We start from the raw sequence: 106,122 nt of genomic DNA on the forward strand, positions 1-106,122 counted from the left end.
CCATGCGTTCCGACGCGCCGTCGAGTTCCGGCTGATCGAAGATCTCGACCAGACGTTCGAACGTCACTTCACAGAGCAGTTCCGTCGCGGTCTCTCGAGGCTCCCTGTTCAGGGCCTCGACAATGTCGGCGACGTGATCGTTGGCTAGGATACGGGCAATCGCGACGGCCTCGTCGCTTGCCACCGTGGTAAATTCGTTCATGGCTCACTCCTTGCCGTCCGGCAGGACATGAACCATGTGAGGTCACGTCAGGGCGGACGGCTGTTGCGTTCGACTGTGACTGTCGCCAGGCATGGCGCGGTGACCTTTCCGCTTGCGGGTTCGCGTTTGATTGTCTGCAAGCGGGCGCAACATAGGAGCGCGCCTTGCCGTGTCAATCGCGGTGAGGAGGGAAAATGCCGACGAGCGGGCAAGATCGCGAGACTGTGATCACCGGCCGCCGTTCGACTAGGCAGACCGGGGTGGAATAACCGTTATTTCTGCTTCAGCCGGCGCGAGAAGCGCAGCCACTTGTCTTCGACCGGCCTTGGGACCGGCCTTGGCTGCACGAGAATGGTGGTGAGTTCGGCGGGCAGGGTCGGAACCAGCGGCTTCTTGGTGGCGACGCCGTCGGCGATCGCGACGATGCTGTGATAGAATTCGCTGCCCGTCATCGATCTCGGCGCCACCGCCTCGTGCATGACGGAGATCACCGTGACATCTGGGCAGTTGTCCTTGATGGCCTGGTGGAAGGCGACCTTGCCATCGGGGTCGAGCGCGCCGGTCGCCTCGTCGAGGAACAGCAATCCCGGCTGCTGCAGCACGATGCGGGCCACCACCAGCTTCTGTTTCTGGCCGCCCGACAGAACCTGGTCCCAGCTTTTGCCTTCGCGGCTTTCGTCGGCCATGTGCTCGATGAAGTCGCCGAGCCCCGCCTTGTGCAGCGCCGACGCCACCTGCGCGTCGCCATGGTCGTGCTCGGAGCCGGGCAGGCAGACCAGTTGCTTCAGCGACACAGGCTGCAGCTTGACCTCCTGAGCGGCATAGAAACTCTTGACGCCTTCGGGAAAGACGATGGTGCCGCGGCCATATGGCCACAGACCATTGATCGCCTTGATCAGCGAGGTTTTGCCGCAGCCGGACTCGCCCTTCAGGAAAGTCCATTCGCCGCGCCGGAAGCGCAGATTGGCGGCGCTGAGAAAGGGCGTCGCGTCCTCGCCCTGATGCGCCAGTTCGAGCTTCTGGATGGTCAGGCCGAAAACCGGGTTCTGGCTGGTGTAGTGGAAATCGGAGCGGCCGGTCTGGCTGTAGAATTCCTGCGGGTGCTGGACATTCTCGATCGCATTGGCCAGCTCGGTGACACGCTGGCTGTTGGCGCGCAACGTGGCGATGGCGGGCATGACGTGGATGAACCACGAACACTGGCCGATCAGCGAATTGACCAGTTCGGAGCCGGTTATGTAGCCCTTGAGGTCGAGACCGTTGTGGATGAACGGCACCAGGCCCGGTCCGTAGGCGACAATGCGGGCACCGATGAAATTGTAGATCAGCTCGAACGACATGTAGACGGTGTTAACGATGTTCAGCCGCGTCCAGGTGCCGTCGATATCGACATAAAGCCGGCCATGCATGGTCCTTTGCACGCCTTCGCCCTGAGACGCCGCGACGTGGAAGGACCGCCGCAGGAATGTCGTCAGCTCGCCGCGATAGCTACCCTCGGCCTGCTGCATCCTGACGTTGAGGCGCTCGAGCAGGCCGCCGAGCTTGACCGCGATCCAAGTGTTCAGCGGCACGTAGGTGGCGACGGCCAGGAAGGCGAGGATGGCGCTGCCATAGCTGCCGAGAAATTCCAGCCCCTTCACCTCGACGGAGTTTTCGAGCAGCTTCTGGCCGACGAAATAGAGCGATGTGGCAACGCCAAGCACGCCCATGGCGAGCCCGATGGCGCCACCGGTCATGTCCTTGATGGATTCCTGGACGCGCTGGTCGATGTTGTCGGGGGCCGGTGCGCCGCTGCCGGTCGACGCGTGCTGGGCATGGAAATGCGTATGATTGCCGTCCAGCAGCGCTTCATTGAAGCGGCTGTCCAGCCAACCGCGCCATTTGCGGTGCAACGTCGCCGAGACAAGGTTGCGGATGCCGGTGAAGCCAGCGTCCTTGAGTACGACCAGCAGCACGAGGACGCCGGCATTGACCAAAAGCGAGCGAAGCGGCGTGGTGTTGGCGGCGTCATGGAAGAAGGCGATGGAATTGACCAGTTCGCCCGAGGCTTCGGCGAACCAGACACCGGCCTTGCTGGACAACGCCGTGAGCAGCGCGATCACCAGCGTCAGCGTCCAGGCTTCCTTCCAGCGGTCGGAAACCCAGTAGGCCCGCATCAGGCCCCAGAAGCTGCGCATCGACGACACCGGCGTCAGAAGCGATCGCCCTGCGGCATCGCGAGGTGTTTTTTCCGGTACTGACTCTTGCGATGGTCTACCGACCCGAATCACTATCCCGCCCAAACCTTTTTTCTTTTGTTACGGATGGTAACACCAATTGATCATTTTCCATTAATTTAAAACCGGGCCGACCGGATTGCCCCGACAGCCGTTGCCGTGAGGCAACAGATTACATGCTGAAATATAGCGACAACGGTCGACAAAAATCCGGATATTGCTTTTAATTTCAATCGCTTGATCTATCGAGTCGTGACGCTGGTGCGGCTTCCCTTAGGGAAGGCTTTCACACGGTTTCGTGAACTCGAAATCGTGTCGAGCGATCGGTTTTCTCACTGCGGACGGCCCAGAGAGCTCGAAAATCTGCGGCTCGTGACTCGCCAGGAATGCCGTGGTCGTCCTAGCCGGGGGCAGGAAATGACGGGAGAATCGATCGAGCGGCGCGTTCCGTCTTGTCGGATCGGCTGAGGGAATTCATCCGCCTGGGATTGAACCTTGCCCGGCATCGGCGACACTCATGCATGTCCGGTTCTTCAACAAGGAAGCTCCCAATGCTTGCACGCGCGGCCGCAATCCTGTCCCTCTTTGCCTTTGTACCTTTGGCGCATGCCGGCGAGCAAAGCATTCCGGCCAGCGCCGAGGGCCAGATCGAGTTCAACACGCCGTCCGGCAACATCGGCTGCATCTACACGCCCAAAGGCGGCACCGGCACCTATGAGCCGAGGGATGGCGGCCCGGAGCTGAGCTGCTCGCGCGTCGAGCCGAGCTACCTTACGATTATCCTGGGTCCGAAGGGGCCAGCAACGCTGATCAAGAACCCAGGCGAGCAGGGCTGCTGCAGCGATGTCGACAAGCTTGGCTACGGCAACAGCTGGAGCGCCGGGCCGTTCTCGTGCCAGTCGTCAACCAAGGGACTGACCTGCACGGCCACGAACGGCCATGGATTTTTCATCAGCAAGGCCAAGGCGACGGCGAAGTAACGTCTGCCGCTGTCGCGGAGAGGAGAGGCCGGCCTCAGCCGGCCTTGTCCAGTTCGCCGCGCGCCTTGGCGGTCGCAACCTGGCGAATGGCATCGGCCAGCGTATCGGCATCCTGCGCGCCCATGACGGCGTATTTGTCCTCGAGCAGGAAGCACGGCACGCCAGAAATGCCCATGCGCGACGCGGTGGCGATCTCGGTGCGCACCGCCTCGACATCGGCCTCGGTCGGCAAAAGCGAGGCGACCACGGACGCATCCATGCCAGCCTCGCGCGCGGCTTCGACCAGCACGGCATGGTCGCCGATGTCAGCGCCTTCCTCGAAATTCAGCTGGAACAGCCGCCGTACAAGCCTGTTCTGAATGGCTTCGCCGGCGGCCCCTGCCCAGCGGATCAGCCGGTGCGCATCCAGCGTATTCGGCGCCACCTTGATGGCGTCGAAGGCAAAGGAAATGTCTTCCGCTTCGCCCAGCGGCTCGATGCGGTCGTGAATTTCGCGGATGCGCTCGTCGCTGCCGAATTTTGCCAGCATGTATTCGCGGCGGTCCTTGCCTTCGGGCGGAATGGTCGGATCGAGCTGGAACGGCCGCCAGCGGACATGCACGTCGACATCGCCGACGGCGGCGATTGCCCTGTCGAGCCGCTTCTGGCCGATGAAGCACCAGGGGCAGACGACATCGGAAACCACATCGACGGTGATGGCGTTCAATTCGCTCATCTCGATCTCCTGATCCCTCAGTTGGGTTTGCGCCACCATGTTGGCAGCTGATACCCGAATATGGGCGTCTTTTGCGGATGTTCCAGGTAGTTCCAGTAGGCGATCCATTGCTGCGTGTTGTACTGCATCGGCACCATGTAGTTGCCGGAGATCAGCAGCCGGTCGAGAACGCGAACGGCGGCAACATAATCCTCCTTGGAGCGGGCGCGCAGCATCGCCTCGATTGCCGCGTCCACAGCCGGATCGGCGACGCCGGCGAGATTGAACGAGCCTTCCGTCCGGGCGGCAGTCGAACTCCAGCGCCCGCTCTGCTCGATGCCGGGTGACAACGAATTGTTGAAGCCGCTCGATCCGACCAAGACCTCGAAATCGAAGCGCTGCTTGCGCGACTGGATCTGATCGCCGTCGAGGCTGCGAATGGTGAGATTGATGCCGATCTTCTCCAGCGTGCGCTGATAGATGCCGGCAAGGCGCTCCTCGTCCTGCGAAGCGGTCAGGATCTCAAAGCCGAAGGGTTTGCCTTCGGGATCAAGCATCGTTCCATTCTGCACGTGGTAGCCGACACTTTTCAAAAGATCGAAAGCTGCCTTCAAGACGCGCCGATCCTGGCCCGATCCGTCGGTCACCGGCGGCCGCCATGTGCCGTCCATGACATCGGCCGGCACGCGGCCGGGGTAGGGCGCCAGAAGCGCTTTCTCCCTGTCGTCGGCCGGATGGCCGAGCGCGGAAAGCTCGGAATTCTGCCAGTAACTCATCGTGCGCGTGTATTTGCCGCCGAACAGGTTCTTGTTGGCCCATTCGAAGTCGTAGAGCATGCCGAGCGCGCGCCGCACGACCGGGTTGGCGAATTTCGGCAACCGCGTGTTGAACAGGAAACCGGTCACCACCGGCGGAATGCCGGTGTCGAAGGTTTCGGCGATCACATCGCCCTTGTGGAAGGCCGGAAAATCGAGATCGCGCTCGCGCTTCACCGGATCGCTGTCGTCATCGATGGCGCAGAGGCCCTTCTTGAACGCTTCGAGCTTGGCGTTGGCGTTGAGGAAATACTCGATGGTGATCTGGTCGTAATTGTCGAAACCGCGCTTGGCGGGGACATCCTTGCCCCAATAGTCCGGGTTGCGCTTGAAGACGATGCGCTGGCCTGGCTGCACCTGCACGATCGTATACGGACCGCTGCCGATCACCGGCTTGAGCGTCGTCCTGTCGAAGGTCTCCTTGTCAAAGGCGTGCTTCGGGATGATCGGGGTCAGTGCGATAATCAGCGGGAATTCGCGATCGGCCTTGTCGTTGAAGGTGAAACGCACGCTGTGGTCGCCGGTCTTTTCGAGCTTGGCGACCCTGGCCATGCGGTCGCTGTAAGGCGGGCGGCCTTTGTCGGTGTAGACATCATAACTGAACAGCACGTCCTCCGGCGTCACCGGCTGACCGTCCGACCATTTGGCCTTCGGATTGAGATGGAACTCGATGCTCTTGCGCTCCGGACCCATGTCGGCGCTGTCGGCCAACAAACCGTAGAGCGTGAAAGCCTCGTCGGCATTGCGCTGCATCAACGGCTCGAAGACCAGATTGCCGAAGATCGTATCCATCATGCCGCGCGCCGTGGTGCGCAGGCTCTTGAGGATGAAAGGGTTGAGATTGTCGAAGCTGCCGACGACGCAATAGGTGATCGAGCCACCCTTCGGCGCGTCGGGATTGACGTAGTTGAAATGCGTATAGTCGGGCGGCAGCGCCGGCTCGCCCTGCATGGCGATGGCGTGCTTCGGCTCCGAGGCGGCCGGCTGATGCGAAAGGGCGAGAAACGATATCGCGGTGATCAGCCAAACAAGAACGCGGCCCATGACCGTCTCCTTACTGGGCGGCTTGATGATTCGGACTGCACCCTAGCATGGCGCCACCGCGCTCCGGCCAGATACATCAGCCCAAATCGCACGGCCCAAATCGCACGGCCAAGAATCGCAGGCGCCGGGCTGGATTCGGCCTCGCTTGCAGTGTAACACGCCCTCCGAAGTCATTCTGTTGCCTCATTTCGGCAACAGGTAGCTGGACCACACGGCACGAAGAAGCCGGTCCCGGGATCATTTGAGAGGAAGTGCACGACATGACGAGCCTGAACAGCAACGCGTACCGCCTGTCGGTCATGGCCGCTGGCGTGGTCGGCTTTCTCGGCGCAGGGCTTCCCGCCGCTTCCGCACAGCAGCAGCAGCAGATTCCGCAAGGCTGGTTCAAGGCCTGCACCAAGCAGGAAGACGTCGACATCTGCAACGTCCAGAACATCACCACTGCCGGCAATGGCCAGCTGGTCACCGGCGTCAGCCTGATCGAGCTCAAGGGCAAGGTGAACCGCAAGGTGTTCCAGGTGACGGTTCCGACCGGCCGTCTGGTGCCTCCCGGCATCGGCCTGCAGATCGACACCGGCAAGGCGCAGAAGCTCGACTATGTGATTTGCTTCCCGGATCGTTGCGTGGCTGAAGTGCCGCTGACCGATCAGCTCGTCGCGGCATTCAAGAAAGGCCAGGCGATCACGCTAACTTCCGTCAATTTCCAGAACCAGCCCAATCCGATCAAGATCGCCCTGCAGGGCTTCAGCGGCGCCTATGACGGCCCGGCGCTGCAGCAGTCGGACATCGAGGACAGGCAGAAGAAGCTTCAGGACTTCGTCGCCAAGAACAACCAGGATTTCGCCAAGAAGCTCAAGGAAGAGCAGGACAAGGCGAAGACCGCCAACTGATCGGCCGATATCGCCGAGCCAACAAAAAAGCGGGGTTCATGCCCCGCTTTTTTTGTGATTGTCTTCCAGTAGGCTATTGTCTTCCAGTAGGCTAATGCGTGGACTGCCGTTTCGGCTGGTAGCCGCCGTCCGGCCTCTTGTCGAACATCTCTTTGATCTGCGGATGCCGGACCGGCTCACCCGACTGATCCTCAAGCAGATTCTGCTCGGAGACGTAGGCGATGTATTCGGTCTCCGAATTCTCGGCGAGCAGATGATAGAAAGGCTGATCCTTGCGCGGCCGCACGTCGGCGGGGATGGCTTCGTACCATTCGTCGGTGTTGGCGAATTGCGGATCGACATCGAAAATGATGCCCCTGAATGGAAACAGCCGGTGGCGAACCACCTGTCCGATTGCGAATTTGGCTGTTTTCATCGTACTCACCACTGAATTCCTTGAGCTTATTTGGCGCAGACCGCGCATCAATTCAATCCCGAGGCGCTTGACGCCCTATTAAGCAACGGGTTAGCCCGGCGCCAGGGTTTCGGACCAGCATAAAAATGTCTGACGTCATCGGTCTTGTTCTTCCGTTCTTCGGCTTGATTTTTGTCGGGTTTCTGGTGGCGCGCATCACCAGGCAGCCGCTGGAGGCGCTCGGCTGGATGAACACGTTCATCGTCTATGTCGCGCTGCCGGCACTTTTCTTCCAACTGCTTGCCAAGACGCCGTTCGAAGACCTGACGGAATGGCGCTTCATCTTCGGCTCGGTCGTCTCGACCTTCATGATATTTTCCTTGATGTTCATGGGGTCGGTCCTGACCTCGCGCGGCGAGATAGCGCAATCGACCATCAAGGCGCTCGCGGCCGCCTACGGCAATATCGGCTATATGGGGCCGGGGCTGGCGCTGCTGGCCTTCGGCGAGGAGGCGGCTGTGCCGGTCGCCTTGATCTTCTGTTTCGAGAACATCATGCATTTCGCCATCGCGCCCATGATGATGGCGCTGTCTGGCGACGAGAAGACCACTCCTCTCCGGCTTGCCCTGGGCGTCCTGCGCAAGATCGTGCTGCATCCGTTCATCATCGCAACCGCCCTGGGTGTCGGCGCCGCCTATATCGGCTTTCGACCGCCCGTGCCGGTGGAGCGATTTCTAGAATATCTTTCCCGTGCGGCCGCACCTTGCGCGCTGTTTGCCATGGGCGTCACGCTGGCGCTCAGGCCACTCAATCGCGTCCCGCATGAGATGGTTCCGATCGCGGCGCTGAAGCTGATCCTGCACCCGTTGCTCTGTTATGTCGTGCTGAGCTGGATCGGCAATTTCTCTGAGACATGGGTCTTCTCGGCGGTGCTTCTGGCCGCATTGCCGACCGCCACGAACGTCTTCGTCATCGCCCAGCAGTATGGCGTCTGGGTACAGCGAGCGTCGGCCAGTGTGCTGATCACTACCTGCCTGTCGGTCGTGACCGTTACCGGGCTGCTCTACCTGATCCGGCACAATATCCTAGCGCCGGACCTGTTTCCCTAACCCGCCGGCAAGCGCGGCAAAACCGCTGCCGGGACGAAGCCCCTCGCGCATGAAAAAAGCCCGAAGCGGCGCGAAGCCCCCGAGCACGCCGAGCCCGGCAACGCGGGCCATCTGCGCCGGCAGCATGTCGGAAAGCAGCGACATGTTGAGCAGGTTGACCGCGCTGCTGCGCGCCAGAATGTCGGGGCGGCGCTTGAAATCGTAGGCTGCAAGCGCCTTGGCTGCGCCCGGATCGGATCGATTTTCACAAGCGATTCCAATTAGATCGTCGATGTCTCTGATGCCGAGGTTGAGGCCTTGCGCACCAATCGGCGGAAACACATGGGCGGCTTCGCCGACCAGCGCCACCCGATCCCTTGCGAAACGCAGCGGCGTCACCGCCGATAGCGGGTAGATCTGCCGGCCCGGCTCGACAGCCACCCGGCCCAGCATCGACTGCATCTGCTGTTCGACCCGCTGAGAAAGTGTCGCATCGTCCAGCGCGGCGAGTTCGGTCGCGGTCTCGGGCTTGACCACCCAGACCAGGCTGGAGCGATTGCCGGGCAGGGGAACCTGCGTGAACGGACCGGTCTCGGTGTGGAATTCCGTCGAGGTGAAGGCGTGGTCGCCGCTATGGCCGAAATTGAGGACGAGAGCTGCCTGCGGGTAGGACCGGGCCGAGGTCGAGATGCCGGCCGCCTGGCGCGCCGGTGACAAGCGTCCGTCAGCGGCGACCGCCAGCGATGCGTCAACCGAGCTGCCGTCGGTCAGGACGGCACGGACGTGCTCGGCATCGAGATGCCAGTTCGCCACCATCGACCTCAGCCAGTCGATGCCGGCATGCGCGGCAACGGCGCCGGCGAGTGCCGGGGTGAGGACGCTGTTGGGAAGGTTCAGCCCGAATTCATCCTCGTCGATCTCGCTGGCACGGAAGGTGACGACCGGGCTGCGGATCAGCCGGCTGGTGGCGTCGACGATGCGCATCACTTTCAGAGGCGCCGCCTTGGATATGACGGCTTCGAGCACGCCGAGCCGGTCGAGCACTTTCAAGGCAGGGTTCATCAGGGCCGTCGTGCGACCATCGGGGGCGGTAACCTCCGGCCCGACCAGTGTCACCGGGAAACCTTCGGCGGCAAAACCCAGTGCCGCGATCAGCCCTGCCGGCCCCGTGCCGGCAACCAGTATCCGCGCAGTTTGCTGATGCTCCAAGATCGGCTTCCGGCTTGCAATGCGAGGCGGTCCACCCGACCTGCCGTTCGATCAGCATATAGGTCAGATCATGCCGCTTGATCAACGCGGCGATTCGGCCCATTCGGATGTCATGACCGGTCAGCAGGACGACTTCAGCCATCTCGACCGCGCCGGCCGCGCCGTGGCCGGCATCGCGCGCAATCCCCGGGTGACGGTAAACGTCGTTGTCGGCGCTTGCATCCTGCTTGCATGGCTGTCTCTTGCGGCGATGGCAATCCGCGGGGCTGAGACAGGGATTGCGGGCGTCGGCGCCCCTGGCGACACGATCCTTCGCAGCCTGCCGCAACTGCCGCTGCCCTATTTCCTGGAACGGTTCTTTGTGCTGTGCCTCTCACCGGTGCCTTTGGACGCAGGTCTCGGCTTGCGGGCCGGCGCGCTCGTTTCGATGTGGTTCCTGATGGCGATCGCGACGATGCTGCCTGCGGCGGCGCCGATGATACGCACCTATTGCGAGATCGCTGACACGGCACGCATCAAGGGCGAACCGGTCGTTCACCCGCTGCTGCTGGTCGCCGGCTATCTCAGCGTCTGGCTCGCCGCTTCAATTGCGTTCGCGGCGCTGACCTTGGCCGTCCATGCATTCGCTTCGTCAGCCGGGATGCTCGATCCGGTCATCGGCATTGCCGGTGCGCTCGCTCTGCTGATTGCCGGCCTCTACCAGTTCAGCGGCCTGAAGGAAGCTTGCCTGAAGAAATGCAAGAACCCGTTCTCGATCCTTTTCGCGAGCTGGAGCGCAAGGCCCCTTAACATCTTTCGGCTCGGTGTCGCGCAAGGTCTGTGGTGTCTGGGCTGCTGCTGGGCCTTGATGCTGGTGATGTTCGCCGTTGGCATCATGAACGTTTTCTGGATGGCGTTGATCGGCCTGTTCACCTTGATCGAAAAACAAACGGCCAGCAGGGTTCCAACCCGGCTGGCCGGTGCGATACTGCTTGTCTGGGCAGCCGCGCTGCTAGTAGTCTCACTGTGAGTGGGGGGAAATCGATGGCAGACCAGAGCTGGGCGATGAAGGGAGAGCTCGTACTCTCCTGCAATTGCACGGTTTTTTGCCCTTGCGTGCTCTCGCTTGGCAATCATCCGCCGACCGAAGGCTATTGCCAGACATGGGCCGGGTTTCGCATCGATGCCGGCCATTTCGGTGAGGTCGATCTGTCCGGGCTCAATCTTGGGCTGATCATGGAAATCCCAGGCTATATGAGCCGCGGCAACTGGACCGCGGGCCTGTTCATCGACAGCCGCGCCTCTGTCTATGCGGTCAAGGCGCTGACAAAGATCTTCACGGGCAAGGCAGGTGGAACCACATCGCTGCTCTCCATCCTCGTCGGCAAATTCCTCGGTGTCGAGCAGGTGCCGATCACCTATGAGACGCGTGACAAAACGCGTATCTTCCAGATACCCAGGATTATCGACGGAGCGGTCACACCCATCCAAGGCAAGGACCGTGACAAGGATACGGTGATCAGCAATTCGGAATACTGGATCGCGCCCGAGATCATCGTGGCCAGGTCCGACAAGAGCAAGATGCGGGCTTTTGGCCGCAACTGGAATTTCGCCGGCCGTTCGGCCGAAATCTGCAAGCTGGATTGGCGGGGCCCGTGAGCAAGAACACAACGGCCAGGAATTTGGCAGCACGAAAAGCCGCCAAAAAGATCACGGACCGGATTCCGCGCCCGAAGAAGAAGGTCACCTGGCCGCAGGCGAGGGCGTTCTCCGTCCACCTTTTGACCGCCTCGGGGTCGTTCCTGGCCTTCCTGTCGCTCGTGGCGGCAAGTGAAGAGCGCTGGACCGCAATGTTCTGGTGGCTCGGGCTGGCCCTGTTCGTCGACGGCATCGATGGGCCGATCGCCAGAAAACTCGAGGTCAAGGAGATCCTGCCGACATGGTCGGGCGAACTGCTCGACAACATCATCGACTACGTGACCTACGTGCTGATCCCGGCCTTCGCGCTCTATCAGCGCGGTTTCATGGGCGAGGGCCTGTCATTCCTGTCGGCGGCGATCATCGTCGTTTCCAGCGCCATCTACTATGCCGACACCGGCATGAAGACGAAGGAGAATTTCTTCAAGGGATTCCCGGTGGTCTGGAACATGGTGGTGTTCACCCTGTTCGTCATCGAGCCCGGACAATGGGTTTCGTTCGCGGTGGTGGTGGTGGCCGGCGTCCTGACTTTCGTGCCGATCAACTTCATCCACCCGGTGCGGGTGGTGCGGCTGCGGCGCATCAACCTTGGGATGACCCTGTTGTGGTGCGCTTTCGGCGCGCTTGCCCTGGCCCAAGCGGCACTCGCCGCCTTCTACGATCAGATCGGCGTGCTGGGCGAGCAGGTCAGCACCTTCACCAAGATCGGCATCACCATCACCGGGCTTTATCTTGCCTGCATCGGTGGCATCATGCAGTTCTTTCCCAATCTCGGTGCCAAAAAGGCCTGATCGGCCACTCCCACAGGGAGCCTGGCCCCACAAGCCTAGCCCACAGGAAGCCTAGCAATGTCCAAAGCGATCCGCATTCATGCCAATGGCGGCCCGGAAGTTCTGACCTATGAGGACGCTGATCCCGGCCAGCCTGGATCCGGGCAGATCCTGGTCCGGCACACCGCGATCGGCCTCAATTTCATCGATGTCTACCATCGCTCCGGTCTCTATCCGCCACCCGGCGGCTTCCCGCTCGTGCCAGGCAGCGAAGCCGCCGGCGTGGTGCTGGAGGTCGGCCATGGCGTCGACTGGCTGAATCCGGGCGATCGCATCGCCTATGCCGTGACGACGGGGGCTTACGCGCAAGAACGCGTCATCGATGCCAGCCGCGTGGTCAAGGTTCCGGATGGCATCAGCGACGAACAGGCCGCAGCGATGATGCTGAAGGGCATGACCGCGGAATATCTGCTGCGGCGGACGTTCAAGGTGAAAGCCGGCGACACGATCCTGTTCCATGCCGCGGCAGGCGGCGTCGGCCTGATCCTCGGCCAATGGGCAAAACATCTCGGCGCCACCGTCATCGGCACCGCCAGCTCGTCCGACAAGATCGAGCTCGCCAGGGCGCATGGTTTCGATCACGTCATCAACTACAAGGAACAGGATTTCGTCGCCGGCGTCGCCGCCATCACCGGCGGCAAGAAATGCGATGTCGTCTACGATTCGATCGGCAACGACACGTTTCCGGCTTCGCTCGACTGCCTGCGGCCGCTTGGCATGTTCGTCAGCTTTGGCCAGTCCTCGGGACCTATACCGCCGTTCAGCATGTCGTTGCTGGCACAGAAGGGCTCGTTGTTCGCAACAAGGCCGACACTGTTCGTCTACAACGCAAAACGCGAGGACCTCGACGCTTCTGCTGCCGCCCTGTTCGAGGTCGTGCTCAGTGGCGCGGTCGAGATCAAGATCAACCAGCGCTACGCGCTGAAGGACGCCGGCAAGGCGCATTCCGACCTCGAGGGCCGCAGGACCACAGGGACGACCATTCTCATCCCTTAGTTCGTTCTGCCTTGCTATCCCTTGAATTTCCGCTGAAATTCTTGAAGCTCTTTCAAGACGTGTGCCGCTTTCCGATGAGAGCCGGCCGCGCCTACCATGCCTGCGGGAACACAGAACATGTCTGGCTAACCAGATGGGAGGCACTGTGAGTGCAAATCAGGACGGCACGAACCTGCTTGAGGTGCGTGGCCTCACCAAGATATTCGGCACGCTGACGGCGTGCGATCATATCGATCTCGACATCGCCAGGGGTGAGATCCACGCCTTGCTCGGCGAAAACGGCGCCGGCAAGTCGACGCTGGTCAAGATGCTGTTCGGCTCGCTGGAGCCCAATGCCGGCGAGATCTTCTGGAACGGTCAGGCCGTCAGGATTTCCAGCCCGGGCGTCGCGAAAAAGCTCGGCATCGGCATGGTGTTCCAGCATTTTTCGCTGTTCGAGGCGCTGACCGCGGCCGAAAACATCGCGCTGTCGCTGGACGACGGCTCGCCGATCAGCAGCATCGCTGCGAAGGCGAGGGCGCTTTCCTTCAGCTATGGCCTGCCGCTCGATCCTGAATCGCTGGTCGGCGACCTGTCGGTGGGCGAGCGCCAGCGCATCGAAATCATCCGCTGCCTGCTGCAGACGCCGCAGCTCATCATCCTGGACGAACCGACCTCGGTGTTGACGCCGCAGGAAGCCGACAAGCTGTTCGAGACACTGGAGCGCCTGCGCTCGGAAGGCAAATCCATCCTCTACATCTCGCACCGGCTCGAAGAGGTCAAACGCATCTGCGACCGCGCCACCGTGCTGCGCCACGGCAAGGTGGTCGGCCATTGCAATCCGCGTGAGGAAACAGCCTCTTCGCTGGCTCGCATGATGGTCGGCAACGAGGTGCAGGCCGTGGTGCGCGCGCCGGTCGAGGGCATCGACAAGGCGCAGCCGCTGCTCGAAATCCGCAACCTCAGCCGCAAACCGGCAACGCCGTTCTCAATCCCGCTCAAGGGCATCAACCTGCACGTCCGCGCCGGGGAGGTGATCGGCATCGCCGGCGTCGCCGGCAATGGTCAGGGCGAGTTCTTCGAATCCGTTTCGGGCGAAGTGCTGCAGCAGGATGCCGCCTCGGTGCGCATTCGCGGCAAGGATTCGGGAAGCCTCACCATCACCGGACGGCGCCTGCTGGGCGCTGCCTTCGTGCCGGAGGAACGCCTCGGCCACGGTGCCGCACCGCGCATGAAGCTTTCCGAAAACCTGCTGCTGTCGCGCCATGCCACCGACGGCAAGGCGTTCGTCGGTTCCGGCGGAATGGTCAAGAGCGCCGCCATCCAGGCCGCGTCCCAACGCATCATCGAGGCGATGGATGTGCGCAAGAGTGCGCCGGATCCGGAGGCCGCGGCTCTTTCGGGCGGCAATCTGCAGAAATTCATCGTCGGCCGCGAACTCGACCGCCGGCCAAGCGTCATGGTGGTGAACCAGCCGACCTGGGGCGTCGATGCGGGCGCTGCCGCCCACATCCGCCAGGCCTTGATCGAGTTGTCGCGCAGCGGATCGGCGGTGCTGGTGATCAGCCAGGATCTCGACGAGCTGTTCGAGATCTCGGATGCGATCGCCGTCATGCACAATGGCGAGTTGTCGAAGCCGATGCCGATCGCCGAAGCGACCTTCGAGAAGGTCGGCTTGCTGATGGGTGGCGCCGAACCCGGTCACGCCGAACACACGTTGGAGACGGCATGATGCGCCTCGAACTCGTCAAACGTCCGCAGCGTTCCATGCTGTTTTCGGCCCTGTCGCCGTTCATCGCCTTCGCGCTGACCATCATTGCCGGGGCCGTCATGTTCGCGCTGCTCGGCGTCAATCCGCTGACTGCGTTCAACATCTATTTCATCGAGCCAATCAGCCAAGTCTGGCAGTTGCATGAGCTGGCGATCAAGGCCGCGCCGCTCATCCTGATCGCCGTCGGCCTGTCGGTTTGCTACAAGGCCAACATCTGGAACATCGGCGCCGAAGGCCAGTTCATCCTCGGCGGCATCGTTGGCTCGATGCTTCCAGTACTGTTTCCGCAGTTCGAAGGCCCGCTGGTGCTGCCGTTGATGCTGTTGCTCGGCATGGTCGGAGGTGCGGCCTATGCGGCGATCCCGGCTCTGCTCAAGACGCGCTTCGGCACCAACGAGATCCTGACCAGCCTGATGCTGGTCTATGTCGCGCAACTTTTCCTTGACTGGCTGGTGCGCGGCCCCTGGCGCGATCCGCAGGGCCATGGCTTCCCGCAGACCATCCAGTTCAACGATTCGGCCGTGTTGCCGGAACTGATGCCGGATGCCGGACGGGCAAACTGGGGTTTTGTCTTCGCGCTGGTCGCTGCGGTCCTGGTCTGGATCCTGATGAGCCGCATGCTGAAAGGTTTCGAGGTGCGCGTGCTGGGCTCGAGCCCGCGGGCAGGACGCTTCGCCGGCTTCGGCCTCAACCGGATGGTGTTCTTTGCCTTCCTGCTGTCGGGCGCGCTGGCGGGACTTGCCGGGATCTCGGAGGTCTCGGGCGCCATCGGCCAGCTGCAGCCCGTCATTTCGCCCGGCTACGGCTTCACCGCCATCATCGTGGCGTTCCTCGGCCGTCTCAACCCGCTTGGCATCGTTGCCGCCGGACTGGTGCTGGCACTGACCTATCTCGGCGGCGAAGCAGTGCAGAGCGCGCTCGGCATCTCCGACAAGGTGGCGCGGGTGTTCCAGGGCATGCTTTTGTTCTTCGTGCTCGGCTGCGACACGCTCATCCACTACCGCATTCGCCTGGTCGGCCTGGCGCTGACCAAACCGGAAGGCGTGGCCAAACTCGAAGCCGCACCGAAGCTGAAGGAAGCCCGTTGATGGACATCACCGTAAACATCCTTCTGACCATCGCCACCGCGGCAACGCCGCTGCTGATCGCGGCAATCGGTGAGCTGGTGGTCGAGCGCTCCGGCGTACTCAATCTCGGCGTCGAAGGCATGATGATCATGGGCGCCGTCGGCGGCTTCGGCGCAACCTATCTCACCGGATCGCCCTGGATCGGCCTTTTGGCGGCCATTGCCATGGGCGCGGTGTTCTCGCTGCTGTTTGCCGTCATGACGCTGTCGCTGGCCACCAATCAGGTGGCGACCGGCCTGTCGCTGACGCTGCTCGGCCTTGGCCTGTCGGGCATGATGGGCACCAGCTTCGTCGGCCAGCCCGGCGAAAGGCTGCCCAACCTCGACATTCCCGGCTTGACGGAAATCCCTGTGGTCGGCAGGCTGCTGTTTGGCCAGGATCCGATCTTCTACATTTCGATCGCGCTGACCGCCGCCGTCATGTGGTTCCTGTTCAAGACCCGCACCGGGCTGACGCTGCGTTCGATCGGCGACAGCCACACCTCGGCGCATGCGCTTGGCATCAAGGTCATCCGCTACCGATACCTCGCGGTCATCTTCGGCGGCGCCTGTGCCGGTCTCGCCGGCGGCCATCTCTCGCTGGTCTACACGCCGCAATGGGTGGAGAACATGAGCGCCGGCCGCGGCTGGATCGCGCTGGCGCTGGTGGTGTTCGCCTCCTGGCGGCCATGGCGGGTGCTGGCCGGCGCCTACATCTTCGGCGCGGTGTGGATCGGCCAGCTTCATGCACAGGCTTTTGGCATTCCAGTGCCCTCACAGTTCCTTTCTTCGCTGCCCTATCTGGCAACCGTCGTGGTTCTCGTTCTAATCTCGCGCAACAAGCGTCTGACGATGATGAACACGCCGGCTTCCTTGGGGCAGCCATTCGTTCCGGATCGTTGACAACAAAAAACAAACGGGAAGCTCCAAGGCTAACTCAGAGAGGTAACACGATGAAAAAACTGCTTATTGCCCTGATGACCACGACCGCCGCCATGTCGCTGGCAGCGACGGCCGAGGCCGCGGACAAGCTGAAGGCCTGCTGGGTCTACACCGGCCCGATCGGCGATTTCGGCTATTCCTACCAGCACGACCAGGGCCGTCTCGAAGTGGAGAAGGCGCTCGGCGACAAGGTCGAAACCGCCTATCTTGAAAACGTCTCGGAAGGCCCCGACGCAGACCGCGCTTTCGAGCGCCTGGCACGCGAAGGCTGCAAGATCATTTTCGGCACCTCCTTCGGCTTCATGGACCCGGAAGTGAAGGTCGCCAAGAAATTCCCGAAGGTGATGTTCGAGCACGCCACCGGCTATAAGACATCTGACAATCTCGGCATCTACAATGCGCGTTTCTATGAAGGCCGTTATGTGCTCGGCCAGATCGCCGCCAAGGAATCGAAGGCAGGCGTTGCCGGCTACATCGTTTCCTTCCCGATCCCGGAAGTGGTGATGGGCATCAACTCCTTCATGCTCGGCGCGCAGTCGATCAACCCGAACTTCAAGGCCAAGATCGTCTGGGTGAATTCCTGGTTCGATCCGGGCAAGGAAGCCGACGCCGCCAAGGCGCTGTTCGACCAGGGTGCCGACATTATCGTCCAGCACACCGATTCGACCGCTGCCCTGCAGGTGGCCGAGGAGCGCAAGCTGCACGGCTTCGGCCAGTCCTCCGACATGATCAAGTTCGCGCCGAACGCGCAGCTGACCTCGCTCACCGACGAATGGGGTCCCTATTACATCAGCCGGGTCCAGGCAGCCCTCGACGGCACCTGGAAGCCGGACAATGTCTGGCTTGGCATCAAGGACGGCGCGGTCAAGCTCGCCCCCTACACCAACATGCCCGACGACGTGAAGGCGATGGCGGAGGCCACCGAGAAGAAGATCGCCGGCGGCTGGAACCCCTTCACCGGGCCGATCGCCAAGCAAGACGGCACGCCGTGGCTGAAGGATGGCGAAGTCGCCGATGACGGCACGCTGCTCGGCATGAATTTTTATGTGAAGGGTGTCGACGACAAGCTGCCGCAGTAAGCAGCGCAAGAGATCGAAATGAGGAGGGCGCCGCGAGGCGCCCTTTTTCATTCGGCGGGCTGCGCTCCGGCTGAGACGCGACGAAATCGCGCCAAGCCAGCATCGACCGCGCGGCCGAGCCAAATCCTCAGCAACCGCTGTGCGGGTCGTTCGCAGGCGCGCCAGATTGCCCACGAAACGAAAAGCATAAGTGCGCCGCAGCCAAAGGCGGCAAACCATTTGCCGATAAGGGGCGTTGCCGCATTGATGACGAGATAGCCGATGTCCTGGTGCAGCAAATAGAGCGGATAGGTCAGCCCGCCCAGCGCCAGGGTGAGCGCCGATGGCCGCAGACGATTGCGCAGCAGCACCGCACCGATCAAGGCCGTGTGCATGACGACGTTGGCGATGACGAGATTGGCCGACGAAACGGCGATGCCGTAGTGGCCAAGCATCCAGTGCTGCGTCACCGACAGCGTGCCGCAGGAGATCAGGAAGGCGGCGGCAAGCAGCAGCATTGCAGGCAGTGAACGGCCATGCGCATGCAGGTGGTGGACCACCACGCCGGCGGCGAAGAACGGTCCAAACTCGGTGATGAACAGCAGCCTGGCGGCGCCGCTGCCGATGAAGAACTCGTTCAAGGCCGAGATCGCCAGCCAGATCAAGATCAGCTCCAGCTTGCGTCTCTGAAACAGCCCGGTGAGCAGCGCCAGCGTCACCCAGCCGTAGAACACCAGCTCAAGAACGATCGACCAGTAGACGCCGTCCATGAAGGGCTGGCCGAACGCCGGCGCGAACATCGACAGATTGGCGGCATACTGAACGAAAGAGGCCGAAAGCAGCGGCGACCCGGCAAGGAAGACAATCGCGAAGGTGATCGTCATGCAGAGCAGGAAGCCCGGATAGAGGCGAACGAACCGCGCGACCGCAAACTGGTCCCAACTGCGGTTTTCCGCCGACCAGGCAATGACGAAACCGCTGATCAGGAAGAACAGATTGACGCCGAGATAGCCGTAGAGGGCGAACGGTGCCGCAAGCGGATAACCCTCAGCCAGAATGCCCTCGGCAGCCGCGCCGCGAAAGAAATAGTGGAAGAACACGACAGCCATCGCCGCGACCAGCCTGAGCAGGTCCAGCGTCGCAATGTAATTTTGTTCCGCAGGTCTGGTGTTCATCCGCATTTCCCGCATCTACGGTCCGCAAACCATAGAGCGGATCGCGGCTGAGCGGGTTAAGAGGCCTAGATTATCGCCAGATGTAGTAAATTTACGCGGAACGAGGCGTCAGACCGCCGAACCATAGAGGTCATAGGCGTCGGCACGGTCGATCTTGACGGTGACGATATCGCCTTGGCGCAGCGGACGACGCGACTGGATGTGCACCGAGCCATCGATCTCGGGCGCGTCGTATTTGGTGCGGCCCTTTGCCGATGTGCCATGCGCCTCGTCGATCAGCACCGGGAGGCGCTTGCCGACTTTTCTGGCCAGCTGTGTCGCCGAAATCTTCTGCTGACGCTGCATGAAGCGGTGCCAGCGCGCCTCCTTGATTTCCTGCGGGACCTGTTCGAGACCGAGATCGTTGGAGCGGGCGCCGCGGACCGGCTCGTATTTGAAGCAGCCGGCGCGGTCGATCTTGGCTTCATCGAGCCAGTCGAGCAGCATCTCGAAATCGTCATCCGTCTCGCCGGGGAAGCCGACGATGAAGGTCGAGCGGATGGCCAGATCCGGACAGACCTCGCGCCAGCCGCGAATGCGCTCGAGCGTCTTTTCGCCATGCGCGGGCCGGCGCATGTTCTTCAACACCTGCGGCGAGGCATGCTGGAACGGGATATCCAGGTAAGGGAGGATCTTGCCCTCCGCCATCAGCGGGATGACGTCGGCGACATGCGGGTAGGGGTAGACATAGTGCATGCGCACCCAGATGCCGAGCTTGCCCAGTTCCTCCGAAAGATCGAGGAATTTTGCGCGCACTTCACGGTCGCCGAACGTCGACGTCTGGTACTTGATGTCGATGCCGTAGGCGCTGGTGTCCTGCGAGATGACCAGAAGTTCCTTGACGCCAGCCTTGGCCAGTTTCTCAGCCTCACGCAGCACATCTGCCGCCGGCCGCGAGACGAGGTCGCCACGCAGTGCGGGAATGATGCAGAAGGTGCAGCGGTTGTTGCAGCCTTCGGAAATCTTGAGATAGGCGTAGTGACGCGGCGTCAGCTTGACACCCTGCGGCGGCAGGAGATCGATATAGGGATCGTGCGAAGGCGGTGCGGCCTCATGCACCGCGGCCATCACGCTCTCATAGGCCTGCGGCCCGGTGATCGCCAGCACATTGGGGTGCTTTTCGCGAATGACGTCCGGCTCGGCGCCCAGGCAACCGGTGACGATCACTCGGCCGTTTTCCGAAAGCGCGGAGCCGATGGCGTTGAGCGACTCGTCTCGGGCGGAATCGAGAAAACCGCAGGTGTTGACGACGACGAGGTCGGCGCCGTCATGCTTGCGTGCGATTTCGTAACCTTCGGCGCGCAGGCGCGTGATGATGCGCTCCGAATCCACGAGGGCCTTCGGGCATCCAAGACTGACAAAACTCACGCGGGGAGCGGACATAGAGGGTTTCCGGGCTTTTCAGGATTGCCGGCGCAGTACCACACTTATTGCGGCATTGGTATGGGCAGGCCCGCGATGCGGCAAAACGCACGGCGGTCTTGCTTCGACGGAGTGAAGACGCGGATGTCCGCCAGCTTCAGCCGACCACGTTGTTCACATGTGGCCAGACCTCCACCGCGCCACGATAGACCATGTCCAGCGCGACATAGAGTATGATCAGCAGGCCGACATAGGCGATCCAGCGGTGGCGATGCAGCAGCTTGGCAATGAAGGTCGCAGCCAGCCCCATGAGCGCGATCGACAGCACAAGGCCGATGACCAGCACCGGAAAATGATCACGCGCCGCTCCAGCCACCGCCAGCACGTTGTCGAGCGACATCGACACATCGGCGACGACAATCTGCAAGGCAGCCTGGCCAAGGGTCTTGCGCTTCGACTTGCCGGCGACTGCCTGGTCACTGTTGAGGTCCGAATTCGACAGCGCCTCGGTCGCTTCCAGCTCATCGGCATGTGACGTGCGCAGCTCGCGGTACATTTTCCAGCAGACCCACAGCAGCAGGATGCCGCCGGCCAGCAGCAGGCCGACGATCGCCAGCAGCTTGACGGTAATTGCGGCAAAACCGATGCGCAGCACCGTTGCCGCAATCACGCCGATGAGGATCGCCTTCTTGCGTTGGTCAGCCGGCAGGCCGGCAGCGGCAAGGCCGATGACGATCGCATTGTCGCCGGCCAGCACGAGGTCGATGGCGATGACCTGGAGCAGGGCGGTCAGGCTGGCAGCGCTGAAAAAAATGTCCATCGACCGGAAGCCCTTGCTGATTTTGCCGAGTGTTCGTCGATTACCCAGAGGCCCTAACTTGGTGGTCCCTTGGCGTCAAGGGATCACGCGTGGCGCCATCACCGAAGCATCGTTACGTCAAGCCAGATCCAATGCTCGCGGCACTCGACAGCCAGGCAAAACCATGGCCGATCGCAAATCAATCGTAGAGATTATACTTTGCCCAGTCGGCTTCCGGAATCTCGTCGCCGATCCGGTAGCGGAGTTGCAAGACTTCCATATGGTCCGGCCCGGTCTGGCACTTGAATTTCAGCCTGTACCACTGCCCCTTGCTGCGAAACGCAGCACCCGGGCTCTTGATTGCATCGGCGCCCATCTCGGGCGTGGCAAAGGCGTAGGCGACGACGCGATCGGCTTTGAACTTGCGATCGTCATGGGTGATGCGGTCGAGCACTTCGGCGTCGCAACGCTGTTCAAGGCGAGTTTGGGGATCGAGTTTCATCAGTCCGGCGCGCAATGCATTGTCCATTGCGCTGGCTGGAAAACTCAGTGTCACTGACGCCAAGGCGGTCATGCAGAGCTTCTTCATGGGCGGGACAAGCAACATATTTTGTCGGAGAAATCAACCGAGCGGACCGCCTCGGACGCTGCGGGAATCTTCAATCATATGGCTGCTGCGTTCAAAATTGCGTGTCGGGATTCGTCGTGCGATGCCTGCGGCCAACGGACCAAAGAGGCACGGCCGGCATCGGTAAGATCGTACAGGCCGCGGTCGACGCGCGCGAACCAGCCATAGACATTGTGCTGCAGGATCTTGGGCGCGATCGGCGTCACCGCCTTCAGATCTCGCGGCCGCCTGGGGCCATCCACCATGGCGGCAGCGCAGGCGAGGGCGCTTTGGCGATAGGCGGTCATGATCGGATTGCGCGATCCTCCTCCGGCAACGGGATCGCCGCGACGGCGCTGGTGCTCGTCGACCAGGCGGGAGCGCCGGCGGGCATTTTTGCGCGGCGCCAGCGCGATCGGGCTGAGAAGCACCTCGACCCCGTCCGTCGCGGTCACGCCAAGCAAGCCGAAGCCAAGCCGGCGGCAGAGATTGCGGAACCTGGCATCGCTTTCGCGTCCCTTGCCGCGAGCCGACATGCGCGCGGCCAGCCACACCTCGTCGCAGGCCGCCGCACGATCGACACCTTGCAGCACCAGTTCGAGATTGAACTGCAGCTTCAACTCGCAGATGACGACAACCGGCGGCTCCCCCTCGCGCAACGCAACAACATCGCAGCCGTCGATCTCGCCTTTGACGACAAAGTCGAGGCTTTCGAGGAACCGCTTCACCGGCGCATAGAGTGAGGTCTCGTTCATGGCGCAAGGTTTAGCCGATTCGAGACGAAAAGCCTTCCGGTGGTTCGGCGTCCTGCGGCTCCAAAGGGGACCGGTGTGGATACCGCAACGCCGGGCCAGCCGTCAGGCTTCGGCGTTCGGCACCGCCCGGTTCGGCAGCTTCCTGCGGCGCAGGAGCGGATAGCCGATCTGGCCGAAATAGGTGGAAGGGATCGGATCGTCGACGCCGTACTTCTCCGGCACCTTGTCACCGGTGGGATTGTAGGTGCCGAACAGCACGTCGAGGAAAGGCAACTGCCCGGCGAAGTTCTTGTCATAGGCTTCGCGCTGGTTGGCATGGTGCCAGCGATGGAACTGCGGGCTGGCGATCAGCCACTTCAAGGGGCCGAACGGAATCCGCACGTTTGAATGCACAAGCAGCGTATGTCCAAGGTAGAGAGTCGAAAAGACGGCGATCGACGCTTCCGAGAAGCCGAGGAAAAAGATCGGCGTCAGCGATATTGCCTTTGTGACGATGGCGTCGACGGGATGATTGTGGAAGGCCCCGAGCCAGTCGAGTTCTTCAATCCCGTGGTGAACGGCATGGAACTTCCAAAGCGCCGGGATTTTGTGAAAGGCCCGATGTGTCCAGTAGACGCCGACATCGGTGATCACGATGATTTCGGCAACCTGCAGCCAGACGGGCTGGCCGCTGACGGCCTGCGTTATCGCTTGCGGGACCAGGAGTGCAGCGGCACCGAGCGCGCCTGCCGCCATCATGACGATGGCCAGCTTTATGATGAAGCCGTTGAACAGCAGATAAATCAGATCGACAGCGAAGCCTTTGCGAAAGATCTTCTGCGGCCGCTCGGCAAACATATGTTCGAACGGAATGAAGATCAGCGCGCAGATCAAAAGTGCCTTGATGCCGAAGATATCCATCGATTCGCCTCTGCGCGCAGTCTGCGCCTCTGAGAGGAACCACATCTCCCTTTCCAAAGGCTAAAGGCTCTGCCTTTTGCGCAAGGGCTCGGACGCGCGGAACGTGCGAGCAATGTCGCCGAACGCGGCGGCTCGGAGCAATGGAACCGTCGAACGCGGTTCCTTGACAAGGCTTCGAACCGTTCGTGTCCTAGCCGTCAGGACCCCAAACATCCGGGTTGCGTTTGAAATACTCAATCGGCATCTCGGTGAGCACGCGCACTTTCCGCGTAGGATGCTGCCCCGGCGGACGAAGAACCGAGGCCAGGTCGACCACGTTCTCTTTGGGTTTCGGCGCGGGTTTCGGGGGTTTTTTGCCCTTGCGCTTGGCGTCGATCATGGCAATCAACGCGGAGGCGAGCGACGATTGAACAGTCAGGCTTCCGTCTGCGCAATCTAGCGGATGGGTATTTTGATAGTTACGTCCGCTTGTCGTCCGGATGGCCAAGCTCGCAGAACCACCCGCCCAGATACTTCACCGATGGCGCCTTGGGATCCGGAATCTGCGTCTTCGCCTCGACCGCTGCGCGGAATGGCTCGGCGCTGTCTTGCGGGATGAACCCCAGATGGTTGGCGCCGCTGTTGTCGACCATTTTCAGCTTGTTGTCGGATATGCCGAACGAGATTGTGTGCCCGACGCGCGGCGCCGTCAGTGCTGCTTCGACCAGACGAACGCAGTCGGCGAAGGAAAGATACGACCACAGCATGCGTCGGTCGGCCGGTTCGGGAAAGGACGAGAAGATACGCAGGCAAGCCGTCTCAATGCCGAACTTGTCCCAGTAGAGCCGGCTCAGGCTTTCGACGAAATTCTTCGACACGCCGTAGAGGCTGTCGGGGCGCACCGGCGCATCGACGCCGATATGGGCTTCGACTTCATGATAGCCGATGGCATGCACCGAGGAAGCATAGATAACCCGCTTCACGCCGTGTTTCCGGGCGCCTTCGTAGATGTGGTAGGATCCGCGAATGCTGGAATCCAGGATCGTTTGCCATTCGCATTCAAGCGGCGCGCCGCCGAAATGCACGATCGCGTCGCAGTCCTTGGTGGCCGCAAGTGTAGCCTCCATGTCGGCGAGATCGAAGACCGCTTCTTCCTCGTGAGGAGCAAGATCGCCGAACGGTTCGCGACCCGCCAGGCGGATCGTTTTTGCCAGCGGCACCAGCCCCTTTCGCAGTTCCGAGCCAAGCCGGCCGGCGGCGCCGGTGATCAGGATGCGTTCGTAATGCGGCATGGTCTACTCCACTTGCGCGACGGCGGCGTTGATCCGCGCGATCGCCTCGGCAAGCACCTCCTCGCTGGTGGCGGTGGAGATACGAAAATAGGGTGAAAGTCCGTAGGCAGTGCCCGGCACCGAGGCCACGCGGCCTTCGTTCAGAAGATAGGTCGCCACCGCCGTATCGTCCTCCAGCATGACACCTTTTGGGGTCCTGCGGCCGATCAGGCTGGCGCAACCGATATAGGCATAGAAAGCTCCTTCCGGCGGCGGCAGCGTCAGGCCGTTGATGCGCCTTATGCCATCGACGACCAGGTTCCTGCGCGCCTCGAATGCATCGCGGAAACGAGCCACCTCGTCCTGCGGGCCGTTCAGTGCGGCGACCGTCGCCGCCTGGGCAATCGAGCAGACCGAAGTGACCGACTGGCTCTGGATGATCGACATCGCCTTGACGAGTGGTGCCGGGCCGGCTGCATAACCGACACGCCAGCCGGTCATCGCATAGGCCTTGGCCACGCCGTTGACGATGAGGCTTCGGTCCTTGAGGTCAGGGCAGGCCTTGCCGAAGGATACGAATTCGCGGTTATCGAAGATGATGTGCTCATAGATCTCGTCCGACAGGATGAGCACCTGCGGATGCCTGGCAAGGACAGCGCCAAGCGCCTTGAGATCGTCGGCCGAGTAGACCGCTCCGGATGGATTGCCGGGCATGTTCAGGAACAGCCACTTGGTTCTCGGCCCGATCGCCTTTTCCAAGAGTTCGGGCGTCAGCCTGAAGCCGCCGCTTTCCCTGCATTCGACCGTGACGGGCGTGCCGCCTAGCAGCTTCACCATCTCAGGATAGGAGACGAAATAGGGCGCAGGCAGGATGGCCTCGTCGCCGGGTTCCAGCGTCGCCATCAGCGCGTTGAAGATGATCTGCTTGGCGCCGTTGGCCACGACGATGTCGTCGGCCGTGTAGTCCAGCCCGTTCTCGCGCCTGAACTTCCCGGCCACGGCCTCGCGCACTTCCGGCGAGCCGGCTGCGGCGGTGTAGAGGGTCTGGCCCGCTTTGGCGGCTGCATAGGCCGCTTCGATGATGTGGGCAGGCGTCGGAAAATCAGGTTCGCCAAGGCCAAGGTCGATGACGTCGACGCCTTTGGCCCGTAGCGCCTTGGCCGCCTGCGAGGCGGCCATCGAAGCCGACGGCCTGACCACGGACAGGCGCGAGGAAATGTAGCTCATCGGCTTTTCTCCGAAATATAGCCCCTGGACACGTCCTGTGCCCGCGCCTCCGTACTGCGCCTGAAGGGATCGCCATAGCCACCACCGCCAGGAAGTTCCAGCACCAGACGACGCCCTGCCGGAACGTGCTGCCAGCCCTTCGGGCGCATCAGCGTGCCATCGTCGAGCCTGACGATGCCGGCGGTTCCGTCCTTGCCGCCATCGCGCCCCTTGGCTGGATGCCTGACCCGGTCGAACATGGCGGAAAAATCGAACTCGTGGCCTTCAGTGGCCGCGATTTCGAGGATCTGGCCGAGGCCGCCGCGAAATTCCCCGTCGCCGCCGGAATCGGGACGCAGTTCCTTGCGCCAGATGACGATCGGCCCGGTGTGCTCGGTCGCCTCGATCGGCATGGTATGGACACCGGACGGAAAGGCGGTGGCGGACAGCCCGTCCAACGTCGGGCGGGCCCCCATGCCGCCGGAATTGAACATCAGCACCTCGGCGCGGCGTCCATCGCTCCCGGCGACCGGCCTGACCGAGATGTGGATGTTCCACAGTGCCGCCGCCCCTTCGGCAAGGATCTGGCCCGGCAGCGCCTTGGCCAGCGCGCCCAGCACCAGATCGGGCACCATATGGCCGATGACGTGCCGCAGGGAGACCGGCGCCGGCCGCGGGGCGTTCAGGATGTTGGTCGGCGACGATATAGTGAACAGAGCAAGCGAGGCCGCATTGTTCGGGATCTCCGGCGCCACGACGCATTTCAGGGCGTAGCAGGCATAGGCCTTGCTGTAGATGATCGGAACGTTGATGCCCCATCGGCTTGTCGGATCGGTGCCGGAGAAATCGACATTCAAATGGTCGTCCTCAATCGAGACAGCTGCCACCAGCTTGACCGGCGTATCGTAGCCGTCGGTCACCAACTCGTTCGACCAGGTGCCTTTCGGCAGCGCCTTGATGCGCTCCAGCGTCGCGTCATGCGTGCGCGTGAAGATGAACTCTCCCAGCCTGTCCAGCGATGCCAGGCCGATCTCCTTCATCATGTCGACCAGGCGGCGATGGCCGACCTCGTTGCAGGCGGCCAGCGAATAGAAGTCGCCGACGACCTGGTTCGGCTCGCGCACATTGGCGCGCAGGATCTTCACCAGATCGAGGTTCACCTTGCCGCGCTCGGCGAACTTCATGATCGGGATCTGGATCCCTTCCTCGTAGACTGACTTGCCGTCGGCGCCGAAGCCACGTCCGCCAACATCGACCACGTGCGCGGTGCAGGCGAAGAATGCCACCAGTTCGCCGTTCAGGAACGAGGGCGAGACCATGGTGATGTCATGGAGATGGCCGGTGCCTTTCCAGGGATCGTTGGTGACATAGGTGTCGCCCTCGTACATCTCCTCGCGCGGGATCTCGTTCATGAACTGCAGCACGGCCTCGGCCATGGTGTTCACATGCCCGGGCGTACCGGTCACGGCCTGCGCCAGCATCTCGCCGCGCGGATTGAACACGCCGGCCGACAGGTCGCCCGATTCACGCACCGACGTGGAGAAGGCCGTACGCAACAGGGTCAGCGCTTGTTCCTCGACCACCGAAATCAGGCGATTCCACATCACCTGCATGCGGATTTCCAAGATGTCGCTCATGCCTGGACCCCTTTGCGGATCAGGAGGATCGAACCGTCGCTCTGTAGCGCGGCATCGAAGAGAGTGGTGACGACCGTCGACGTCTCACGCTCGACGATCACCGCCGGACCGCTGATGCGATCCCCTGGCGAAAGGTCGGCGCGTTCGATGATGGCTGAAACCTGCACGGTTCCGGTCGCCGGATCGAAAACCTCGCGCGTTTGCGAAGCGGCGACGGTCCTGGTCCCCATGGTGATCTCGTGCCTTGCGGGCGCCGGCCGCACGTCCTGCGCCTTGACCGACCAGGTGACGATCTCGATTTCCAATCCGTCGAGGCCATCAATGGCACGGCCGAAGAAGCGCGCATAATTGTCCCGGAAGGCGTCCTTGAGGCTCACCTCATCGCCGGGCTTGAACGCCCTGTCGGGCAGCGGCACCGGGATTTCCCAACCCTGGCCGGCATAGCGCATGAAGGCGGTGATCTCGCGGGTGATGGCATTGTTAGTGCCGGCTCGCACGAAGCTCTCGGCAGTCGTCTTCAGCCCGTCGAGCAGCGCATTCACCTCGCATGCATCGAAGCGCGACAGCCGCATCAGCTTGGAAGCCAGCGCCTCGTAGCTGAACGGCGCCTTGAGGAAACCGATGGCCGAGCCGACGCCGGCGCCTTGCGGGACAAGGCACTGTTCGACGCCAAGCTTCTCGCACAGCCGCGCCGCATGCAGGGGCGCTGCACCGCCAAAGGCGATCATGACATTGTCGGAGATGTTCTTGCCGTTTTCCACCGCGTGGACGCGGGCGGCATTGGCCATATTCTCGTCGACGACCTCGCAGATGCCGAAAGCGGCGGAAACGGAATTGAGCGAAAGCCGGGTGCCGACATCGCGGGTGATCGCCTGCTCGGAAGCCTGCGTGTCGAGCCTGATGGCGCCGCCGGCGAAATTGTCGGGATCGAGCTTGCCCAGCACCAGGTCGGCATCGGTGATGGCCGGGCGGCTGCCGCCACGCCCGTAGCAGGCGGGACCGGGTTCGGACCCGGCACTTTCCGGGCCGGTCTGGATGCGGCCCATGGCGTCGACCCAGGCGATCGAGCCGCCGCCGGCGCCGATCTCGATCATCTCGATGACCGGGATCGAGATCGGCATGCCGGAGCCTTTGCAGAAGCGATAGGTGCGGGCGACCTCGAAGGTCCGCGCCGTGCGCGGCGAATAGTCCTCGATCAGGCAGATCTTCGCGGTCGTTCCGCCCATGTCGTAGGAGACGACGGAGTCCAGGTCGAAGCGCCGCGCCACGTCGGCCGCAAAAATGGCACCGCCGGCCGGACCGGACTCGACCAGGCGCACCGGAAATTCGGACGCGGTTTCCACCGAGATCAGTCCGCCGCCCGAGTGGATCATGAACACCGGACAGTTCGCCCCCATCTCCTTCAGCCGCACCTGGAGGCGCACCAGATAGTCGGCCATCTGCGGCCGGACATAGGCATTGGCGCAAACCGTGTTGAAGCGTTCGAACTCGCGCATCTGCGGCGAGACCTCAGCGCTGATGGAAATCGGTATGTCCAGCTTTCTGGCGAGGATCGCGCGTGCCCGCTGCTCATGCACCGGGTTCATGTAGGAATGGATGAAGCCGATGGCGACGGCGCCGAAGCCGCCCGCGGCGATGCTGTCGGCGATCTCGTCGAGCGCTGCTTCGTCCAGCGGCTGCAATTCCTTTCCGTCCGCGCCGATGCGCCCCTTGACCGTATAGCGATGCTCGCGCGGGATCAGCGGCGGCGGCAGCTTCAGGTTCAGATCATACTGTTCGAACCGGTTTTCCGTGCGCATCTCGATGACATCGCGAAACCCTTCGGTGGTGACCAATGCCGTCTTGGCGCCACGCCGTTCGATGAGCGCGTTGGTCGCCAGCGTGGTGCCGTGAATGACGATGTCGAGGTCCGCCAGCGTGATGCCGGCGTCGCGCACGACGATCTCGATCCCGTCGAGGATAGCCTGTTCGGGGGCGGCATAGTTGGTCAGGATCTTGGTCGAAAAGATCGTGCCGCGCACATCGACCACAATATCGGTGAACGTGCCGCCGATATCCGCGCCGAGACGGATGTCATTTGCCGTACTGGTCATGCGTTGGCCTTATGCGAAGCGAGCGCTGCGTCGCGCATTTGGGAAAGGGTTTGACGCGGCGTGATCGCCTCCGGGGAAATATCCAGCTCCAGGACCGCGCCGGTCGGGGATGCCAGCGCCCTGCCGAAAGCGCCGGCGAAATCGCTGGTCGCGCCGACCCGCTCGGCGTGGAAGCCATAGGCCCGGGCGATGCCGACGAAATCCGGGTTCTCGATGTTCGTTCCCGACACGCGCGCCGGATAGTGCCGCTCCTGATGCGCGCGGATGGTCCCGTAGATGCCGTTGTTCAGGATGAGGACGATCGGCTGCGCCCCGGCCTGCATCGCCGTCCCCAACTCCTGGCAGTTCATCTGGAAATCGCCGTCACCGGCAAAGCAGACCACCGTGCGTGAGGGAAAGGCCACTTTGGCCGCGATGGCCGCCGGCAGGCCGTAGCCCATGGCGCCGGATTGCGGTGCAAGCAGCCGCGCCTTTGGCCCGAATTTGAAGAACTTGTTTGGCCACACGGTGAAATTGCCGGCGCCGTTGGTCAGGATGACGTCGTCGGGCAGCGTTTCGCGCAGCCAGCGGCTGACTTCGACCATGTCGACCGGGCCCGGCTGGGCAGGCGCGGTGAACGTGCCCTCATAGCTTTGGCGTGCCTGCGACCGCCACGCGGCCCAGTCGCCCTTGACCGGCGAGAGCGCCTTGGCGAAGGCGTTCGGCCCGGCATGGATGCCAAGCGCCGGCACATAGATCTTGCCGATCTCGCGATCCGAAGCGTGGACATGGATCAGCTTCTGCTTCGGCTCGGGCACGGACAGCAGCGTGTAGCCATCCGTGGTCATCTCGCCGAAGCGCACATTGATCGCCAGGATCACATCGGCGTCCCGGATCAGCTTCTTGACATGCGGGACCATGCCGACACCGGCCTCGCCGACGAAGACCGGTGAGCCATTGTCGAACTGATCCTGGAAGCGGAACGCCGCGACCACCGGAATGTCGGAGGTTTCGGCGAAAGCCTGGAGCACGGCACGCCCGTCAGCTGACCAGTTGGCACCGCCGATCAGGATGACCGGTCTGCTGGAGGCGGCCAGCATGGACCGGGCCTCGGCCAGCGCATCGGCATCGGCCGCGGCCTCGAACACCCTGGCAGGCCCGCTGAGCGCCGCGACATCGGTCAGCGTCGTCAGCATGTTCTCGGGCAGGGCGATCACCACCGGGCCTGGCCGCCCGGTGAGCGCCGTGGTCCAGGCCCGGGCAATGATTTCCGGCAGGCGCTCGACAGCGTCGATCTCCACCGCCCATTTCGCCATCGTGCCGAACACCGCGCGGTAGTCGATTTCCTGAAACGCTTCGCGGCCGCGCATGTCGGTGCCGACCTGGCCGACGAACAGGATCATCGGCGAACTGTCCTGCATCGCCGTGTGCACGCCGATGGACGCATTGGCGACACCCGGTCCGCGCGTCACGAAGCAGATGCCCGGCGAGCCCGTCAGCTTGCCATAGGCCGAGGCCATGAATGCCGCGCCGCCCTCGTTGCGGCACAGCACGTAGTCCAGCTTTCCACGAGTGTCGTGCAGCGCGTCCAGCACGGCCAGATAGCTTTCGCCCGGCACACCGAAACTCTTGGTCGCGCCGAGCGCGATCAGGCATTCGACAAGAAGGCGACCGCCATTGCGGATCATGCTGCGACATCCTTCATTCAGGCGGCAAGCGGATCGAGCCTGCCTTTCGGATTCATACGTGCACGCTGGCGCATCGAGACGAAACCAAGAAATGCCGTCTATTCGAAAGTTTTTCTTTCCCGAGAGGCGCGAACCAGGACGTCCGGGTTCATCGTGCCCAGCGGATCGAACGCGCCTTTGAGCCGCGCCATGAGCTCTCGCTCCACCAGGCCGCGATTGCGGTCGGCCATGACCACCTTTGCCCGGCCAAGCCCATGCTCGGCGGCAAAGCTGCCGCCCATCTGAGTGGCAAGAGATGACAGCGCCTCTGCGAACAGCTCGGCCTTGCCGTCGAAATCGGCACGACCTTCCGGCGGAGACAAATTGTAATGGATGTTTCCGTCGCCGAGGTGCCCGAACGGGTTTATCCGCACACCGGGAAGAATGCCGCCGCAGATCTTCGCGCCAGCCTCGACGAAACGGGCGATTGCACCTGGAGGGACGGAGATGTCGTGCTTGAGTTGCTCGCCTTCCAGCCTTTGTCCCTCCGGTTGCTCCTCGCGCAGCCGCCAGAATTGTGCCCGATGCGCACCTGTCGCCGCCAGCGCGCCGTCGCTGACCAGGCCCTGTTCCATGCCCCATTCCAGAGCCGAAGCCAGGATCTCGTCCAGGGGAACGCGTGACGACCCCGATGCCAGTTCGACCAGCAGATAGACGTCGCCCCGTGTCTCCAGTTGGTAGGCAAGGTCGGGCACGTGCTTGAGCGCCAATCGCAGGCCCACATCGGAGAAGAACTCGAGGCCAGTCAGGAATTCCCCGGCCTCGCCGCGCAGGAAGGCGCCGAACGAAATGGCGGCGGCAAAGTCGGGCAGGACCAGAAGGGCGCTCGCTTGCTGCCGAGGCTTGGGGTAGAGCCGCAGGATCGCGCGCGTGACGATGCCGAGCGTGCCCTCAGCGCCACAGAACAGCTTGCGCAGTTGATAGCCGGCATTGTCCTTCTGCACCGCGCGCAGTCCCTCCCAAATCCCGCCATCAGGCGTCACGATTTCGAGACCCAGGACGAGATCCTGCATCATGCCGTATCGGAAAGCCTGGCTGCCGCCCGCATTGGTGCCGATCAGGCCGCCGATCCTGGCGCTGCCTTCTGCGCCCAGATGCATTGGAAACATCAGCCCATGCGGCTCCAGCGCCTCGTGCAGCGTGGCCAGCACGACACCCGCCTCGACGACGATCGATCCGCTGTCCAGATCCGGCTTCCCGATCGCCGTCATGCGTGACAGCGAGACGATCACCGCATTCGGCTGCTCGGCGACGGCGGCGCCGCAAAGCCCGGTGTTTCCGCCTTGCGGCACGACTGCCAGTCCGGCCTCGCGACATAGTTTGACGACACTGGCAACCTCCGACGTATTCGCGGGCCTGGCAACGCCAAGAGGTGCGACGCCGTAGCGATTGAGCCAATCGCGCTGGTAGGGCTCGGCATCCCGGCCCGAAAGCCAGCCTTTCGGCCCGAGAATCTCGTGCAGCGCGGTGGCGGGATCGGTCATTGATTTACCCGAGTTAGCTGAGGGCGTGCCGTCCGACACGTCCCGGATCGTTGCTTCCAATCAATGACCCAGCACCTGCGACAGGAATTGTCGAGTGCGCTCGTTGCGGGAAGAGGTGAAGAACTCGTCCGGAGGCGCTTCTTCGAGGATCTCGCCGCCGTCCATGAAAAGCACCCGGTCCGCCACGCGACGCGCAAAGCCCATCTCATGCGTCACGCAGATCATCGTCATGCCTTCCGAGGCAAGCGTGACCATGACGTCAAGCACTTCGGAAACCATTTCCGGATCGAGCGCCGAGGTCGGTTCGTCGAACAGCATGATCTGCGGCTGCATGCAAAGAGCGCGTGCAATGGCGACGCGCTGCTGCTGACCGCCGGACAATTGGCTGGGATATTTCATGGCCTGCTCGGGAATGCGCACCTTCTCCAGGTAGTGGCGGGCGGTTGCCTCGGCTTGCGCCCGCGGCTGCTTGCGCACGATCATCGGGGAGATCATGCAGTTCTCCAGCACCGTCATGTGCGGGAACAGGTTGAAGTGCTGGAACACCATGCCGACTTCACGCCTGATCTCGTCGATATTGCCGACATCGTCGTTGAGCTCGGTCCCGAGCACCGCGATGCGGCCGCCATTGTGCTGTTCGAGGCGGTTGATGCAGCGGATCATCGTCGATTTGCCGGAGCCGGAGGGTCCGCAGACGACGATTTTTTCGCCCCGTTGTACGGAAAGGTTTATCCCGCGCAGTGCTTGGAACGTGCCGTAGTATTTGTCGAGGTTTTCGATGCGGAGCGCCGGCTCACCGGTCGAATTGGTTGAGATCACCTGCACGCCTCCTTACCGTTCGCTGACCGACATGCGGCGCTCGAGAAAGGCGCCATAGCGGGATAGGCTGAAGACGAAGATGAAGTAGATGAAGGCGATGAAGGCATAGACTTCGACATAGGCGAAGCGCCATTCGCCGGTGCCATAGGCGGCATTGCCGGAAGCCAGGATCTCGAAGAAACCGACGATGACCACCAGCGAGGTCTCCTTGAACGAGATGACGAACTGGTTGATCGTGGCCGGCATTGCGTTGCGCATGGCCTGAGGCAGGAGGATGCGGCTGATGCGTTGCCAGTAGCGCATGCCGAGTGCCATGGCAGCCTCCTCCTGTCCTGTCGCAACGCCCTGCATGCCGCCTCTCACGATCTCAGCCTGATAGGCGGAGAAGAACAGAGCGGAGCCGAGGATCACGCGGTAAAGCTTGTCGCCCTGCAGCCATTGCGGCAGCGCGAACGGCAGAACCACTGCAAAGGTGAAGAGGATCGATATCAGCGGAAGCGACCGGACCCCGTCGATGATGAGGCCGGTGGTCCGCGAAATCCAGGGCAGCTCCGACCGGCGCAGCAAGGCCAGGCAGATCGCCAAGGGGAAACCGATCAGGCAGGTGGTCACGAAGATGAACAGGGTCAGCGCCAGCCCGCCCCAGGCTTCCTCGCCGACATGGGCAAGGCCAAGCATGCCGCCTTTCATCAATACGTAGAAAAGGCCTGTTCCGGCTCCCCATACCAGCGCGATCCGGCGGCCCGTCCAGAACGCCGGGATACAGCTCAGCACCGTCATCACCACAACGGCGACGCAGGCCAGCGCCGAGCGCCATTGTTCCTCGTAGGGATAGAGGCCGAAGAAGATGATCCGCCATCTCGCTGCGATGACCGACCAGCAGGCTCCCGCTGCCGCCTGGCAGGCTTCCGGCCCGCCGCTGGTGGTGAAGACAGCCGAGAAAACCGCCCAATTCAGCAGCTTCCAGACCAGGAAGACCATGATCGTCAGACAGGCCAGCGACACCACCGCCTGAAGCGGCGTCGCGAAGAAGCGTCGCCTCAGATCCTCAAGCCTGCCGGGAGCGGGTGGAGCGACAATGACCATCTCCATCTCTCAGCCCCTCAGTTGATTGCCCTTGAGGGCAATTGCCTTGTTGATGCGGTTGAAGACGGCGGCAAGGCTGAGGTTGATGGCGAGGAAGCCTGCCATCAGGATGCCGATCGCTTCGACGGTTTGCCCGGAATGGTTGATCGTCAGCGCCACAATCATGAAGAAATCGGTGAAGCCCACGGCGATGCCCATCGTCGTCGCCTTCATCAGCCAGACATACTGATTGGCAAGGATCGGCAGCATGGCACGCAGCGCCAGCGGCAGCCGCACCAGCGTGAAGACCCGCCAGGGACTAAGGCCCAAGGAAAGGGCTGCCTCGACCTGGCCGGTGCCGACAGATTTGAAGCCTCCGCGCACGATCTCCGCGATGTAGGAGCCGCCATAGATGGCGATGGCGATAGCGAGGGTGGCGAACTCCGGAGGGATACGCAGGCCGCCTCTCAGATTGAGGCCTTGCAGGGCAGGGAAGTCCAGCAGCGGCGTATCCGGCAGACGTCCGAGAGCCAGAATGATGGCCGCGCAGGCCAGTGCCGCTGCGGCGGCGGCAAACTGGATCGTGCGCCGCTGGCCGATCGGCTGGGCAAGGAGCGACGTCCTGCCCAGCCAGGCCGGCAGCACGATGGCCGCGATCACAGCCACTGTGGCTGCGGCAAACGCGGCACTGCCGACGTTCGGGAATGGGATGTAGAGTCCTCGGCTGGTGAGCTGGAAGCCCCAGGCTTCGTGCGCGCTGCGCGGCGTCGGCAGGTGCGTGATGATCGCATACCAGAAGAAAACCTGGAGGATCAGCGGAATGTTGCGGAAGATGTCCACATAGGTACGGCCGAGCAGCCGCGCCAAATCGTTCGAAGACGTCCGCGCCAGACCGACGATCGTTCCCACGATCGTCGCCAGTATCAGGCCGACGCTCCCCAGGAACAGCGTGTTGATGATGCCGATGAGGAAGTACCACCAATAGGGATCATTGGCCATGGCGGGCAGCAGCGAGAAATTCACATCCCAACCCGTCGACTTGAACAGAAAGTCGAATCCGGAGGTGATCCCCTGATCAGCCAGGTTGCGGCGGGCGATCACGATGCCGGCAAGCACCATCGCGGCGATCGAGCCGACATAGAGGACCTGCAACAGCGCGTTGCGGACCTTTTGATTTCTCAGCAGGCTGACCATCCAAAGATCCTTGCCGAATTGTCGCCGACCCCGCCCGGCTGTGCCGGGCGGGGCCTGGAGCGGGTGAGTTAAGGACGGATCAGTCGATCACCAGCGGGAACAGGACACCGCCATTGTTCCAAAGGTTGGTCAACTCGCGGTCCATCTTGTAGGGCGAGTCCTTGCCGAGGTCGCGCTCGAAGATTTCGCCGTAATTGCCGACGTTCTTGATCACCTTGTAGGCCCAGTCATCATCGAGACCGAGACCCTTGCCCATGCCTGGCGTGACGCCGAGGAACTTGGCGACTTGCGGCGAGGTCGGCTTGGCCTTGACCTCGTCGACGTTCTTGGAGGTGATGCCTTCCTGCTCGGCGAAGATCAGCGTGCTCAGCGTCCAGTTGGCGATGTCAACCCAATTGTCGTCGCCTTGGCGCATGATCATGACTTCAGGCTCGACGGCGAGCACGTCGGGCAGGATGACATGGTCGTCGACCTTGCTCTTGGCGATGCGCGCAATGGCGAGCGTCGGGCCCCACTGCGCATAGAGATCGCAGCGTCCGGAGAAATAGGCCTGCTCGAGCTCCTCGGTCTTTTCGATGAGCACGGGTTCGAGCTTGATGCCAAGCTTGGCCGTATAGGCCGCGACCTGCTGTTCCTGCGACGTGCCGGCGGGAATGCAGATCGTGCCGCCGGCCGCATCCTTGAGCGACTTGAGGTTTAGCTCCTTGTGCGCCATCACCTTGGTCGTTCCGAGGTAATAGGACATGGAAAATTGCAGCCCGAGCTCGGTGTCGCGGCTGAGCGTGCCGCCCGACGCCTTGATGATGATGTCGACATCGCCCGATTGCAGGGACGGCCAGCGCTGCGCCCAGCTGATCGGAACGACCTTCAGTTTTGCCGGGTCGCCGAGCACGGCCGTGGCCACCGCCCGGCAGAGATCGATGTCCATGCCCTTCCAGTTGCCCTTGTCGTCAACTTCGGCGAAGCCGAGGTAAGACCCGTCATGGCCGGTGCAGTTGAGCACGCCGCGCGCCTTGACGGCTTCCAGCGTCTTGCCGCCGGCGGCTTCTGCCGGCGCTGCAAAATGCACAAGTCCAAGGGCCATGGCTGCGGCCCCCCATTTCATCGTCTTCATGTTCCGTCTCCACTGTTGAGGTTGTTTGGTTTCTTGTTGTTGGAGGCCCAAAAGTTCTCTTTCGGAGCTCGGTCTCAAAGCCGCTCCTAGTCGGAAAGCGGGGTCGGTTTCGGCACGGAGGAAATCTTCAGATCGCTGCCCCAGTCCTGCTGGGCGAGCCATCGATGAAGGGCGGCGACCGCCTTCACGCGCAGGTGCCCGCGCGGGACGATCAGGTAGAATCCAGGGACTTCTTCCGGCCGCATATCGGCAAGGGCGTCGCGCCCGACCGGCGCGACCAGCGCGCCCGACCTCAAATCTTCCTCGGCGTCGATGACGGAGACGAGACCGACGCCGATGCCTTGCAGGGTTGCACGGCGCATGGTCGCGGCATCGTCGAAGCTGATGCTTCGGTTGCCGTCCGTCTGCTCGATGGCAAGGTGGCGTAAAATGTCTGGCCAAAGGCGCTTCGACTTGACGGTGTCCAGCAACGTGAACAACGTCAGGTCCTGCGCCGACTTGATGCTCTCGCCGATGGCCGGAGTGCAGCAGATGACCTTCGGATCAGGCACCAGCAGTATGGTCTCGTAGTCCGGCCAATTGCCGTAGCCCCACTGGACGGTCATATCGATGTCGTCGCGTCCGAAATCGGGCAGATCGACCATCGTCGTCAGGCGCAGATCCGCACCGGGCAATATCTCCCGGAACAGAGATAGCCGAGGCAGCAAATAGTGGGTCGCGAAATAGGGGCTCGCATTCAGGTTGATGCGGTCCCGGTAATTCGACTTGGTGACGCGGCGAACACCTTCGGAAAATTCATCGAACCCAGCTTTGACATAGTGCGAGAGAAGGATGGCAGACTCGGTCAATTCGACCGACCGCCCCTTGCGTTCGAACAGTGTCACCTGAAGCGTGTCCTCCAGTAGCTTGATCTGCTGTCCGACGGCCTGCGGCGTGACCAGCAATTCATCCGCCGCCTGCCGGAAGCTCTTGTGCTGCGCGACGGCGTGGAAGACGCGAAGCGCATTCAGCGAGGGAAGGCGAAGCTTGCCGGTCATCGTCTATTCCACCTCCTTTCGCTTGCGTTCCTGTTGGACAATTCAGCGCCGCCGGCGCTGCAAAAATAGCTCAGGCGTATATATAACCACCTGAAACAATTACATTTTCTCCCGTCATATAGGTATTCTTGGGGCCGCCGGTCATGAGAACCCACTCGGCAATCTCCGCAGGCTCGGCGCCACGACCCAGCGGGCTCGCCTTGGCCAGTTCCTCGAGGAAGCCGAGGGCCTTGGCCCGCTCCGTGGCCATGCCTGCGGGGGCCACCGAATTGACCAGGATCCCGTGTTTTGCGACGTCATGGGCAAAGGAGCGCGTCAGGCTGACCACGGCGGCCTTGGTTGCCGCATAGTGGGCGTTCTGCGGATGCGCCTTGAAGGCATCGACAGAGGTCAGGTTGACGATCCGGCCACGCACATGGCTCTTCGGCTCCTGCGATTGCATGTGGCGAACGGCTGCCACCATCATGTGATAAGTGCCCTTGATGTTGATGCCATTGGAGGCATCCCAATCGGCGTCGCTGATCTCGAGGAGCGGGCGGCGAGGGTAGATCGCGGCGCAATTGATCAGCGTGTCGATACGCCCGAGCTTCGAAACGATGGCGTCGAAGGCAGCGTGGCACTGAGGGCCGACCTGGATGTCGCACAGGGCGGCCGCGGTCGGCAGGCCATTGGCTATTGCCGGTGCGAGAGCGGCTTCGGCGGCGTCCTTGTTGATGTCGATGATACCGATCTTTGCGGCCCCGGCCTCTACAGCCATCCTGGCCAAAAGCGCGCCGAGGCCAGCGCCGCCGCCTACGATCAGAACGGAAAGATCCTTCATTCCAGTTTTTCCTTACTTGGTGCCGCTTGGCGAGGTTGGCCATGTCGGCATGATGTCGAAACGGGTAACGTCGGCCCATGCGGGCAGGCCGAGTACCGCGACCACCATTCCGGCCACGTCATCTGGCTGCACCACTTTGCTGGCGTACATGGCCGCGCGCGCCTTTGCGTCGAGGATGTCCTGGTAGAGCTGCGTCTCGACACGGCCGGCGACGATCTCGGTGACACGGACGCCTGATGGGGAGAGGTCGGCGCGCAACGCGGCGGCAAAGCCTGATATCGCCGCCTTGGTGGCCGAATAGACGGCAATGTTGGAATATGCCGCGTGGCCCGCGGTGGAGCCGGTGAACAGGATGTGGCCAGCCTGCCGCTCGCGCATCTGCGGAACGACGAGGCGGGTAAGCAGGATTGCCGCGCTGAGGTTGACCTCCAGCGTGGTGTCGATGTCGGAGATTTTCATGTCGGCGAAATTGCCCAACGGTGGCATGATCCCGGCATTATTGATCAGCACGTCGATGGTCAGATCCGCCAGAACAGCTTCCAGCGCCTCGCGATCGGTCACGTCGACGGCGATGGGCACGATGCCGGATCGCTCGGCCTGCAACGCCTTGAGCGCGGCCTGGCTGCGCCCGACCGCATAGACATCGTAGCCGGCGTCGCTCAGTGCGATCGCCATGGCCCGCCCTATGCCGCTTGTTGCACCTGTGATGAAGGCTGTCGTCACGTTGGCTTCCCTGATTGCCTGATTCAGTCTGCGGCCTGGGCCGATGCCGCGAAACCAAGAAAACCAGCAAAAAGGAAAGATAAACTTTCGAATTCTCTTCTCCCGCCCGAAACCTGGACAGGTGGTGACCTCGGCGCCGAGGCTGAAAACCGAAGGAAACGACGGGAAAACGATGTTCTCAGCCTGTGGGAAACGGTTCAGGTCAGCTGGCGGAGCCAAAACATGGCTTTCGCAATACGTGGCTAATTTGAGTGAGTGCGAATGCCCGGGTGATCGAAGCCGGGCCTATCCGCCGGTCGAAACAGGTCTTTTCATATCGGTAAAGAGCGAGGCCGCAGCCGCCTGATGCTCTGCCTCTGTCGCCGCGACGCCCGAAGCCCGTGCCAAAGCGCGCACGCGCCCGAGGCTGTTGTGCAGATGTTTGCGCATGGCCTGGCGAGCGGCACGACCGTCCTGCCTATCGATGGCATCCACGATGGTTTTGTGCTCGTTGTGAATGCGTGCGTAATAGCTGTCCTTGAGCGCCGGCGTGACCACGTAGCCCAGTTGAAAGCGTGGAACGATCATCGGCCTGAGATAGCTCAGGAAGCCGTGGATGAATTCGTTGCGCGCGGCTTTGGCGATCGCCAGATGGAAATCATAGTCGTAGTGGATCTGGACGACAGCGGGATCCGCTTGCTGGGCGTCGACCTGTTCCATCAGGGCTCGGATTCCGTTCGCCTCCGCATCGGTGCGCCGTTCCGCGCATAGCCCGGCGGACTCCACCTCGACACTCAATCTCAGTTCGAGCAGGGCAATGGTTTCCGGCAAGGTCCTCAGCGCCTCGTCCGGTATCGAGAAATTGCGCGGCGCCGGCGTTTCGCTGACGAACATGCCGCGGCCCTGCTGCGGCACCACCATCCCTTCGGAGCGCAATCGCGCCACCGCTTCCCGCACCACCGTCCGGCTGACGTCGTACTCGGCACAAAGCTCCGCCTCGGTCGGCAATTGCGCGCCGGGAAGCAGAGATCCGGAACGGATCTTTTCGGACAGACTCTCCGCCACGACAGTGGAAAGCGGTTTGCGCTTCGTCATCAGTCTCCCCTTAGCCAGATTCGCGATGATGCCCGAACCGGCAAGGCCATTCAAACCGCCGCGGTGACGATCAGCTCGACCAGCATTCCAGGCTTGGCCATCCGTCCTTCGCCGGAAGAGCGCGCGGGTGCATGCTCCTTCGGCATCCATCCGTCCCAGACCGTGTTGACCTCGTCGAAATCCCTGACGTCGTCCAGCCACATCTGCACGTGAAGGATACGTGTCTTGTCCGTACCGGCCTTGGCAAGCAGGACGTCGACCTTGCCAAGCGCCTCGCGCATCTGGTCGGCTGCGGACTGACCCGGCTTTGCGACCTGGCCGGTGAGGTAGAGGGTGCCATTGTGGATGACCCCGTGGTGGATGCGGGTGTCGAAGTCGAAGCGCTTGATGTCACTCATTGGATTGTCCTTGGGTCAAATTTCCGGCCTCCGCCGGATGGGTCAGATTTCCGGCCTCCGCCGGATGGGGTCAGATTGCCGGCGTCTGGCGGATGGGGTTTCCCTGCAGATATTGTGCGTAGGGCGCCTGAACGAGCCAGCCGGCGTCGACGGGCAGCGTGACGCCGGTTATCGATGCGGCCCGGTCGGAGCAGAGGAACAGTGCGGCCTCGGCAACGTCGCGCGGCTCGACGAAGCGGCGCAGCGCGGTGGTCGCCTGGATGGCTTCGGGATTGCGCTCACCCTTGGCGATCCTGGCTTTCAGCCCGTCCGAAAGCGTGTAGCCGGGGGCCACCGCATTGACGCGTACGCCGTGCGGACCGAGCTCGGCGGCCAGGATCTGGGTCAAGGCCAGGACGGCATGCTTTCCGGGCGTGTAGGCGGGCAGGGACAGCGGCGCGAAGGAGGCAAGCGAGCCGACGTTCAGGATCGCGCCTCGCCCGGCAGCCGACATCAGCCGACCGAACACCTGGCAACCCAGCAAGGTGCCGCGATAGTTCACTCGCCACATCCTCTCGTCTTCGTCCAGATCCTGGTCGAGGACGTGCTTGCCACTCTGCAGGATGCCGGCGCAATTGACGACGACGTGCGGGGCACCGAACGCGTCGCAGACGGCCTGCGCCAGCGCTTCCACCGAGCCGGATTCGGAGACATCGGTCTGGACAAACAGCGCGCGCGGTGCGCCGACCGCCGCGCAGGCGCCAACCGCCTCATCGCCCCGTGCCGCATCCCTGCCGGCGACCACCAGATGGTAGCCGTCCTCGGCGAAGCGCAGCGCTATCGCGCGTCCGATGCCGGAAGTGCCGCCGATGACGACGGCCGTCAATGTCTCAGCCATTGCCGCGACCTTTGCCTTCGATGTCGAAGAATTCGGACATGGCCCGGACCTGGAAATCCATCATCGGGCGCCCCGGCTGAATGCGGCAGCCAATCTCTTTCGCTGCCTTTAGCAGGGGGGTCTCGGCGGGCTCCATGATGATGTCGACGACCGTCATGTCCGGGGTCAGCCGGCTCACATCCAGCGGCAGCGGGTCGCCGGCGTGCATGCCGACCGGCGTGGCGTTGATCGCCATATGCATGCCGGAAGGCTCGGCCTCTCCAACCTGGATGCGGCATTTCGGGAAGACCTGCGCGACCAGCGCCGCCAGTTTTTCGGCGCGACCGGTATCGATGTCGGCCAAGCGGATTTCCTCGGCACCGGCTTCGGCGAGACAATAGGCCAGGGACGCGCCGGCGCCGCCGGCGCCGACCTGAAGGATGCGGCGGCCGGCAATCTCATGTCCGCCTGCCTTGAGGCCATCGATAAAGCCGACGCCGTCGAAATTGTCGGCGTACCAGCTGCCATCGGGCAGCCGGCGCACGGAATTGGCGCTCTGCACCCTCGCGGCGCGGTCGTGAGCGGCGGTGCATTTGTGATAGACCGCAACCTTGTACGGCACCGAGATGATCACGCCCCTGATATTCTCGGCTGCCGTAATGCCGGCCCAGAAGGCCTCGAAATCCTCCGGGCGGCAGCTCAAGGGCACTATGAGGCTGTCGAGGCCCTTCTGCTCGAAGATCTCGTTGAATATGCCGGGGCTCTTGGCATGGGCCACGGGATGGGCCAGCATCACGAAGATCTCGGCCTTGCCGGTTCCGCGCATCGGTTTTACTCCTTTTCTTTTGACAGTTCGTGACCGCTGAGGATCTCCAGCGCCTGGACGAGGGACGAGTGGTCGGCCTCCGCGCCGCCTGGTCGGGCTGAGCAGGCGCTCATCAGTTGTTGCGCCATCGCGGTGTTCGGCAGCGAGACGCCAAGCGCGCGGGCGCTTTCGAGCGCGAGGTTGAGATCCTTCTGGTGAAGCCGCATGCGAAAGCCCGGGGCGAAGGTCCGGGCGATCATGCGCTCGCCATGCACCTCCAGCACGCGGGACGAGGCAAAGCCGCCCATCAGCGCGGCGCGCACCTTTGCCGGGTCGCAACCGGCCTTGCTGGCAAAGACGAGCGCTTCCGCCACGGCCTCTATGTTGAGCGCGACGATGATCTGATTTGCGATCTTGCAGGTCTGGCCGGCGCCATTGTGCTCGCCGATCAAGGTGATGTTCTTGCCCAGCGTCCGAAAGATCGGCAGCGCGCGCTCGAACTCTGCGGTCGGCCCGCCGACCATGATGGTGAGGCTCGCCGCCTTGGCGCCGACCTCACCGCCCGAGACCGGGGCGTCGAGGTAGCCGGCTCCCGCTTGCCGCAGTTTCGCTGCGAATTCCGCAGTGGCGATAGGGCTGATCGAGCTCATGTCGATGACCAGCTTATCGGCCGACAGCCCCTCCAGGACGCCGTTTCCTCCAAGCAGGACACGCTCCACATCTGGCGTGTCGGGCAGCATGGTCACGATGATCTCGGACATCCGCGCCACATCGCCAGGAGAGGCGACGACCGATGCCCTAAGGTCCTTCGGCAGAGGGGAGCGGTTCAGGACCGTGAAGATCTCATATCCCGCGTCGACGAGATGGTGCGCCATCGGTGCTCCCATCACACCGAGCCCGATGAACCCGATCTTCATTCTTGAACCCCTGTACGAAGGTTGGTGCGTATTACATCTTGCAGCAAATTATTGCCGTATGATATAGGACATCATACAAATTTCAACGTCCTTTCGCTCATCGGAGACCGACCGCAAAATGCAAGAGCGCCTCAACACGCTGAAGGCTGCCGTGTCGGCCGGCCGGGCCCATATCGGCATCTGGTGCTCGCTGGCTTCGGCCCTGACGACGGAAATTGTCGCGGGCTCCGGCGCCGGCTGGCTGCTGATCGATGGCGAGCATAGCCCCAACCATCTGCGCAGCATCATGGCCCAGTTGCAGGTCATGGGCGGCTTCGACAGCGAGGCCGTCGTCAGGCTGCCTTCCGACGATCCCAATCTGATCAAGCAGGCCCTGGATATCGGTGCGCGCAGCCTGATGATCCCCAATGTGCGGACGGCCGATCAGGCCCGCGCCATTGTCGCGGCCATGACATATGCGCCCGGTGGATTTCGCGGCTTCTCGGTCGGTCACCGTGCCAACGGCTTCGGTCGCATCGCCGGTTACCACGCCAAGGCGCGTGAGCAGCAGCTTCTCGCCGTACAGATCGAGGATGAATTAGGCGTCGCCAATGCCGCCGAGATCGCGGCAGTGGACGGCGTCGACGTTCTGTTCGTCGGGCCCGGCGACCTTTCCACCAACATGGGTGCGATGGGCAATCCCGGGGCCGCACACGTTCAAGAAGCGATCGCCTCGGTGCGCAAGGCGGCAACGGCGGCAGGCAAGGCCAGCGGGATCCTGGCTCCCGCAAAGACCGATGCCGACCGCTACCTTGCCGACGGCTTCACCATGGTTGCCGTTGGTTCCGACCTCGGCCTGCTGGCGCGGGGCTCGGATGCCTTGGTCGCTTCGTTCAATCAGTAGACCGGAGATACAGCCATGCCGATCCCCCGGTACAAAGGGCCGTCACGGACTGCCTACGACATCGTCATCGTCGGCGGCGCCGTCATCGGTTCGTCCACGGCCTACTGGCTGAGCCAGGCGCTGGGCAGCGGCGCCTCGATCCTCGTGGTCGAACGCGACTCGAGCTACGAATTCTCGTCGACGGCGCTCTCCACCAGTGCGATCCGGCAGCAATATTCCAATCCGATCAATGTGAAGATCAGCCAGTTCGGCATCGAGATCATCCGCGGATTTCAGGAGCGTATGGCACCTTTCTACAAGGACGAACCGGCGCCCGACCTCGGCTTCAAGGAGCATGGGTATCTTTACTGCTGTTCACCCGACGGCGTCAAAGCGGCCCGCGAGCGCGTCGATCTGCAGCGCAGTTTTGGGGCCCACACGGTGTTTCTTGAGCCGGGCCCGCTGAAGGATCGCTTCCCCTGGCTCAATGTGGAGGATCTCGGTGGCGGTTCCTGGGGGGCCAGGGAAGAGGGCTGGTTCGATTCCGTGGGGCTGATGAACGGTTTCCGCCGCGCAGCCCGCGCCAGCGGCGTCGAGTATATCGACAATGCCGTGACAGGGCTGGATATCGCCGATGGGCGGGTCATCTCGGTGCGCCTCGCGACCGGACAGACGGTTGCCTGCGGAACATTGGTCAACGCCGCGGGCCCGCGCGCTCAGCAGGTGGCCGCCATGGCCGGCCTGTCGATCCCGGTCGCGCCCTACAAGCGCTACAGCTTCGTCTTCGCCAGCGCCAACCCGATCCCCGGCCGGATGCCCAATGTCATCGACCTTTCCGGAACATTCGTGCGTCCCGAAGGCGAGCTTTTTCTCACCGGCAACACGCCGCAAGGCGACGGACCGGCCGGCTACGACGACTTTGAAATGCACCATGAAGAGTTCGACGACTACATCTGGCCGGCACTCTGGCACCGCATTCCGTCTTTCGACGCACTCAAGGTCCAGACCAGTTGGACCGGCCACTACGAGTACAACATGCTCGACCACAACGGCATCGTCGGCTTCCACCCGCAGGTGACCAATTTCATGTTTGCCAACGGCTTCTCGGGGCACGGGCTGCAACAGTCGCCAGCCGTGGGCCGGGCCGTTTCAGAACTTATCGTTCACGGGGCTTTCCAGACGCTCGATCTTTCGCCGTTCTGTTACGAGCGCATAGATCGCAACGAGCCGTTTCTCGAGGAAGCAGTGATTTAAAGCGAGACGATCGGTCCCCCATTTTATCTCGGGCATTCAGCGTCCAATGAAATTGCATTTTAGTGAGAGATTCTCCATCCACTTCAGGAGGGCGCAGTCCTTCGGCGCGATAGCGGCTAACATTCAGCAAATATTTCCGCCGTGCTCCCGGGCTGATCGAGTTTCCAGACACGGGCTATGCAGCGGCGCATCTCGTCAGCCGTGGCCCCGCCTCGAAATTCGGCAAGACGTATGGCCTTGGCTTCCAGTTCCTGTTTCGCAAGCGTGTTGCCGGGATCGCCCTTGGGCTCGTCGACGCGGGCATTGAGCTTGCGGCCGTCAACGGTCGTGACGCTTACCTTGCCGACCCACTGCTTGGGATAAAGGGTGTCGACCTCGGCGTCGAGTTCCATCCGCACCTTCGCGCGGAAACGGGCTACGCGGGTGTCGGCAAGTGCATGGTGTTCGAAAGCGTCGAGGTCGGCGACGCCGTGAACGGCGATCAGCCCCAAAACCGTGCCCATGGAGAACTTCGCCTGGTGGACGGTGTGCGGAACGACCACCGCGCCCAGGACATCGATGGCTCCCTGATGGACATGGGTCACCACGTCGGTGATGTCGTCCGGACCGAGCCCTTCGCGGCGCATGAGAAGCTGCAGCGCGTCAGCGGCTGGATGAGTGTGCCGGCAGGCTGCGTGCCATTTGAAGGAGGTCTCCTCGGTTGCCCAACGGCTGCCGAGCCCGTCCGTCAGGCGGGCCGGATCGGCGTCGCTGGACATGCCCGAAGCCATGCCCTTTTTCCCTTCGAGAATCTGCGCGGCCCCTTTGAAGCCATCGCGCGCCAGATAGGCAGAAAACAGGCCGTTGGCCGCCGCTCGCGCCGTATGAAGCTGCTTGGAATCGGCGGCATCGCGCAGGAATTCCCAGAGCCCTGCCGCCTGGGTGCCGGCGGAGCCGAGAGCATGGTTGAGGCCGGCTGCGTCCAGCCCGATCAACTTGCCGACCGCCGCGGCCGCGGCGACCGCGCCAGCCGTGCCGGTGGTGTGGAATATCTCGTAGTGCGAGCGTCCGAGGAATTCTCCTACGCGGATGCCCACTTCATAGCCGGCGATGCAGGCAGTCAGGACTTCGCGGCCGGTCTTCCCCTCGGCCTCCGCAACCGCCAGAACGGCCGGAAAGATCACCGCCGCGGGGTGAAAGACCGAGCCGTTGTGAACGTCGTCCTGTTCCACGACATGGGAGGCCGCCGCATTGACCATCGCTGCGAAATAGGGGCTTGTGCGCCGCCGCGTCGGGATGATGGTGCTTGGGCCGTCCGCCGGCCCCATGGCACGCGCAAAGCCGTCGATCATCTCGACCTGGTGCGCGCCCTTGCCTGCCAGCGCCGAGCCGAGCCAGTCGATCATCAGTCCTTGCGCGAAATGAACGACGCGCGGCGGGATCTGTTCGAAATCGAGTTCGGCAATGAAGGCGCAGAGCCTGGCGGTTGGCCAATCGGCGGTGTCCGTGCTCATCTGTTGCTCCTCCTCTGCATGCCCTTTAGACCAAAGCGATCCGGTGCAGGATTCGCCTTGCTCGCTCGATGACGGGTCGATCCACCATCTCGCCGTTCACCAGGCTGGCTTCGCCTGATGAGGCCGCGCCAATGATGTCGCGTGCCCATGCGATGTCATTTTCGCTCGGGCGAAAGCCATTGCGAATAGGCTCGATCTGTCTCGGATGGATGGCCATCTTGCCGCCAAAACCCATCCTCATGGCGTGGCGGGCGTCATACTCGGCGATTTCGGGATTGCTCAGGTCGGTCGTCACGCCGTCGATCGGCGCGGCCCGGCCAGCAGCGCGCGAACGCCAGACGATTTCGTTGCGGGCCGCTAGCAGGATCAGCCGATCATGCGCGCAACCAAGATCGAGCGAGAAGTCGACCGAACCGAAGGCGACGGCAACGACGCCTGAGGTGGCCAGTATGTCCGGCAGGTTGACGAGGCCGACGGCGCTCTCAATGAGCGCTATGACGGAAACGCTGCGTGCCATGTGCCTGGTCATATCGGTAATGTCTTGCGGACGTTCGGCCTTGGGCAGCATGACGGAGACGCCGTCGAGGCGCCGCACGGCATCGACGTCCGCTTCGTGCCAAGGTGTGCCGGCGGCGTTGATGCGGACCACGACTGCGGATTTCAGTGTGGCCGCACGAGCGACGATTGCTTCGCGAGCGCGGTCCTTGTCGCCAGGGGCGACGGCATCCTCGAGGTCGAGAATGACCGCGTCCGCGCCGCTGCTGTCGGCCTTGTCAAACCGCTCAGGACGCGAGCCCGGCACGAAAAGCGGCACGACAGGCGTGACGAAGCTCACCATTGCGCCGTGGCTTTCACTGTTGCATGGCCGTCGGCCGACCGCACCTCGAGAGCCATGCCGTCTTGGCCAGGCGATGTTGCGCTCAGAAGCAGGCGCTGCGGGCCAGTCGCCGGATGCACGCCCCGGAATGAGAAACGGCGCGGCGACTGACCGACAATGGCGGTGGCGAAGTTCATCAGCAGCGTCGCCTGCAGTGGGCCATGGATGACGAGCCCGGGATAGCGCTCGACCCCCGTGGCGTAAGGCGCGTCATAGTGGATGCGGTGCCCGTTGAAGGTCAGCGCGGAATATCGGAAGAGCAGCACGGCATCGATCTCGATCGTGCGCTCGTGCGATGCGGCCAGGGCCGAATTGGCCGGCGGGGCAGGGGGCGCAGCAGCGGCTTCGGCGCCGCGATAAACGATGGTCTGGTCCTCCTCGATCACCGGACCAGCGTCGTTGGCAATGTCGTGCCGGACCGTGACGAAGGTTAGCGGCCCGGTGCGTCCCTGTTTCTCCTCTATGGCGGTCAATGTCGAGCTGCGGCGGATGCGGTCGCCGGAGCGGATCGGAGCCATGAAACGCACATCGCTGGCAGCCCACATGCGGCGCGGAAGCGGCACCGGTGGCAGGAAGCCGCCTTTGGCCGGGTGCCCATCAGGTCCGAGTTCGCGCAGGTCGGCAATGTCGGGTGTCAGGCACCAGTGTAGTCCCGGCGGGGCCGTACCCTCGGCAGCCTGCGCCGCGTGGTCCCCAAGCGTGGCGCCAAAGCTGGCCAGCAGGCGCGGGGTCACGATGTCCTCGACCTCGTGCGTGCGTCCGATCCATTCCTGCAGCGTGCTTGTGTCCAGGCTCATGAGATCCTCGTCAGGCGGCGAATTCGGACCGGATCCGGTCCGAATCGGCGCCAAGGGCGGGAACGCCGGGGACGGTTGCGAACCCCTCCGACCGCCCTGCCGGAATCGGCACGGAGATGCGCCTGCCGTCCGGCAGCGCCACCTCTGTCCGTCGCAACGCCTTGTGGTGTGGCAGGTCGTGCATTGCGCTCACCCGGCCCCAGGCGATCTGCGCCTCGTTGAGACGGTCTATGGCCTTTTCGCAGTCGATTGCCGCGAAGATCGGTTCGATCTCGGCGTCGAGCGCCGTGCGGTTGGCCACCCGCCAGGCATTGGTGGCGAAGCGTTCGTCGGCGAACAGATCCTGCCTTTGCAGCACGAGCGTGCAGAAGCGCTTCCATTCATTGTTCTGCTGGATGGACACGACCACGCTGCCATCCCGACAGGCATAGGGTCGATAGGGGTAGATCGAAGCGTGCGCCAGGCCATATCTCTGGGTCTCGCGGCCCGCATATTCGTAGTGCAGCAGCGGCACGGTCATCCAATCGGCCATGGCGTCGAACATGGCCACCTCGACAATGCGGCCGCGCCCGGTCTTCTGGCGCGCCAGCAAGGCTTCGAGGATCGCTGCATGGGCATTCATGCCGGTGGCGATGTCGGCGGCGGAAACCCCGACCTTGCTCGGTGTGTCCGGTGTGCCGGTGACGGCACAGATACCGCTTTCGGCCTGCACCAGCATGTCGTAGGCGCGCATCGCCGCGTAAGGCGTATCCTGTCCGTAGCCGACGATGTTGATGGCGATCAGCCGAGGGAATTTTTCTGCGATCGCATCGGCGGAGAGGCCGAGCCTGTCGATAGCGCCCGGGGCGAGATTCTGCACGAGAACATCCGCGCGCGCCACCATCCGGTGCAGGAGAGCCAGGTCGTGCTCGGTCTTCAGGTCGAGCACCGCGCTTTCCTTGCCGCGGTTGAGCCAGACGAAGTAAGCCGACATGCCTTCCACTGCGGAATCGTAGTGACGCGCGGTTTCGCCTTCCGGGCGCTCGATCTTCACGACGCGTGCGCCGGCATCGGCAAGGCGGACCGTGCAGAGCGGAGCGGCGACGGCCTGCTCGATCGAAACGACAAACAGGCCCTCCAGTGGGCGGGCGCCGTCAGACATTGCGCTGCACCCCCGAGCGCGCCAGCACGCCAGGCTTCAGCCGCTCGTTTTTGCCGTAATCCTCGGCAGCGTGGAAGAAAAGCCGCGGCGTGCCGTCGATGTCCTCAAGCCTCTTGCTATAGGCTTCCAGATAGGCCTTGCGGCCCTCGTTGCCGACGCGGCCCGGCATATAGGCGACGAAGGGCGGCAGCACGTCGAAACCGGAATAGCGCAGCAGACCATTGTGGATCGGCCACAGCACCGTGAGGATGTCGCCGTCGATGCCGTCGGGCGCGTAGGTGTCGGCCGACGTGCCCGTGGTGGCGGCCACCATGGCGAGCTTTCCCCTGAACATGCCGGTGTCGTATTTACGGCCCGGCAGATAGGCGAAGCCGCGCGCGAAGACACGATCGGCCCAACCCTTGAGCATTGCGGGCATTCCGAACCACCAGACCGGGAATTGGAACAGCACGAAATCCGCCAGCTTCACCTTTTCGACCTCGGCGTTTATGTCGGCCGAGAGTGCGCCGGCCTCGTAGGCGGCGGTCTGTTCGCGCGGCAGGCTGAAGAAGTCCGGATCGTTACGCTCGCCCGATATGTCGCCCGGCCCTGCGACAGGATTGAAGCCCATCGCATAGAGGTCGCTGACAACCACATCGTGGCCTGCGCGGGTCAAGGTTTCCACAGCCAGATCCTTCATGGCGCCGTTGAAGGATCTTGCTTCCGGATGTGCATAGACGATGAGGACGTTCACGGACGACTCCTAAAGCATTTTGCAGCCGAGCGGAATCGCTTGGCGTCGCAGAAATGCGGCTAAAACAAACGGCTAGAGCGGGATGCGAGGTTCAATTCAAATGCATCCCGCTCTAGTAGGAACGCGGCAGTCCAAGCACGTGCTCGGAAAGGTATGACAGGATGAGGTTGGTCGAGATCGGCGCGACCTGATAGAGGCGCGTCTCGCGGAACTTGCGCTCCACATCGTACTCTTCCGCGAAACCGAACCCACCATGCGTTTGGATGCAGACATTGGCGGCTTCGTTCGAAGCGTCGGCCGCCAGCATCTTGGCCATGTTGGCTTCAGCACCGGGGTTCTTGCCGGCCTCGTAGAGGCTCAGCGCCTCGCGCACCATCAATTCGGCCGCGCGCATGTTGGCGTAGGCCCTTGCAATCGGAAACTGGATGCCCTGGTTCTGGCCGATCGCCCGGCCAAACACATGCCGCTCCTTTGCGTAGGTGCTGGCCTTTTCGATGAACCATTTCGCATCGCCGATGCACTCGGCTGATATCAGGATACGCTCGGCGTTCATGCCCGAGAGGATGTAGCGGAATCCCTTTCCCTCTTCGCCGATCAGGTTTTCGGCCGGCACGCGCAGATCGTCGAAGAACACTTCGGTGGTGGCATGGTTCATCATGGTGCGGATCGGCCGGATGGTGAGGCCGTTGCCAACGGCTTCGCGCATGTCGACGATGAGCACTGAAAGGCCGTCAGTCTTCTTCATGCCGTCCGTGAGCGGCGTGGTCCGCGCCAGCAGCAGCATCAGATCCGAATGCTCGGCACGGCTGGTCCAGATCTTCTGGCCCTTGACCACGAAATGATCGCCGTCGAGGCGAGCAGTGGTCTTGAGCGCGCCGGTGTCGGTGCCGCTGCTCGGTTCCGTGACGCCGAATGCCTGCAGGCGCAATTCTCCCGCGGCGATCTTCGGCAGGTATCGCTGCTTCTGGGCTTCCGAGCCGTGGCGAAGAAGCGTGCCCATCGTGTACATCTGGGCATGGCAGGCGCCGCCATTGCAGCCGGCGCGCTGGATTTCCTCCAGCACGGCAGCGGCGGCCGAAAGCGGCAGGCCCGAGCCACCATATGCCTCCGGGATCAGGATCGAGAGCCAACCGGCCTGCGTCAGCGCTGCGACGAAGTCACCGGGATAGGTCATTTCCCTGTCGAGTGCGCGCCAGTATTCTCCGGGAAAGCGGGCGCACAGCCTGGCGACGGCATCGCGAATGTCCTGATAGGCTTCCATGAGGTTTGTCCGGGTTTCGTCTTGCTGCGGGCCTCACTATCGCGCCTCCATGTCCTGTCAGCAATGCAGAGCGGAAGTGAGCAGATATAACGGAATTCGAATGCTTATGGTGGAGGGCCGAGAAGCTGGCCAACCCAGACGGCCCGCCCGACAAGATCCTTGGCGATGTCCTCTATCGCTTGTCCGGCAAACCGCGCCAGCCGCGAGGCAGGCCGGTCTGCCGGGTAGGCAAGGATCAGGCGGCGCACGGGCACCGGATCGATCAACGGCGCGGCGGTGAGCAGCCCGGCGGTCACGTCGGCATGGATGGGAGCGAGCGGCAGGATCGTCCAGCCGTGGCCGTTGCGCACCAGGTCCTTCAGCGCCGAGTACGAGTCCGCTTCGATGCCGACATCGAGCGTGATGCCGGCATCCGTGGCGCAGCGTTCGACGATGATGCGCAGCCCGTGCTTGATGCTGGGCAGCAGCAGGCGCTTGCCGGCGAGCGAGGCGAACGACACGGCGCGCACGGTTGAAAATCCCCCGTCCGGCGGTCCGATCAGGAACAGGTTTTCCAGGAGCAGCGGGCGCGAGCGCAGCGAACGTGCCATGCGCGGGTCGTAGAGCACCGCGACGTCGACCTCGCCGCGGTGCATCCAGTCCAGCAGATAGCCTGTATAGGCGCTGACAAGTCTGAGCTTCGCCTTGGGATGGGCCTTGCCGAAGGCCGCCGCCAACGGCAGCGAAATAATGTCGGCAACAGTGGGTGGCAGACCGATCGCCACTTCGCCGGTCAGCGGCGCATCGGCGGGCGTGGCCGTGGCGCGGATCTCGTCGATCTCGGCCATCACGCGCATGGCGTGCGTCAGCACCTCCTTGCCCTGCTCGGACAGCACCATGCCGCGTCCGTGGCGCAGAAAAAGGGCAAAGCCCAATTCCTCCTCCAACATGCGCACCTGCCGGCTGAGCGCCGGCTGCGCAATGTGCAGCCGATCGGCAGCCTTGCTGAGGCTGCCGAGTTCGGCGACGTGGATCAGGGTGCGCAGCTGCGATAATTCCATGAGCTATCGAATACCATTATATCTGATCACGAGAAAGAGACGAAGATTAGATCGGACCATCGAGGTAACCTGGCTCCAATCCAAATTCTCGGGGGTCCAAGGTGACGGCGAGCGTAGAAACAAAACATCCGCAAACAGCAGCGCTTGCAGCCGCTCCGGCGGCACCTGAAAGGCAGTGGCCGGATCAGGTCTATGAGGTGCTCAAGGCTGCCGGCATCAGCCAGATGTCCTATGTGCCGGATGCCGGCCATACCACATTGATCCGCCTTTTCAGTGAGGATCCCGAGGTCGTCACCAATGTGCTGACGACGGAGGAGGAGGGCATCGCCATAGCCGCCGGCTCCTGGCTCGGCGGCAAGCGGAGCGTCGTGCTCATGCAATCCTCCGGCGTCGGCAATTGCATCAACATGCTGTCGCTTCCCGTGCAGGCGCGCTTCCCCTTGCTCGTCCTGGTGACGATGCGGGGCGAATGGGCCGAGTTCAACCCGTGGCAGGTGCCGATGGGGCAGGCGACGGAGGCCTCGCTGAAAGCAATCGGGCTCAGGGTGCTGCGCGCCGAAACCGGTCCCGACCTGGTGGAGACGGTGGCGCAGGCAGCCCTGATGGCCTTCGATGCCGACCAGCAGATTGCCGTGCTGATCGGGCAGCGGCTGCTCGGCAAGAAGAAGTGGTGAGCGACATGAATTTACCGACAATGGACCGCCGGGTTGCGGTGAAGAAGCTGCTTGACGCCCGCGACGGAGCCTTGGTCGTGACCGGTCTCGGTTCGCCGAGCTACGACGTGCATGCTGCCGGTGACCGCAACGACAACTATTATCTGTGGGGCGCCATGGGCGGGGCTGCGCTGATCGGCCTTGGGCTCGCCCAGGCCCAGCCCGACAAGCGGGTCATGGTGATCACCGGTGACGGCGAACAGCTCATGGCATTCGGTTCTCTGGCGACGATCTCAGTGGCACGGCCGAAAAATCTCGACCTGATCGTCCTCGACAACCAGCATTTCGGCGAGACCGGCATGCAGTCCAGCCATACCGGCAAAGGCATTGGTTTTGACAAGGTCGCGGCCGCTTGCGGCTTTTCGAAGACCGCCGAGCTGCGCACGCTGGAGGAGGTTGACACGCTCTGTGGAGAACTTCGGCGCCCGGCCGACGGTCCGCGCCTTTTCGTGCTGAAAATCACCGCCGAGAACCTGCCGCGCTCGCTGCCACCGCGCGACGCGGTCGAGGTCAAGAACCGCTTTCGCGCCCATCTGGGCTTTGCCACCTGTTGAGGACCGATATGGCGCTGGTCAGTTTCCAGAACACGGTCGGCGGTCGGTTGCAATCGACGGCCGATACATTCGAGAGCCATGATCCGTTCACTGGCAGGCCCTGGGCGCTGATCCCGCATGGAGGAGCGAGCCAGGTGGACGCCGCCGTGGCGTCCGCGAAGGCAGCATTCCGATCGAAGGAATGGGCCGGTATCACGCCGACCGCGCGGGGCAAGCTGCTCGTGCGGCTGGCCGATCTGATCGCCGGGAACGCAGATCGTATTGCCGCCGTCGAGACGCGCGACAATGGCAAGCTGCTCACCGAAATGACGGCGCAGCTGCGCTATATCCCGGAATGGTTCCGCTATTTCGGCGGTCTTGCCGACAAGGTCGAAGGGTCGGTGCTGCCGATCGACAAGGCTGGCATGTTCGCTTTCACCCGCCACGAGCCGCTGGGTGTCATTGCAGCGATCGTGCCCTGGAATTCGCCGCTTTTACTCCTGACATGGAAGCTCGCGCCGCTGCTGGCGGCAGGCAACACTGTCGTCATCAAACCGTCGGAACACGCCTCGGCCTCGACGCTGGAGTTCGTGAAACTGTTTGCGCGGGCAGGCTTCCCGCCCGGCGTGGTCAACACCGTTACCGGCATGCCGCTTGATGTCGGCGCGCCACTCGTCTCTCATCCCGACGTCGCCAAGATCGCCTTCACCGGTGGTGAGCCTGGCGGGATCGCGGTCTATCGGGCGGCCGCCGAACAGCTAAAAGTCGTCACGCTGGAGCTCGGCGGCAAATCGGCCAACATCGTCTTCGACGACGCCGATATCGAGAGCGCGGTCAACGGCGCGATCTCAGGCATCTTCGCGGCCAGCGGCCAGACCTGCATCGCGGGTTCGCGGCTGCTGGTGCATCGCAAAATCCACGACCGGTTCGTGGAAGGCGTCATAACGCTGGCGGCCAGCGCTCGATTGGGCAATCCGGCGCTGCAAGAGACGCAGGTCGGGCCGATCACCACGCAAGCCCAGCGCGAAAAGGTGCTGTCCTATCTCGGCATCGCGCGCCGCGAGGGTGCGCTTTGCGTGCTGGGCGGCGGCAAGCCGGCCTCGGGTGACCTGGCCGAGGGCTGGTTCGTCGAGCCCACCATCTTCACCGGCGTGAACAACACCATGCGGATCGCGCGTGAGGAGGTGTTCGGGCCGATCCTGTCCGTCATCCCCTTTGACGACGAGGACGAGGCCTTCGCCATTGCCAATGACAGCCCCTATGGGCTGGCGGCGGGAATATGGACCAGCGACATGGGCAGGGCGCTGCGCGGCGCGGCCGCAATGGAGGCGGGGATGGTCTGGATCAATTCATACCGTGCCGTCTCCTACATGGCGCCCTTCGGCGGTTACAAGAGGAGCGGTATCGGCCGCGAAAGCGGGCAGGATGCCATCAATTCCTATCTGCAGACCAAGACGGTGTGGATAGACACCGCCGGCAAGACCGCCAATCCCTTCGTTATCCGCTAGGCTAGGCTTCGGTGGGAGAATCCCCATCCGTAGCCAAGCTCGGCCCATGCTCCCTGAGACGGTGGCCGACTTACAAATGATCGAAGGATTGGACATGAGACAGGCAGGCAAGGTGGCGGTTGTCACAGGCGCGGCGCGCGGCATCGGACGCGCTTGCGCGGAACGCTTTTTGGCCGAAGGCGCGAAGCTCGTGCTCGGCGACATCGATGCCGTGGAGCTAAAAAAATGTGCCGCTGAAATCGGCACCACCGACAGCGTCCTGGCGGTGGTTACGGATGTCAGCAAGAAGGACCAGGTCGATGGGCTGATTGCAGCGGCGGTGGCGAAGTTCGGCCGTGTCGACATCATGGTCAACAATGCCGGCATCGCTCCGGTCCAGGACTTTCTCGACATCACAGAGGCGGACTACGACAGGGTTCTCGCCGTCAATCTGAAGGGCGCGTTCATGGGCACCCAGGCCGCAGCCCGCCAGATGATCGCGCAAGGTGGAGGCGGCGTCATCATCAACATGTCGTCGATCAATTCGGGCCTCGCCAACCCGCGTGTCGCCACCTACGCGATCTCCAAGGGCGGCATGAACCAGGTCACCAGCACCGCGGCCGTCGCCTTCGCTCCCCATGGCATCCGTGTGGTCGGTGTCGGTCCGGGCACCATCGCCACGGACATGGTCATGGACGGGACATTCATCGATTCGGAAGAAATGAGACGGGCGGTCCTTTCGCGTACACCGCTCGGGCGCCTCGGCACGGCAGCCGAGATCGCCTCGGTCGTGGCGTTCCTGGCCAGCGACGACGCTTCCTACATCACCGGCGAGACGATCTACCCCGACGGAGGGCGCCGGGTGCTGAACTACACGGTTCCGATCAAGGAGTAGGAAAATGAGTAATTTCGAAAAGCTGCATCACATCTGCATCGTCGTGCACGATATCGACAAGGCGCAGGCCTACTATGACTCCATAGGCATCGGGCCATGGGAGTCCTATCCGCCGCTGGCCGAATACGAAGAACTGCAGGTCCCAAGCCCCGAGGGTTTCAAGGCGATGCAATATCGGATTTGCAACTTGCCGAACGTTCAGCTGCAGCTGTGCCAGCCGAACGGCGATCCTTCACCGCAGCGGATTCATCTCGATACAAAGGGTGAAGGCGTCTTCCATATCGGCTTCGAGGTTCGTGATGCGGACGCAGCCGAGACCAAGGCGAAAACCGACGGACTTGCCGTGCTGATGCGCGGGCGCCGGGAAAACCGCACCGGCTTCACCTATTACGATACGGCCGACAAGGCAGGCGTCATCCTGCTGACCCGGGCGACCAATCTGCCCGGCAAATGATCTGCGCGTGCGAAGGGAAGGCTGACGCGGATCGAGTGGGGAATGTGGTCCGTCAGCTGCCCCGCAGTTCCTGAAGCCGGTCGACCAGGAACTTGCCGCTGGTGATGATGTGCATTTCCAAAAGGCCGACGGCGCGCAGCGTATCCTTGGCTTCGCACAGGTCGATGAGCTGCCAGTGGTCGCGGTCGGACTGGGCCTGGATCTCGGTGAGTGTCACCATCATGCGCGTGTAGCGTTCCAGCTGCTGGTAGATGCGCCCGACCAGTTCGATCGTCGCCTTGCGGCCGGACGGCTGGTAGAGCGCGGCATGGAAGTTCCAGTTGAGCTGGTTCGAGTACTCGCCGGTCTTGCCTTGCTCCTGGTGCTGCTTTGCGCGCTCGCGGGCCAGCGCGAGGTCTGCCTCCGTCATCCTTGGAATGGCCAGGGCCAGTAGCCATGTTTCGATCCGGGCTCGCAATTCGTAGAGCTCGAGGATCTCGTCCAGGGAAATTGAGGTGACGACGGCGCCCTTGTGGGAAACCAGCGTGACGAAGCCTTCCGAATGAAGCTGATGCAGCGCCTCTCGCACCGGAATTCGGCTGACACCGAACTCGGTGGCCAGATGTTCCTGCCGCAGTTGGAAATTGGCCTCGTATTCACCGATCAGTATCTTCTGCCTGATGGCATCGGCGACCTGGGTCGAGATGGTTTTCTTCTGTACGAGCATGAATCAGCCTGGGGCGGCCGCCTTGTTTGTTGACTGGCGCCGTGTTGATGGAAGAAGTGGACGCATAGCACCGTTGTCACCGCGATGCCATGTCGCCCGTTTCGCTTCAGTAGACATGTTCCTCGATAGGCTGATTGCCAGCGATCCTTTCATAGCGGAAGGCCGACAGGTCGACAGAGCGGTACTCGCCATAGGCAATGAGATCACTGACCCCCGACCCGGTCGCCGCTGCATGCATCATGCCGTGGCCGCTGAAGCCGGTGGCCAGGACAAAGTTCGAGATCTCGGGATGCCGGCCGATGATGCCGCTGTGGTCGAAGGTGTTGTACTCGTAGAGCCCCGCCCAGGCGCGCAGCATCCGCAATTGCTCAAACCCGGGCACACGATGGGCGAGCGCCGGCCAGATCAACTCGTCGAACAGGTCGTAGTCCACATCCAGGCCAAAATCGTCCGGCTCGTTGTCGCGCACCGGCGGAATACCGCACAGGAAGAGCTGACCTTCCGGCCGCAGCCAGAAGCCGCTCGTGTCGAAGACGAAGGGGCAGTTTTCGATCCTTGCCGGCGTTTCGAAGACGAAGACGCAGCGCTTGCTCGGGACAACCGGCAGCTCGGCGCCGGCCATCCTGGCAATGCCCGCGCTCCATGGTCCGGCCGCATTGATCACCGTGCCGGCGGCAAGCCGGTCGCCATTGTCGAGCACCACTTCGCCGACCTTTTGGGGAGACGCCATAGTCAGTCCGGTCACCGTCGCGGCAAGATAGTTCACGCCCTGCGTGCGCGCCTTTCGACGGAAGGCCTGCATCAGGCCGGGGCCGTCGAACCAGCCTTCGCTGCCAAGGCCGAGTGAGCCAAGGGCGAGATCGTCCGTGTTGAGCCACGGGAAGCGTCGTGCCAGATCGACCTGCTCGATCAGTTCGGCGTCGACGCCCATGCCGCGCTGAACGCGGTTCTTGGCACGCTGCGCGTCTGCCCGCTCGGGTGTCGCCAGCACGAGGTAGCCGGGCTCATGCAGGCCGATGTCGGCCAACTCGTCGCCGATGGCAAGCCGCGTCTTTACCTGGCGCAGGAAGTCGATGCTGAACTTCGACATGGCAATGTTGGGCGCCGTGCCGAACTGCTGGCGGATGGCGCTGGTCGACAAGGAAGACGAGGAGGCCGTGTAGTACGGGTCCCGCTCGATCACCGCGATCCTGCCATCGAAATCAGGATTGGCTGACAGAAAGTAGGCGATCGAGCTGCCGACAACGCCACCGCCGACGATCACCACATCATAGTTTGTGCCCATACCAATCGTGTTCCCTATCTCGAATATCATCCGTGGCGACAAGGATTGGATATCTTCCTCTATCGGTCCACCTCCAAAACGAGACATAACCCGGTCCTCGATGCAGAAAAAGAGGTTTGACGTGAAAAACAGAATACATTATCCAATTTGTAACAGATATCACCTGCCCGGCAACGTCGCGGCAGCCATGCCGAGGATTTCCCGTGGGCCTCATCGCTCCCCGTCTCGACGTCATCAAGCCAAGTCCCAGCATGGCGGTCACCGCGCGGGCAATCGAAATGCGCTCGGCCGGCATCGACGTGATCAGTCTGAGCGCCGGCGAGCCGGATTTTCCGACGCCTCCGCACATCGTCGAGGCGGCCTACGAGGCGATGCGCAGGGGTGCGACGCGCTATACGGCGGTCGACGGCACCGCCGCGCTGAAGAAGGCGGTGGCCGGAAAATTCAGACGCGAGAACGGCGTCGACTACGAGACTTCGCAAATCAGTGTCGCGGGCGGCGCCAAGCAGATCATCTACAACGCCCTGCTGGCAACGCTGGCCCCCGGTGACGAGGTGGTTGTCCCGGCGCCCTATTGGGTTTCCTACACCGACATCGTCCTGCTCGGCGAAGGCAAGCCCGTGGTCGTTCCCTGCACGGAGGCGCAGGGCTTCAAGCTGACACCGCAAGCCCTGCGAGCCGCGATCACTGGGCGCACCAAATGGTTGCTGCTCAACACGCCCTCCAATCCGACCGGCGCCGTCTACAGCCGCGACGAACTTGTGGGGCTGGCGGCGGTGTTGCTCGATCACCCGCATGTGCACGTTCTGACCGACGACATCTACGAGCATATCCTGTTCGACGGGCGCGCGTTCCACACCATCGCCGGCGTCGAGCCGCGGCTGAAGGACCGCACGCTGACGGTCAACGGCGTGTCGAAGGCCTACGCCATGACCGGCTGGCGGATCGGCTATGCCGGCGGGCCGGAAGAGCTGATCCGCGCCATGGCGACCGTGCAGAGCCAAAGCACGTCGAACCCGTCATCCATCTCGCAGGCCGCGACCATCGCCGCACTTGAAGGCACTCAGGACTTTCTTCGCCCGCGGGCGCTCGAATTCCAGGCCCGGCGCGACCGTGCGCTGGAGCTGCTGCGCAAGATTCCTGGCCTCACCTGCCAGACGCCCGAAGGCGCCTTCTATCTCTACCCCAATTGCTCGGCCCTGATCGGCCGTCGCCGCCCGGACGGCACTCCTATCGGCAGCGACGACGACTTCTCGCTTTACCTGCTCGATCAGGCACGGGTCGCGGTGGTGCAGGGCTCTGCCTACGGTCTGTCGCCGCATTTCCGCATTTCCATAGCCACGTCGATGGACCTGATCGAAAAAGCGATCGGGCGCATTGCCGAGGCCGTCGAAGCGCTGCGATAGGCCGGCGATGGATCTCGACTTCGTCCAGAAGCTGATCGAATTTGTCTCGCGTTCGCCCATTGCCGAACTGGAGATCGAGCGCGATGGCGTTCGTATCCGCATATCCAGGCAGGCGGCGCTGGCGAAGCCTTCGCTGCAGCCAACCGCCGGCCCTGCCGTCTTCACAAATCCGGCTTCGACAGCTCCGCCCATCGCCCGGCATTCGATCCGCGCGCCACTGACCGGCGTGTTCTACCGTTCCGGCACCGAAGGCGAACCGCCGCTCGCTTCGGTTGGCGATGTGGTCGTGGAAGGGCAGACGGTCGGCGTCCTCGAAGCCATGAAGACGTTCAATGCCGTGGAATCCGACCGCGCTGGGCGGATCGTCCAGATCGCTTTCGACGATCATGCCGCCGTGCAGTCCGGTGACGTGCTGTTCGTTCTGGAAGATGAGGGCTAGCGGCGATGTTCGATACCGTTCTCATCGCCAACCGCGGTGAAATCGCGCTGCGCATCCTGCGCGCCTGCCGCGATCTCGGATTGAAAACGGTGGCAGCGCACTCGGATGCGGATGCGAGCCTTCGCCATGTTGCGCTGGCGGACAGGGCGATCTGCATCGGGCCGGCTACCGCGACGGAGAGCTATCTCAATATCGCCGAGATCATCGCGGCCGCGCAACTCACCGGCGCGGGCGCGATCCATCCAGGCTACGGCTTCCTCTCGGAAAACGCCGCCTTCGCCGAGGCTGTCGAGAATGCCGGCCTTGCCTTCATCGGGCCGTCGGCGGCGGCGATCCGCACCATGGGCGACAAGGTCTCCGCCAAGCGTACGATGATCGCCGCCGGCGTTCCCTGCGTTGCGGGTTCGGAGGGCGCGCTGCCGCAGGATGAGCAGGAGGTGCGCGCTATTGCCGAGGCCATCGGCTATCCGGTCATCGTCAAGGCGGCGGGCGGCGGCGGCGGGCGCGGCATGCGCATCGTGCGCGAGCAGCACGCCCTGATGGAAGCCGTTTCGATGGCGGTGAAAGAGGCGGACCGGGCCTTCGGCAACCCGCATGTCTATCTGGAGAAATTCCTCGAGCACCCGCGCCATATCGAGATTCAGATTCTGGCGGACAAGCATGGCAAGGCGGTGTGGTTAGGCGAACGGGATTGCTCCATGCAGCGCCGCCACCAGAAGATCATCGAGGAGGCGCCGGCGCCGGGAATCGCCCGCGAGGCGATTGCCGAAATCGGCGAACTGTGTGCCCGCGCATGCCTGACCATCGGCTATACCGGCGCCGGCACATTCGAATTCCTCTACGAGGATGGGCGCTTCTCTTTCATCGAGATGAACACCCGCGTGCAGGTGGAGCATCCCGTCACCGAACTCGTCACCGGCATCGATATCGTGCGCGAGCAGGTCCGCATCGCCCGGGGCGAACCGCTGTCATTCAGCCAGGAAGACATCCGCATCCAGGGCCATGCTGTCGAATGCCGCATCAACGCTGAAGATCCCTACAGCTTTCGCCCGCATCCGGGCCGGGTCGAGCGCTGGACGCCGCCCGGCGGCCCGGGAATCCGCGTCGAATCGCATCTCTACTCCGGCTACACCGTACCGCCGCACTACGATTCCCTGGTGGCCAAGCTGCTGGCGCATGGCGCGACGCGGGCCGAGGCGATCGGGCGCATGAGCGGCGCGCTGGGCGAGATGGAGGCTGTCGGCATCGCCACCAACGCGCCGCTCCATGGCCTCCTGATGGAGGAGCCCGGCTTCGCCGCCGGAGGCTTCGATATCCATCATCTTGAACGTCTCATTGAAGGTGGTCTGCTCGAGGGACGAGGCGGCGATGACGATTGAGGAGATCGAAAGGCTGGCCGCCTGGTGCGCTAGCGCCGGCATCGGCGAGATCGAAGTGTCGGAGGCCGGCTTTTCGTTGCGCCTGCACATGCAATCCGTTGTTGCCTCGACACCCCCGGCCGAAGCCCCGAAAGCCGAAACGGCCTTCAAGGGCGTGCGCGCGCCCGGCGTCGGTGTGTTCCGTCTCGATCATCCAACGACCGGTCGGCCGATTGCCGGACCTGGCCAGGTGGTTCGCAAGGGCGAGACGGTCGGCGTCCTGCAGGTCGGCCCATGCCTGAGGGCCGTACTCGCGCCGGTAGACGGCGTGCTGGGCGCGGCGCTGGTCGAGGACGGAGCGGTCGTCGGCTACGGCACGCCGCTCTACGAGCTGGTGTGAAGCAAAGGCGATGGTTCGAACCACTGAGGAAAACGCCATGGCGGCCCAAGGATTGCAGGTCGATATCAACTCCGACATGGGCGAGGGTTTTGGAGCCTACAGGCTCGGCGACGATGCGGCGATCCTCGACATCGTCAGTTCCGCCAATGTGGCCTGCGGCTTTCATGCCGGCGACCCCGAGATCATGGCGGCCACGTTCTCGATGGCGCGCGACAAGGGCGTTGCCGTTGGCGCGCATCCGAGCTTCGCCGATCTGTGGGGATTCGGACGCCGCATCATTCCGCATTCCATGGATGAGATCGAAAGGCTGGTCGCCTACCAGATCGGCGCGGCGCAGGCGCTTTCCGCCTATGCCGGCCACCCGATCCGCTATGTGAAGGCGCATGGCGCGCTAGGCAATCTTACCCAGACCGACCGTGGCGTCGCCGAAGCGGTGACGCGCGCAGTCAAGGCCGTCGATCCCGGCCTGATCTGCCTGGCCATTGCGCTTGGCTTCCAGGACAGGATCGCGCGCGACGAGGGCCTGACGGTCAGGTCGGAAATCTTTGCCGACCGCGCCTATACGGAGGAAGGCTTTCTTGTCTCGCGCAAGCTGGAAGGCGCTGTCATCCACGACGCCGAGAAGGCGGCCGAACGGGTCGTGCGAATGGTCAAGCAAGGTGCCATCGAGACGCTTTCCGGACAGATGCTGCAGACGCCGATCGATTCGATCTGCGTCCACAGCGACACGCCGGCGGCCGTCGCCATCGCCGCGCGCGTCCGGCGACGGCTGGAGGCGAGCGGCGTCAGGGTCAGAGCGTTCGCGGCCTGAGCACGGTCGGGTCCGTTTCAGAACCAGACATCGCTGAGGCGATGTCCGCGCGGATAGGGATCTGTCGGGTCGAGACCATATTGGCCGATGCTGGTAATCCAGGCCTGTCCGGCGATGGTGACCACGACAGCGTCGTGATCGCCAACACGCGCATTGGCGATCACGCGGGAATCGAAATGAGTACCGATGATCGACCTGTTGCGGAACAGCTCGCCCTTGGCGATCTGCCCCTTTGCCGACATCACCGCCAGCCGCCCGGTGGTGCCGGTGCCGGTCGGCGAGCGGTCGAGCCTGCCATGCAGGCACACCGTACCGTTGATGCTATCCACGCGCCCGTCGATGCGCTCGATAGGACCTTCGAAAATCACGTTGGACACGTCGCGGATCTTCGCGTTCTCCGGATGCACGACCTTGAGCTGTTCGTTGACCGCCTTCTTGATGCGTTGGCCGATCAGCGACATCTGGTGGGCCTCGTCGGGTGTTATGGAAAAGCCCAGTGCACGGGCATTCACATGGGCGAAAGTCATGCCGCCATAGGAGGTGTCGACGGTGATCGTGCCGAACCCCTCGACTTCGACAGGTGTGTCGAGGTGGAACGCGAAAGCCGGCACATTGGTGAACTCCACCTGCTTCACCTTGCCGTTCTCGCAGCGGCAGCGCACCTCGATCATGCCGGCCGGCGCTTCCATGCGCAGCAATGTCTCGGGCTCCTTCATCGGCACCATGCCCGTCTCCAAAGCCACGGTGGCGACGCAGATGGTGTTTGAGCCCGACATGGGCGGGTATTCCGTGCTTTCAATTATGACGTAGCCGAGATCCGCCGAGGGATCGCAAGGCGGCAGGATGATGTTGCCGTTGACGTAGGGCGCACCGCGCGGCTCGAACAAGAGCAGCCCACGAATGTCGTCCATATGCTCTTCGAGATACTCCTTCTTTTCGAACATGGTCTTGCCCGGAACGTCCTTGACGCCTCCGGTGATCACATTGCCGACTTCGCCCTCGGCATGGCAGCCGACGACCGTGAATGTTTTCGTCCAGCGCATTTTTCTCCTCCTGTGATTGGTCTTGGCCCTGGCGATACCGATTCAGACCGCGTCGAGCCCTCGTTCGAGAAAACGATCGAGTTGTTCCATTTCCTGGTGCGATAGGACGATGCCGTCTCTCTCCGATGTCGCACGAGCAAGGAACCGCCGCTGAGAGGGCAGGCGCGCGCCCTGGCCAAGGATCGCCTCGAACAGCGCTTCAGCACGGCCCAGCGGATTGCCGGGCCGGCCGGCGGCGAAGGCTTTCGGCGAGAAAGCGATGACCAACTCTCCATGCGATGGATAGAGCGTCGTGGTGCCGAGCACATTGAGCGCCTCGGGGCTGGTCAGGTCGCCGATCATGATCCCGGCGAGCAGCTCGATCATCGTCGCGATGGCGGAGCCCTTGTGCCCGCCGAAGGGAAGCATGGCGCCCGCCAGGGCGGCTTCGGGATCGGTCGTTGGCCTGCCGTCCGAATCCATGGCCCAGCCTTCCGGCAGCTTCTTGCCTGCCCGGCGGTGGAGCTCGATCTCGCCGCGCGCGGCAACCGAGGTCGCGAAGTCGAAAACGTAGGGACGCTGCGCTTCTCGCGGCCAGCCAAAGGCAAAAGGATTGGTGCCCAGCAACGGTCCGTTGCCACCGGTCGGAGCGACGGTGGCATAGCTCGGGCACATGGCCAGGCCGGTCAGGCCTGCCTGTGTCAAAGCTTCGACCTCCACCCAAAGGGCGGAAAAATGCACCGCATCATTGATCGCGAGTGCGGCAATGCCGCAGGAGCGTGCCCGCTCGATCAGCACCGGCAGACCCAGTTCGAAGGCTGGGTTGGCGAAGCCGTGCTTCGCATCCACTTTGACGATGGCCGGTGCGTCTTGCGGCAACAACTCGGGCACCGCGTGTGGGCTCACCTTTCCGGCCTTGATCGTCCGCAGGGCGCCTTCGATCCGGTAGATGCCATGTGACTTGCAGGCATCGCGTTCCGCCGCGACGATGACCCTTGTGATGGCGCTGGCCTGAATGGGGTTCAGTCCGGCCTTGCGGAAAATTGCATCGACGCGCTCATGCAGGGCATCGATGGTGATCGTGGTTTTGGTCATTTCTGGCCTTCGGGTTTGGCTGTGCGCAAACGCTGCTTCAAAAATCCAGACCACCGGCAAAGGCTGTTAGATCCTGTGCAAGCAAAGCGGGCTGCTCGAGGGCTGCGAAATGACCACCGCGCGGCATCGCTGTCCACTGGCGGATGTCCTTGAAGACGCGCTCGACCCAACTCCTGGGCGGCATCGGCAGCTCTTTGGGGAACAAAGCCACTGCAAGCGGGACGTTGATCGCTGTGCCGGACGCGAATGCAAGCGGACGGGCGCGCGTTTCCCAATAGAGCCGCATCGACGAAGCGACAGTCCGGGTGAACCAGTAGAGCGAGATGTTGGCGAGCATGTCGTCGCGCGAAAAAGCGGCGTTGGCCAGTTCGCCATCGCAATCGCTCCAGTCGCGGAATTTTTCGATCATCCAGGCTGCCAGTCCGACCGGCGAATCCGTCAGTCCATAGGCAAGCGTTTGCGGACGCGTCGCTTGAATGTGGGCATAGGCGCCATGAAGATCCGCCCATCCGGCTTTCCGTTCCAGGAAGGTGCGTTCTTCCGGCGTCAAGTCGCCGTCCGGACTTGCATCGTGAGGCGGTGAGAATGAGCCGGGGATGAAATTCAGATGCACGCCAGCGAGACTGCCTGGATGCGCGTGCGCCAGACAGGTCGACACGCTGGCGCCCAGATCGCCTCCCTGAGCGAGATATCGCTCGTAGCCGAGACGGCTCATCAGCTCGGCCCAAAGGTCGGCGACGGCGAACAGGTTGAAACCTGGCCTGGTCGGCCGGCTCGAAAAGCCGTAGCCGGGAATCGATGGGACCACGACATTGAAGGCGTCCTCCTGCCTTCCGCCATGCGAAAGCGGGTCGGTCAGGAGCGGGATCAGCCTGTGAAATTCGAAGACGCTGCCTGGCCAGCCATGGGTGAGTATGATCGTTCTGCCGGTCGCAACAGCGGCGCGTGCATGGACGAAATGGATGGTTTCGCCGCCGATATCCGTCTGGTAGTGCGGATGGATGTTCCAGGCGGCTTCATGCTTGCGCCAGTCGAAGCCGGTACGCCAGTACTGCATAAGCCGGCTCAGTTCCTCGTATTCCGTTCCCTGCGCCCAGCCTATTGCCTGCAACTGGTCCGGCTCGCGCCAGGTCGAGATGCGCTTCTTCAAATCGTCGATTTCAGACTGGGCAATCTCGATGGTGAAGGGGCGAATTTTCATGGAGCCCTCTGCTCGCCGGCCATGAGGTTACGGGCGGCGATAAAGTCGCGACGTTGCTGCCGGTTCGCGCGAAGCACTTCCGTCGACGCTTCTATCGAGACCGGCGAGAATCGCAGGTGCGCGCCGACCGGCGCTTGCGCCAGCCGCCAGAGGTCGGCTTCGATCACCGTAGCGATCTTCGGATAGCCGCCGCACGTGTTGGCATCGGCCAGCTGGATGATCGGCTGGCCGGACGGCGGCACCTGGACGGTGCCCGGGACGATCCCGTGCGACAGCAATTCCAGCGGCGAGAGGAGGGAAAGCGTCTCCCCGGAAAGGCGATATCCCATGCGGTTGGCGTCGTTGGTGATGCGCCATTCGCTGCCGGTGAAAGCCGCCTGGGCCTCCGGCGTGAAGGCGTCGAACTCGGCGGCCGGCAGAACCCGCAATTCGATTGCCGAGGCCGCGCCGTCCGCCGCGCCCCGTCGCTCCTCCAGCGCTGCGCCGATGCCGCCCGCGGGAAGCCGGCATTGCGCAGGGTTGAGCGCAAGCCGGTCGCCGCGCGACAGGCCGCGTCCGGCGAGCCCGCCGAAACCGCCTTTCACATCTGTGGCGCGCGAGCCCATGACGGGCGGCAGATCGAGCCCACCGGCGAAGGCGATATAGGAACGCGCACCGATGCGCGGGGCTTCGAGGACAAGGGTCTCGCCGGCGCGGATCGTCGTGGCCCACCAGGGCGGGCAGGGCCGATCGCCGACGCTGACGGCGCAATCCGCGCCGGTGACGGCGACGGCGGTGTCGATGTGCACGCGCAGCCGGAACGGATGAAGCGCCACCTCGATCCCGGCAGCCGAGGGGTCATTGCCCAGCATGAGATTGGCGATCGCCAGCGCCTGCCTGTCCATGGCGCCGCCATGGCTGACCCCCAGCGCCAGATGACCGGGCCGCCCGAGATCTTGGACCGTGTTCGGCAGGCCGGTGGTGAGGATCTCGATCATGCCTCGATCCCTGCGATTGCGAATCGGATTTTGTCTCCGGGCCGGAGCAGCACGGGCAATTCCGCTTCGGCCTTGAACAGCTTCACGTCGGTATGGCCGATGATGTGCCATCCGGACGGCGCAGTCATCGGCATGATACCCGCCTGCGCGCCACCAATGATGACGGCGCCCTCAGCGACTTTGAGGCGAGGCGTGCTGCGCCTTGCCCAGGCAAGCAGCGGGTCGAGACCGGACAGATAGGGAAAGCCCGGCATGGCGCCGATGGCGGCGACGGTGTAGGTGGCCGCCGCGTGGTGCCTGACGGTCTCGTCGACAGACAGGCCGCAATGTGCGGCCCAACCGGCGAGATCCTCGCCACGCGCGCCGCCATAGTGAACGGGAATGGTATGATGCGTGCCGGTCACCGGGTGGGCATCGGTGGCGGACCAGAGCGACATCAGCTGATCTCCGACGCTGTGGGCGTCCGTGGCGAGGGGATCAAACACTACCAGCAGGTTGTTCATGCCGGGAACGGCCTCGCACACCCCTTCGAGGGTCAACGCGGCGTTCGCTACCGCCCAGACCAGTTCCTGGGTGGTATCATTAAAGGCCCCCTGCGCGCCATCGAGCAGCAGCGCGCCCGATCCCGCAAGGCTGATGTGGGGGGTGCCGACAACCATGGGCGGTCAGTCCTTCACCGGCACCGTATAGTTCAGGATCAGGCGACCGCCATCGGGATAGATGGTCTGGCCAACGATGTAGGAAGCGTCGTCGCTGGCCAGGAAGGATGCGACGCTGGCGATCTCCGAAGGTTCGCCACAGCGGCCGCTCGGCGTGCGCGACAGGATAGTCTTGCGCTGCGCTTCGCTGGCCATGACAGAGCTCTTGACCATGTCGGTCAGGATGGTGCCGGGGCCGATGGCATTGACGCGGATATTGTGCGGGATCAATCCGACGGCCATCACCGCCGTCAATTGCTTGATGCCGCCCTTGGACACGGCATAGGCGACGGAATTGGGAATGGCCAGAATGGCATTAATCGACGACATGTTGATAATCGAGCCGCCGCGTCCCTGCGCGATCATGGCCCTTGCCGCGGCCTGTCCGAGTAGGAAGGGAGCCTTGAGATTGACGCGCTGAACCAGGTCGAAGGCTTCCTCGGGGAAGTCGACGAAATCGTCCAGATGGATGATGCCGGCATTGTTGATGAGGACGTCGACACCGCCGAATCGCTCTGTGGCCTTGGCAACAACATCGGCTGCCATTTCCTGCGTGCATTCGGAGAGATCCGCCGATAGCCAGGCGGCACGCTCACCCAGACGTTCGGCATGCTCGCGCCCGCGATCGGCCTGCACGTCGACAAGCACCACCTTGGCGCCATCGGCATGAAAGCGCTCGGCGCAGGCAAGGCCTAGCCCTTGTGCCGCCCCGGTGACGATCACGACTTTTCCTGCGTGCTTCACAACCAATTCCCTTTTTACAATCATGGCGTTTGTGGATATGTTATCCAATCTATCTTGAACTTTGCCGCCATTGCAAGCCCGGACGGGTGGGCTTTGCGGTCACGTTTGCCCAAGCGGCGGCGTTTATGAGCTGCTTTGGCTTTTTTCTGCCAACCATTGCAAGTCGGTTGACTCCACTGAATTAGTTGTGATTGGATACTATATTCATAAAAGTGCCAAGGACGGGGAGTGCAGACGATGGCGGATGGATTACAGGAAAGCGAACTGATCGACGCGTTCCGCGTTCTGGCTACGCCGTTGATCAGCGACAATCTCGCCCGTGTCCCCGGGGCTGTCGGATTGCGGCCATTTCACCGGGTAGGCGGCGTCATGGCGGGGAGGGCGCTGACGGTCAGGACCCGCCCCGGCGACAACCAGTTCATCCATCGTGCGCTCGATCTGTTGCAGCCCGGCGATGTCATTGTCGTCGATGGCGGTGGCTATGAGGGGCGCGCGCTGGTCGGCGAGATCATGACACGTGTCGCGGCGTCGCGCGGTGCCGCAGGCATTGTCATCGACGGCGCCATTCGCGATGCCGGTGCCATCGGCCGCAATCCGTTTCCATGCTTCGCACGGTCGGCCATCCATCTCGGACCTTACAAGGATGGTCCGGGAGCCATAAATGTTCCCGTCTGCATAGGCGGCATGGTCGTCGGTCCTGGCGACATCGTCGTGGGTGACGAGGATGGCGTCGTGGCATTTCCAATCGACGGTGCCGCGGCCTTGCTGGCCGCCGTCCGGGCGCAGGAAGCCCGCGAGGCCGAGATTATGCAAAGCATCCGGGAGAACCGTTACCAGGGAGCCTATGCCCGGGCTGCCGGCGGCAGTCACTGAACGGCGGATCAGGAGCCTGCCGGTGACAATCGCATGGCCGGCTGGCGATCTTGCTCAACATAACCGCTCCGCAGCTAACCGAGGGGCGAAACAATGCATTTCGGGCACGCCGCCTGGATGCGCCAACAGGGGAAATGGAGAGAATTAATGGTTGTTTCCTTCAAGAGGCTTGCCAAGAGGCTTGCTTGCGCCACCGCCCTTGCCGGGCTGGCTATGACCACGATGGCCGCGGCTGCCGACATCAAGATCGGCATCGTGGCCCCCATGACTGGCCAACTGGCCAGTGAAGGGCAGGATATGGAGAACGCCGTGAAGATGGCGATCGATGCCGTCAACGCCAAGGGCGGCGTCAACGGCGACAAGATCACCACCACCACCGCCGACGACGCCTGCGATCCCCAGCAGGCGGTGACCGCAGGCAGCAAGCTTGTCTCGGAAGGCGTGACCGCCATCGTCGGCGGCTACTGCTCGGGCGCCGTCTTGCCGACATTGAAGATCTATGGTGACGCCGGCATTCCGTTCGTCATCATCGGAGCGAACTCGACCAAGCTGGTCGCCGCCAATCAGGGCAATGCTTTCCTCGCCAATTCGACCGGCGACATGCAGGCGACGACAGCCGTCGAACTCTTCAAGAAGAACGGCTACAAGAAGATCGCGGTCGTGGACGAAGGCGATGCCTATTCGTCCGACCTGGCCAAGCTGACCGCCGAAGCTTTCAAGAGTGCTGGCGGCGAAATTGCCGCCAAGGAGACCACCACGGCCGGCGAGCAGGACTATTCGGCGGTCGTCACCAAGATCAAGTCGAGCGGCGCCGATGCTGTCTTCTGGACCGCCTACCATGCCGGTGGTGCCCTGCTCACCAAACAACTTCGGCAGGCCGGGTTCCAGGGCGGCATCGTGCTGGGCGACGGCAACAATTCGCCGGAATATCTGGAGATCGCCGGTTCGGCCGGTGAGGGCGTGTATCTGTTGTCTCCGCCCACCGTCGACCTCTTGTCCGGCGCCGCCGACTTCAAGGCCAAGTACAAGGAAACCTATGGCCGCGACGCGGGCGCCTATGCGGCGCTCTCCCATGATGTGGGCGGCCTGATCGCCGATGCGATCACGCGGGCCAAGTCGGCGGATCAGAAGGCGATCATCGAGGCGCTCAAGGCGAGCGACTTCAAGGGCCTTGCCGGTGAAATCAAGTTCACCGACAAGAACACGCTCCAGACCTCGAACTTCCGCCCGGTGATCGCCAAGGGCGGCAAGTGGGTAGCCGAATAAAGGCTAACAGGATTGACGCCGAGGCAGGCCTTGTGGCGGCCTCGGCGTCACCGCCGATTGTCTGGCGCGCTGACGCGGCGCCCAGCCAAGACTTTTTCAATTCTGCCCTGGAGCATCAATGACGCTCGACCTGCTTATTCAGCAACTGGTGAACGGTCTTATCGTCGGCTCGTTCTATGCCCTGATCGCGCTTGGCTACAGCATGGTCTTTGGCGTCATCAAGCTCCTGAATTTCGCCCATGGCGACATCTACATGAACGGCGCCTTCGTCGGCCTCATCGTGTTTTCCTTCGTCGGCATATGGGTCGGCAATGGCTGGCTGGGCGTGGTCTGCGCCCTGCTTGTGTCGATGCTGGCTGTCGGCTTGCTCGGCGTCATCATCGAGCGCTTCGCCTATCGGCCGATGCGCAATGCGCCGCGCCTGTCCATCCTCATCACGGCGCTCGGTGCGTCGATGGTGTTGAACGGCACGGCACTCGCGCTGACAGGCGGGCGGCATTACGCCTTCAACACGGACCTCGGTTTTGCCGGTGTCGACATTTCCACCGTTCACATCACCTACACGCAGATGGTGCTGGTGGCCGCCTCCATCGCTCTTATGACAGGCATGCAGGCCTTTGTCTCACGCACCATGTACGGCAAGGCGATGCGCGCCGTGTCCATCGACATGGGGGCGAGCCGCCTGATGGGCATCGATGTCGACCGGGTGATCGCGTTGACCTTTTTCATGGGTTCGGCGCTCGCCGCCGGCGGCGGGGTCATGGCCGGCGCCTATTATGGCAGTGTCCATTTCTTCATGGGCTTCATCATGGGGCTCAAGGCCTTCACCGCCGCGGTCATAGGCGGGATCGGCAGCGTGCCGGGCGCCATGCTCGGCGGCTTGCTGCTCGGCCTGCTCGAGGCTTTCGGTTCGTCCTTGCCCTTCGTCGGCTCGGAATGGCGTGACGTCTTCGTGTTCGGGACCCTGATCCTGTTCCTTGTGTTCAAGCCGACCGGCCTTCTTGGACGCTCTGTCGTGGAGCGGGTGTGATGATCGACGAAGTGAGAACCATGCCGGCCGCCGGGCAACAGCAATTGATGCGCTGGTCCGTCGTGCTGCCCAGCCTGGCGGCGCTCGCCGTCGCGCTGGTCTTGCCGCAATTTGCCAACGCCTATGTGACGGAGGTGGCAACTACGGCGCTGCTCTATGTCGTTCTGTGCCTCGGCCTCAACATTGTCGTCGGCTATGCGGGCCTGCTCGACCTCGGCTACGCCGCCTTCTTCGCGGTCGGCGCCTACACGTCTGGCATCCTGACCGCGGAATTCGGCTTCAACTTCTGGCTCACCATCCCGGTCGCCATGGCGGCAGCCTGCGTGGCCGGCATCATCATCGGGGCTCCGACATTGAGACTGCGCAGCGACTATCTGGCGATCGTGACGCTGGGCTTCGGCGAGATCGTGCGCATCATCGCCCGCAACCTCGACATCACCGGTGGCGCCAGCGGCCTCATCGGCATCGAGCGGCCGGAGATCTTCGGCTTCAAGCTGATGCAGGTGCAGCACTTCTACTATGCGTTCCTGGTGCTTGCGCTGCTCACCGCCTTCGTCTGTCTGAGCGTCGAGCGATCGCGAATGGGACGAGCCTGGTTTTATGTTCGCTATGACGAGGACGCTGCCGCCGGTATCGGCATCAACCGTGTCACGGCCAAGCTGCAAGCCTATATGATGGGCGCTGTGATCGCTTCCGTGGCCGGATGCCTCTACGCCGCCAAGATGACGGCCATTTCGCCGGAGAGTTTCACCTTCAACCAATCGCTGCTCATCCTTCTCGGTGTCGTCCTGGGCGGCATGGGCCGCATTCCCGGCGTCGTCCTTGGTGCTGTTCTCGTGGCCCTGCTTCCGGAGGTGCTGCGCGGCGCGGGGACCTATCGTCCCTTGGTGACCGCAATTGCGCTGCTGGCAATCATGCTCTTCAGGCCGAACGGGCTGTGGCCGGACAAGCGAGTTTGACCATGGCGCTGCTGGAAGTCCGCGACCTGCGCCTCAGTTTCGGAGGACTGAAAGTCCTTCACGACATTTCGTTCTCAGTTGAGAAAGGCGCCATCAACAGTCTTATCGGGCCGAACGGGGCCGGCAAGACATCACTCTTCAATTGCCTGACCGGCTTCTACAAGCCGAAGGGCGGCTCGATCAGTCTGGGCGGCCGGCCGATCACCGGCTTGCCGCCGCATCGCATCACCGCGCTCGGCCTCGCCCGTACGTTCCAGAACATCCGGCTGTTCAAGGAAATGACCGTTCTGGAAAACGCCATGTCCGGCCAGCATTGCCGCAGCCGCCACGGCATCGTGTCGGCGATCCTGCACTTGCCTGCACAGCGGCGCGAAGAGGAGGAGATCCGCGCGACCGGCATGCGCTGGCTCGATTTCGTCGGCATCCAGCAGCATGCGCATCGCCGCGCCGGCGGTCTCTCTTATGGCGATCAACGGCGGCTCGAACTCGCAAGAGCCCTGGCGTCGGCGCCTACGCTCATCCTGCTGGACGAGCCTGCCGCCGGCCTGAACGAGCGCGAGAAGCTGGACCTTGTACACCTGATCCGCCGCATCCGTGACGAAACCGGTGTCACCGTCCTGCTGATCGAGCACGACATGGGCCTGGTCATGCAAGTGTCGGAGAAGATCGTGGTGTTCGACTACGGTCAGAAGATCGCCGACGGGCCGCCGGAGGCCGTGCGAGCAGACCCTCGGGTCATCGAAGCCTATCTCGGTACGGAGGAATGATGGAAGCCGAAATCGTTCTTTCCGCGGACCGCATCGTCGCGCGCTATGACGGCATCGAAGCCCTTCATGGCGTCAGTCTTTCTGTCAAACGCGGCCAGATCGTCGCCCTGCTTGGCGCGAATGGTGCAGGCAAGAGCACCACCCTGCGCACGCTGTCCGGCCTTGTTGCCGCATCCTCCGGATGTGTCCGCTTCCTGGGCGAGGACATAACCAAAGTCCCTGCCCATCGCCTGCCGCATCGCGGGCTCGTCCACGTCCCGGAGGGAAGGCGTATTTTCGGCGACATGACGATCAGGGAGAACCTTGACCTGGGCTCGTTTACGCTTGCCGACGACGTCGAGCGCCGGCGACGGCTGGACCATGTTTTCGAGCTCTTTCCCATCTTGGCGCGCCGGCAGAATGGCGATGCAAGGAACCTCTCGGGCGGTGAGCAGCAGATGCTGGCGATCGGCAGAGCCCTCATGGCCGCGCCCAAGGTGCTGTTGCTCGATGAGCCTTCCATGGGTCTGGCGCCGCAACTGATCAAGGAAGTCATGAACATCGTGCAGCGCCTCAATCGTGAAGGCGTGACCATCCTGCTTGTGGAGCAGAATAGCAAAGTCGCCCTGAAATTCGCCGACTACGGCTACGTTCTCAAGGCCGGACGCGTTGTTCTTGAGGGACCAGGCAGCGATCTCGCGAGCAATGAAGCGGTTATCAGCGCCTATTTAGGTGGCGTCGCTGCTTAGCTCGCAAATCTGCCAACGCCCGGATTTTTACAAATGATGCCGCCGCTCCAGTCCATGATTTGTCCGCCTTGCAGGAGTGGGATCAGCCACAACGAGGCGGAGCATATCGAACTCGGATACGCCGTCCCAAAGGGGTAGTTGCGTGAGCCTGCCGAGGGAACACCGGCACTGCGACAGGCTGCCTGGACGATCGGGAAGCGGTCTAATCAGGCAACAGAACCGGTTGTTTCAAGCGCCGCAGGATGTGTCTGCCAACGAAATGGGCCGGGAAGAGCACCATAGTTGTGGTTCACAGAGCGTGGTCTGCGGCAGCCTGGACCTGGCAAAAAGTGCGCGACCTCCACGTCGATCTTGGGCGGGCGCATCTGACTGGCTGCAGGGGCGTCAGTGGCGGAGGAAGTGGGATTCGAACCCACGGTGAGCTTGCACCCACGCCGGTTTTCAAGACCGGTGCCTTAAACCGCTCGGCCATTCCTCCATCGTGGTTTTTCAACCATTTGGGCAGCGCGGGGCCAACTCGTTTGGCCTGTGGCACCGGATTGGCACCGAAGGCGCTCCCGGCTGGTTCACGCCTCATTCCTGTAAAGCGGCATTGAGGGCTGCGTCAACCACCACTGTGTCGGTTCCTGCCGTCCTGGCAGGCTCTGAGTTTGTCGGAATCGAGCACCGGAACTCGCTATCCCATTGATGCATGATGAAGAAGGAGCCCGCCGACTGGCGATGTACAGGTTTGCGCGCGAACACAAAAAGCCTGACGCTGGAGGGCTTTCGTGCAGGCCCAACCGAGGGCGCGACCTACCGACCAAGCCATCCTCGGAATTGGGCGGAGGGAATCCCTACGGGTCAGCCTCTTGGGACAGCTGCGGTATCCCGCAGAATTTAACTTTCGCCAAGGGAACAGCTACTGGTGAGGAAGGCCGAAGCTGCAAATCGGCTCCGGCCTGTACGGTCCTCAGTCTTTGCAATTTTCGTCCGCCTTTGCCGCCGCGGCCTTATCACCGTGCTGCTGCGCCTCGATGTCCTGCTGCGAGGTTGCAAGGTTTTTGTCGCCGCCGCCTTCAGCGCCCGCCAACGGCATCGTGGTGCCATCCTTGGCGGCTGGCTTGTTCGCGTTGCCCATGGCCTTCGGAGTCTCTAAAGGCGCGTGGGTTCCATCTTTCGAAATACCGGCGGTCTGTCCGGCATCGGTCCCGGTGTTCGAAGCTGACTTGTCCGGACATGCGGCGATCGCAGACCCGGCAGAAAGCGACATCGCGATCGCGACCATCAATGAAGTCATTTTCATCATGCTCGTCCTTCTGTTCGAGTGCCCTGCGGATGAAACTAGCGGCGCATTTCTTTGTTCCGGCGGTCGGTCCGCTGCCCGACAAAGCCCGGTCAACCGGCAGACACGGCGGGCAGGAGCGAAGCCAGGCTTTCTGTGGCAGAGGGCATCACATCTCTCGCGTGGAAGCACGAAAACCGTTACTTTTCAGAGAGCTCTTACGGTGGAGACGCCACAATCTTGCCCGGTTGCGGCCACAATCGGTTAATACCGTGATAAGCAATTCCTGCGCACAAAGGATCGGGGTTTTAAGCGTCGTTGGTATTGTCGGGTGAGTGTTTTGGCTCCTCTGGTGGTTGAACGCGACGCCTTGAGTTGAGACTGAAGGGGACATCAGGAAAATGCAGGCTGTGACGCCACCGCGTCTTCGTCGCGCTGCTACCGTCGCGTTGTTCGCCATGTCGGCCGCCTTGCTGGCTGCCTGCGCGTCGCAGCCTGAGCCGAAAGCGATGGTCAACAAGAAGACCCGCTCCAAGGAATATTTCGCCGAATCCGAATATGGCGTGAAGGCAAGCCCGCGTGTGATCTCCCGGAACGGGCGCATCCAACGTGGCGGCGGCAGGGATCAGCTTGGCAAACCCTATCAGGTCCGCGGCAAGTGGTATTACCCGAAGGAAGACAAGCGTTACGCCAAGGTCGGCTTGGCCTCCTGGTATGGCGATGCCTTCCACGGCCGGCTTACCGCCAATGGCGAAGTCTACGACATGACCCATCTGACGGCGGCGCACCCGACCATGCCGCTGCCAAGCTATGCCCGCGTCACCAATCTCAAGACCGGCAGTTCGGTCATCGTTCGCGTCAACGATCGCGGCCCATATCACGAAGGCCGCATCATCGACGTATCGGAGCGCGCTGCCCAGATGCTTGACTATGCCAACACCGGCACCGCTCAGGTAAAGGTCGAATATGTCGGCCGCGCGCCGCTCGACGGCGATGACGACCAGTATCTGATGGCCTCCTATCATCCCGGCAACAGGGCGCCAGACCCGTCGGATGGACTGCCGACCGGCGTCATGGTCGCCATGAACGGGCCGTCGCCAAGCCTGCCTGCCGGCACTGCTGCCGTGCCGTTTCCGGGCCAGTTGACCGATTCCGGTTCTGTCCAGCCGATCATGTCGACGCAGTCGTCGGCCTATGGCGATCTGGCGCTTCCGGATTTCGGCCCGATCGTGCCGGAGCGTCCGCAGATCAATCTGCCGCCGCAATCGCCGTTTGCCGTGGCCTCGCTGTCCTATGCCGACGAGCGGGTCGAACGCGGCGTCTCAAATGCCTTCGCCGCGATGGGTGGCGACGGCATGTCGCCGGCCGATGTGCTCCAATCATGGAAACGGCAGCCGCCAACGGCCGGTCCGTCCACTGACTACGTCGCGGCTGGTTCGTTCGAGGATGCAGCGGAGGCCAAGCGTGTTGCCGCTCAGCTTGCCGCATACGGCAAGATCGAGATCCAGCGTTCGGAACTCGATGGCGAGGATTGGTATTCGGTCAATCTCTATCCCGATGGCCACCGCAATCTCGATGATTTGCTGCAGGCTGCCTGGTCGCATGGCGCGCCCGATGCACTGGCTGTGCGCAACTGAGCGCAAGCCTGGTGGGATTTCCGCTGCGCGGTTGATCCGCCGCGCAAAAAGCCTGATACTTTTCGCGGGCTTGCCGGCGGTGCCGGCCAACGGGTCGAACATCATGCAATTTCGCTTGCTCCCGCCTCTCGCCGGGCTTCTGGTTTTAGGCTTGCTGCTGTTTTTCCAGGCTCCGGCCGGTGCACAGCTGTTCGAGACCAAGGCCGCGCAGGCCTTCATGATCGATGCCGAGACCGGGACGGTGCTGTTTTCCAAGGAGGCCGACAAGCCGATACCGCCGGCCTCGATGGCCAAGCTGATGACCATGGAAGTGGTTTTCAACGCCATCAAATCCGGCCGCCTGAAGCTCGACGATACGTTCGTGGTCAGCGAGAACGCCTGGCGCAAGGGTGGCGCGCCTTCGGGAACATCGACGATGTTCGCCAAGCTCAAGTCGTCGATCCGGCTCGAAGACCTGATTCAGGGCGTGACCGTGCAGGCGGCCAATGACGGCTGCATCGTCATCGCCGAAGGCATGTCGGGATCCGAAGACAATTTTGCCGCGCAGATGACCGAACGCGCCCGCCAGATCGGCCTCAAGACGTCGACTTTCGTCAATTCGACCGGCCTGCCGGCGGATGGTCAGCAGACGACCGTGCGCGAGCTGGCGCAGCTCGCCCTGCACCTGTGGCGCGATTATCCGGATTTCTATCGCTATTATGCCCAAAAGGATTTCACCTGGAACAAGATCTCACAGAGGAACCGCAATCCGCTGCTGGCGATGGACATCGGCGCCGACGGCCTGGCGGTCGGGGCGAGCGAGGCAGCCGGTTTCGGCATCGTCGGTTCGCTCAGCCACAATGGTACCCGCGTGATCGCGGCGATGAGCGGGCTGGCCTCGGACAAGGAGCGCGCCGAGGAAGCGCGAAAGCTGCTCGACTGGGGTGTCCGCTCCTTCGAGAAGACTGAAATTTTCGCCAGGGACGAGGTGGTTGGAGAAGCCCAGGTTTTCGGCGGCGCCAAATCCGGGGTGACGCTGAAGGCAAAGGGACCGATCGACATCTTCCTGCCGATCACCAACCGCGACAAGCTGACGGCCAGGATCGTCTATGACGGCCCGGTTGCAGCACCGGTGGAGGAGGGGCAGCCGGTGGGTGCGCTGCGCGTCTGGATCGGCGATACGCTGAGCCAGGAGACGCCGCTTTTCGCAGCCGAATCGATCGGCGTCGGCACGCTGCCGCAGCGCGCGCTCGATGCAGTCAAGGAACTGGCGATCGGCTGGCTGCGCTAACGCATGTCGCTCAAAACCAGCCATGGTTTTGGGGAACGACATGCATAAGGGCAAAAAATCGACGGCATGGACGTTTGGCCCAACGCGGACTATCTAGAGCGCTACAATCCCATTCAGCCATGGACAAGAAGGCCTCTCGGTTGGCACGCGGTTTTTTCATCACCTTCGAAGGCGGCGAGGGGGCAGGCAAGTCGACGCAGATCGAGCGGCTGGCCAGGAAGATGCGCGCCAAGAAATACGACGTGCTGCTTACCCGCGAACCCGGCGGCTCGCCGGGCGCCGAAGCGGTCAGGCATGTGCTGCTGTCGGGCGCAGCCGAACCGTTCGGGCCGAAGATGGAAGCGCTGCTTTTCGCCGCCGCGCGGTCCGATCATGTCGAGCAGGTGATCCGGCCGGCGGTCGAGCGTGGCTCCATCGTGCTTTGCGACCGCTTCCTCGATTCCTCACGCGTCTATCAGGGCGTCACCGGCGGCATCGATCCGGCGTTCATGGATGCGCTGGAACAGGTCGCCATCAACGGCATGATGCCGGACATGACGCTGATCTTCGACATCGACCCAGCGGAAGGCCTGAGGCGCGCAACGCTGCGGCGCGGCGCCGAGGCAGTCGCCGACCGTTTCGAAAAGGAGACGCTGGCGATCCACCAGGCCCGCCGCGAGGCGTTTCTGGCGATCGCCAAGGCCGAGCCGGAGCGCTGCATCGTCGTCGACGCAGCCGCCGAGCCCGACGCGGTTGAGAACGTCGTCACCGCGGCGGTGTTCGCGGCGCTGGCGGCGAGAACGCCGGCACGCGACAGGCAGGCAACGCCGGCATGATCTTCGAGCGCATCGCACCCGAGCAGCATGACACGCTCGACGGCGTGCCGGAGCCCTCCGAAACGCCCCTTCTGGTCGGGCACGGCCAGGCTGCAGGCGTGCTCACCGCCGCCTATCGCGCCGGCAAGCTGCCGCATGCGCTGATCTTTTCCGGGCCAGTCGGCATCGGCAAGGCGACGCTCGCCTTCCACCTTGCGCATCATCTGCTGAAGCACCCGGATTTCGCGCAGGCGCCGGAAAGCCTTGCCGCTCCCGATCCGGCGTCGTCGCTGTTTCGCCAGATCGCCACCGGGGCGCATCCTTCCGTGCTGCATCTGACCCGGCCGCTGAACGACAAGACCAAGAGTTTCAAGACGGTCGTCACCGTCGATGAGATCCGCAAGGTCAGCCGCTTCCTGTCGCTGACCTCGCATGACGGCAGCTACCGGGTCGTCATCGTCGACCCCGCCGACGACATGAACACCAATGCCGCCAATGCCTTGCTGAAAAATCTTGAAGAGCCGCCGGCACGGACGCTGTTCATCCTGATTGTCCACGCGCCGGGCAGCCTGCTGCCGACGATCCGGTCGCGCTGTCAGGTGGTGCGATTGACCCCGCTCGACGCCGACGACCTGATGACGGTGCTGGAAACGACCGAGCCGGCGCCGCCTGAGGATCCGGCGGCGCGCGCGGCACTGGCCGAGCGGGCAGGGGGCAGCGCCCGCAACGCGATCCTCTTGACGCAGTATGGCGGGCTGGAGATCGCTTCGACGCTCGACGCTCTGGTCACCGGGAGAAAGAGCGATGTCGGCGGCGCGTTCCGCCTCGCCGAAGCCGTGGCCGGCCGCGATCAGGCGATCCAGTTCGATATCTTCAACCGCCGGGCGCTAGACCTGTTGTCGGACGCGGCAAGCCAGGCAGCACTGGCTGGCGATCTCGCACGAGCCAAAACGCTGTCGGACACTTGGCATGAGGCGCTGGACGCTATATCTGAGACCGATACTTACAATCTCGATAAGAAGCAGCACGCCTTGATCATGATCGACCGCCTGAATTCTGCAATGCGAATGTGACTGGGTTTCCTGGATCGGGATGGCAAATGCTGCCTCGATACGATATCCACCGCCACGCCTTTCCATTCAGACATTCATGACGGTTCATTCATGTCACGCGACAAATTCTACATCACCACCCCGATCTTCTATCCGAACGGCAAGCCGCATATCGGCCACGCCTATACGGTCATTGCAACCGACGCCCTGGCACGCTTCCAGCGCCTGGACGGCAAGGACGTCTTCTTCCTGACCGGCACCGACGAGCATGGCCTGAAGATGCAGCAAACGGCCGAGAAGGAAGGCATAACGCCACTGGCGCTGGCCGACCGCAATTCGGCGATTTTCCGCGCAATGACCGAGGCGATGGGCGGCTCGAATGACCAATACATTCGCACGACCGAACCGCGCCACTACGAATCCTGTCAGGCGATCTGGAAAGCGATGGCCGCCAATGGCGACATCTATCTCGACCGCTATAGCGGCTGGTATTCGGTGCGCCAGGAAGCCTATTTCGACGAGAGCGAGACGACGCTCGGCGACGACGGCGTGCGCCGCGAACCGCTTGGGTCGCCGGTCGAATGGAACGAGGAAGAAAGCTATTTCTTCCGGCTTTCCGCCTATCAGGACAAATTGCTGGCGCTTTATGAGAGACAGCCCGACTTTGTCGGTCCGACCGAGCGCCGCAACGAGGTGCTCAGCTTCGTCAAGTCGGGGCTGAAGGATCTGTCGATCTCGCGCACGACCTTCAAATGGGGCGTGCCGGTGCCAGGCGACGACAAGCATGTGATGTATGTCTGGGTCGACGCCTTGACCAACTACATCACCGCCGCCGGCTATCCCGACACAAAGGCCGAGCAATGGCACTATTGGCCGGCCACGCACATCATCGGCAAGGACATTGTCCGCTTCCATGCGGTCTATTGGCCGGCATTTCTGATGTCGGCGGGCATCGAGTTGCCAAAGCGCGTTTTCGCGCATGGCTTCCTGTTCAACCGCGGCGAGAAGATGTCGAAATCTGTTGGCAACGTCGTCGATCCATTCGCGATGGTCGAGCACTACGGTCTCGACCAGGTGCGCTACTTCTTCCTGCGCGAGGTGCCGTTCGGTAACGATGGCAGCTACAGCCATGACGCGATCGTCAACCGCACCAATGCCGATCTTGCCAACGGCCTCGGCAACCTGGCGCAGCGCTCGCTGTCGATGATCGCCAAGAACTGCGGCGGCGTGGTGCCGCAGCGCGGCGAGCTGACGGATGCAGACAGAGCGATCCTGGATCAGGCCGCCGCCGCGCTCGACACCGCGCGCAAGGCGGTCGCCGAGCAGGGCATCCATCTGGCGCTGGCAGCGATCTTCGGCGTGGTGGCGGAAGCCGATCGCTACTTCGCCGGCGAGGCACCATGGGCGCTGAAGAAGACCAACCCGGCGCGCATGGAAACGGTGCTGTGGACAACCGCCGAAGTCGTGCGCCGCGTGGCGGTGCTGTGTCAGCCCTTCACTCCGGGCTCGGCCGCGAAACTGCTCGACCTGCTGGCGGTGCCGGCGGAGAGCCGCGATTTCGTGCATGTCCACGCGGATCACGCGCTTGTGCCCGGCACTGCGTTGCCGGTGCCGGAAGGCGTGTTTCCGCGTTATGTCGAACAGCCGGACGCGAACATCTGATGCTCGTCGACAGCCACTGCCATCTGGATTTTCCAGATTTCGCCGAGGAGCGGGCGGCCATCGTCGCCCGCGCTTTAGCCGCCGGAATTGGCCGTATGGTGACGGTCTCGACACGCGTGAAGCGTTTTCCGCAAGTACTTGAGATCGCTGAAACTTTCGACGAAGTCTATTGCTCTGTCGGCACTCATCCGCACAATGCGGCCGAAGAACTGGATATCACGGTCGAGGAGCTTGTGCGGCTATCCGCGCACCCGAAAGTAGTGGCCATCGGCGAGGCCGGTCTCGACTATTTTTACGACAAGGCGCCACGCGATGCACAGGCGCAAGGCTTTCGCAATCACATCGCCGCCGCCCGTGAAACGGGGCTGCCGCTGGTCATCCATTCGCGCGATGCCGATGCCGACATGGCTGATATTCTCGAGGACGAAACAGGGAAGGGCGCCTTCCCCTTCATCCTGCATTGCTTTTCTTCCGGGCGCCGGCTTGCCGAGGTGGGCGTCGCTCTCGGTGGCTACGTGTCGTTCTCGGGCATCCTGACCTTCAAGAATTCAGCTGAGTTGCGTGCCATTGCCGCCGATGTCCCGCATGCCCGATTGCTGGTCGAAACCGATGCGCCCTATCTGGCGCCCGTGCCGTTTCGGGGCAAACGCAACGAGCCCGCCTATGTCGCCCATACCGCCAAGGTGCTGGCCGAAACGATCGGGGTAAGCGAAGCTGAAATCGCCGATCTGACCACAGATAATTTCTTCCGGCTGTTCGGCAAGATGCCGCGGCCTGCAGAGCAAAGTGCCTGAACGATGACTGACCGGCTGCGCCTCACCATTCTCGGCTGCGGCTCGTCCCCAGGTACGCCGCGCATCACCGGCGATTGGGGCAATTGCGACCCCGACAACCCCAGGAACCGGCGCACCCGTGCCGCCGCGCTCGTCGAGCGGATCGCGGCGAACGGCAGCCGAACGACTGTCGTCATCGACACGGGGCCGGATTTTCGGCAGCAGATGCTGCTGGCCGGCGTTAAACGTGTCGATGCGGTCGTCTATACCCACCCGCATGCCGACCATATCCATGGCATCGACGATCTGCGCGGTTTCGTCCTCGATCAGCGCCAGCTCATCGACGTCCATGCCGACAGGGCGACGATGCTTCGGCTGCGGGAAGCGTTCGGATACTGTTTCGAGACGCCGCAAGGCAGTTCCTATCCGCCGATCGTCAGGCCGCATCTCATCGAGCACACCAGGCCGGTGGTCGTCGAAGGAGAGGGGGGTACCCTCACCCTCGAGCCGCTGCCGCAGATCCACGGCGACATCGTATCGCTCGGTTTCCGCATTGGCGGTCTCGCCTATTGCCCCGACATCAGCGACTTTCCGGAACCCACCGCCGAACGGCTGGGCGACCTCGACGTGCTGATCATCGACGCGCTGCAGTACCGGACGCATCCAAGTCATCTGTCACTTGGCGAAGCGCTCGAATGGATCCAGCGGCTGGCGCCGATACATGCGGTGCTGACACATATGCACGTGCCGCTCGACTACGTCTCGGTGATGGCCGAGACACCAGCCAATGTCGAACCCGCCTATGACGGCATGGTTATAGAAATCCCTTATGAATCAGCACGATGCGAATAGAGCTTCATGAGGGCTTTCGGCTCCTTGGTGCAAATATCAGCAGCGTTCCGATCCGCTCGTAGCCCATCCGGGGATAAAGCAGCGCCCCGGCATGGGTTGCTGCCAGCACCGAGTACCTTGACCCGCGCGCGCGATCGTCGTGCAACATTTTCGATATCAAAGCCTGACCAATGCCGCGACGCCGGTGCGACGGCTCGACATACATGCTCGAACACCAGGTGGCTCCCACGGCATCCAGGCTGCGAACGCGCCCAACGATGTCGGCGCCGTCGATTGCCACATACTGGCGGAACGGCGCGGTGTCGCCGAGCAAATCGTCTGGGATCGGCTGCCTGCGGATGATCTTTCCCAACTGTGCCGCCCGTTCGGCCGTCTGCACGCGTTCGACCGAAGCAATCGATGGCGGGTTCGGAATCCGGTGCAATCGGTGGACGAAAAAGCCTTCGGTCCGCAGCAGCCGGTAGCCGAGAGCTTTGTAGGCGGTTCGTGTCGGCCCGTCCGGATCGTCGTTCGCGATCACAACGGAAATGGCAAAGCCCGGCCGTGCATGCTGCCGCACGACGGCATCGGTCTCTTGAGCGGCGACGTCATGGACGACCCATTCTTCGCCGCGGTAATCGCGAGGATTCTTGCGTTCGGCATCGCGCATCAACCACAATGGTCCAACGCGGCTGGCCTCGTAAGGAAAGGTGCGGCTCCTATCAGCGCTGAAGCCATGCACGAACACTTCGATTGCCGCTTCGATCTCGCTGTTTGCCATCTTCATTTCGACAGCCTAGCGTTGGCGATCCGCTCAAGGCAATACGCCACAATCGGCTCAAGCCTATGAGAACCAGCGGCAATTTACAGTTCTTGGCCCATGCATTAGTTCCATAATCTATCTTATGCGACTTTTGGATACGGCGAGCGGCATGGATGCGGCGGTCCCCGACTTCACTTTCCAGTTCCCTTGGAGGCTTCAGCCTGGAAACACGTGAGGCTTGGAAACATCCGCTCGACATTGTGAGCGCGCAGCCGTCGGCAGCGCGCTCGACTCTTTGTTCGAACGATCGGGTCAATCGGAGCGACTATTCCAGAATAACGGTGGCCTCCACCTCGAAAAGCATGGGATCGATTGCAAGCTTGGGAACGGGAACCAGAGTCTGCGCCGGCAGCGCCTCGCCGAACATGTCCTTGACGTTCCTGGTCAACACCTCGAGCTTGGACATGTCGTGGTCGACCACGAAGACCGTGAGCTTCGCCACCTGATCCGGCTTGGCGCCGATGCCCTCAAGCGCAGCATGCAAATTTGCGTAGGCCTGCTTCACCTGGACGGCGAAATCCGGTGACAAGGTTCCTGTGCTGTCTTGGCCGCCCTGCCCGGAGATGTAGGCGATCCGAGCTCCGAGCGGTGCGATTACGGCGGTGCTGTAGCCATTCGGCGACGGGTCGTAGAGCGCCTGTGGATTGACAATAGTCAGCTTGAACTCGTTCGCCGGCGACGCAGTGGGGACTGCAATGGTCATGATGATTAGCCCTCCGATAAGCAGATGCTTGATTGCGCGTGACATGGTTTTTCGCTTGGCTCCGCAGCCTGCGAGCAACCTACCCTGGCGCCTGCAGATTGAACTTTAACCTAATCGCTACGTGAATCGTGCGATGTACGAGTCATCGTATGGTACGTCGTACGAGTCAATCGTTCAAGATCGACATTTGTCGCGTTGCCGGTCAAAATCGATGTCCTGAAAAAGCGAGGACGACGGATGATAGCCAAACGCAGCGGCGCCCGGAGCAAAGGGGATCAACGGATAAGCGTGTCGCTCCAGCCCGTGCAGCAAGCGAGCAGCGAGCCGCCGCTGTCTCGAGAGCGTATCGTGGCGACCGCGGTGGAACTGCTGGACGCCCAGGGCATAGACGGATTGACAATGCGTCGGCTGGCCGATCGCCTCGGCTCGGGTGTGATGAGCCTATATTGGCACGTCGACAACAAGGAGGATGTCTTTGATCTAGCAGTCGATTCGGTGCTCGAACATCGCGGATCGCCTGAAACAGGTGAGTCTCCGGACTGGCGCGGAGACGTCGTTCATATGCTCGAAGACTGGCGCGCCAGAATGTTGCGCCATCCTTGGTCGGCATCGCTGTTGCCGCGCCGGGCGCTCGGCCGGAACATTCTCGGTCGCCTGGAAATGCTGAGCAAGACCTTGTCCAGAGCCGGTGTTGCGGACGCGGATCTGAACGCCGCGATATGGTCGCTCTGGAACTATGTGATGGGCGCCACCCTCACCCGGGCAAGCTTCGATCTCTCGGAAGAAGACAGGGCAGCCGCACAGCAGCGTCTTACACATCTCAGCGAACACTACCCGACAATCGAACGCTCTCGTCTGCTGTTGGACAACGATTGGGATGGCGCCTTCCGAAGAGGCCTCGACTTCCTGCTCGACGGCCTCTCGCCAAGATAGAATTCCGGCGCTCCGCCCGGAGCAGACCGGATGGCGCTGCTTTGCGCACGCGACGCAAGAGCTTCCCAGTCCACATCATCACGTTTGGCTCGCCGCCAAGGCGGCGCAGGCAGCGGGCAAGCCCCAGATGCTCGATCCCATCGCGGCGGTGGCTGGTGCGGCTGCATTGCAGCTGAATTGTTGCAGTTGGCGATGTCGTCGCCACGCATTGCCAACCGCTGGTCGGAATCCTCTCTGCAGTCGATCTTTTGCGCAAACCTTTTTGGCCGACATGCGTTGTTTTCTCTCCAAGCCAAGGAGACGATCATGCAGATGAAGTCGGAAATAGCCGGTGAAGCGGCCAAGCAGCGCCATATCCAACGTGGCATCGATGCCAAGGACAAATCGAAAGGCGATGGGAAGCTTCAAGGCGCCATGCAGGCTGGCGCCCGCGAATATCCCGAGCCCCCCTTCCCTGAGCAACATCAGCCCAAACCGGGACATGAATGGGCCATAGAGCCGGCGCCGCTGTACGATGCGCCTTACTATCTCGGATCGAAAAAACTCAACCAAAAGGTAGCGCTCATCACGGGCGGCGATTCGGGCATCGGCCGCTCGGTGGCGGTGTTGTTCGCCCGCGAGGGCGCCGACGTCGCGATCGTCTATCTGGCCGAGGACAAGGACGCTGAAGAGACCAAATCCGCGGTGGAAAAGGAGGGACGACGCTGCCTCCTGGTCAAGGCCGATGTCAGCGAACGCAGCCACTGCCACAAGGCGGTCATGGAGACCGTTGAAAAATTCGGCCGCATCGACGTGCTGGTCAACAATGCTGCGTTCCAGATCCATTCCAGCGACTTCGGCGAGCTCACCGAAGAACATTTCGACACGACGTTGAAGACCAATCTTTACGGCTATTTTCATATGGCGCAGGAAGCGGTGCCGCACATGAAACCCGGTTCGGCGATCATCAACACCGGTTCGGTAACCGGTATCGACGGTTCAAAACAGCTGGTCGACTATTCGATGACCAAGGGCGGCATCCATGCTTTCACGCGGGCCCTGTCGGGCAATCTCATCGGCAGGGGCATAAGGGTGAATGCGGTAGCACCGGGTCCGGTGTGGACGCCGCTCAATCCGTCGGACAAGGAAGCTGACGACGTCTCGAAATTCGGCGCGGACACGCCAATGAAACGACCAGCGCAACCGGAAGAGCTCGCGCCGGCCTATGTGTTCCTCGCTTCGCCGCATTGCTCGAGCTACATCACCGGCGAAATCTTGCCCGTCGTCGGAGGGTACTGAGGATGGCCGAAACGAAGTCCGCAACGAAGGAGTAGGATGGATGGGCCGTCTGCTTTTCATGGTGGCGTTCGCTTGTGTAGCGTATCGCATCTACACGGAAACCGCAGGGTCTGCTCGGCATGTGCCGCAGGATGACGGTGAGGCGCTGCGCAAGCAATCAGCGGCACTGGGCGTCGACCCGTCTCGCTGACGGGATGGAACCTACCGGCAATCCGGCCGGCCGAGTTACCAGCCGGCCGGATTGCAGCCTTATTCGGCTGCCTGCAGGTTGATCTTGCTTTCCGCCATTTCGGTTAGCTTGCGATCTGTCGCCTGTTCTTCCTTGAGATTCTTGGCCAGCACATTGGCGCAGTCGGTGCGGCCAAGCTGCTTTGCCCAGGCGATGAGCGTGCCGTAGCGCGTCATCTCGTAGTGTTCGACGGCCTGCGCCGAAGCAATCAGCGCCGCATCGAGAACCTCCTTGTCATCGACGTCACCGCTCACGTCGTCGGCCTCCTCGAGAATGCCGTCGATTGCCGGACAGTTGACCTCCTTGGCCTTGACGCCATGCAACTCAAACACCTGTTCGACGCGCTCGACATGGCCTCTCGTCTGATCGAGGTGCTTTTCAAATCCGGCTTTCAATTGCGGGTCGGTTGCCTTGTCGATCATCTTCGGCAGCGCTTTCTCGATCTGCTTTTCGGCGTAATAGATGTCGCGCAGCGTGTGCACGAAGAGATCGTCGAGTGTCTTTATGTCCTTCGAAAAGAAGCCCATGGCCTTACCTTTCATTGCGCTTGGTGTGGATTTCGGCGACGGGGTTTGCGCCGCCAACAAAGACCGGGACGGTTCCCGGCTTGTCTGGTCAACGTGCCGGCACCGAAGGAGTTCCTGATTTCCGAGGGCGGACCCGTTCCCCCTTCTCCAAGGCCTGCGATCCGGTCGGTGGGGAGCCTTTGTCTCGATCACACGTTCTAGTCGCAGAGCAATCGGAACCGAGAAGGGTTGGCGGAATGTATTTCATTGCATTGGCGACTGACTATGACGGCACGCTGGCTCATGATGGGGTCGTCGCCAAGAAAACGCTCACTGCGCTTGAGCGGTTCAAGAAAAGCGGCCGCAAGCTGGTTCTCGTCACCGGGCGTGAACTGCCCGATCTCAAGGGCGTCTTTCCCGAGCTTAGCCTCTTCGACAAGGTCGTCGCTGAGAATGGCGCGATGATCTACACGCCGGCCAGCGAGGAAGAGCGGGTGATCGCCCCGCCGCCCGAGCCCAAATTCGTCGCCAGGTTGAAGAGGCAGGGCGTCAAGCCGCTTTCGGTCGGACGATCGATCGTCGCGACCTGGGAACCGCATCAAGCGACCGTGCTTGAGGTCATCAAGAAGATGGGGCTCGAACTGGAAATCATCTTCAACAAGGGCGCGGTGATGATCCTGCCGAGCGGCATCAACAAAGCCACCGGGCTCGCCGCGGCCCTTCAGGACCTTCGACTTTCGCCGCACAACGTCGTCGGCGTCGGCGACGCCGAGAACGATCATGCGTTCCTGCAAGCCTGTGGCTGCAGCGTCGCCGTCGACAATGCAATTCCGGCGGTCAAGGATACAGCCAACCTGGTCATGCGTGGCGCCCGAGGCAAAGGCGTGGAGCAACTGATCGCAAAGCTGATAAAGCGTGATCACGCGATAGTGCCGAAGCGCCATGACGGCATCGTTCTTGGATCATCTGGCGGCGACGATACCTACCTGTCGCCGAGCGACACGATCCTCATTGCCGGGAGTTCCGGTATCGGTAAATCCACCTTGGCCACCGCGCTGACCGAGCGCTTCGTCGAAAGCGGCTTTCAGTTTTGTGTCTTCGATCCCGAAGGCGACTATGATGGCCTCGAAGGCGCCGTTCGCCTGGGAGACGGCTCAAGCGCGCCGACAAAGGCGCAAGTGCTGGATCTGATCGCCAAGGCCGACAGCAACATAGTCGTCAATGGACTGGCCCTGCGGGTCGACGAGAGGCCGGATTTCTTTGCCGACCTGCTGCCTGGCCTCAGCAGTTTCCGCCGGCGCACCGCGAGACCGCACTGGCTCGTGATCGATGAAGCGCATCATCTTCTGCCCAAGCGGCGCGACGATACGCGGGCGGTTCTGTCATTGGAATTGCCTGGCACAATCCTGATCACCGTTCACCCCGAGGCGATCTCGACAGACGCCTTGCGCCTGGTGACAGCCATAATTGCGCTTGGCCCCAAGGCAAAGGACGTCGTGAAGGTCTTCTGCCGTGAAACCGGCATTGAGCCGCCGAAGGTCATCCACAGCCCGAAAGGTGCGCGCGTGCTGTTCTGGCGGCCGCAGGCAGGCAAAAAAGTCAAGACGGTCAAAGTGGTCGAACCACGTCAGTCACTCAAGCGGCACAGCCGGAAATATGCCGAAGGCCAGCTCGACGAAGCCGGCAGCTTCTATTTCCATGGCCCTGAGAATGCGATGAATCTCAGGGCTCACAATCTGATGATCTTCGCTCAGATCGCCGAGGGCATAGATGACAAGACCTGGGAGTTTCATTTGCGCACCGGCGACTATTCCAAATGGTTTCGACATCAGATCAGGGACAAGGACCTGGCGCGCGAAACCGCCCAGGCGGAAGAGGACAAGACCCTGTCGGCGGAGGAGAGCCGCAAGCGGGTGCTTGATGCCGTGCGCCGCCGTTACACGGCTCCCGCCACAGCCCCGGAGTGACACGCGAGAGCCAAGGCAATCAAGCCAGCGCTGCATGCGAAATTCTTCAGTCAGGCAACGCCGCCACCGCGACAATTTCAACGACGATGTCGGCTTGCGCAAGCGCTGCAACTCCGATCACCTCCGAAGGCGGCGGGTTGTTATAGCTGCAGTGCTTCGGGCAATGCTCGGCAAAGAACTCGTCCAGTACGTCGAGACGAAAATTGGGTGAACTCAGAACGCCGCCATCGGGAAATGGCCCCTTGATGAAGAAGGTCAGCCGGATGAGATAGTCGAGCGCGCTGCCGAGTTCTTCCAGATCTGATTTGATGTTCGCCAGAATTGCACGCCACTGTGCCGCCGCATCGCCAGTGAATCCCCCTCCTCTCTTTCCGGTCGGATCATAATTTTCGGCGGTTGCCGTATTTCCGCAAAGGTAGACAAATCCCCTTGCTCCGGAGACGACCGTGCCTTTTCCCCACGGCATCAACTTTCCGTTTTTGAATTTCTTATGGGTTACGAGTTCCATGCTTCGTCCAGAACTCTTGATCGTCAGCCTATCAAATCGTCTATTCTGATCGGCAGATCGCGAATGCGCTTGCCGGTGGCATGATAGACGGCACTCGCCACGGCAGCAGCCGTTCCGACATTGCCGAGTTCGCCCAAACCCTTGACGCCGGCAGGGTTGACCTGATGGTCGACTTCGGGGACCAGGATAACGTCGACCTGTTTGATGTCGGCGTTGACCGGCACGAGATAGTCCTGCAGGTCGCGGTTGACGTAGCGCGCGTGTCGCTGATCGATTTCCGTCGCCTCGTGCAACGCCTGGCCGATACCCCAGATCATGCCACCCATCAGCTGGCTGCGCGCGGTGCGCGTGTTCATGATGCGCCCGGCGGCGAAGGCCCCGACGATGCGCGGGGCCCGGATTTCGCGTGTATAGCTGTTGATGCGCACTTCGACGAACTCGGCGCCAAAGGCATATTTGACCGAATCTTCGTCGTTCTCTCCACCATGAAATTCCGACTGTCCGGCATAGAGTTTGCTGAGGGCTTCAGGCGAAGAACCCTTCGGCGCAAACTCGGCATATTCCTCGATGGCGCCGACTTGCATAGCCTTGAAGACATCAGCCAGCTTTGCGGATTTGCCGGTCTCGGTGACGACCTCTTCATCCTTCAAGTCCAGCTTCGCATTGCCCGAACCGGCCAGCGGAGCCCCCCTGCCCGCAGCGGCGGCGAACAGCTTTCCGCGTATCGCGTCGCAGGCTTTCATGACCGCCGAGCAGACACTGGCGGTCGAGATCGATCCGCCCGACACGGGAGCCGGCGGCAAGGCACTGTCGCCCATCTCGACGCTGATCTTGTCCATGCCGATGCCCAGTCTTTCGGCCGCCATCTGGCCGGCGATGGTGCGAACGCCGGTGCCGATTTCATGCGAGCCGCACTGGATCCGAACCTCGCCGTCGGCGGTGAGACGAACCCGGGCCGCGCAGGGCGCGGCGGCAGTCGGATAGATCGCCGTCGCACAGCCCATCCCGACCAGCCAGTCGCCGTCGCGCATCGAGCCGACCCTGGGATCGCGCTTCGACCAGCCAAAGGCCTCCGACGCCTGGTCGTAGCACTTGATGAGTGAGCGGCTGGAAAATGGCTTGCCTCCTATGGGCTCCTTCTCCGGTTCATTGATGCGACGAAACTCGACAGGATCCATGCCGAGGGCCACAGCCATTTCGTCCATGGCGTTTTCCAGCGCGTAGACATAAGGCGTCTCCGGCGGCGATCGCATGTAGCCAGGCGTGTTGCGGTCGGCATGAACCAGCGAAACATGCGTCAGAACGGCGCCGTAATTGTACATGCGCGCGGTGGCGGACGTGCCGCCGACGACATAAGGGTCAGGGCGTGACGTCACCTCCCAGGCCTCATGTCCGAACGCCGTGATGCGGCCGTCCTTGCCGGCGCCCATGCGGATCCGATGCCGCGTTTCGGCGCGATAGGTCTGCGTACCGAAGGCTTGCATGCGATTGACGACGCAGCGAACCGGGCGGCCAATGCGTCGCGCCGCGACGGCAACGATAGCGGTGCGTGCCGTCATCGGCCCCTTGGAGCCGAAGGCACCGCCGATATAGGGACTGACGATCCGCACATTGGCCGGATCGAGCTTCAGCTGGCGTGCCAGTTCCACCTTCCAGCCGGTAACGTTCTGGCTGGGCTCGTGTATGGTCAACTGGTCGCCTTGCCATATTGCGGTGGTCGAAAACAGTTCGATCGGATTGTGATGCTGGGTCGGCGTCGAATATTTTTCGTCGATCTTTACCGTCGCATCCGCCCAGGCGGCATCGAAATCACCGGCCTTCGCATCCTCCTTGAACATAGGGTTTTTGCCGGCAGCCGGCTCCATCTTCACGCCCTTGGAATCAAAGCTGGCGGCGGGCCGTTCGTCCTCATAGTCGGCGCGGATCAACATTGCGGCTTCCCCCGCCGCCTCGAAGGTCTCGGCAACCACCAGAGCGATGATCTGACCGTCGTGAAAAACCGTCTTGTCGTGCAAAGGCCCGATCGAACTTGCGCCGGTGTTGCCGAATTTCGGCGTGTCGGTCTTGTCCATATCGTGATAGGTGACGATGTCCAGCACACCGGGTGCGGCCCGGGCGTCTTTCATGTGAAGTCCCGAAACCTTGCCCCGGGCAATGCTGCTGGTGGCAAGGGCACCGTAGGCGACGTTGGCCGTGACGATGTCGGCGGGATAGCCGGCCTGTCCGGTAACTTTTAGCCGGGCGTCAATGCGGACAACCGGATCGCCCTGGTTTTCCCTGGGGGCGGGTGCAGCTTGGTTCATGGCTCAGCCCTTCATATCCCGGGTTTCGAGCAGCGCCCGCACCAGCGTGCGCTTGCCGAGCGGTATCTTGAATGCGTTATGCTCGCGCGGTCTGGCATCGGCGAAGGCAGCCTCGGCAGCCTCTTGCGCCGCGGCTTCGTCAAGCACTTTGCCCTGTAGCGCGTCCTCTGCTTCGCGCGCCCGCCACGGCACCGTCGCCACACCGCCAAGCGCAATGCGCGCACTCCTTACCGTCTCGCCATCCATGTCGAGCGCAACAGCCGCGGACGCCAACGCAAACGCGTAGGATTCGCGATCGCGAATCTTCAGATAGCGCGACCGGCTGCTCCACCGTTCGAGCCGCACTTCGATGGCGGTTATGAGCTCGTCGGCGGCGAGATCCGTCTCGATGTCGGGCGTGTCGCCCGGCCGTTTGTGCAGCTTGGCAAATGCAAGCGTGCGCCTTCCCCGCGGACCTTCGATCTCGACGGTGGCATCGAGCGCAACCAGTGCCTGCGCGAAATCGCCGTGATAAGTGGCGATGCAGGCATTGCTCGTACCCAGCACGGCGTGCTGGCGATTGGACCCTTCCATCGCAGCGCAGCCGGAGCCGGGTTCGCGCTTGTTGCACGGCCAGGAAATCTCTCGAAAATACTCGCAGCGCGTACGTTGCAGCACATTGCCGCCCAGGCTCGCCATGTTGCGAAGCTGACCGCTGGCGGCGAATTTCAGGCTGTCGGCAAGGGCCGGGCAACGCCGTCGGACGTCATCGTTGTCGGCTGCTTCACCCATGCGGACCAGTGCACCAAACCGGATCGTGTCATCGTTTATCCTGATCTGCCGCAAGGCTGGCTCGGCAAGAGTGTTGAGGTCAAGCAGTCGGTCCGGCCGCGCGACACCGAGCTTCATGTAGTCGGCCAGATTGGTGCCGCCGGCGATGAATTGCGTGTCGGCGCCGGTTGGCGGAACGCGCACGGCATCGACACGGGATGCCATGGCGATTGCAGCGGAGACGCTGGTTGGTCTTTCATAAACGAAGGGGCGCATCCTAAGCCCTCCTGATCTCGTCGCGCGCCTGGACGATCGCCGCAACGATGTTGGGATACGCCGCACAGCGACATAGATTGCCGCTCATATATTCGCGAATGTCATCTTCCGATCCAGCATGGCCTTCGTTGATGCAACCGATGGCGGACATGATCTGACCCGGTGTGCAATAGCCGCATTGAAAGGCATCGTGGTCGACGAACGCCTGCTGGACCGGATGCAGTTCCCCGTCCGTCGAGGCCAGGCCTTCCACCGTTGTGATCTCCCGCCCCTGGTTCATGACGGCAAAGCTCAAGCAGGACAGTACCCGCTTTCCATCGATCAGAACCGTGCAGGCGCCGCACTGACCGTGATCGCAACCTTTCTTGGTGCCGGTCAGGCCGACGTGGTCGCGCAGAGCGTCAAGCAGGCTGGTTCGATTGTCGAGCGCGAGATTGTAGGTCTGTTTGTTGATACGCATTGAAACCGCCGACAAGTCGCGCGGTCCGGCTGGCTTTTCGGACGCTGGCTGGGCAGCTCTCGTCGGGGAATTCACAAGCGGCATCGCCGCCGCCGCCGAAACAGAGGCCGTCATGAACATGCGTCTGCTCAGGCCACTGGACATCTTGGCATCGGACATGGCTGGCTCCGGGCTGGCTGGGTCTCAAGCGGCCCAAACCAGTCGCGGAGGACAAAGTTCCCTCCTCACGAGCCTGTGATCCTTTTTTCTGCGGGCGGGATCGATGTAACCGGAACCTCACCTGTCGAGCGATGGTTGTGTGCCAAGAGCCGGTGTGTGCCAAGGGCCGGAAGGAGGCGATCATGAGCGATGGTCGGCATGACAAGGACGATGACAATGGACCTGTGTTCGCTGCGGAGCAGGCGAGACAGGGCGAGATCATCCTGCGAACGCGCACGCGTCGGGTTATCTTCATAGCCGGCTTGGTCGGTATTGTGATCCTGGCCATCGCGGTCAGATTGGCAATCGGCTGAACAAATTCCGCCAGGCGCGAAACCGTGCCCGGTCGCCAGGAACCTTTTACGACCAGTTGTCGTTGACTGGCCACGTCAAAACTCCTGGGAGTTCTCCCGTGGACGCGAAAACCCAAACCGAAGAACCTGAAACCGGCGACACGCACGCCGCGCCACGCAGGGCCACCTCGGAGGCGTCGCCAAAACACCGGAAAGACGCCGGTCAGGAGCACAAGCAGGACAAGCAGGCCGGAGAACCAAAGCCCAGCCTGCTGAGCTTCCCTCGGCGGCACCCTTACATATCCATCGCCATCCTGCTCGCAGTGCTGCTGATTGCCGTAGGGCTGGTCTTGTGGTGGCTGGACGCGCGTCAGTATGAATCGACCGACGATGCTTTCATCGACGCCCGCACGGTGACGATCGGTGCCGAGATATCGGGTCGTATCACCGATGTCGCGGTCACCGACAACCAGTCTGTGAAAGCCGGCGACGTGCTCTTGCGCATCGACGACAGCGACTATCAGGCAAGCCTGGCGGAAGCCGACGCCGGTGTGGCCTCGGCGCAGGCCGAGATCGTCGATGTCGGCGCACAGATCGAAGCACAAAACGCCAAGATCGATGCGGCACAGAAGCAGGTGGCGCAGGCCCAGGCCGCGCTCGAGTTTGCCAAAGCGGAGGACAAGCGCAACCGTGAGCTGCTGGCCAAGGGAACCTCCACCCAACAGCAGGCGGAACAGGCCGCTTCTACCCTGCGCCAGGACCAGGCCGCCCTCGACAGCGCCGGAGCAAACGTCGCTGCCGCGAAAAGCCAGGTCACTGTTCTGCAGGCACAGACCAAGAGCGCGGAAGCAAAGCTCAATCAAGCCAAGGCCAGCCAGGAGCAGGCCCGCACCATGCTGTCGCGCACCATCATAACCGCGCCTGTCACCGGTCGCGCCACCAGTATCACGGCCGCCAAGGGCACCTACGCCCAGCCTGGTCAGGTGCTGATGATGTTCGTTCCCGACGAGGTCTGGGTGAAGGCTAATTTCAAGGAGACCCAGCTTGATCTGATGCGGCCGGGACAGCCCGTCGACATCGATATCGACGCCTATCCCGAAAAGAACTTCCACGGCCGCGTCGACAGCATCCAGGCGGGCAGTGGCACCGCCTTCAGCCTGCTGCCGGCCGAGAATGCCACCGGCAACTTCGTCAAGGTGGTGCAGCGCGTGCCCGTGAAGATCGTCTTCGACCGACCGCCGGGCGTGCTGCTGGGTCCAGGCCTGTCGGTGGTGCCGACAGTCAAGGTGAGATGAGCGCCGTCGAAATGGCTGGTGAACGGAGCGAAAGCCGGTCCGCCGCCGGCGGGCGCAATCCGTGGCTGATCGCCGTCGTCGTCTCGATCGCCACCTTCATGCTGGTGCTCGACACCTCGATCGCCAACGTGGCGCTGCGCAACATCGCCGGCAGCCTCGCGGCCGGGATGGACGAAAGCACCTGGGTGATCACCACCTATCTGGTCGCCAATTCCGTGATCATCCCGGTTAGCGGCTGGTTGGCCAGCGTCATCGGCCGCAAGCGTTACTACATGCTTTGCGTGGCGATCTTCACCATAGCGTCGCTGCTGTGCGGCCTGGCGCCCAATCTGGAAATGCTCATCGTCTTCAGGATCCTGCAAGGCCTCGGCGGCGGCGGCATGGCACCCAGCGAACAATCCATTCTCGCCGACACCTTTCCACCCGAAAAACGCTCCCAGGCATTTGCTCTTTACGGCATTGCCGTCATCGTCGCACCGACAGTCGGGCCGACCATCGGCGGTTGGCTGACCGACCATTTCTCCTGGCACTGGATATTTTTCATCAATGTCCCGTTCGGCATCATGTCGCTTGCCTTGGTGCAGTGGCTGGTGATCGAGCCTGATGTGCTCGAGCGCGAGCGGCAGGAACGGTTGAAGAGCGGCCTCAGAATAGACTGGGTCGGTTTCATCCTGGTCGCCACGGCACTTGGCTGCCTGGAGATATTTCTCGATGAAGGCCAGCGCAACGACTGGTTCGCATCAGGTTTCATCGTGACCTTCGCGGTGATTTCGGCGGTCTCATTTCTGCTGCTGATCCCGTGGGAATTCAGTCGCCGCGATCCGATCGTGGACGTCCGCCTGCTGTTCAGCCGCCAGTTCGGCACATCGTTCCTGGTGATGATGGCGGTGGGCGCCGTGCTGTTCAGCACCACCCAGTTGATGCCGCAACTGCAGCAGACCGCCTTCAACTATACGGCGACCCTGTCGGGCCTGTCGATGATGCCGGGTGGCATCGCAATGTTGATGCTTATGCCGGTTTCCGGATTTGCCGGCGCCATCGTCCAGCCCAAATACCTGATCATGGCAGGCATGTCCGTCGTCGCTGTCGCGCTCTGGCATATGACATCGCTCACCCCGGACGTCAGTTTCGGCTTCTTTGCCTTCGCGCGCATCTTCCTGATGATCGGTTTGCCCTTCCTGTTCATCCCCATCTCGACGGCGGCTTACGTCGGTCTTGCTCCGCAGCAGACGAACCAGGCGTCGGCACTCATCAACGTTGCCCGTAACATCGGCGGAAGCATCGGTGTGTCGCTGTCCAACACGGTGATAGCCCAGAACGCGCAAATCCATCAGGCAAACCTCGTCGGCCACACGGCACAGTCGTCACCGGCCTACCAGCAGGTTCTGCGTCAGGCGACCGAGCACTTCGTGGCTCAAGGCTCGCCGATGATCGACGCAAAACAGCAGGCGCTCGGCTGGATAGGACAGTTGATAGCGCGGCAGGCCTCATTGCTCGCCTATATCGATGTCTTTCGGTATTGCGCGGTAGCGACCGCACTGCTCGTTCCCCTCGCCTTGCTGCTGCGCTCTCCCCGGCCCGAAAAGCGTTAGCTCGCGCTGCGGCGGTGTATGGCGCTGCCCCGCCATGCGGCCTGGGCTTCGCGAACTTCCGTTGGAACCAGCGCGTCGAGTCGACGTTCAGCCCTTGTTCAACAGGAGGAGCTGGCCATGCCACGAGGCGACAAATCGAAGTACACTGACAAGCAGGAGCGTAAAGCCGACCACATTGCCGAAGGTTATGAGAAGCGCGGGGTTTCCGACAAGGAGGCAGAGCGGCGCGCATGGGCAACCGTCAACAAGGACGATGGCGGTGGCAAGAAGGAAGGCGGTTCGGGCCGCGGCAAACACACGGGCCATCCGGCGGCGCACAAAGGCGGCAAAAGCGGCGGCAAGGCATCGGCATCACGGTCTGCCGCAAGCCGATCGGAATCGGCAAAGAAAGCTGCAGCGACCCGCAAGCGCAATGCGGAACACCGCGCCCATTGATCTGACGGCGGCGCTCAATGGGGCCGAACGATGGAAGGACAGGGATGAAATCGCAGCTCGTCAATGAGATCGGCGGACAAAGGACATTTGTCCTGGTGCTCGACCCAGGCGAAGAAGCGTTCGCGGCACTGACCGCCTTCGCGGTCGACCAGAAGATCGGCAGCGCGTCCCTGACCGCCATAGGGGCTTTCGAAAAAGCCACCGTGGGCTGGTTTGATCCGGACGCGAAGACCTACCGCAAAATCCCTATCGACGAACAGTGCGAGGTTCTGAGCGCGATCGGCGATGTCGCACTGGGTGATGACGATAAGCCCAGCCTGCACGTCCATGCGGTGCTGGGATTGAGCGATGGCACCACCCGGGGTGGACATCTGCTTGACGGCATCGTTCGACCAACGCTCGAAATCACCCTGGTGGAAGCGCCCGGCCATCTGCGCCGCAGCAAGCGCCCGGATCTCGGTGTCGCGCTCATCGATCTGGACGATTGATCTACAGCCGCTCTGGCTCGTTCTCAGGCCTTCTTGCTCCGCTCAGCAGGTGCTGTGTCCGGCGCCGCTTCCCACCCGAACACGCTGCGCCCGCCAAGCAGATGCGACTGGTCGAATTCTCCCGCGACAATTTCCTTCAGGCTGGGGCCGGTGACGTATCGTTCGACTTGCCGCGACTGATCGTCGAGCCGCCTCAAGGCGCCGATTTCTTCATCGCGACCGAGCTTTGCCTTTTGCACGGCCGACTTCAGCACGCCGATCGTCTCGTCATAGACCTTAAGCGGCACAGGGAACGGGTGCCTGTCCTTGCCGCCATGCGCCAGCGAGAAGCGGCCGGGATCGGAAAAGCGGCAAGGCGCGCCATGCACCACCTCGGCAACGAGGGCCAGCGCGCGCACCGTGCGCGCGCCGACGCCGGGGACCAGAAGGAGCTCGGCGAAATCGGTTGGACCGCGGTCCGCGGCGGCGGCGATATTGCCGTGAAGACGATGCATGACGACATCGCTTTCGCGAACGTCATGATGGGCCGGCATGACCAAATGCGGCAGCAGCGGCTGCTCCGGTTCCTGCCGGCGCCTCGGCTCCGCGCAACGCTCCAATGCCGCAAGCTCGCCCAGGATGCGATCGGGTCCGAGCTCCTGCAAAAGGTTCAGTTGCCCTTGGCGCGACGCGTCGGCGCGCCTGTCGGTCAGGTTGAAGATCTCGCCTTGATTGATGCCCTCGATGGCGGCATGCGGCTGGTCGACAAAACTCTTGAGCCCCTCGGAGAGCCAATGGTAGCGGCGCGCCACCTTGCTGTCACCGTTCATGCCTTGCTGCACCACGACCCAGCGACCGTCATCGGTGACGATGAAACCATGCAGGTAAAGATCGAAACCGTCCTGGACTGCGGCGCTGTCGACCTTGGCGACAAGACGGCTGACGGTGGCCAGGCCCGCTCCGTCAAAGCCGACGCGTTGGCCGATGGCTTCGAGTTCATGCGGGGTTTTTCGCGAATGCGCGCCGCGACCACCGCAGACATGAATGCCGAGCTCGCCGGAAAGCGGCGTGAGGCCACGCTTCAAAGCGCCCACGACGCTGGTCGTGATCCCCGACGAATGCCAATCCATGCCCATGACAGCACCGAAGGACTGGAACCAGAACGGATGCGCCAGCCGTCGCAGCAGTTCGTCTCGACCATAGTGATGAATGATCGCTTCGCACATCACGGGGCCAAGACGCGTCATGCGGTCGCCGAGCCATTTTAGCACGCGCCCGCCATGGAGTGGAAGATCAGCACTTCCCGATCGTTGCGTCACGTCTGCTACCCGTTCTGGTGTCCGTTATTCTCTTAACAGATAGGCAGCCAAACCGCGCAAGGAAGCATGGACACTTTCCGCCGAGCCGAGTTAGCGAACGTCAAGTCCAGTTCGAGAGAACCGTTTCCATCTCAACCGTCTCGACCTGCTGCGCGAAACGTTGGTGGTAAACGGTCAGCAGTGCGTCGTGGGTTGCATCGGAAGAACTGCATAGCGCGTCCGTGACGAGAACCACGCGATAGCCGAAATCGATGGCTCCGAGCACCGTGGCCAGAACGCAAACATCCGTTTCGCCACCGGTGATGACGAGCGTATCGATGCCGCGCTCCACCAGGAAGGCTCTGAGGCGCCCTTCGAACCAGGGCGAGTAGATGTGCTTGTCGATGATCGCCGCTGGCGGGCAGTAGCCGGCTAAAGACGGCAACAGTTCGGTCATTTCAGGCCCGATCGTCTCGATCGTCTGTGAAGCCCAGCGCTCATAATAGCGCTTCCATGTGCCGACGCCCTGCCCCGGCTTCTTGGCTGGCAGGAAGCGTGTAAAGACCGTCTGCGGCGCGCGTCTTTCGACCAGCGTCTCGATCTGCGGGAGAACCCGGGTGATCCAGGGTGTCGCCCATTGAGACGGCTCGGCAAACAGCCGCTGCATATCCACGCAGACATGCATGCATCGATCGCCCAAGGGACCGTATGCCAGCCCCGGCATCGACATCAGTGCGTCTCCGACCGGCCAAGCATTCCCTGACTCCTCATTTTGCCAGCAAAGACACGCAACGCCGCGCGCAAGCACTGGTTCCTGAGATAGCCAACAGGAACCGACGCAAATGACCGGCGTTTCCGCTGTGATGAATGGAGGTGCTCGCATGAGACCGCGCGAGAGGCGTTGGAGCCGCAAGTCAACCGGGGCGCCAAAATGGAACTGAGCGGAGGATGTCTCTGCGGCACGATCCGCTTCCGCGTTGGAAGCGAACCGAGAGTGCATTACTGCCATTGTGATATGTGCCGGCGAGCGACCGGCAGTGCGTTCGCGGTTCTGGCCTGGGTGCCTTCCCAAAGCGTGACCTGGACCGATGCGACGCCGACCTATCGCAGGTCTTCGCCGATTGCCTGCAGGGGGTTTTGCTCCGCCTGCGGATCGCCGCTCAGCCTCGCCTATGACGCATCGCCGGGAGAGATCGCGCTTCATGTCGGAACGTTCGACGATCCGGCTCGCCTGGAGCCGCGCTACAATTATGGATCGAGGCAGCGACTTGGCTGGGTTTGCTGCGGAATGGACCTGCCGCACCACGACACCGAGGAGCGATGGTGAAACCATGTCTGAAGGGGAAGCCTGATGAGCATGTTTTACCGGGCGGCCAAGATTGCCGAAGAGGTCCACCAGGCACAGCGCGACAAGACCGGGCGACCTTATATCGAGCACTGTCGCCGTGTCGTTGACGCGGTCGAAACCAAGGATCAGAAGGTCGTCGCCTATCTCCATGACGTCCTGGAAAAGGGCGAAGGCTGGGACCGGACCAGGTTGGAAGAGGCCGGTTTTGGCCCGACGATCGCGTCGGCCGTCGACGCCATGTCGCGTAGGGACGGCGAGGATTACTTCGCGTTCGTGCGACGAGCGGCATCGAATCCATTGGCGCTGCCGGTGAAGCGCGCGGATCTGGCGGACAATATCTGGCAGGCACGACAGGCCGGGGCATCAACCGTCAGATACGAGGAGGCACTACGCATCCTTGATGAAGAGTTTCCACGCGGTTAGCACCTGCCTTGAATTTCAGCTCGCGCCGATGAGAACGGGCAATCTACTCCGTGACGTGGGGCGTATGCCTTCTGTCCTCCGCGGGCTCGACATCGATGCGCGCCTTTTCCGGATCGAATGCACCATGACGTGCAATGGCCCGCGCCGCGGTTTCAGGCGTCTCGTACGCCCACATGAAATCGTCGGCCGAGCTGCCCACGGCATGGACGCGCCAGTAGCTCGCGGTACCTTTCAAAGGGGAGCGGCTGGTGGTGTTCGTTTTTTCGAAAAGGTCAAAATAGATGTCTTCGAAAGGAATATAGAACACGGGCTCATGTCCTTCTTCCTGAAGCACTTTCGCCCGTTCCGTGGCAGCGACTATGGCGTCGGAAAATCGTACCGTCACCGTGCCCGCAAACGGTTCTATGGCCAACTGGCCAGCATGGTGTCTTGAGATTGCGCCTGAAGCTTGCATCCAAATTCTCCCTGGCTGCCGATTGATTGCGAGACCGCATTTCGGTTCGTCATGCATGGAGACGAAATGCGCGGCGATGCGTCAGGTTCCGGCCTTTACTATGGGGTCGATGGCGCCCCTCCTTCAGCGCTTGCCATGGCTATCGAGAAACGCAGCCAACATTCGCGAAACCTGATCAGAAGCCTCACGCGTCGGGAAGTGTCCGATGCCATCCAGCACCACCCGCCTGTAGAACGCGGTGAAATGCTCTTCGAGCCCCTCTGAAGACTGGGCAAACACAACGCGGTCGTCACCACCGTGAAGCGTCAGGATCGGCACGGTGATGATCTTGACCGTTGCTTGCCGGCGGGCGAGTTCAGCGTAACGCGGATCGGGCTCGGCCTCTTCCCACCGGACCCGATAGGAATGCAACGTCACATCCGCCCAGTCAGGATTTTCGAACGAGCTCGCAACGCCATCGAAAATGGCGTCGTCGAACCAGCCTAATGGACCCCAGCTGTCCCACTGATACCTGGCGAATTCCTTGCCGTTCTTTCGTACGAACTCGGCGCCCCGTGCGGTCGCCATGAACCATTGATACCAAAATGCGTTCGCCTGTTCGGGCGCCGGCGTTGCTGGTTTGCCTGGTTGCCAGCCGAGGGACAGCGCAGCGCAGCACTTGATGCGGTCCGGAAAAACCGACGCGAGCAGATAGGATATCCGAGCGCCCCAATCATGTCCGACAACTGCAAAGCGGCTGATGCCAAGCGCATCTGCAAAATCCAGCACATCCTGCGCCATCGCGGCAATCTCACCCGAGCGCATGGTTTCTTTCGACAGGAACGATGTCGGCCCAAAGCCTCGCAACCAAGGGGAAAACGTACGGAAGCCAGCTTCATGAAGGACCGGCGAAATACGAGCGTATGTCGTCGCGTCGTCGGGCCAGCCATGCAGCAGGACAACCGGGGCGCCGTCCTGCGGTCCACCATCGAGATAGGCGACGCGCAGCAGAGGTGTGTCGCAATGTGAGACGGAGTTCATTTGCTCTGAGGCACCGTAGCTGGCTGGTCGCCGCCAGTCGTGGGGCCTGGTCTGGCGGCCTGATCAACCTGTGGGTTCTTGTTGCTGGTGGCTTTCATCGGCTCGGTGTTGTTGTCGCAGGCGCCGAGCGCAAGGGCAGCGGCCAAGACCAGGAATGAAAAGAACCTCTTCATCGAAGCCTCCTCTGGTTGATGCCCGGCAAACGAGGTTCCGCCAATTTGGTTGCCCGACCGGGGTCCTCAAGACGCCATGGGATTGCCGATCAACGCTTCGAGCTATTGGAATCGGCCGCAACTGTCGGGTCAGGCAGAACCGGGCCACGTTCAGTCTCCGAACCCTCAGCTTCGATCTCCTGCACGGCCCGATCCCAGTGCTCCTGCTCGCGGCCTACCGGCCGGCCCTCTTGTTCCCAGATTTCATGGGCCCGTCGTTTGATCTTTTCTTCCCTGCTGTCCATGGCTAGATCCTCCAATTCGTCAGTCTCAATTCCGGGCCATATTTTTTGTTCCTCCTCTGTCGGCAACAGCCGCTGCCGGATTTTGGGAAGGCCCTTGTGGATTGCATGGGATGACCGGCTTGGTAAATTTCGTACCGATATTTTTTCGTGACACACCTATGCTCGCAGTTTTATGAATCAGGCTATCGGCCAGCGCCGAGCACGTCCCTCTCCGATCCCACTGCCCGGCGCTCAAAGCCGGATCGCCCGTCGCATCGACATGGCGGGCTGTTGCTTCGATTGGAGGTGACGCTCATGCGGGAATTGCCGAAAGACATCGACGCCGATGTGGTCATCGAAATCAGCAAGCTGCTGGACGACAGCCCGCTTTTCGTCCCGGTGCGGGTTCATGAACTTGCGGCCAGGGTGAGGCAGAGGGTGAAGACCGGCCTGCCAGACCTTTCGATTGAAGAACTGATCGTGGAGATGGCCTCCGTACGTCAGCTGGCCATGGCCTTTGATCTGCCTGGATCGGAGAATGTCGTGCAAATCCCGGTGCGGTATCGCCGCTAGCACTGCGACGTCAAACGCTCCATCCGGAGGTCAGAACAAGCGACGCCTCAAACATCTGCGCACCGATCTCATCGCGTACCTTGACGGTTATCTTGACGAAATCGCAGTCGGGCATTTCGTCTTGGGCGACATCCTGCAAAATACGAATTGCTTCCGCTCTGGCTTGTTCCCGGGATTCGAACAGCTGCCCGTCATCGTCGGGTACCGCGCCGTCACCGTTTTGAAGATCAAAGTAGTACCGTTTCATTTTTCCTGCCGCGCTGGAACATCTGGCGTTTCAATGATTCCGCTTCATGGCGGTTCCTGCCCGCTGGCCGTGCTGGTGACGACGTGGTCGTTCAACGCACCGCAGGGCGAAGCGCCGATATGAAAAGCACCAGCAACGCCAAGGCGTTGAGGCCTGCGGCGATGGCATGCGAATACTCCCATTGGCGCCGCAGCAGCTCCCAGTTTTCAGGGAGGACAGTCCAGTTCCGGGTCGCCTGATTGATTGGATAGGTCAGCGTCCAGAAGGCAAACTGCGTGGCGCCGATGCTTAGAAAGGCGACAACAACCAAGCCGAAAGATGCGCTCGCTCGATAGAGCAGGATCGCCAGGGCGGCCGTGGAGAGCAATGCTCCCAGCACCACGATGCCGAACAGGCTCCATCCATCATAGGCGCGCTGCGCAGCCAGATAGTTTGGCCCGTCGAGCTTCATCTTGTTGAACATGGCGAAGAAATGCGCGGCGGCCGGAGCGAAAGCCAGTGCAACGAAAATGAAGCTGACCACTCTCAGACTATAGATTGCCATGTCGGTCTCCTCTCAGGAGACAGCTAGGGCAATCGCCAAGGTTGAAAAGGTCGCTTTAACGGCGGCTTCCGCCCGCGATCGTATGATCTCAAGCGGGGTCGTTTTTTAGCACTCACGCATCTATCTCGGAACATTTTTTTTGGGTGCTGGTTCTACCCAGTGAAGGGACGAACCTTACCCAGGGAGATTTCCCATGAAACGTGTTCTCATTACCAGCATGCTGGCCATCGGGCTCGGCTGTGGAACGGCGGTGGCTCAGACACAACAGACCGAAAGCCAATCTGGCGCAGACGCCAACTGCGCTTCCGGGCAGGCTGACTGCCAGAACGGCTCCAAGATGGGCGAGCAGGCCCAGGGCAAAGCCAAGCTGAAGACCGACGAGCAGGCTCAGGGCAAGGCCGGCACCACCACCGACCAGCAGGCCCAGGGCAAGGCCAAGCTGAAGACCGA

Annotated in this window: 109 protein-coding genes, 1 tRNA gene and 2 pseudogenes (1 of these 112 cut by a window edge); 49 read left to right on the forward strand and 63 right to left on the reverse strand. The window is 62.4% G+C overall.

Annotated elements, in window-relative coordinates:
- Both mgtE and M729_RS0111250 read right to left on the reverse strand, forming a co-directional pair.
- Positions 1-202, reverse strand: partial view of a magnesium transporter gene (gene mgtE, locus M729_RS0111245; RefSeq protein WP_027161601.1) — the 5' portion only. The gene continues 1,163 nt to the left of window position 1, outside the view; the window shows 202 of its 1,365 coding nt (coding positions 1-202); it begins with the start codon at positions 200-202; its stop codon lies off the left edge, out of view.
- A 272-nt stretch (positions 203-474) separates the two neighbouring features.
- Positions 475-2,379 carry an ABC transporter ATP-binding protein/permease gene (locus tag M729_RS0111250; RefSeq protein ID WP_027161602.1) on the reverse strand — a complete coding sequence of 635 codons (1,905 nt, stop codon included), beginning with the start codon at positions 2,377-2,379 and terminating at the stop codon, positions 475-477.
- A 590-nt stretch (positions 2,380-2,969) separates the two neighbouring features.
- Between M729_RS0111250 and M729_RS0111255 the strand changes: the two genes are divergently transcribed.
- Positions 2,970-3,398, forward strand: coding sequence for a hypothetical protein (locus M729_RS0111255; protein ID WP_024503284.1), 429 nt, complete (start codon positions 2,970-2,972; stop codon positions 3,396-3,398).
- Positions 3,399-3,432: 34 nt separating this feature from the next.
- On the opposite strand, the gene M729_RS0111260 is transcribed toward M729_RS0111255, so the two are convergent.
- Together M729_RS0111260 and M729_RS0111265 are read right to left on the reverse strand one after the other, a co-directional pair.
- A complete protein-coding gene (locus M729_RS0111260; RefSeq protein WP_027161603.1) occupies positions 3,433-4,113 on the reverse strand; it encodes a DsbA family protein in 681 nt (226 codons plus the stop codon).
- Between the two features lie 17 nt (positions 4,114-4,130).
- Entirely contained in the window at positions 4,131-5,951 is a 1,821-nt protein-coding gene (locus tag M729_RS0111265; RefSeq protein WP_027161604.1) for an extracellular solute-binding protein, read from the reverse strand.
- A gap of 260 nt (positions 5,952-6,211) precedes the next feature.
- Here M729_RS0111265 and M729_RS0111270 point away from each other — a divergent pair, with 260 nt between their 5' ends.
- Positions 6,212-6,841 carry an invasion associated locus B family protein gene (locus tag M729_RS0111270; RefSeq protein ID WP_013531658.1) on the forward strand — a complete coding sequence of 210 codons (630 nt, stop codon included), beginning with the start codon at positions 6,212-6,214 and terminating at the stop codon, positions 6,839-6,841.
- Between the two features lie 91 nt (positions 6,842-6,932).
- On the opposite strand, the gene hspQ is transcribed toward M729_RS0111270, so the two are convergent.
- Complete coding sequence (gene hspQ, locus M729_RS0111275; RefSeq protein WP_027161605.1) at positions 6,933-7,256, reverse strand: heat shock protein HspQ; 324 nt, start codon at positions 7,254-7,256, stop codon at positions 6,933-6,935.
- Positions 7,257-7,381: 125 nt separating this feature from the next.
- On the opposite strand from hspQ, the gene M729_RS0111280 reads away from it, so the two are divergent.
- The gene (locus M729_RS0111280) at positions 7,382-8,344 is read left to right on the forward strand and encodes an AEC family transporter (protein WP_027161606.1); all 963 of its coding nucleotides are present in this window, start codon (positions 7,382-7,384) and stop codon (positions 8,342-8,344) included.
- Here the strand turns inward: M729_RS0111280 and M729_RS0111285 are convergent.
- Positions 8,321-9,532: a UbiH/UbiF family hydroxylase gene (locus M729_RS0111285; protein ID WP_027161607.1), complete on the reverse strand. Its 1,212-nt coding sequence runs from the start codon at positions 9,530-9,532 to the stop codon at positions 8,321-8,323. The two genes, M729_RS0111280 and M729_RS0111285, sit on opposite strands and share 24 nt — an antisense overlap.
- A gap of 70 nt (positions 9,533-9,602) precedes the next feature.
- Here M729_RS0111285 and M729_RS0111290 point away from each other — a divergent pair, with 70 nt between their 5' ends.
- The 8 genes from M729_RS0111290 (at position 9,603) to M729_RS0111325 (ending at position 17,911) form a co-directional block, all read left to right on the forward strand.
- A complete protein-coding gene (locus M729_RS0111290) occupies positions 9,603-10,541 on the forward strand; it encodes a DUF2182 domain-containing protein (RefSeq protein WP_027161608.1) in 939 nt (312 codons plus the stop codon).
- Between the two features lie 14 nt (positions 10,542-10,555).
- Positions 10,556-11,170 (forward strand): DUF1326 domain-containing protein, encoded by a 615-nt coding sequence (locus M729_RS0111295; RefSeq protein ID WP_013531653.1) that lies wholly within the window; start codon positions 10,556-10,558, stop codon positions 11,168-11,170.
- A gap of 23 nt (positions 11,171-11,193) precedes the next feature.
- Entirely contained in the window at positions 11,194-12,000 is an 807-nt protein-coding gene (pcsA, locus tag M729_RS0111300; RefSeq protein WP_024503276.1) for a phosphatidylcholine synthase, read from the forward strand.
- 57 nt (positions 12,001-12,057) lie between these two features.
- A complete protein-coding gene (locus tag M729_RS0111305; RefSeq protein ID WP_027161609.1) occupies positions 12,058-13,035 on the forward strand; it encodes a quinone oxidoreductase in 978 nt (325 codons plus the stop codon).
- 133 nt (positions 13,036-13,168) lie between these two features.
- Positions 13,169-14,746 (forward strand): ABC transporter ATP-binding protein, encoded by a 1,578-nt coding sequence (locus tag M729_RS0111310; RefSeq protein ID WP_032808254.1) that lies wholly within the window; start codon positions 13,169-13,171, stop codon positions 14,744-14,746.
- Positions 14,743-15,873: an ABC transporter permease gene (locus M729_RS0111315; RefSeq protein ID WP_027161611.1), complete on the forward strand. Its 1,131-nt coding sequence runs from the start codon at positions 14,743-14,745 to the stop codon at positions 15,871-15,873. Before M729_RS0111310 ends, M729_RS0111315 begins: the two co-directional genes overlap by 4 nt.
- Positions 15,873-16,793, forward strand: a complete 921-nt coding sequence (locus M729_RS0111320) for an ABC transporter permease (protein ID WP_024503273.1) — start codon at positions 15,873-15,875, stop codon at positions 16,791-16,793. The genes M729_RS0111315 and M729_RS0111320 overlap by 1 nt, the downstream gene beginning before the upstream one ends.
- Positions 16,794-16,843: 50 nt before the next feature.
- Complete coding sequence (locus tag M729_RS0111325; protein WP_013531647.1) at positions 16,844-17,911, forward strand: BMP family ABC transporter substrate-binding protein; 1,068 nt, start codon at positions 16,844-16,846, stop codon at positions 17,909-17,911.
- A 47-nt stretch (positions 17,912-17,958) separates the two neighbouring features.
- On the opposite strand, the gene M729_RS0111330 is transcribed toward M729_RS0111325, so the two are convergent.
- The 25 genes and pseudogenes from M729_RS0111330 to M729_RS0111450 form a co-directional block, all read right to left on the reverse strand.
- Positions 17,959-19,065, reverse strand: a complete 1,107-nt coding sequence (locus tag M729_RS0111330) for an acyltransferase (protein ID WP_027161612.1) — start codon at positions 19,063-19,065, stop codon at positions 17,959-17,961.
- Between the two features lie 108 nt (positions 19,066-19,173).
- A complete protein-coding gene (gene rimO, locus M729_RS0111335; RefSeq protein WP_027161613.1) occupies positions 19,174-20,487 on the reverse strand; it encodes a 30S ribosomal protein S12 methylthiotransferase RimO in 1,314 nt (437 codons plus the stop codon).
- Between the two features lie 136 nt (positions 20,488-20,623).
- Complete coding sequence (locus M729_RS0111340; RefSeq protein ID WP_013531644.1) at positions 20,624-21,286, reverse strand: TerC family protein; 663 nt, start codon at positions 21,284-21,286, stop codon at positions 20,624-20,626.
- A gap of 178 nt (positions 21,287-21,464) precedes the next feature.
- Positions 21,465-21,872 (reverse strand): DUF930 domain-containing protein, encoded by a 408-nt coding sequence (locus M729_RS0111345; protein ID WP_032808257.1) that lies wholly within the window; start codon positions 21,870-21,872, stop codon positions 21,465-21,467.
- Between the two features lie 56 nt (positions 21,873-21,928).
- The gene (locus M729_RS0111350; protein WP_027161614.1) at positions 21,929-22,627 is read right to left on the reverse strand and encodes a DUF2161 domain-containing phosphodiesterase; all 699 of its coding nucleotides are present in this window, start codon (positions 22,625-22,627) and stop codon (positions 21,929-21,931) included.
- Positions 22,628-22,729: 102 nt separating this feature from the next.
- On the reverse strand, positions 22,730-23,527 hold the full coding sequence (locus M729_RS0111355; RefSeq protein ID WP_027161615.1) for a sterol desaturase family protein: 798 nt from the start codon (positions 23,525-23,527) through the stop codon (positions 22,730-22,732).
- A gap of 190 nt (positions 23,528-23,717) precedes the next feature.
- Positions 23,718-23,831: pseudogene (locus M729_RS1000000138360) on the reverse strand (LysR family transcriptional regulator); the annotation flags it as partial.
- A gap of 154 nt (positions 23,832-23,985) precedes the next feature.
- On the reverse strand, positions 23,986-24,798 hold the full coding sequence (locus M729_RS0111365) for an NAD(P)-dependent oxidoreductase (RefSeq protein WP_024503267.1): 813 nt from the start codon (positions 24,796-24,798) through the stop codon (positions 23,986-23,988).
- Between the two features lie 3 nt (positions 24,799-24,801).
- Positions 24,802-26,004 (reverse strand): pyridoxal phosphate-dependent aminotransferase, encoded by a 1,203-nt coding sequence (locus M729_RS0111370; protein WP_027161616.1) that lies wholly within the window; start codon positions 26,002-26,004, stop codon positions 24,802-24,804.
- Positions 26,001-27,620 (reverse strand): hydantoinase B/oxoprolinase family protein, encoded by a 1,620-nt coding sequence (locus M729_RS0111375; protein ID WP_027161617.1) that lies wholly within the window; start codon positions 27,618-27,620, stop codon positions 26,001-26,003. Before M729_RS0111375 ends, M729_RS0111370 begins: the two co-directional genes overlap by 4 nt.
- A complete protein-coding gene (locus M729_RS0111380) occupies positions 27,617-29,713 on the reverse strand; it encodes a hydantoinase/oxoprolinase family protein (RefSeq protein WP_027161618.1) in 2,097 nt (698 codons plus the stop codon). Before M729_RS0111380 ends, M729_RS0111375 begins: the two co-directional genes overlap by 4 nt.
- Positions 29,710-31,380 (reverse strand): thiamine pyrophosphate-binding protein, encoded by a 1,671-nt coding sequence (locus M729_RS0111385; protein WP_027161619.1) that lies wholly within the window; start codon positions 31,378-31,380, stop codon positions 29,710-29,712. Before M729_RS0111385 ends, M729_RS0111380 begins: the two co-directional genes overlap by 4 nt.
- A gap of 98 nt (positions 31,381-31,478) precedes the next feature.
- Positions 31,479-32,903, reverse strand: coding sequence for an FAD-binding oxidoreductase (locus M729_RS0111390; protein WP_027161620.1), 1,425 nt, complete (start codon positions 32,901-32,903; stop codon positions 31,479-31,481).
- Between the two features lie 60 nt (positions 32,904-32,963).
- Positions 32,964-33,722 (reverse strand): amino acid ABC transporter ATP-binding protein, encoded by a 759-nt coding sequence (locus tag M729_RS0111395; protein WP_027161621.1) that lies wholly within the window; start codon positions 33,720-33,722, stop codon positions 32,964-32,966.
- Between the two features lie 12 nt (positions 33,723-33,734).
- The gene (locus M729_RS0111400) at positions 33,735-34,814 is read right to left on the reverse strand and encodes an amino acid ABC transporter permease (RefSeq protein WP_027161622.1); all 1,080 of its coding nucleotides are present in this window, start codon (positions 34,812-34,814) and stop codon (positions 33,735-33,737) included.
- 3 nt (positions 34,815-34,817) lie between these two features.
- Positions 34,818-35,981 carry an ABC transporter permease subunit gene (locus M729_RS0111405; RefSeq protein WP_027161623.1) on the reverse strand — a complete coding sequence of 388 codons (1,164 nt, stop codon included), beginning with the start codon at positions 35,979-35,981 and terminating at the stop codon, positions 34,818-34,820.
- 79 nt (positions 35,982-36,060) lie between these two features.
- On the reverse strand, positions 36,061-37,095 hold the full coding sequence (locus M729_RS0111410) for an amino acid ABC transporter substrate-binding protein (RefSeq protein WP_013530400.1): 1,035 nt from the start codon (positions 37,093-37,095) through the stop codon (positions 36,061-36,063).
- An 86-nt stretch (positions 37,096-37,181) separates the two neighbouring features.
- A complete protein-coding gene (locus tag M729_RS0111415) occupies positions 37,182-38,132 on the reverse strand; it encodes a LysR substrate-binding domain-containing protein (protein WP_013530401.1) in 951 nt (316 codons plus the stop codon).
- A 70-nt stretch (positions 38,133-38,202) separates the two neighbouring features.
- A complete protein-coding gene (locus M729_RS0111420) occupies positions 38,203-38,952 on the reverse strand; it encodes an SDR family oxidoreductase (RefSeq protein ID WP_027161624.1) in 750 nt (249 codons plus the stop codon).
- A 12-nt stretch (positions 38,953-38,964) separates the two neighbouring features.
- On the reverse strand, positions 38,965-39,675 hold the full coding sequence (locus M729_RS0111425) for an SDR family oxidoreductase (RefSeq protein ID WP_027161625.1): 711 nt from the start codon (positions 39,673-39,675) through the stop codon (positions 38,965-38,967).
- A gap of 285 nt (positions 39,676-39,960) precedes the next feature.
- Positions 39,961-40,749, reverse strand: coding sequence for a FadR/GntR family transcriptional regulator (locus tag M729_RS01000000134845; protein WP_032808262.1), 789 nt, complete (start codon positions 40,747-40,749; stop codon positions 39,961-39,963).
- Positions 40,750-40,799: 50 nt separating this feature from the next.
- Complete coding sequence (locus M729_RS0111435) at positions 40,800-41,147, reverse strand: RidA family protein (RefSeq protein ID WP_027161626.1); 348 nt, start codon at positions 41,145-41,147, stop codon at positions 40,800-40,802.
- 70 nt (positions 41,148-41,217) lie between these two features.
- Positions 41,218-42,024, reverse strand: coding sequence for an SDR family oxidoreductase (locus tag M729_RS0111440; protein ID WP_027161627.1), 807 nt, complete (start codon positions 42,022-42,024; stop codon positions 41,218-41,220).
- A complete protein-coding gene (locus tag M729_RS0111445; protein ID WP_027161628.1) occupies positions 42,017-42,829 on the reverse strand; it encodes a shikimate dehydrogenase in 813 nt (270 codons plus the stop codon). The genes M729_RS0111440 and M729_RS0111445 overlap by 8 nt, the downstream gene beginning before the upstream one ends.
- 5 nt (positions 42,830-42,834) lie before the next feature.
- Positions 42,835-43,725, reverse strand: a complete 891-nt coding sequence (locus tag M729_RS0111450) for a 2-hydroxy-3-oxopropionate reductase (protein WP_027161629.1) — start codon at positions 43,723-43,725, stop codon at positions 42,835-42,837.
- A gap of 118 nt (positions 43,726-43,843) precedes the next feature.
- Here M729_RS0111450 and M729_RS0111455 point away from each other — a divergent pair, with 118 nt between their 5' ends.
- Together M729_RS0111455 and M729_RS0111460 are read left to right on the forward strand one after the other, a co-directional pair.
- A complete protein-coding gene (locus M729_RS0111455) occupies positions 43,844-44,608 on the forward strand; it encodes an HpcH/HpaI aldolase/citrate lyase family protein (RefSeq protein ID WP_027161630.1) in 765 nt (254 codons plus the stop codon).
- A gap of 15 nt (positions 44,609-44,623) precedes the next feature.
- Positions 44,624-45,841 carry an FAD-dependent oxidoreductase gene (locus tag M729_RS0111460; protein WP_032808264.1) on the forward strand — a complete coding sequence of 406 codons (1,218 nt, stop codon included), beginning with the start codon at positions 44,624-44,626 and terminating at the stop codon, positions 45,839-45,841.
- A 116-nt stretch (positions 45,842-45,957) separates the two neighbouring features.
- Here the strand turns inward: M729_RS0111460 and M729_RS0111465 are convergent, their stop codons facing one another.
- The 7 genes from M729_RS0111465 to M729_RS0111495 all read right to left on the reverse strand — a co-directional run bounded on the left by M729_RS0111465 (position 45,958) and on the right by M729_RS0111495 (position 53,183).
- Complete coding sequence (locus M729_RS0111465) at positions 45,958-47,334, reverse strand: MmgE/PrpD family protein (RefSeq protein ID WP_024503250.1); 1,377 nt, start codon at positions 47,332-47,334, stop codon at positions 45,958-45,960.
- A 25-nt stretch (positions 47,335-47,359) separates the two neighbouring features.
- Positions 47,360-48,172 carry a CoA ester lyase gene (locus M729_RS0111470; protein ID WP_024503249.1) on the reverse strand — a complete coding sequence of 271 codons (813 nt, stop codon included), beginning with the start codon at positions 48,170-48,172 and terminating at the stop codon, positions 47,360-47,362.
- Complete coding sequence (locus M729_RS0111475; RefSeq protein ID WP_024503248.1) at positions 48,166-49,008, reverse strand: MaoC family dehydratase N-terminal domain-containing protein; 843 nt, start codon at positions 49,006-49,008, stop codon at positions 48,166-48,168. Before M729_RS0111475 ends, M729_RS0111470 begins: the two co-directional genes overlap by 7 nt.
- Positions 49,009-49,018: 10 nt before the next feature.
- Positions 49,019-50,149, reverse strand: coding sequence for a CaiB/BaiF CoA-transferase family protein (locus tag M729_RS0111480; RefSeq protein ID WP_024503247.1), 1,131 nt, complete (start codon positions 50,147-50,149; stop codon positions 49,019-49,021).
- Complete coding sequence (locus tag M729_RS0111485; protein ID WP_024503246.1) at positions 50,142-50,882, reverse strand: NAD(P)H-dependent oxidoreductase; 741 nt, start codon at positions 50,880-50,882, stop codon at positions 50,142-50,144. The genes M729_RS0111480 and M729_RS0111485 overlap by 8 nt, the downstream gene beginning before the upstream one ends.
- Positions 50,883-50,994: 112 nt before the next feature.
- On the reverse strand, positions 50,995-52,143 hold the full coding sequence (locus tag M729_RS0111490; RefSeq protein ID WP_024503245.1) for an acyl-CoA dehydrogenase family protein: 1,149 nt from the start codon (positions 52,141-52,143) through the stop codon (positions 50,995-50,997).
- Positions 52,144-52,247: 104 nt separating this feature from the next.
- Positions 52,248-53,183, reverse strand: coding sequence for a LysR substrate-binding domain-containing protein (locus M729_RS0111495; protein WP_024503244.1), 936 nt, complete (start codon positions 53,181-53,183; stop codon positions 52,248-52,250).
- Between the two features lie 101 nt (positions 53,184-53,284).
- Here M729_RS0111495 and M729_RS0111500 point away from each other — a divergent pair, with 101 nt between their 5' ends.
- From M729_RS0111500 to M729_RS0111520, 5 genes are all read left to right on the forward strand, one after another.
- Positions 53,285-53,857, forward strand: a complete 573-nt coding sequence (locus M729_RS0111500) for a thiamine pyrophosphate-binding protein (RefSeq protein WP_024503243.1) — start codon at positions 53,285-53,287, stop codon at positions 53,855-53,857.
- 5 nt (positions 53,858-53,862) lie between these two features.
- Complete coding sequence (locus M729_RS0111505; RefSeq protein WP_027161632.1) at positions 53,863-54,450, forward strand: thiamine pyrophosphate-dependent enzyme; 588 nt, start codon at positions 53,863-53,865, stop codon at positions 54,448-54,450.
- Between the two features lie 8 nt (positions 54,451-54,458).
- Complete coding sequence (locus M729_RS0111510; RefSeq protein WP_027161633.1) at positions 54,459-55,937, forward strand: aldehyde dehydrogenase; 1,479 nt, start codon at positions 54,459-54,461, stop codon at positions 55,935-55,937.
- A 94-nt stretch (positions 55,938-56,031) separates the two neighbouring features.
- Positions 56,032-56,811: an SDR family oxidoreductase gene (locus M729_RS0111515; protein WP_024503240.1), complete on the forward strand. Its 780-nt coding sequence runs from the start codon at positions 56,032-56,034 to the stop codon at positions 56,809-56,811.
- A gap of 4 nt (positions 56,812-56,815) precedes the next feature.
- Entirely contained in the window at positions 56,816-57,265 is a 450-nt protein-coding gene (locus M729_RS0111520) for a VOC family protein (protein WP_027161634.1), read from the forward strand.
- Positions 57,266-57,317: 52 nt separating this feature from the next.
- Here M729_RS0111520 and M729_RS0111525 read toward each other — a convergent pair whose 3' ends face one another.
- Both M729_RS0111525 and M729_RS0111530 read right to left on the reverse strand, forming a co-directional pair.
- Positions 57,318-57,971: a GntR family transcriptional regulator gene (locus tag M729_RS0111525; RefSeq protein WP_013525162.1), complete on the reverse strand. Its 654-nt coding sequence runs from the start codon at positions 57,969-57,971 to the stop codon at positions 57,318-57,320.
- Positions 57,972-58,077: 106 nt separating this feature from the next.
- Entirely contained in the window at positions 58,078-59,256 is a 1,179-nt protein-coding gene (locus tag M729_RS0111530; protein ID WP_024503238.1) for an FAD-binding oxidoreductase, read from the reverse strand.
- Positions 59,257-59,459: 203 nt separating this feature from the next.
- Between M729_RS0111530 and M729_RS0111535 the strand changes: the two genes are divergently transcribed.
- The 5 genes from M729_RS0111535 to M729_RS0111555 are packed head-to-tail and all read left to right on the forward strand — an operon-like array spanning position 59,460 to position 63,670.
- On the forward strand, positions 59,460-60,662 hold the full coding sequence (locus M729_RS0111535) for a pyridoxal phosphate-dependent aminotransferase (RefSeq protein ID WP_027161635.1): 1,203 nt from the start codon (positions 59,460-59,462) through the stop codon (positions 60,660-60,662).
- A 7-nt stretch (positions 60,663-60,669) separates the two neighbouring features.
- Positions 60,670-61,101 carry a biotin/lipoyl-containing protein gene (locus tag M729_RS0111540; protein WP_024503236.1) on the forward strand — a complete coding sequence of 144 codons (432 nt, stop codon included), beginning with the start codon at positions 60,670-60,672 and terminating at the stop codon, positions 61,099-61,101.
- A 5-nt stretch (positions 61,102-61,106) separates the two neighbouring features.
- The gene (gene accC, locus M729_RS0111545; RefSeq protein ID WP_027161636.1) at positions 61,107-62,480 is read left to right on the forward strand and encodes an acetyl-CoA carboxylase biotin carboxylase subunit; all 1,374 of its coding nucleotides are present in this window, start codon (positions 61,107-61,109) and stop codon (positions 62,478-62,480) included.
- Positions 62,470-62,859 carry a biotin attachment protein gene (locus tag M729_RS0111550; protein WP_024503234.1) on the forward strand — a complete coding sequence of 130 codons (390 nt, stop codon included), beginning with the start codon at positions 62,470-62,472 and terminating at the stop codon, positions 62,857-62,859. The genes accC and M729_RS0111550 overlap by 11 nt, the downstream gene beginning before the upstream one ends.
- A gap of 37 nt (positions 62,860-62,896) precedes the next feature.
- Positions 62,897-63,670, forward strand: coding sequence for a 5-oxoprolinase subunit PxpA (locus M729_RS0111555; protein WP_024503233.1), 774 nt, complete (start codon positions 62,897-62,899; stop codon positions 63,668-63,670).
- A 17-nt stretch (positions 63,671-63,687) separates the two neighbouring features.
- Here M729_RS0111555 and M729_RS0111560 read toward each other — a convergent pair whose 3' ends face one another.
- The 6 genes from M729_RS0111560 to M729_RS0111585 are packed head-to-tail and all read right to left on the reverse strand — an operon-like array spanning position 63,688 to position 69,407.
- Positions 63,688-64,713: a proline racemase family protein gene (locus tag M729_RS0111560; protein ID WP_027161637.1), complete on the reverse strand. Its 1,026-nt coding sequence runs from the start codon at positions 64,711-64,713 to the stop codon at positions 63,688-63,690.
- 42 nt (positions 64,714-64,755) lie between these two features.
- Positions 64,756-65,787: an Ldh family oxidoreductase gene (locus M729_RS0111565; RefSeq protein ID WP_024503231.1), complete on the reverse strand. Its 1,032-nt coding sequence runs from the start codon at positions 65,785-65,787 to the stop codon at positions 64,756-64,758.
- A 37-nt stretch (positions 65,788-65,824) separates the two neighbouring features.
- Positions 65,825-66,988, reverse strand: coding sequence for an epoxide hydrolase family protein (locus M729_RS0111570; protein WP_024503230.1), 1,164 nt, complete (start codon positions 66,986-66,988; stop codon positions 65,825-65,827).
- The gene (locus tag M729_RS0111575) at positions 66,985-67,965 is read right to left on the reverse strand and encodes a biotin-dependent carboxyltransferase family protein (RefSeq protein ID WP_024503229.1); all 981 of its coding nucleotides are present in this window, start codon (positions 67,963-67,965) and stop codon (positions 66,985-66,987) included. The genes M729_RS0111570 and M729_RS0111575 overlap by 4 nt, the downstream gene beginning before the upstream one ends.
- Entirely contained in the window at positions 67,962-68,624 is a 663-nt protein-coding gene (pxpB, locus tag M729_RS0111580) for a 5-oxoprolinase subunit PxpB (protein WP_024503228.1), read from the reverse strand. The genes M729_RS0111575 and pxpB overlap by 4 nt, the downstream gene beginning before the upstream one ends.
- Before the next feature lie 6 nt (positions 68,625-68,630).
- Entirely contained in the window at positions 68,631-69,407 is a 777-nt protein-coding gene (locus tag M729_RS0111585; protein ID WP_024503227.1) for an SDR family oxidoreductase, read from the reverse strand.
- 237 nt (positions 69,408-69,644) lie between these two features.
- On the opposite strand from M729_RS0111585, the gene M729_RS0111590 reads away from it, so the two are divergent.
- The 6 genes from M729_RS0111590 (at position 69,645) to M729_RS0111615 (ending at position 75,030) form a co-directional block, all read left to right on the forward strand.
- Positions 69,645-70,280 carry an RraA family protein gene (locus tag M729_RS0111590; protein WP_027161638.1) on the forward strand — a complete coding sequence of 212 codons (636 nt, stop codon included), beginning with the start codon at positions 69,645-69,647 and terminating at the stop codon, positions 70,278-70,280.
- 147 nt (positions 70,281-70,427) lie between these two features.
- Positions 70,428-71,546: a branched-chain amino acid ABC transporter substrate-binding protein gene (locus M729_RS0111595; RefSeq protein ID WP_245265327.1), complete on the forward strand. Its 1,119-nt coding sequence runs from the start codon at positions 70,428-70,430 to the stop codon at positions 71,544-71,546.
- Between the two features lie 118 nt (positions 71,547-71,664).
- On the forward strand, positions 71,665-72,576 hold the full coding sequence (locus tag M729_RS0111600) for a branched-chain amino acid ABC transporter permease (RefSeq protein WP_024503224.1): 912 nt from the start codon (positions 71,665-71,667) through the stop codon (positions 72,574-72,576).
- Complete coding sequence (locus M729_RS0111605; protein WP_245265326.1) at positions 72,576-73,535, forward strand: branched-chain amino acid ABC transporter permease; 960 nt, start codon at positions 72,576-72,578, stop codon at positions 73,533-73,535. The genes M729_RS0111600 and M729_RS0111605 overlap by 1 nt, the downstream gene beginning before the upstream one ends.
- Before the next feature lie 2 nt (positions 73,536-73,537).
- The gene (locus M729_RS0111610) at positions 73,538-74,302 is read left to right on the forward strand and encodes an ABC transporter ATP-binding protein (protein ID WP_024503222.1); all 765 of its coding nucleotides are present in this window, start codon (positions 73,538-73,540) and stop codon (positions 74,300-74,302) included.
- The gene (locus M729_RS0111615; RefSeq protein ID WP_024503221.1) at positions 74,302-75,030 is read left to right on the forward strand and encodes an ABC transporter ATP-binding protein; all 729 of its coding nucleotides are present in this window, start codon (positions 74,302-74,304) and stop codon (positions 75,028-75,030) included. Before M729_RS0111610 ends, M729_RS0111615 begins: the two co-directional genes overlap by 1 nt.
- A gap of 388 nt (positions 75,031-75,418) precedes the next feature.
- On the opposite strand, the gene M729_RS0111620 is transcribed toward M729_RS0111615, so the two are convergent.
- Together M729_RS0111620 and M729_RS0111625 are read right to left on the reverse strand one after the other, a co-directional pair.
- Positions 75,419-75,508, reverse strand: a tRNA-Ser gene (locus M729_RS0111620).
- 474 nt (positions 75,509-75,982) lie between these two features.
- Positions 75,983-76,318 carry a hypothetical protein gene (locus M729_RS0111625; RefSeq protein ID WP_013531580.1) on the reverse strand — a complete coding sequence of 112 codons (336 nt, stop codon included), beginning with the start codon at positions 76,316-76,318 and terminating at the stop codon, positions 75,983-75,985.
- A gap of 377 nt (positions 76,319-76,695) precedes the next feature.
- Between M729_RS0111625 and M729_RS0111630 the strand changes: the two genes are divergently transcribed.
- The 7 genes from M729_RS0111630 to M729_RS0111660 all read left to right on the forward strand — a co-directional run bounded on the left by M729_RS0111630 (position 76,696) and on the right by M729_RS0111660 (position 84,334).
- A complete protein-coding gene (locus M729_RS0111630; protein ID WP_027161639.1) occupies positions 76,696-77,931 on the forward strand; it encodes a septal ring lytic transglycosylase RlpA family protein in 1,236 nt (411 codons plus the stop codon).
- 103 nt (positions 77,932-78,034) lie between these two features.
- On the forward strand, positions 78,035-79,201 hold the full coding sequence (locus tag M729_RS0111635) for a D-alanyl-D-alanine carboxypeptidase family protein (protein ID WP_027161640.1): 1,167 nt from the start codon (positions 78,035-78,037) through the stop codon (positions 79,199-79,201).
- A 140-nt stretch (positions 79,202-79,341) separates the two neighbouring features.
- Complete coding sequence (tmk, locus tag M729_RS0111640) at positions 79,342-80,016, forward strand: dTMP kinase (RefSeq protein ID WP_027161641.1); 675 nt, start codon at positions 79,342-79,344, stop codon at positions 80,014-80,016.
- A complete protein-coding gene (locus M729_RS0111645; RefSeq protein WP_027161642.1) occupies positions 80,013-81,068 on the forward strand; it encodes a DNA polymerase III subunit delta' in 1,056 nt (351 codons plus the stop codon). The genes tmk and M729_RS0111645 overlap by 4 nt, the downstream gene beginning before the upstream one ends.
- Positions 81,069-81,158: 90 nt before the next feature.
- Positions 81,159-82,709, forward strand: coding sequence for a methionine--tRNA ligase (gene metG / locus M729_RS0111650; protein WP_027161643.1), 1,551 nt, complete (start codon positions 81,159-81,161; stop codon positions 82,707-82,709).
- On the forward strand, positions 82,709-83,503 hold the full coding sequence (locus M729_RS0111655; protein WP_027161644.1) for a TatD family hydrolase: 795 nt from the start codon (positions 82,709-82,711) through the stop codon (positions 83,501-83,503). The genes metG and M729_RS0111655 overlap by 1 nt, the downstream gene beginning before the upstream one ends.
- A gap of 3 nt (positions 83,504-83,506) precedes the next feature.
- Positions 83,507-84,334, forward strand: coding sequence for an MBL fold metallo-hydrolase (locus M729_RS0111660; protein ID WP_027161645.1), 828 nt, complete (start codon positions 83,507-83,509; stop codon positions 84,332-84,334).
- Positions 84,335-84,338: 4 nt separating this feature from the next.
- Here the strand turns inward: M729_RS0111660 and M729_RS0111665 are convergent, their stop codons facing one another.
- Complete coding sequence (locus M729_RS0111665) at positions 84,339-84,983, reverse strand: GNAT family N-acetyltransferase (RefSeq protein WP_245267558.1); 645 nt, start codon at positions 84,981-84,983, stop codon at positions 84,339-84,341.
- 418 nt (positions 84,984-85,401) lie between these two features.
- Entirely contained in the window at positions 85,402-85,884 is a 483-nt protein-coding gene (locus tag M729_RS0111670; RefSeq protein ID WP_027161647.1) for a RidA family protein, read from the reverse strand.
- A gap of 192 nt (positions 85,885-86,076) precedes the next feature.
- On the opposite strand from M729_RS0111670, the gene M729_RS0111675 reads away from it, so the two are divergent.
- From M729_RS0111675 to M729_RS1000000137070, 3 genes are all read left to right on the forward strand, one after another.
- Positions 86,077-86,772 (forward strand): TetR/AcrR family transcriptional regulator C-terminal domain-containing protein, encoded by a 696-nt coding sequence (locus M729_RS0111675; RefSeq protein WP_027161648.1) that lies wholly within the window; start codon positions 86,077-86,079, stop codon positions 86,770-86,772.
- A gap of 306 nt (positions 86,773-87,078) precedes the next feature.
- On the forward strand, positions 87,079-88,050 hold the full coding sequence (locus M729_RS0111680; RefSeq protein WP_013531569.1) for an SDR family oxidoreductase: 972 nt from the start codon (positions 87,079-87,081) through the stop codon (positions 88,048-88,050).
- 40 nt (positions 88,051-88,090) lie between these two features.
- Positions 88,091-88,240, forward strand: coding sequence for a hypothetical protein (locus M729_RS1000000137070; protein WP_013531568.1), 150 nt, complete (start codon positions 88,091-88,093; stop codon positions 88,238-88,240).
- A 59-nt stretch (positions 88,241-88,299) separates the two neighbouring features.
- Here the strand turns inward: M729_RS1000000137070 and M729_RS0111685 are convergent, their stop codons facing one another.
- Positions 88,300-88,806 (reverse strand): ferritin-like domain-containing protein, encoded by a 507-nt coding sequence (locus M729_RS0111685; protein WP_013531567.1) that lies wholly within the window; start codon positions 88,804-88,806, stop codon positions 88,300-88,302.
- A gap of 236 nt (positions 88,807-89,042) precedes the next feature.
- Between M729_RS0111685 and M729_RS0111690 the strand changes: the two genes are divergently transcribed.
- Entirely contained in the window at positions 89,043-90,752 is a 1,710-nt protein-coding gene (locus tag M729_RS0111690; protein WP_027161649.1) for an HAD family hydrolase, read from the forward strand.
- Positions 90,753-90,798: 46 nt separating this feature from the next.
- Here M729_RS0111690 and M729_RS0111695 read toward each other — a convergent pair whose 3' ends face one another.
- Genes M729_RS0111695 through M729_RS0111710 form a run of 4 tightly spaced genes read right to left on the reverse strand, consistent with a single transcriptional unit; the run spans position 90,799 to position 95,208 of the window.
- On the reverse strand, positions 90,799-91,260 hold the full coding sequence (locus tag M729_RS0111695; protein WP_027161650.1) for a RidA family protein: 462 nt from the start codon (positions 91,258-91,260) through the stop codon (positions 90,799-90,801).
- 23 nt (positions 91,261-91,283) lie between these two features.
- Entirely contained in the window at positions 91,284-93,563 is a 2,280-nt protein-coding gene (locus M729_RS0111700) for a xanthine dehydrogenase family protein molybdopterin-binding subunit (protein ID WP_027161651.1), read from the reverse strand.
- Positions 93,564-93,566: 3 nt separating this feature from the next.
- Positions 93,567-94,589, reverse strand: a complete 1,023-nt coding sequence (locus M729_RS0111705) for a xanthine dehydrogenase family protein subunit M (RefSeq protein WP_024505524.1) — start codon at positions 94,587-94,589, stop codon at positions 93,567-93,569.
- A gap of 1 nt (position 94,590) precedes the next feature.
- Entirely contained in the window at positions 94,591-95,208 is a 618-nt protein-coding gene (locus tag M729_RS0111710) for a (2Fe-2S)-binding protein (RefSeq protein ID WP_027161652.1), read from the reverse strand.
- Between the two features lie 182 nt (positions 95,209-95,390).
- Between M729_RS0111710 and M729_RS01000000134850 the strand changes: the two genes are divergently transcribed.
- From M729_RS01000000134850 to M729_RS0111735, 5 genes are all read left to right on the forward strand, one after another.
- Positions 95,391-95,561 (forward strand): hypothetical protein, encoded by a 171-nt coding sequence (locus tag M729_RS01000000134850; protein ID WP_084652602.1) that lies wholly within the window; start codon positions 95,391-95,393, stop codon positions 95,559-95,561.
- Between the two features lie 98 nt (positions 95,562-95,659).
- Positions 95,660-96,835, forward strand: a complete 1,176-nt coding sequence (locus M729_RS0111720; protein WP_027161653.1) for an HlyD family secretion protein — start codon at positions 95,660-95,662, stop codon at positions 96,833-96,835.
- A gap of 11 nt (positions 96,836-96,846) precedes the next feature.
- Positions 96,847-98,427 carry a DHA2 family efflux MFS transporter permease subunit gene (locus M729_RS0111725; RefSeq protein ID WP_084652603.1) on the forward strand — a complete coding sequence of 527 codons (1,581 nt, stop codon included), beginning with the start codon at positions 96,847-96,849 and terminating at the stop codon, positions 98,425-98,427.
- A 117-nt stretch (positions 98,428-98,544) separates the two neighbouring features.
- The gene (locus M729_RS0111730; RefSeq protein ID WP_013531559.1) at positions 98,545-98,862 is read left to right on the forward strand and encodes a hypothetical protein; all 318 of its coding nucleotides are present in this window, start codon (positions 98,545-98,547) and stop codon (positions 98,860-98,862) included.
- Positions 98,863-98,906: 44 nt separating this feature from the next.
- Entirely contained in the window at positions 98,907-99,350 is a 444-nt protein-coding gene (locus M729_RS0111735) for a PPC domain-containing DNA-binding protein (protein ID WP_027161655.1), read from the forward strand.
- A gap of 23 nt (positions 99,351-99,373) precedes the next feature.
- Here M729_RS0111735 and M729_RS0111740 read toward each other — a convergent pair whose 3' ends face one another.
- Together M729_RS0111740 and M729_RS0111745 are read right to left on the reverse strand one after the other, a co-directional pair.
- Entirely contained in the window at positions 99,374-100,648 is a 1,275-nt protein-coding gene (locus tag M729_RS0111740) for a DUF763 domain-containing protein (protein WP_027161656.1), read from the reverse strand.
- Between the two features lie 100 nt (positions 100,649-100,748).
- The gene (locus M729_RS0111745) at positions 100,749-101,357 is read right to left on the reverse strand and encodes a cysteine hydrolase (protein WP_013531556.1); all 609 of its coding nucleotides are present in this window, start codon (positions 101,355-101,357) and stop codon (positions 100,749-100,751) included.
- Between the two features lie 201 nt (positions 101,358-101,558).
- On the opposite strand from M729_RS0111745, the gene M729_RS0111750 reads away from it, so the two are divergent.
- Together M729_RS0111750 and M729_RS0111755 are read left to right on the forward strand one after the other, a co-directional pair.
- On the forward strand, positions 101,559-101,954 hold the full coding sequence (locus M729_RS0111750; protein ID WP_027161657.1) for a GFA family protein: 396 nt from the start codon (positions 101,559-101,561) through the stop codon (positions 101,952-101,954).
- 24 nt (positions 101,955-101,978) lie between these two features.
- The gene (locus M729_RS0111755; protein WP_027161658.1) at positions 101,979-102,398 is read left to right on the forward strand and encodes an HD domain-containing protein; all 420 of its coding nucleotides are present in this window, start codon (positions 101,979-101,981) and stop codon (positions 102,396-102,398) included.
- A gap of 43 nt (positions 102,399-102,441) precedes the next feature.
- On the opposite strand, the gene M729_RS0111760 is transcribed toward M729_RS0111755, so the two are convergent.
- The 4 genes from M729_RS0111760 to M729_RS01000000134855 form a co-directional block, all read right to left on the reverse strand.
- Positions 102,442-102,852, reverse strand: coding sequence for a DUF427 domain-containing protein (locus M729_RS0111760; protein WP_013531554.1), 411 nt, complete (start codon positions 102,850-102,852; stop codon positions 102,442-102,444).
- Positions 102,853-102,975: 123 nt separating this feature from the next.
- Positions 102,976-103,872: an alpha/beta hydrolase gene (locus tag M729_RS0111765; RefSeq protein ID WP_027161659.1), complete on the reverse strand. Its 897-nt coding sequence runs from the start codon at positions 103,870-103,872 to the stop codon at positions 102,976-102,978.
- A complete protein-coding gene (locus tag M729_RS1000000137075) occupies positions 103,869-104,045 on the reverse strand; it encodes a hypothetical protein (protein WP_013531552.1) in 177 nt (58 codons plus the stop codon). Before M729_RS1000000137075 ends, M729_RS0111765 begins: the two co-directional genes overlap by 4 nt.
- An 89-nt stretch (positions 104,046-104,134) precedes the next feature.
- Positions 104,135-104,329 (reverse strand): DUF2934 domain-containing protein, encoded by a 195-nt coding sequence (locus M729_RS01000000134855; RefSeq protein ID WP_032808298.1) that lies wholly within the window; start codon positions 104,327-104,329, stop codon positions 104,135-104,137.
- A 294-nt stretch (positions 104,330-104,623) separates the two neighbouring features.
- Between M729_RS01000000134855 and M729_RS0111780 the strand changes: the two genes are divergently transcribed.
- Entirely contained in the window at positions 104,624-104,881 is a 258-nt protein-coding gene (locus M729_RS0111780) for a hypothetical protein (protein ID WP_013531550.1), read from the forward strand.
- Positions 104,882-104,891: 10 nt separating this feature from the next.
- On the opposite strand, the gene M729_RS0111785 is transcribed toward M729_RS0111780, so the two are convergent.
- Complete coding sequence (locus M729_RS0111785; RefSeq protein WP_027161660.1) at positions 104,892-105,128, reverse strand: hypothetical protein; 237 nt, start codon at positions 105,126-105,128, stop codon at positions 104,892-104,894.
- A gap of 91 nt (positions 105,129-105,219) precedes the next feature.
- The gene (locus tag M729_RS0111790) at positions 105,220-105,672 is read right to left on the reverse strand and encodes a membrane protein (protein ID WP_013531548.1); all 453 of its coding nucleotides are present in this window, start codon (positions 105,670-105,672) and stop codon (positions 105,220-105,222) included.
- 193 nt (positions 105,673-105,865) lie between these two features.
- On the opposite strand from M729_RS0111790, the pseudogene M729_RS0111795 reads away from it, so the two are divergent.
- Positions 105,866-106,122 (forward strand): annotated as a pseudogene (locus tag M729_RS0111795) (hypothetical protein); the annotation flags it as partial.

This window comes from Mesorhizobium sp. WSM1293 (assembly GCF_000513875.1).
Taxonomy (GTDB): Bacteria; Pseudomonadota; Alphaproteobacteria; order Rhizobiales; family Rhizobiaceae; genus Mesorhizobium; species Mesorhizobium ciceri.

What these genes read in the sequence shown, in the direction of transcription:
- metG (WP_027161643.1), top strand. Translation starts at nt 81,159, where the DNA reads ATGTCACGCGACAAATTCTACATCACCACCCCGATCTTCTATCCGAAC.
- M729_RS0111605 (WP_245265326.1), top strand. Translation starts at nt 72,576, where the DNA reads ATGATCGACGAAGTGAGAACCATGCCGGCCGCCGGGCAACAGCAATTG.
- M729_RS0111570 (WP_024503230.1), bottom strand. Translation starts at nt 66,988, where the DNA reads ATGAAAATTCGCCCCTTCACCATCGAGATTGCCCAGTCTGAAATCGAC.
- M729_RS0111615 (WP_024503221.1), top strand. Translation starts at nt 74,302, where the DNA reads ATGGAAGCCGAAATCGTTCTTTCCGCGGACCGCATCGTCGCGCGCTAT.
- M729_RS0111250 (WP_027161602.1), bottom strand. Translation starts at nt 2,379, where the DNA reads ATGCGCAGCTTCTGGGGCCTGATGCGGGCCTACTGGGTTTCCGACCGC.
- M729_RS0111600 (WP_024503224.1), top strand. Translation starts at nt 71,665, where the DNA reads ATGACGCTCGACCTGCTTATTCAGCAACTGGTGAACGGTCTTATCGTC.
- M729_RS0111540 (WP_024503236.1), top strand. Translation starts at nt 60,670, where the DNA reads ATGGATCTCGACTTCGTCCAGAAGCTGATCGAATTTGTCTCGCGTTCG.
- M729_RS0111465 (WP_024503250.1), bottom strand. Translation starts at nt 47,334, where the DNA reads ATGAGCACGGACACCGCCGATTGGCCAACCGCCAGGCTCTGCGCCTTC.
- M729_RS0111270 (WP_013531658.1), top strand. Translation starts at nt 6,212, where the DNA reads ATGACGAGCCTGAACAGCAACGCGTACCGCCTGTCGGTCATGGCCGCT.
- M729_RS0111525 (WP_013525162.1), bottom strand. Translation starts at nt 57,971, where the DNA reads ATGCTCGTACAGAAGAAAACCATCTCGACCCAGGTCGCCGATGCCATC.
- M729_RS0111450 (WP_027161629.1), bottom strand. Translation starts at nt 43,725, where the DNA reads ATGAAGATCGGGTTCATCGGGCTCGGTGTGATGGGAGCACCGATGGCG.
- M729_RS0111490 (WP_024503245.1), bottom strand. Translation starts at nt 52,143, where the DNA reads ATGGAAGCCTATCAGGACATTCGCGATGCCGTCGCCAGGCTGTGCGCC.
- M729_RS0111700 (WP_027161651.1), bottom strand. Translation starts at nt 93,563, where the DNA reads ATGAACCAAGCTGCACCCGCCCCCAGGGAAAACCAGGGCGATCCGGTT.
- M729_RS0111410 (WP_013530400.1), bottom strand. Translation starts at nt 37,095, where the DNA reads ATGAAGACGATGAAATGGGGGGCCGCAGCCATGGCCCTTGGACTTGTG.
- M729_RS0111460 (WP_032808264.1), top strand. Translation starts at nt 44,624, where the DNA reads ATGCCGATCCCCCGGTACAAAGGGCCGTCACGGACTGCCTACGACATC.
- M729_RS0111785 (WP_027161660.1), bottom strand. Translation starts at nt 105,128, where the DNA reads ATGAAACGGTACTACTTTGATCTTCAAAACGGTGACGGCGCGGTACCC.
- M729_RS0111455 (WP_027161630.1), top strand. Translation starts at nt 43,844, where the DNA reads ATGCAAGAGCGCCTCAACACGCTGAAGGCTGCCGTGTCGGCCGGCCGG.
- M729_RS0111260 (WP_027161603.1), bottom strand. Translation starts at nt 4,113, where the DNA reads ATGAGCGAATTGAACGCCATCACCGTCGATGTGGTTTCCGATGTCGTC.
- M729_RS0111555 (WP_024503233.1), top strand. Translation starts at nt 62,897, where the DNA reads ATGGCGGCCCAAGGATTGCAGGTCGATATCAACTCCGACATGGGCGAG.
- M729_RS0111325 (WP_013531647.1), top strand. Translation starts at nt 16,844, where the DNA reads ATGAAAAAACTGCTTATTGCCCTGATGACCACGACCGCCGCCATGTCG.
- M729_RS0111670 (WP_027161647.1), bottom strand. Translation starts at nt 85,884, where the DNA reads ATGTCACGCGCAATCAAGCATCTGCTTATCGGAGGGCTAATCATCATG.
- M729_RS0111630 (WP_027161639.1), top strand. Translation starts at nt 76,696, where the DNA reads ATGCAGGCTGTGACGCCACCGCGTCTTCGTCGCGCTGCTACCGTCGCG.
- M729_RS0111530 (WP_024503238.1), bottom strand. Translation starts at nt 59,256, where the DNA reads ATGGGCACAAACTATGATGTGGTGATCGTCGGCGGTGGCGTTGTCGGC.
- M729_RS0111505 (WP_027161632.1), top strand. Translation starts at nt 53,863, where the DNA reads ATGAATTTACCGACAATGGACCGCCGGGTTGCGGTGAAGAAGCTGCTT.
- M729_RS0111370 (WP_027161616.1), bottom strand. Translation starts at nt 26,004, where the DNA reads ATGAGCTACATTTCCTCGCGCCTGTCCGTGGTCAGGCCGTCGGCTTCG.
- M729_RS0111320 (WP_024503273.1), top strand. Translation starts at nt 15,873, where the DNA reads ATGGACATCACCGTAAACATCCTTCTGACCATCGCCACCGCGGCAACG.
- M729_RS0111390 (WP_027161620.1), bottom strand. Translation starts at nt 32,903, where the DNA reads ATGACCGATCCCGCCACCGCGCTGCACGAGATTCTCGGGCCGAAAGGC.
- M729_RS0111385 (WP_027161619.1), bottom strand. Translation starts at nt 31,380, where the DNA reads ATGATCCGCAATGGCGGTCGCCTTCTTGTCGAATGCCTGATCGCGCTC.
- M729_RS0111305 (WP_027161609.1), top strand. Translation starts at nt 12,058, where the DNA reads ATGTCCAAAGCGATCCGCATTCATGCCAATGGCGGCCCGGAAGTTCTG.
- M729_RS0111780 (WP_013531550.1), top strand. Translation starts at nt 104,624, where the DNA reads ATGCGGGAATTGCCGAAAGACATCGACGCCGATGTGGTCATCGAAATC.
- M729_RS0111480 (WP_024503247.1), bottom strand. Translation starts at nt 50,149, where the DNA reads ATGTCTGACGGCGCCCGCCCACTGGAGGGCCTGTTTGTCGTTTCGATC.
- M729_RS0111380 (WP_027161618.1), bottom strand. Translation starts at nt 29,713, where the DNA reads ATGACCAGTACGGCAAATGACATCCGTCTCGGCGCGGATATCGGCGGC.
- M729_RS0111435 (WP_027161626.1), bottom strand. Translation starts at nt 41,147, where the DNA reads ATGAGTGACATCAAGCGCTTCGACTTCGACACCCGCATCCACCACGGG.
- M729_RS0111705 (WP_024505524.1), bottom strand. Translation starts at nt 94,589, where the DNA reads ATGCGCCCCTTCGTTTATGAAAGACCAACCAGCGTCTCCGCTGCAATC.
- M729_RS0111365 (WP_024503267.1), bottom strand. Translation starts at nt 24,798, where the DNA reads ATGCCGCATTACGAACGCATCCTGATCACCGGCGCCGCCGGCCGGCTT.
- M729_RS0111625 (WP_013531580.1), bottom strand. Translation starts at nt 76,318, where the DNA reads ATGATGAAAATGACTTCATTGATGGTCGCGATCGCGATGTCGCTTTCT.
- M729_RS0111595 (WP_245265327.1), top strand. Translation starts at nt 70,428, where the DNA reads ATGGTTGTTTCCTTCAAGAGGCTTGCCAAGAGGCTTGCTTGCGCCACC.
- M729_RS0111695 (WP_027161650.1), bottom strand. Translation starts at nt 91,260, where the DNA reads ATGGAACTCGTAACCCATAAGAAATTCAAAAACGGAAAGTTGATGCCG.
- M729_RS0111375 (WP_027161617.1), bottom strand. Translation starts at nt 27,620, where the DNA reads ATGAGCGACATCTTGGAAATCCGCATGCAGGTGATGTGGAATCGCCTG.
- M729_RS0111290 (WP_027161608.1), top strand. Translation starts at nt 9,603, where the DNA reads ATGCCGCTTGATCAACGCGGCGATTCGGCCCATTCGGATGTCATGACC.
- M729_RS0111565 (WP_024503231.1), bottom strand. Translation starts at nt 65,787, where the DNA reads ATGACCAAAACCACGATCACCATCGATGCCCTGCATGAGCGCGTCGAT.
- M729_RS0111590 (WP_027161638.1), top strand. Translation starts at nt 69,645, where the DNA reads ATGGCGGATGGATTACAGGAAAGCGAACTGATCGACGCGTTCCGCGTT.
- M729_RS0111550 (WP_024503234.1), top strand. Translation starts at nt 62,470, where the DNA reads ATGACGATTGAGGAGATCGAAAGGCTGGCCGCCTGGTGCGCTAGCGCC.
- M729_RS0111665 (WP_245267558.1), bottom strand. Translation starts at nt 84,983, where the DNA reads ATGCGCGATGCCGAACGCAAGAATCCTCGCGATTACCGCGGCGAAGAA.
- M729_RS0111730 (WP_013531559.1), top strand. Translation starts at nt 98,545, where the DNA reads ATGCCACGAGGCGACAAATCGAAGTACACTGACAAGCAGGAGCGTAAA.
- M729_RS0111680 (WP_013531569.1), top strand. Translation starts at nt 87,079, where the DNA reads ATGCAGATGAAGTCGGAAATAGCCGGTGAAGCGGCCAAGCAGCGCCAT.
- M729_RS0111750 (WP_027161657.1), top strand. Translation starts at nt 101,559, where the DNA reads ATGGAACTGAGCGGAGGATGTCTCTGCGGCACGATCCGCTTCCGCGTT.
- M729_RS0111310 (WP_032808254.1), top strand. Translation starts at nt 13,169, where the DNA reads ATGGGAGGCACTGTGAGTGCAAATCAGGACGGCACGAACCTGCTTGAG.
- M729_RS0111345 (WP_032808257.1), bottom strand. Translation starts at nt 21,872, where the DNA reads ATGTTGCTTGTCCCGCCCATGAAGAAGCTCTGCATGACCGCCTTGGCG.
- M729_RS1000000137070 (WP_013531568.1), top strand. Translation starts at nt 88,091, where the DNA reads ATGGGCCGTCTGCTTTTCATGGTGGCGTTCGCTTGTGTAGCGTATCGC.
- M729_RS0111255 (WP_024503284.1), top strand. Translation starts at nt 2,970, where the DNA reads ATGCTTGCACGCGCGGCCGCAATCCTGTCCCTCTTTGCCTTTGTACCT.
- M729_RS01000000134845 (WP_032808262.1), bottom strand. Translation starts at nt 40,749, where the DNA reads ATGACGAAGCGCAAACCGCTTTCCACTGTCGTGGCGGAGAGTCTGTCC.
- M729_RS0111735 (WP_027161655.1), top strand. Translation starts at nt 98,907, where the DNA reads ATGAAATCGCAGCTCGTCAATGAGATCGGCGGACAAAGGACATTTGTC.
- M729_RS0111330 (WP_027161612.1), bottom strand. Translation starts at nt 19,065, where the DNA reads ATGAACACCAGACCTGCGGAACAAAATTACATTGCGACGCTGGACCTG.
- M729_RS0111745 (WP_013531556.1), bottom strand. Translation starts at nt 101,357, where the DNA reads ATGTCGATGCCGGGGCTGGCATACGGTCCCTTGGGCGATCGATGCATG.
- M729_RS0111495 (WP_024503244.1), bottom strand. Translation starts at nt 53,183, where the DNA reads ATGGAATTATCGCAGCTGCGCACCCTGATCCACGTCGCCGAACTCGGC.
- M729_RS0111660 (WP_027161645.1), top strand. Translation starts at nt 83,507, where the DNA reads ATGACTGACCGGCTGCGCCTCACCATTCTCGGCTGCGGCTCGTCCCCA.
- M729_RS0111755 (WP_027161658.1), top strand. Translation starts at nt 101,979, where the DNA reads ATGAGCATGTTTTACCGGGCGGCCAAGATTGCCGAAGAGGTCCACCAG.
- M729_RS0111560 (WP_027161637.1), bottom strand. Translation starts at nt 64,713, where the DNA reads ATGCGCTGGACGAAAACATTCACGGTCGTCGGCTGCCATGCCGAGGGC.
- M729_RS0111760 (WP_013531554.1), bottom strand. Translation starts at nt 102,852, where the DNA reads ATGCAAGCTTCAGGCGCAATCTCAAGACACCATGCTGGCCAGTTGGCC.
- M729_RS0111675 (WP_027161648.1), top strand. Translation starts at nt 86,077, where the DNA reads ATGATAGCCAAACGCAGCGGCGCCCGGAGCAAAGGGGATCAACGGATA.
- M729_RS0111690 (WP_027161649.1), top strand. Translation starts at nt 89,043, where the DNA reads ATGTATTTCATTGCATTGGCGACTGACTATGACGGCACGCTGGCTCAT.
- M729_RS0111420 (WP_027161624.1), bottom strand. Translation starts at nt 38,952, where the DNA reads ATGAAGGATCTTTCCGTTCTGATCGTAGGCGGCGGCGCTGGCCTCGGC.
- M729_RS0111515 (WP_024503240.1), top strand. Translation starts at nt 56,032, where the DNA reads ATGAGACAGGCAGGCAAGGTGGCGGTTGTCACAGGCGCGGCGCGCGGC.
- M729_RS0111475 (WP_024503248.1), bottom strand. Translation starts at nt 49,008, where the DNA reads ATGAGCCTGGACACAAGCACGCTGCAGGAATGGATCGGACGCACGCAC.
- M729_RS0111280 (WP_027161606.1), top strand. Translation starts at nt 7,382, where the DNA reads ATGTCTGACGTCATCGGTCTTGTTCTTCCGTTCTTCGGCTTGATTTTT.
- M729_RS0111645 (WP_027161642.1), top strand. Translation starts at nt 80,013, where the DNA reads ATGATCTTCGAGCGCATCGCACCCGAGCAGCATGACACGCTCGACGGC.
- M729_RS0111265 (WP_027161604.1), bottom strand. Translation starts at nt 5,951, where the DNA reads ATGGGCCGCGTTCTTGTTTGGCTGATCACCGCGATATCGTTTCTCGCC.
- M729_RS0111350 (WP_027161614.1), bottom strand. Translation starts at nt 22,627, where the DNA reads ATGAACGAGACCTCACTCTATGCGCCGGTGAAGCGGTTCCTCGAAAGC.
- M729_RS0111295 (WP_013531653.1), top strand. Translation starts at nt 10,556, where the DNA reads ATGGCAGACCAGAGCTGGGCGATGAAGGGAGAGCTCGTACTCTCCTGC.
- M729_RS01000000134850 (WP_084652602.1), top strand. Translation starts at nt 95,391, where the DNA reads ATGAGCGATGGTCGGCATGACAAGGACGATGACAATGGACCTGTGTTC.
- M729_RS0111340 (WP_013531644.1), bottom strand. Translation starts at nt 21,286, where the DNA reads ATGGACATTTTTTTCAGCGCTGCCAGCCTGACCGCCCTGCTCCAGGTC.
- M729_RS0111470 (WP_024503249.1), bottom strand. Translation starts at nt 48,172, where the DNA reads ATGGTGAGCTTCGTCACGCCTGTCGTGCCGCTTTTCGTGCCGGGCTCG.
- M729_RS0111790 (WP_013531548.1), bottom strand. Translation starts at nt 105,672, where the DNA reads ATGGCAATCTATAGTCTGAGAGTGGTCAGCTTCATTTTCGTTGCACTG.
- M729_RS0111575 (WP_024503229.1), bottom strand. Translation starts at nt 67,965, where the DNA reads ATGATCGAGATCCTCACCACCGGCCTGCCGAACACGGTCCAAGATCTC.
- M729_RS0111520 (WP_027161634.1), top strand. Translation starts at nt 56,816, where the DNA reads ATGAGTAATTTCGAAAAGCTGCATCACATCTGCATCGTCGTGCACGAT.
- M729_RS0111765 (WP_027161659.1), bottom strand. Translation starts at nt 103,872, where the DNA reads ATGAACTCCGTCTCACATTGCGACACACCTCTGCTGCGCGTCGCCTAT.
- M729_RS01000000134855 (WP_032808298.1), bottom strand. Translation starts at nt 104,329, where the DNA reads ATGGACAGCAGGGAAGAAAAGATCAAACGACGGGCCCATGAAATCTGG.
- M729_RS0111710 (WP_027161652.1), bottom strand. Translation starts at nt 95,208, where the DNA reads ATGTCCGATGCCAAGATGTCCAGTGGCCTGAGCAGACGCATGTTCATG.
- hspQ (WP_027161605.1), bottom strand. Translation starts at nt 7,256, where the DNA reads ATGAAAACAGCCAAATTCGCAATCGGACAGGTGGTTCGCCACCGGCTG.
- M729_RS0111510 (WP_027161633.1), top strand. Translation starts at nt 54,459, where the DNA reads ATGGCGCTGGTCAGTTTCCAGAACACGGTCGGCGGTCGGTTGCAATCG.
- M729_RS0111400 (WP_027161622.1), bottom strand. Translation starts at nt 34,814, where the DNA reads ATGGAGATGGTCATTGTCGCTCCACCCGCTCCCGGCAGGCTTGAGGAT.
- M729_RS0111440 (WP_027161627.1), bottom strand. Translation starts at nt 42,024, where the DNA reads ATGGCTGAGACATTGACGGCCGTCGTCATCGGCGGCACTTCCGGCATC.
- M729_RS0111685 (WP_013531567.1), bottom strand. Translation starts at nt 88,806, where the DNA reads ATGGGCTTCTTTTCGAAGGACATAAAGACACTCGACGATCTCTTCGTG.
- pxpB (WP_024503228.1), bottom strand. Translation starts at nt 68,624, where the DNA reads ATGGTTGTCGGCACCCCCCACATCAGCCTTGCGGGATCGGGCGCGCTG.
- M729_RS0111635 (WP_027161640.1), top strand. Translation starts at nt 78,035, where the DNA reads ATGCAATTTCGCTTGCTCCCGCCTCTCGCCGGGCTTCTGGTTTTAGGC.
- M729_RS1000000137075 (WP_013531552.1), bottom strand. Translation starts at nt 104,045, where the DNA reads ATGAAGAGGTTCTTTTCATTCCTGGTCTTGGCCGCTGCCCTTGCGCTC.
- M729_RS0111725 (WP_084652603.1), top strand. Translation starts at nt 96,847, where the DNA reads ATGGCTGGTGAACGGAGCGAAAGCCGGTCCGCCGCCGGCGGGCGCAAT.
- M729_RS0111405 (WP_027161623.1), bottom strand. Translation starts at nt 35,981, where the DNA reads ATGGTCAGCCTGCTGAGAAATCAAAAGGTCCGCAACGCGCTGTTGCAG.
- M729_RS0111445 (WP_027161628.1), bottom strand. Translation starts at nt 42,829, where the DNA reads ATGCGCGGAACCGGCAAGGCCGAGATCTTCGTGATGCTGGCCCATCCC.
- M729_RS0111610 (WP_024503222.1), top strand. Translation starts at nt 73,538, where the DNA reads ATGGCGCTGCTGGAAGTCCGCGACCTGCGCCTCAGTTTCGGAGGACTG.
- M729_RS0111415 (WP_013530401.1), bottom strand. Translation starts at nt 38,132, where the DNA reads ATGACCGGCAAGCTTCGCCTTCCCTCGCTGAATGCGCTTCGCGTCTTC.
- rimO (WP_027161613.1), bottom strand. Translation starts at nt 20,487, where the DNA reads ATGTCCGCTCCCCGCGTGAGTTTTGTCAGTCTTGGATGCCCGAAGGCC.
- accC (WP_027161636.1), top strand. Translation starts at nt 61,107, where the DNA reads ATGTTCGATACCGTTCTCATCGCCAACCGCGGTGAAATCGCGCTGCGC.
- M729_RS0111355 (WP_027161615.1), bottom strand. Translation starts at nt 23,527, where the DNA reads ATGGATATCTTCGGCATCAAGGCACTTTTGATCTGCGCGCTGATCTTC.
- M729_RS0111315 (WP_027161611.1), top strand. Translation starts at nt 14,743, where the DNA reads ATGATGCGCCTCGAACTCGTCAAACGTCCGCAGCGTTCCATGCTGTTT.
- M729_RS0111655 (WP_027161644.1), top strand. Translation starts at nt 82,709, where the DNA reads ATGCTCGTCGACAGCCACTGCCATCTGGATTTTCCAGATTTCGCCGAG.